Raw genomic sequence first — 115,343 nt, forward strand, 5'->3', positions numbered from 1 at the left:
ATGCTAAGTGCTGTAATCGTTGGTTTTTCGGCTTCTTCCGGCAAGGACACTTCATCTAATGCAGCGTCTAATGCGCGTTTCGCCTCATCCATGTCTATGCCGTACTCGTATTCTACTTGAATATTGGATACATTCGAATAAGAATTTGAATAAACGGATTTCACATGCTCGAGATTTTCGACTGCTTTTTCTAATGGCATGGAAATTTCTTCCATTACTTGCTCAGGGGTGGCTCCTGGATAGACATCCATAACCATTAAAAATGGAATTGATATATCCGGAAGTGTCTCTGTTTTCATCTTTGTACCTGAATAGATACCCGATGCAACAATGATGATTGTTAGCAACCAAACTGCTAATTTATTCTTTAGGACGAAATTGACTAAACCTTTCACTCTTACACCTTCCCTTATTTGACTAACCTCATTCAATTTCCTATACTAATGACTAATAAGTCACATGTCAACGAAAAACCTTAGGAGCGATCAGATACTCATGACAAAAAAACAGCTGATTATGGAGAAAGCAATAGAATTATTTGCAGAAAAAGGCTTTGAAGCAACATCAGTGCAACAAATAACCGATGAATGTGGTATTTCAAAAGGTGCATTCTATCTAACGTTTAAATCTAAAGACGAATTGATTTTGGCATTGATTGATTACTTTATGATGCAGTTCACCTCGGATATTGACTATGTGGTCAAAAACACAAAGAATAAAGAAGACCTTTTATATAAATTTTATTACACTATTTTCAATTCCTTTAGTAAACACGCTGATTTTGCCAAGATTCTTATTAAAGAACAAATACGATCATTTAATGAGGAATTTCTTCAAAAGAGCCATATCTACGACCAAGCAATGGATAAAATAATTTTATCGATGGTTGAAAGGCTATATGGTGATGAGATCCATCAGACAAAGCATGACGTAATGTACTGTGTTAAAGGCTTTATGAAAACATATGCAGAGTTATTTTTATTTCACAATTTACCGCTGGATTTAGATTTACTAGCCCGGTCGCTTGTGGAAAAAACAAATGTACTGGCAAGAAATATTACAATCCCGTTCATTTCAACTGAGCTGGTTCAACTGCTTCACCAATCAAAGGGAAAAGAAGCAACGAAGGATCAAATCCTTGAACTCATTGAACAAAATATAAATGAAATTGAAGAATCTATTGAAAAAGAGTCATTAATCCTCCTCAAGCAACAGTTAATCGAACCAGCGTTAAGCCCTGCGATTGTAAAAGGTTTACTTGAAAATATCCGAAATCACACCCAGTGTAAATGGACCTCTTATTTGCTTCGGGATTATTTTGAAGTACTCTAAAGGAAACAGCTAATCCATCCACCTGGCGTACTCTTTGGGATTTTCCCTTCAGTCAGGGATGCGTACTGAAAGAGAAACCCCTTACTTTTTGTTCGGTAGGGCAATGGTTTTTGCCTTGTACGTAGCTAGTTACATGATATTCGCTCTTGAAAAGATGAATACCAGTAGTCAAACAGCAACAGTGGGTAAATATAATACATTTCCAAGTTTATCAACCCTTTCAAAACCATTTCTATAATGTTAATATGAGTTGTTGGATATATTATTGGAAGTACATGATTACAAGTCATGTAGTGTATAAAATGATACTACTAGAAGGTGATAATAGATGGCAGTGCAACCGGAGCTATGTCGAGTAGAAGATGCGCTTGGCATCCTGGTAGGAAAGTGGAAGCCGATCATATTATTGGTTCTACTGCATGAAGGTACGCATAGATTCAGTGAGCTAAAAAGAAGGGTGCCAGGAATCACACAGAAAATGTTAACCACTCAGCTTCGTGAACTGGAGGAAGAGGATATTATCAGTCGAAAAGTCTACCCCCAAGTGCCGCCGAAGGTAGAGTATTCCATGACGGACTATGGAAAGAGTTTAGAACCTATTTTAACGGCGATGCATGAATGGGGTACTGCACATACATTACGTAAAATGCAAAAAGTCCAAGATTAATTGAGTGACATCGTAAAAAAATAACTTTATTATTAGTAGTATACTTTTTGATACTATGCCACTTTTAAGTGCGTACTTATGTAAAAGTGGTTACCAAATTATAATAAAGATATACAGCAAGAGAAATAGATACAAGGGGAGAGTTTTGAGTATGAACATTTTAGTAGTAAAAGCAAACAATCGTCCTGCTACAGAAGCGGTTTCAAGTAAAATGTACGAAACATTTATGGCTGAATTAGAGGGTAAAGACGTCAACGTTATAACTTACGACGTTTTTGAAGAAGACACGCCTTATTTTGGACAAGAAATCTTTAATGCTTTCGGTAAAGTGCAAAACGGTGGAGAATTAACAAAAATTGAATCACGCCTTTTAGCTGCAAAACAAAAGGCAATGGATGCAGTCTCAGCTGCTGACGTAATTGTGTTTGCATTCCCACTTTGGAATCTAACAATCCCGGCTAAATTACAGACATTCATCGATTATGTATATGCTGCTGGTTTTACATTTAAATACGATGCTGAAGGTAACCTGGTCAGCTTAATGACAGAGAAAAAGGCAATCTTCCTAAACGCTCGTGGCGGTATTTACTCAGCTCCTGAAGCGGCTCCAATGGAGATGGCTGTTAACTATATGCGCAATGTCGTCGGTGGTGTCTTCGGTATGCAAATCATTGATGAAGTGATTATAGAAGGCCACAACGCAATGCCTGATAAAGCGGGAGAAATCATTGCTTCAGGCATGGAAGAAGTAAAAGCTTCTGCTAATCGTTTACTCGAACTGACTGTTCACGCGTAATTTAAAAATGTAACAAGTTTTCACCGGAGTTACTAATACAGCATTTATTTGCAAACTCTTACCATCCGTCAAGTGCGGGTGGTTTTTTTATTGGTGCGAGGAGCTGAAATTGGTTGAACGAATAAATACTTTTAAAATAGTTATCAGAAAACTGTTGACAATCTGAAATATCCGTCGTATCATTGCTTTCAATAACACATTGCAGACCAAGAATGGAACTAGTAGAAGTGTTTGTGTCTTTTTAGAGAGCTGATGGTAGGTGAAAATCAGCAGGCGCACATTTTGAACTCATCCAGGAGTCACTCCCTGAACGTTTAATAGTAAGGGATGTCGGTTTCCTCCGTTATCGGGATAGACAGTGATAGCTGTTGATAAGTGGATTTGTCTATATGACAGGTCAATTAGAGTGGTACCGCGAGTATAACCTCGTCTCTATATTTCGATATAGAGGCGGGGTTTTTTTAATTTTACTAAAAAAGGAGTGCAGAGAAATGAGTAGAAAAATTTGGGTATTTGATACAACGTTACGTGATGGCGAGCAGGTGCCGGGAGCTAAACTGAATCTTTATGAAAAGGTAGAGATCGCACAGCAGCTCAAGAAATTAGGTGTCGATATTATTGAAGCTGGATTTCCTGCATCCTCTCAAGGTGATTTTGACGCGGTCCAAGCAGTCGCCCAGAAAGTAGGTAACACAAGTGATATAATGATTACCGCATTGGCGCGTGCAGTTCAAGCAGATATCGATTCGGTTTACAACGCGGTAAAATATGCTGAAAACCCTATGATTCATATGGTGCTTGGTACGTCTGACATCCACGTGGAGAAGAAATTCAATAAATCCAAAGATCAAATCCTGCAAATTGGCGTGGATGCAGTAAAATACGCAAAAAGCCTATTGCCGGAAGTACAATATTCAACGGAGGATGCTTCACGCTCCGAGTTTGAATATTTATGGAAAACCATCGAAGCTGTCATGAAGGCGGGGGCTACCATGATTAACGTGCCCGACACGGTGGGCTTTGCTGAACCTGAGGAATTCGGTGCAATGATTTACAAATTGAATGATCGAATGAAAAATTTGAATCCTAACGTTTTACTGAGCGTTCACTGCCATAATGACTTAGGTATGGCAACGGCCAATACTTTGGCAGCTGTCAAAAACGGCGCGGATAAAGTAGAGTGTACGATTAATGGAATTGGCGAGCGCGCTGGCAATGCAGCGTTGGAAGAAGTGGTCATGGCACTAAAAACAAGGAATGCTGTCTATAACGTAAATACACGTATTAACACAAAAGAAATTATCAATACATCGCGTCTAGTATCCAGCTTTATGGGATTGGATGTGCAAGTGAACAAAGCGATTACAGGAGACAATGCCTTTGCTCATTCTTCTGGTATTCATCAGGACGGTTTACTGAAATCAAGAGACGCCTATGAGATCGTTCATCCCGAAGATGTTGGCCTAGATGATATGGAGCTGATTTTAACAGCGCGGTCCGGACGACATGCTGTGAAAAATGCACTTGAAAATCTTGGATTTGCCCAGTTGGCGCCAAAGGATTTTGAAGGGATTTTCGAAGGTTTCCTAGCATTGGCTGATGCGAAGAAAGAAGTGTATGATCATGATCTATATGTAATCGTCGAAAATTATTATGAACAGCATGAAAAGGCGAATGTGACCAATTACAGCGACCATTTCTTTGAATATGAAGACTTACAAGTCGTCAGCAATTCAAGTTTTCCTTCTGCAAGCGTGAAGATTCGTAAAGGCGGAAAAGTCTTCATGTCCAGTGCAGTCGGTTCTGGCCCAATTGACGCTCTTTATTCCGCGATAGCCGATATAACGAAAATTAACGTCAAGTTGGTGGAGTACGATATCAGCAGTGTTTCGCGAGGGAAAGACGCACTGGGTAAAGTGAAAATTACGATTGAACATGAAGGGGAAACATATATCGCAAAAGCAGCAGATACAGATATACTAAAAGCGAGCGCATTGGCTTACATGAATGCCATTAACAGTGTGATTGTTACCAGTATAAAGGAAGCACCTGTGCAACAAACCGCCGTAAATAGTTAATTTTCTCGGGGGTGTAATGGAGTCAATGCACGCAGCGGGTCTATTCTCAAAAGTCGTGGGCGGCAGTTCCAACAGATGTCTTTATAACAAGTTCTCAAACCGTTCTACGTCGGTTGAGAACTTGTTTTTATTCGTAATATAAATTAGGATCAGCTACAAGACTTTTATTCTTGTAACTTTATCCATTCTCATACGACTACTCTTATGAAAACATAAAAGGAGTTGGTTTTTTATGAAGATGAAGAAAGCTGTGCCATTCGCGATGTCTGCACTGCTTGTAGGTGGAGCACTTACACCCGCTGCAGTTTTTGCGAATGAGGGAGGCAATTCAGAAGAGATGCAAGTAAAACCGTCATTTGTACAAGTTGAAGGGACGATTGAAAGTGTTGAGGTGGGAGAGCAGTCAACTCTTTATTCAATTAAAGATGGTGAAGAGACGAATGTCTTGGCTGTTATGAAAGAAACGCTAGTCTTCGATAACACCGGCAAACAGGTAGAATTAAAAAAAGGGGATAAGATTGTTGCGTACACGAATGCAGACAAACCGATGATTATGATTTATCCGCCACAGTACAGTCCCGATGTTGTTATTGTGGAAACGGAAAAGACAGGTTTCGTAGCGGTTGAGGCATTTGATGAAGACTTGTTAAGTAAACATCTATCATTGAAATTAAATGTGGATGAAAAGACGGTTCTTTCTAGTGTTTCAGGCAAAGAAGTAACTGCCGCTGATCTACCAGAAAAGGATTTGCTGGTTTTCTATACGATGACCACTAGAAGCATCCCTGCCCAGACTACACCAGAAAAAGTAGTGGTTCTTGACGGCAATGCAGATGATTCAGATTCCGAAAAGAATTCTGTTATCGAGGAAATGATTGCTGCCGACCACCACATGGTAAATGGGGTGAAGATGGTACCGCTTCGGGCACTTGCTGTGGAACTTGGATATAAGGTCGAGTCCACGGGCAAAGGGGCTATCATATCCAAAGATGCTCGTTCTTACACGATTACCCGAGGTGAAAAGGCGTATGGCTACAACAAATCACTTCGTCAATTTGACGTAGCACCTGATTTGCTTGAACGTTGGAAGACCTATGTACCTGTTGAGCTTATTGAAGATATGATGCAATGATGTTGTGCTCGCGAAGTAAGCGCAGTTACGAGTTTTGATAGAAGTTAAGAAGGAGCTGTTCAGGGAAGTCATTAAAATATGACTTTCTATGAACAGCTTTTTTATTCATATGTTAATTGTACATAGAGTGCCTTCAATCGGGAAACACGCTTAGGATTCTTAACGCTTCAATTCTTTATAGTCACTCTTCACCCTGACAATATTCACGAATTAGTCGCGAGGCTTTGGACTGGCTAATTTGAAGATCTGTTGCTACTCCTCTGGAAGATCCAAATTTCTGATAGGATCTTCTGACCATCGTTCCCGCCACGTTATCCAATGCTTTTTCTAATGAATTTGAGTAGACCAATTCAGGGATATCTTTGATCTTCTCTAGAATCACTTCTGGCAGATCTTCCACTTCGATGACTGCTTCGCTTGTAATTACCAGTCGTTCCATCAGATTTTCTAGCTGGCGTACATTACCTGGCCATGAATAATGGAAGAGTACTGTTAAACACTCTTCAGAAATTATTTTGTTTGAATTGTATTTTTCATTGAACTTACTTAAAAAACTGTATGCTAACGGTACGATATCTTCTTTTCGTTCGTGCAAGGGCGGCATATGGATATCGATAACGTTGAGCCGGTAATATAAATCTTCTCGGAAAGTTTTGTTTTCGACCATTTTGAGTAGATCTTGATTTGTTGCGGCAATAATGCGGACATTAACCGTTTTACTCACATTGCTTCCGACCGGTATAAACTTCTTATCCTGAATGACTTGAAGCACTTTTGCTTGCAAAGGCAAGGCCAATTCTCCGATTTCATCCAAAAATATCGTCCCATTATCAGCTGCCTCGAACAAACCAATTTTACCTTCCTTATTAGCTCCTGTGAACGATCCCGCTGTATATCCGAACAGCTCCGATTCCAGCAATTCCTCTGGAATTGCTGCACAATTCACATTTAAAAAAGGACCGTCTTTTCTTTTACTCAATTTATGCAGATGATAGGCAATAACGCCTTTGCCGGTACCGGACTGGCCGTGAACCAATACAGTCGAGTCTGTAGGAGCGACTTTTTCACAAAAACTTAAGATTTTACGTACTTTTTGATTGTTCGTGATAACGGAATTTGTGAATTCTGATTTTACATTATCCTGTAAATGTTTTTCCTCCGTCTTTGTTAGACGTGTAAAATCCTTGATTTCAGTTGCAGTGAACACCATATATTCAATCTCATTTTGATCATTCAATATAGGGAAACCCCTGGTCAGCAGCTCAGCGCCGATATTTGTTTGCTGCCGAATCGATACGGGCTCTTTTTTCTCCAGCACGGGCGGAACAGCGGAAGGCGTCCAGTAGCCTTCGTTAAAAAAATCGTCATTATATCTTCCTACTACATCATCTTTCCTAACTCCATAATGCTTCTCACAGATCCGATTGACATAGACAATCCTTGTATCCTTGTCCAATACAAAGATTTCATCTGATGAGTAATCCAGTATTCTCAGTAGTGATTCCAGAGATAAATTCATTTTCGGTTGTTCTGTATTATCGGCCATACGGTGTCACCTTCCTAAACATTTTGTGAGTCAGTTTTGGAAAAAACGCTATTCTTTTGAGCGGATTTTGACTCAATTGTATCAGTGTTTTTTAAAAAATACGATAGAAAACTTATTACTATGCCAATTTTAAAAGTTGGCACAATACTTGCAATAGTATTTAGTAACGTGGAAAAAAACAAGGGTAATCCCTAGTTGCCTCGTAACATATCACACTATCCAAATGAATGGCTACAAGGAGGTACAACATGAATAGAACAGCTGAAATTTCCGACATCACAATTATTGGCGGCGGTCCGGTCGGCTTATTCACAGCATTTTACGCGGGACTTCGCCAAACGTCCGTTAAGATCATTGAAAGCTTACCCCAACTTGGAGGTCAGCTTGCCGCTCTTTATCCCGAAAAGTATATCTATGACATTGCGGGATTCCCTAAGGTTAGAGCCCAAGAGCTAGTAAACAATCTGATAGAACAGATGAATCAATTTGAAACTACTGTCTGTTTAGGAGAAACGGTGATGCAAGTTGAGAAAGAAGCAGATGGCGTATTCAAATTAACTACGAATAAAGAAATCCACTATTCTCGAACGATTATTATAACTGCTGGAAATGGAGCCTTCCAAGCACGCAAAATGGAGATCGAAAGCGAAGAGAAGTTTCAAGAAAAAAATATTCATTATTTTGTTCAAAATATGAATCAGTTCGAAGGAAAAAAGGTCGCATTATTCGGCGGCGGAGATTCAGCAGTGGATTGGGCACTCATGCTTGAACCAATTGCTGAAAAAGCATCAATCATTCATCGCCGCGACAAATTCCGGGCCCATGAGCATAGCGTGGAACTTTTGAAGCAATCGAAAGTAGAGCGGTTGACTCCATACGTTCCGGTTGAATTGTTAGGTGAAGAGAAAATTGAAAAAGTGCTCCTCAAACATTCAAAAACAGAAGAGCTTTTAGAGCTGGAGGTTGATGATGTACTGGTCAATTACGGTTTTGTCTCTTCTCTCGGACCCATTAAAGACTGGAGTCTTGAAATAGAAAAAAACTCTGTTGTAGTGAACACGAAAATGGAAACGAATATCGAAGGAATTTACGCAGTTGGAGATATTTGCACATATGAAGGCAAAGTGAAACTGATTGCTTCAGGTTTTGGAGAGGCACCGGTTGCAGTCAGCAGTGCCAAAGTATTTATAGATCCAACAGCGAAAATGCAGCCGCTGCACAGCACGAGTGTCATGGGAGATAAAGAAGAAGCTTCGAAGAAAGTGAAAGTCGGGGCGAACTGATTATTAAAAGTAGGAGGCGGAGATATGGCTCAATTTACGATGGTGGAGCGAAGCACGTGCATCGCTTGCGGAGCGTGTAACCCTGTTGCACCTGATTTATTTGATTACACAGCTGATGGTTTTGCCTATGCGCTGCTAGATGACAATGAAGGGACTACTGAAGTCCCTGAGGATTTGATCGAGGATCTGGAAGATGCATTTGAAGGATGTCCGACGAACTCTATCAAAATGTCCGACACACCGTTTTCTTGTCAGAAAGTAGAAGCTAGTTAATTAAACTGAAAAAATAAAATAGAAACCTAAAGGAGAATGAAAAATGGCTTATAATAAAGTACAGAATGCAACAGATAGAAAGTTTGAGAAAACTATGCCTTATAATTTATTCACAGATCCGAGTGTATTAGAGAAAGAAAAGGAACTCATTTTCGCAAAAAGCTGGCAACTGGTCGGCCATGTGAGCCAAGTGGAAAAGAAAGGTGCATTTTTTACTGCTGAGATCGGCGATGACCCAATTATCATAATCCGAGGAACAGATGAAGTTCTTCGCGCGTTTTATAATGTATGTCCGCACAGAGCGACAAAACTTGAGAAAAGTGATTCAGGCAAAAAGAAGATTTTACAATGCTCGTATCATGGTTGGACATTCAAAACAGATGGCGCCTTAAACAAAGCACCGAATTTCCGCAGTGAAGAGGATGCTGCTTGTGTACAAGATGCTTGCCTGCGTTCCGTCCGAATGGAAGTTATTGAATCTTTGATTTTCGTTAATTTGGATGATAATGCAAAACCGTTGGCTGAGTCTTATGGTGACTTCTTCGATCGACTGGGGAAATTTGAGTTTCTGAAAAATTTACAATTTACTCACCGCAAGTCTCGTCATATCAAAGCGAACTGGAAAGCATTTATTGAAAACTATCTAGAATGTGACCATTGCCACGTGGCACACCCAAGCTTCATTGATACACTTGATATGGATGATTATCAAATCATCACGTGTGAGAATTATTCGATTCAAGGTTCCATGGTGAAACCCGACAAGCAATACGGGGAAGTGAATCTGGATGAGGCAGAAATGCAAGGCGGATCGTTTTTCTGGTTGTGGCCGAACTTAATGCTTACAATTTATCCGGGGCCAGCTAACATGGCAACAATTCAATTGGTACCGATCGATCATGAAAATACTGAAATCGTTTACACATACTATTTCAGCGAAGATAGCCTTGAAAAACTAACGCAAGAAGAGAAAGACCTGATGACATTCGCGGAGCAAGTTCGCTTCGAAGATATCGAATTGGTTGAGCTAGAGCAACTCGGCTTCAAATCACGTGCGTTTGAAAAAGGCCGCTACTCTCAATCTGAACAAGCAATCGTACAATTTCATGAAATGGTTCTGGAGGCGCTCAATGAATAAATTACTTGATAAATCAACTGCTAAACAACTAATGATTAATGGAGAATACGTGGAAGCACCAACCTATGTATCTCTTTTCTCTCCTTATTCTGATGAAAAAATCGCCGATATCGCCATGGCGGATCAGGCATTGACGGAAAAAGCGATTGAAGCTGCGTACAATGCACGAAAGGTGATTGGCAATATGCCCGCATTCCAACGGGCAGAGATCTTAGAAAACGCTGCAAGAATCCTTACGGAAAGAGCAGAGGAAGCAGCAACTATTATTTCAAATGAATCATCCAAGCCAATCATGTTTTCAAGAGGCGAGGTTTCAAGAACAATCGATACTTATAAGTTCGCTGCGGAAGAAGCAAAGCGTATTCATGGTGAGACAATTCCTTTTGATGCCGCTTCCGGTGGTATTGGGCGGATCGGATATACGCTGCGTGAACCAATCGGTGTGGTCGGCGCCATTACACCTTTTAATTTCCCGATGAACTTGGTAGCCCATAAAGTAGGACCGGCAATTGCTGCAGGAAACTCAATCGTTCTGAAGCCGGCTTCGCAAACTCCATTGTCTGCACTTTTCATTGCGGAAGTGTTCAAAGATGCGGGTCTACCTGCGGGCGTGTTGAATGTTATTACTGGACCAGGTAGTGTGATTGGTGATGTTCTCGTCAAAGATGAACGCATAAAATTGATCACCTTTACGGGGAGCCCGAGTGTCGGCATTGGTATCAGCAATAAAGCAGGATTGAAGAAAACGACTCTAGAATTGGGATCCAACTCCGCTTTGATTATTGATAAGGATATTGACATTGATTCGATTATCGATCGTTGTGTTATGGGGGCTTTCTCAAATCAAGGTCAAGTATGTATCTCAACGCAACGTATTTACGTTCATCAAGATCTTTATGAAGAATTTACATCTAAATTTGCGGCCGCAGCAAAGCAATTGAAGCTAGGCGATCCGTTAGCGGAGGATACGTACATCTCTTCTTTGATTTCAAAAAAAGAATTGGAACGTACACTTGACTGGATTGAGGAAACAAAGAAAAGTGATGCAGAAATTCTTGCCGGCGGTTATGCACAAAATGGAGTTCTTGCGCCGACGATCATCGTCAATGCCGATCATGCGCTGAAAGTTTCTTGCCAGGAAGTATTTGCGCCGATCGTTGTTGTTAATAAAGTCGATTCAGTAGAGGTGGCAGTTGAGCTGGTCAATGACTCTCGTTTCGGTCTGCAAGCCGGTATTTATACAAATAATGTACAGCATGCTTTATATGCTTCGAAAAACTTGGAAGTAGGCGGTGTCATCATCAACGACGTACCCACATACCGGGTGGATCAAATGCCTTATGGCGGTGTCAAGGAAAGCGGAACAGGGCGCGAGGGACTAAAATATGCCATTGAAGAGATGACAGAAATGAAACTCGTTGTCTGGAATCAATGATGAAAGTGATGGATGCAGAATGAAAACTTATAAAATAGCAGTTATCGCCGGAGACGGCATCGGACCGGAAGTCATTGATGAGGGGATTAAAGTGTTGAAAAAGGTTGCGGAACTGGACGGCGGTTTCGCATTCGATTTCACATACTTCCCCTGGGGCTGTGAGTACTATACGCAGACCGGACGCATGATGGCGGAAGACGGAATCGAACAGTTGAAGAAATTCGACGCCATTTACTTGGGAGCTGTCGGATTCCCGGGCGTTCCGGATCATATTTCTTTATGGGATCTGCTGCTGATCATCCGCAAGAGTTTCGATCAGTACGTCAATATCCGTCCGGTGACATTATTGGACGGCGCGCATTGCCCGCTGCAAAATGTGGAGCGCAAAGATATTGATATGCTGTTTATCCGGGAAAATACGGAAGGTGAATATTCGGGGGCGGGAGACTGGCTGTTTAAAGGTCAGGAGCATGAAGTGGTTCTGCAAAATGGTGTATTCTCCCGCAAAGGTACAGAACGAATCATTCGCTATGCGTTTGAGACGGCTAAAAAACAAGGCCGCAGCCTGACAAGTATCAGTAAAGCAAATGCCCTGAATTATTCGATGGTCTTCTGGGATCAGGTATTCGAGGAAGTGAGTGCAGATTATCCGGAAGTGAAAACAGCTTCTTATTTAGTGGACGCTGCGGCTATGCTGATGATTACAGATCCGAAACGATTTGAAGTAGTGGTGACTTCGAATTTATTCGGCGATATCTTAACGGATGTCGGTGCGGCGATTGCAGGGGGAATCGGTTTGGCTGCCGGCGCGAATATCAATCCGGAAGGCACATTCCCTTCGATGTTTGAACCGGTACACGGTTCAGCGCCGGATATTGCAGGAAGAGGAATTGGTAATCCTTTAGCGACAATCTGGTCTGCAAGTCAAATGCTTGATCATTTTGGTTATGAAGCATACGGCAAAAAGGTAGTAGACGCCATCGAGCAATTATTGGTGGAGGATGAAGTTCTCACGCCTGATATGAAAGGCAGCGCCTCTACTTCCGAAGTTGGCGACCGGATTGCAGACATCATAGGAAACTTGCAGTCAGTAAAAGCTTAAATTCAATTTAATCGGTGTTATGCAAATAACACCGATTAAAATATAACAAATGCCCGCTCGTTTGGCTGTGTGTGGGGATTCTCGGCACATCCACACAAGTGGGTCTTTGAAATAGGAGCGGTAATATGAGAGATAAAAAAACTGTGTTTTATTCTTCATTGGCTGTTAGCTTAGTTTTAATAAGTATCGGTATATTTGCACCGAAGCAGCTAGAGCACTTCTCCAATTCCTCACTTAGTTTCATCTATAATAATCTAGGTTGGTTCATTTTGGGAAGCGTTTTCATTTTTTTTGCTTTTTGTATTTATATCGGGATATCCAAATTCGGTCATATCCGGTTGGGAGATGATGACGACCGACCAGAATATAGGACGGCCACTTGGATCGGTATGCTATTTAGTGCTTCCATAGGAATCAGCCTTGTCTTCTGGGGAGTTGCAGAACCGGTTTCCTACTACATAAGCCCTCCATTTGGAACGGGTTATTCGGAAGAATCTGCAAAGACAGCAATGCAATTCGTTTTCCTGCATTGGGGTGTTTCGGCATGGGCCTGCTATGCAGTGGTCGGCGTATCATTAGCGTTTTTCCAGTTCCGGAAAAAGCTTCCCGCCTCTTTGAGTTCTGTCTTTTACCCGTTGATCGGCGATAAAATTCGAGGAACTTTCGGAAAGAGCATCGACGTCATCGTCATCCTGTCCATTGTCATTGGGATTGCGACTTCGCTCGGCTTCGGGACATTGCAAGTCAATAGCGGCATGAATTATCTCTGGAACGTGCCGATCGGCATTTCCACACAAGCTATCATCATCATAGTCGTCAGCATTATTTATGTGGCATCGACAGTCTCGGGTCTTCAAGGGGCGATGAAGCATCTATCAAACCTGAATATGTTCCTGGCGTTCGCTTTATTGGGGTTGGTGTTTTTCTTTGGTCCGACACAGATGGTTTTGAAAATCCTCTTCCAAGGAATAGGTGATTATGCGCAGAACTTCATCGGCATGTCTTTCCGTACGGAGCCATATGGAGACGGTTCGTGGATTTCAAGTTGGACGTTGTTCTATTTCGGCTGGTGGATCGCATGGGCTCCGTTGGTCGGCAGCTTTGTAGCCAGGATTTCGAAAGGCAGAACGATAAAGCAATTCATGTTTGGTGCGATTTTCATCCCAGTATTGGGATCTTTCACTTGGTTTTCGGTCATGGGCGGCTCGGCGATTACGTTCATCCAGAATGCGGGCGCAACAGCACTAGCAACTGCGGTGGAATCCGACGTCACTTCGGCACTGTTTAAATTTTTCGAATATCTGCCGATGAGCGTATTTTTGAGTATTTTAGCCATGGTGCTAGTCATTGTTTTCTTTATCACTTCCGCAAACTCTGCAGTATTTGTACTTGGTATGATCAGTGAAAATGGCAATCCGAATCCATCACATCTGACGAAGATCGTATGGGGAGTGATCATTGCAGCTATCTCTGTCGTATTAATCATGACAGGCGGCTTAGCAGGGCTGCAATCGGCTCTCGTTGCCACAGCCATTCCAATCGCAGTCTTGATGCTTTTCATGTGCTACTCTACATTTATCGGGTTAAGAGAAGAAGCTGCAATCATTTCTGGGAGAGAAGCGAAGGAGAAGGCGGAACTTACTAAACCGGAAAAGCCGGAAGAGATGAAGAAAGAACTGGCCATCTTAGCAGAAGTGGAAGAGACGAAGAAAGAACCGGCCATCTTAGCAAAAGTGGATGAGACACGGGAAAAGGAAATGGTAGTCATGAACAAATGATTTGCTTTATCAAAAAGCAATGGGTGAGCCAGTACCGTTGTAAGCGGTGACACCGATTGGTAAAGTAAGAGATTAAATGAAAAGGGCTGTTCCGAGAATTCGTTACCAGGACAGCCCTACGTTAAAAAAGAAAAGGCAGTGTCCTCCGGGGACACTGCCTTTTCTCATGCGTAAATATAAAATAGATATTCTTGTCCATTTTTAATGGGATCCTGAGCAAAGGTATATCCGTGCGCCAATGCTTCTTCCGGAACATTCCGGAAAGAACCTGGGCAATCGGTGATGACTTGTAAAAGCTCACCTTTGTTCATTCCCTCCAGTGCCTCCAGCGTATAGATGACTGGGTAAGGGCAAGATTCTCCGCGTAGGTCGAGTGTGAAATCGGCTTCTTTGTCATTTTGCATGTATTTCCGCTCCTCTTTTTATAGTTAGCTTGTGGTGATAGCGTTTTTCCCAGTAGATCGTTAAGGTATACAGTAAACCTAGCATAACAAGCGTTGCGGCAATAGCACCGATCGGACCGATTGAATCCAACAGGTTGATCTTGGCACCGCTTTTAACCAATACATCATACACACCAAGATGATCCCATGCATAGGCAAGGAAGGTTGCACCGATAATATTGCCGGCAAAGACGGGCAGGAAAAGAACCTGACCTTCCATCAACCTGTACATCATACCGGTTTCACAGCCAGAGGCCATCACAATACCGAGACCGAATAACACACCGCCAACAAACGTGCTAAGGGCAGCGATTTGAGTGATTGGCGTCAAGTCGTATACAGAAATCACAATGACAGTTAGTACAGAGCTGACAGCCATTCCGATGATAATTGCTTTTGCCATAATGCTGCGTCCAACTAGAAATAAATCGCGGAAAGCTGAAGTGAAGCAAATTTGCCCGCGTTCTATAAGAATACCAAAAGCGAGTCCGAATAGTGCACCTAAGCCTAGCAATTTTTGCCCAGTGGCGAAGAAGTAAGTTACCAGACCAATGTAAAGGACTGCAATTGTACCGCCAACATAAGGCTGGATGACACGCTTTTTGACTGTAGAAGGTTTCGCGGCACCACGGGTTAGGGAAGGACGGCCTTTCCACCAGCGCATTTTAGTTAACTTTGCCCCGAAAAAGGTTCCGACTCCTGTTGCGACAATAAAAATCCAGGAGTGAAAGGAAAACTGAGGGACACCTGTAAAGAATGCAGCCAAGTTGCAGCCGAGTGCCAAACGCGCTCCGAATCCCGCAATAATACCCCCGACAAGTCCTTGAACGTAGCGGCGCTTCTGTTGTGGGAGGCGAATTTTAAAACTATTACTTAATAACACCATGATTAGAGCGCCAATGAACATTCCCCAGACAATCCAACCATCGGGGCGGCTCCACGTTGTTCCTTTCAAGTGCACCATGTCGAAATACTGCCAGCCGGAAATATCCACTCCAAAAAGTTTCAGGAGATCTCCCCCCAACCGAGTGAATTCACCGGTCACTGCCCAAACAGTTGAAGTCAGACCAAAATATAAAGCACTGAGAATCCCGGCAATCAATAGGACTACATAGGGGTTCCAATAACGTTGTAATGTCGTTTGAATCATTGTTTTCATGTCTTTTTGCTCCTCATAGAAAGACCTTTTTCTAGTTTAGTCTTAATTGAGGAGAAATCAAGAGAAATTATAATCCAATAGTTAAGTCGGACAAAAAAACTCTTAAAAGATTTACAGCCGTATGTCATTCAGAAAGTTGAGAACGAAATGATCAGACTCATCGTAAATAGCAAATTGGTATCCTTGTTCTTTATAAAATTTAATAACTTCAGGAAGTGCAGCCAAAGTTTGAGTCTTTTCATGCATCAAGACAATTTCTTTTTCATCCTTTGTACCAAGTTTAATATTTTCTATTATTTGATTTGGGTTGTCTTTTAATTTCCAGTCTTGAGAATCAATTGTCCAATCCCACACTTTTATTTCAGCATCAACAAGTTGTTGGCGAATTTGTTCATTTTTCAACCCGGGCGCCGAACCATAAGGGGGGCGAACTAAGTGCGGGGATTCACCAGTAATATCCCGGATCAATTCTAATGTTTCTCGCATCTCAGGTACAAATTGGTTCTCTTTATATAATTTTTTAAAATCATGCGTCATGCTATGCGCACCGATATAATGTCTTTCTTTTACTGCGCGTTTTACACTTTCTTGTAAGTATTCTTTCTTCAGATTTTTTCCTTGCATGAAAAACGTTGCTTTCACATCATGCTCTTGTAAGACGTTCAGAAATTCGTCTGTCAGTTTGCTGGGGCCATCGTCAAAAGTGAGATACACTACCTTTCCTGTGGGCTTTTCAACTGCACTAGTTTCTTCTTTAGATTGCTCTACCTCTTTAGGCTTTTGCTCCTCTTGAACGAGGGGAGCTTCCACGTCTTCTGTTACTTCGGGATCGATAGGTTTTTTGGGAGCAGAAAATGATTTTCCTACAAAAAAACCGGTAAAAAAAATAGGGATGAGCAGTATGAGAAGCAAGATGAAAAATCGCTTTTTATTTCCCTTTCTTTTTTCGGCATATGTATCTTGTGACACATTCATTGTTATTCAATCCTCCTGGGGCTGTCTTTCTCTTCTGACTTTATATTGAATGAGGGAGTACCTTATTTAAAGAGTTAAAAAATCATTATGTACAGCGGCATAGCAGACAATGCACCGTCCGCTACGCTGCCGTGTAAAGCGCTTAGTTAATATATGTGTCACTGACCAATAAGTTTCCGAGGATCGATGAAGGAATTTCGAACGTCACGACGCCCATGAAACCGGGTGCGACTTCGTAATCGTCAAATGAAATCACAAGTTTATGATCAGCAGTAATATAGAAGTTTTGATCTGGTTGAATTGACTCAAAGCCCGATTCTGATTCTTCGGCTAAGAAGTAAGTGATTTCTTCATCTTCTGCCATTTGCCTTTTCATTTCGCTTGCGATATATGAACTAATAACATCAATGTACGCATTATCTTTAAAAAGGCTTGGCAGCGTGATGACGATGTTTTTCTGCTTATCGATTGTGTCATATTTCATAGTTGTCGAAGAAGAGCCGATTGTGTTTTCGACATAGCGGGCAATCGAAAGGAGCTGGTCGGTATCGGTTTTCACCTCATAACCGGTGCTGATCCCCATATGACCATTGCCTGCTTTTTTCATCTCCTCGACTTCCTTTTCGAATTGTTTGTAGAGTTCCTTGTTTTCTTCAATATATTTTTTGTTCAATGAAGTTTGCAGACCTTCGTTTTCCAAACCATTAATTGCGGGTGCAGAAAGGTCAGCTTGATAGGTGTCTTCATCTAGCGTTAAGTTTTGAACGGTGAAAACTTCAACAATCGATCCTAAAACAGGAACGTTTACCATTGCCTGCGCAAAAGTCGAACTTACATTGATACTACCGACAAATAAAGCTGCCGCTGCTGCCGCTCCAATCGACCATTGTTTAAGAAAAGAGCGCTTCTTTTGTGGTGCTTTTGCCTGTCGAATTGACTCTTTCACAACATTCTCCAATTCATTTGGAATCTCTATTTCCTCATAGTCTTTTTTTAACTTATTCATATCTTTCATACTTTAAAATCCTCCCCGACTTTAATGCGTAATTTGTTTAATATCCGATATAACCTTGATTTAATCGTATTGATGTTATCGTTCATTACTGTTGCGATTTCATCGATTTTTAAATCCTCAAAAAAGCGAAGAATAATAAGAGTTTTATCATATGGAGCTAACTGATCGATGGCATCATGCAAATCCATGTCGATTATTTCATCTTCTGCTTGAGGTAAATGCATACTGAGAATATCATCATCCATTACGGTCATCCGTTGATGTTTTCTGATGAAATCAATTGAAGTATTTACAAGAATTCGATAAAACCACGTTTTTAAGTAAGTAATTTCTTCGAGACGATCAATTGATTTCAATGCTTTAAATATAGATTCCTGTACAATATCGAGGGCATTTTCTTTATTCCTAACATAGCTGTAAGCAAGTCGATAATGCGCTTCTCGATTTTCCACTATGAAGTTTTCTACTAGCTCGAATTTTTCTTTTTTTGTCATGACAAAAGATCCACCTTCTTCAGTTTTCAACACGTCGCGAACACGTCATAATCATTTGACGGACGATGTTCTAAAAAAGTTTTGATGATTTTCAATTAGTAGAGGGAACGGAACCCACAGTACATCACGTCTCTTATCTGGATCATTACGTTAGTTGGATGAATAAACTGTTAGGAAGTAGACTGAATATTGCATGTGGAGAGGATGGAACAGTGAGTAGGCTGTTTACGAAGTCAACTGCGGCTTTATTGTTCTTAGTGCTCATTTGGGGTGTTAGCTGGCCGATCTATAAATCGTCCGTAGCCTACGCACCGCCTCTATTATTTTCGGGTATGCGTGCTCTGCTGGGGGGATGCTTGGTTGCACTTTTTATTTTTAGAATGCGGAAAAAATTAAAGTGGCGGAAAAATTGGCCTAAATATTGTATTTCTGCATTTTTCAATACGATTCTCTTTTTTGGTTTGCATACAATGGGTCTCAACCATTTACCTGGTGGACTTTTTTCGGTGTTGGTCTATTTCCAGCCGGTACTCTTAGGGATATTTGCTTGGATATGGTTAGGAGAAAATATGAGTTTTATTAAAGTGATGGGTCTCGTAACTGGATTCATTGGAATCATTGTCGTAAGTTTGGATGGTTTAACTACCCACATATCGGTTGTTGGAGTGGTACTCGGCTTACTGACTGCTCTTTTCTGGGCACTTGGGGTGATTTATGTCAAGAAAGTTAGTCATGAAGTTGATGCTTATTGGATGGTAGCTATGCAGTTTGCAATAGGCGGTATGGTTCTTCTTATTGCGGGCTCCTTTACAGAAAGTTGGTCTGCAATTGAGTGGAATGGTATGTATTTATTCGGCCTTATATTCGGAGGAACAGTGGGAATTCCCGTGGCCTACGTAGTTTATTATAGTCTAATTAATGCAGGAGAAGCGAGTAAAGTTGGTGTTTTCACTTTTCTTGTCCCGGTTATATCGGTATTCATTAGTACGTTTTTTTTAGGAGAGCCACTTACTTACAAGCTCGTTGCGGGGTTAGTATTAGTCGTAATCAGCATTTACTTTGTGAATTATCGAAAACCATTAAATAAAAAGCAATCTTTACCTTAAAATTAACGTAAGGTACCTATTATATTTGTTTCTTACATAGGTACCTTAACGCGTTATGGGTGATTACAATTCTACATACCATCTTCGAGCTGCTTCTACTTCTTCAGCGGTCAACTGATGGCCATTTTGCTCCCAATGAAGTGTGACGTTGGCATTTGCCTGTTGCAATAAGGATTGTAAATCTTCTGACTCAGATGGAGGACAGATGGGGTCATTTGTTCCAGCTGCAAGAAATACAGATGTACCGGCCAAATTGGGCGAAGCAATACCTCTTCTAGGCACCATCGGATGATGAAGGATTGCACCTTTTAATGCGTCTGAGTAGTGGAACAATAAGCTTGCTGCGATATTTGCTCCATTAGAATAACCAATCGCCATAATATTATTTCTGTCAAATCCGTATTTCTCGGCAGCCTCATCTAGAAATTGATTCAATTCTTTCGTGCGGAATATCAAATCTTCTTCATCAAATACTCCTTCGGCCAGTCTTCTGAAGAAGCGGGGCATCCCGTTTTCTAATACATTTCCCCGGACACTTAAAATAGAGGCTTCGTCATCAATTCGTGCGGCAATCGGCAATAGATCTAATTCGTTTCCTCCTGTTCCATGTAGTAATAGAAGTACTGGTTTATCCGGGTTTTTCCCTTGGGTAAATAGATGTTTCATAGTAAGTCTCCTTCCAAAACCGAATTTCCAATTAGGATTGGATTCATTTAAAACTTTGTTGTTTCCAAGATTATTATGATAGCTCTCTTACCTGAATAGGAATCAAACGTTGCTCCAGCTGTTCTCTAAACTTTTCATACTGCATAGGTAGCATTAACTTTTCGCCCATTGTCCCTCTTGATTCATCAAGAGCAAATCCAGGAGGATCTGTAGCAATTTCAAATAAAATTTCTCCATGTTCTCTAAAGTAAATGGCATTAAAGTAATTTCGGTCCTGCACAGCAGTGACACCATAGCCTTTGGCTGCGACATATTTTTGCCATTCTATTTGCTCAGCATCATCTTGGGCCCTCCAGGCGATATGGTGAACGGTCCCGACACCCGTTTGGCCTTTTTCTGTCGGTATGGATTTTAAGTCGATAATATTGCCGATATCAGCAGAAGAACGGAATCGGATTAAGTCTCCTTCTTCTCCGAGAAGTTCTAGTCCCATTACATTTTCTAATAGTTCAGCTGTTTGGTTGGGGTGAGAAGAAAATAGCGTAGCTCCACCAAATCCTTTGATTGATACATCCGGACTGATACCACCAAACACCCAAGTATTAACTTTACCTTCTTCTCGTTCAACGATTTCCAAGTGTAAACCATGCGGATCATCAAATTTCAAACACTGTTCACCGAAGCGCTCAACAGGATGAAAAGGTATTTGAAAATCCTCTAATCGTTTCTTCCAAAAAGCAAGTGCTCCTTTGGGAACAGCATAAGAAGTGACACCCACTTGACCGTCTCCAACAATTCCTTGACGAGCTCCTATCCATGGGAAGAATGTAATGATAGTTCCTGGGCTCCCGCCCTCATCTCCAAAATAGAGGTGGTAGGTGCCCGGGTCATCAAAATTCACCGTTTGCTTCACTAAACGCAAACCTAGAACGCCAGCATAAAAGTCTATGTTTTCTTGCGGATGACCAACAATTGCCGTAATATGATGAATTCCACTTGTTTCTAGTTTCATTGAAATTTACTCCTATAGTATCAGTTGAATTGATTGAGGTTAATTCAAGTTAATTAGGTAGAATTTATAGTTTCTCTGCGTAATACCCTAGTTTTTTGAGCTGTTGAATCATCATTTCTTTTTCACTTGTATTTAAACCTGCAAAAATTTCTTTAATATCTTGTTTATGTTTAGGGAATACCTCATTCATTAACTCATTACCGGCTTCTGTGATCGCTGCATAGGTGACACGCCGATCTTTAGGGCATGGTTTTCTTTCGAGATATTTTTTCTTTTCGAGCTTATCTACTACGTACGTAATACTGCTGCTCGCTATCAATACTTTTTCACCTATTTTTTGTATTGGTTGCTCGCCTTTGTTATAGATCAACTCAAGAACCGCAAATTCAGTTGGGTTTAAACCTAAATTTTTAATATCTTCTTCCGCACGCTTTTTTATGGAATTCAAAGCACGAGTTAATACGACAAATAGTTTAAGGGATAATTCTTCTTCATTCTGAATCTCACTCATGTAGCTCACACCTTTTCAATATCTTGAATTCGAGACAATTATAGTATTGATTCATGTTCTTTGTCAATACTATAGGTCTACCCGGCGCAATGCATAAAGCATCGCAATTACACTGAAACGTAATCGCTTGACGAGAAAGCATTGCTCATCTATACTTGTAATTAATATATCTCAAATGCGAGATAAACAAATTCAAGATAGGGGACAATGATAATGACAAATTGGATAGTAGACAATTCACATTCACACATTGGTTTTTCAGTAAAGCACATGATGGTTTCAAAAGTAAAAGGCACATTTGAAGACTACACTGCAACTGTAGAAGCGGAAGACATGACGGATTTGTCAACAGCAAATATATCGTTTGTAATTCAAACTGCATCTATCAATACAAAATCAGAGGACCGAGACAATCACTTACGTGGAGAAGACTTTTTTGACGCAGAGCAATATCCGACGATTACATTCCAATCAAAAAACATTGAAAAAGATGGCGATGATTATAAAATAACGGGTGACCTAACCATTAAGGATGTAACAAAACATGTAACATTTGATGTTTCATTTAACGGAAAAGGAAAAAATCCTTGGGGCGTAGACGTCTATGGGTTCGAAGGCGAAATGAAATTGAACCGTGAAGAATTTGGTTTAACATGGAATGCTGCGCTTGAAACCGGTGGTGTCCTTGTAGGTAAAGACATTAAAATTGATCTCGAATTACAAGTGAATCCAGCTCAATAATTAAATAATAGGAAAAAGCACAAGTTCGAACTCATGAACTTGTGCTTTTTCCTATTTACTTTGATTCGCAGGGGAGCGGAGTACAGGATTAGGTAACAGGATAAAATAATGTGTGTATTCCAAGATAAAATGTGGTAAATTAAACGTCTGTTTCCTCATACTCAGTTAATCTAGCCGTTCAAAACCTGGAAGCAATTATGCCTCAACATAATTGATCAGGAAATGGTTCATCTGAAAACGAATGACTGTAACGAAAAAGGGTATAATATTAAGAAATATGGTTATGAACGCTATTATTGAAAGAAGTGATCACATGAATTCAGTCACAAAACAAAAGAACAATAAACTTAGGATGGTTTTCCAAGGAGTACTAGTTATTATCGGGTCCTTAATAACAGCGTATGGACTTGAATCGGTGTTAATCCCAAACAATGTATCGGATGGTGGGATAACGGGCTTGAGTATTGTTGGTTCGCAGCTGTTTGGGTTTCCTCTAGGCCTTTTGATTGCCTTACTGAATATCCCATTCGTATATTTAGGGTACAAACAGATCGGTAAAAGTTTTGCTATATATTCGGTGATCGGCATTGGTTCATTGGCGATCAGCACTAGTCTGATGCACCATATACCAACGATTGTTCAAGGGGACACTCTGTTAGTGACCGTGGTAGGTGGTGTGATCATAGGTGTAGGGATGGGACTTGCCTTGCGTAATGGCGGCGCATTAGATGGGATTGATATGTTAGCCGTACTTCTTTCCCGAAAGTTACCGTTCGGGACAAGCGATCTGATCCTGTTTTTGAATGTTTTTGTTTTTATCGTGGTTTCGACGGTATTTGGGCTTACAGGAGCTATTTTATCTGCGCTTGCTTATTTCATTGCTTCCAAAGTAATCCATATTATTGAAGAAGGCTTAAGTGGATCAAAAACCTTCAATATTATTACAGACCAGCCTGAATTAATGGTAGAGACAATTCGTGAACGTTTGGGACGCAGTGCAACATACCAGCTTATTCAAGGCAGTTATAGCAATAAAGAATACAAGGAAATCACTTGCGTCATCAATCGTTTGGAAGATAGTAAAATGAAAGAGATCATTCGGGAAATTGACAAGAATGCTTTTGTTACCGTATATGACGTTGCGGAAGTTAAGGGCGGCAGTTTTACCAAGAGTGACATTCATTAAAGTGTCTGCCTAAAAAAGTTATTTGTACTGTGGTCCGGCATAGCAATAAATCAAAGCGATTACCACTCCTGTCAATTAGGGAGCGGTAATCGCTATGTTTAATTATCTATAATCGTTAATAGTTCTCGAATATCTGTACGATCTTGTGGTTCCGGTATATGTTTTGGATAGCCAATCATCAGTGTAGCGACGACTTTCTCGCCAGGTTTTACGCCGATGCCTTCCCTGAATACTGGATCGTATATCCAATCATTTGATCGCCAAATCATCCCAATGCCCCGTTCCCAAGCTGCAAGTTGAAAATTTTGAATCATTGTGGAGACTGCTCCATAATCCTCATCCCATCTTCTTTGTCGCGGATCTTCCGGCATGATCACAACGAGATGAAGGGGAATATTTCGGAAATAATCAGCTTTCCGATATACTCTTTCGGGTACTTCGCCGCCTGTTTTTGGCTGGGAATCTATATAGGCTTGTACAAACTGCTCTTTTCCGTTACTTGTATATAATTGAAATCGCCAAGGTTCCGTCAGCTTATGATTCGGTGCCCATTTGGCGACATTAAGTAATTCAATGAGTTCCTCCACATCCACTGGATCGGTTTTAAACGCCTTAATAGACCTTCTGCCAATTATGGACTTTTCTACTTCGTTTTTTGCTGCGTAACTCATGATAGAAAACTCCTCTCCTATAATACTAATACATGCAAATGAAAATCATTATCAACTATTATCATACCATGTGTAAGGAGAGTGATAAACACAAAACGCTTACGGTTGATGGGTATAGAAAAAACCACTGAACGTAATGTTCAGTGGTGAGTCATATTAATTCCCATAATAAATCGGAGAGCCAGGCCCTAAGTCGATTCCGAGAAGCATCCAAACGATGAGAGTTAAACTCCAGAAAGCCAAGAAAAACATAGAATAAGGGAACATAACAGAGACTAGTGTTCCGATCCCCATTTTCTTATCATACTTCTGTGCAAATGCGATAATAATCGCAAAGTATGTCATCAAAGGAGAAATAATATTGGTTGATGAATCTGCCACCCGATACGCCATCTGTGTTAATTCGGGTGAATAACCGAGCTGCATCATAATCGGCACAAATACCGGTGCCATCATAGCCCATTTTGCAGATGCACTGCCGATAAACAAGTTGATGAAAGCAGCAATGAGAATGAATAACAGCAGCAATGGAATACCTTTTAAGTTGATGCTATCAAGGAAATTAGCTCCATACACGCCTAAAACCAATCCCATATTCGATTCAGAGAAAAATGCGACAAATTGACTCGCAGTGAAAGACAATACGATGAACATACCCATTGCAGACATCGTCGTTGACATCATCGCAGCTACGTCTTTATCATCGCGAATTAATTTTGTTACTTTTCCATAGACCAAACCTGGCACGAAGAATAGGAATGCGATAATTGGAACGAGTGACTTCATGAATGGCGATTTAATAATCGGCATATCGCCTTCATCGCCACGTAATGGAGCACCTGGGAATAGAACGAGTAATGCAACTAGAATTCCAGCAACAATTACAGAAATACCAGCCCATACTAAACCCTTCTTCTCAATAGCAGTTAGCTTCTCTACTTTCTCACGATATTCACCATTATATTCGCCAAGTCGTGGTTCGACAATTTTCTCTGTCACCCAAGCACCAACAACTGTCAGCACTAATACCGAAAAGGCAATGAAATAATAATTCATGGCAATGTTCATACCGTCCGCATACTCGGGGTTAATGATTGCTGCAGACATAATCGTCAATTCACCAAGAAGCGCGTCCGTACCAGACAGTAGTAAGTTCGCACTGAACCCGCCCGAAACTCCAGCGAAGGCAGCGGCCAGACCCGCTAATGGGTGTCTGCCAAGTGCCGCAAATAAAACAGCTCCAAGTGGCGGCAATACAACATAACCTGCATCGGAAGCTACGCTAGACATAACGCCAGCAAAAACCAATCCGAGTGTGATCAATCGTTTCGGAACAGACATCACAAATCCACGCAGCAATGCACTGATCAACCCAGAACCTTCTGCAACTCCAATCCCTAGCATCGTAATTAGCACGACGCCGAGCGGAGCAAAACCAATGAAATTGTCCGTCATATTCGTAATGATGTAATGAATTCCTTCCCCGCTAAGCAGGTTATGGACTTCGATCATTTCCCCTTCTTTTCCTGGATGGGCGGCACTGATGCCGAAAGAAGAAACAACTGCAGACAAGACGATAACTAAAAGAGCGAGCAACGCAAACAACGTTACCGGATGGGGCAATCGGTTACCAGTTTTCTCGATCATATCTAAAAACTTTTGGAAAAAGCCTCTTTTTTCCGTATTCATGAAGATCTCCTTCCGTCTATAAATTACTATTCATTATTTAAAAAAATAAATAATTTTTTAAACTTAGTACAGTATATATAAGATAGCTCCCCAAATAAATACTTTAGTGAAATAATTAAATTGGAAAAAGCTTTCGACTGTTATGACGAGGGGGAATAGTTAAAATAGATTTTTAGAAAATGGCCTTTTTATGTATATAGATATTAAAATGCCCACCTTCTACTTGACGGAGGTGGGTTGTTTGTCATCTATTCTGCGTCAATAAAAATTCCTTTAAGGCGAGGGTCTCCATCGTCATTTTTGCCATCATAAGTTCCGTAGACAGTGACCGTCGTGCCTTCTGGAATTTCTGTACGATCGCTCAACCGATTGTCGTCAACCCATACTACTTCATTGGAAGAATCATCGGTTTTGCTTTTTAATTCAAATGTTCCTTGTTCGAATCTCAAAACGATTCCAGTAAATTTCACTTTTGAATTAATAGGAACTTTGTCTTGAGAAAGGGAAAGATAATCTTGTTCAGTGGTTCCCGCCTTAAGCCCTTTTTCCATACCCATATTGGTTTGTTTATCGGCAGCAGGAGTTTCTTGTGTCTCTGGAGTATCAGGTGTTTCTTCATTGCTACAGGCTGCTAACAGCACTGCAGTCATCATGAAAATGATTAGCTTTTTCAATCTAAATCGCCTCCTTATGTAATCATAAGTAAATTGAAAGGAAAAGAAAACAGTTTACTGTAATAACCATGATAGTTTCTGCTCTAACTGCACAAATGTTTTTGAATTGTTATACTACATACATCAGAATTTTTTAATTAGGAGTATGGGGATGAACTCAAAATCGACGTGGCGCCAAATATTACATTCTGAAGCTGCACGCATTGCCGTCATTGCGATCATTACGGCGCTTACTGGTGAATTGAAAGTGCTGCCGTTCGCGGATGAGACGTTCCGTTTTGCGCTGGGCGGGATTGTGTTCTTTTTGCTGATTCTTATTTATCCGCCAGCTTCCATGCTGCGGACTGGGTTTATTACAGCGGTTACGGTTGTGCTTTTTCGGGTAGCTGAAGAGACGTGGCTTGGCGTTGCGCTAATTGATAGTTTGCTGATGCATGTTCCGGTTTTTCTGTTTTACTTTATAGTAGCGGTTGGCTGGCATTTTGCCGATTTGGAGAAGTACAAGTCTTTGCCATTGCAGCTAGGGGCATTGGCTTTATTATTCGAAGTGATCGGCAATACGTCGGAGCATGCACTTCGGAATTGGTGGATGGATGATTCACTGTTAAATATGAAAGAGTGGGGTATCCTTGTGGGAGTAGCGTTGCTGCGTAGTTTCTTTACGGTCGGACTGTATAGTTCAGTAGCTTTATCGAAAGAAAAACAACGTATGGAGGAAATGCTCGGCGTAGGGGCGGAGTTATATGCAGAAGCGCTCTATTTACAGAAGTCGATGAATCATATTGAGCAAATTACAGCTTCCAGCCACGATTTGTATCGCAAGTTGAAGAAAGAGGATAAACGAGAGCTCAGCACACAGGCGCTTCAGATTGCCCAAGAGATCCATGAGGTGAAAAAGGATTCACAACGGATTTTGGCGGGGCTTTCGAAATGGGCAAGCCGACAAGAAGTGGCGGCCTTTTATCTATCAGATCTACTTGAATTGGTCGTATCGGCAAATGAAAAGTATAGTGAATTGATAGGCAAAGACTGTGTCATTGAAAAATCAATCGCCACTGACTTTCAGACGGACCAGCATGTACCACTTCTGGCGGTCCTTAATAATTTGACTTCCAATGCTGTAGAGGCGACGGAGCGGAAGGGTATTGTGAAAATTAGTGTCGACAGTGACGCAGAATGGGTCTTTTTTTATGTGCAAGATACAGGCAGAGGGGTTCCAGCAGAGCATGAAGAAGTGATTTTTGAGCCGGGATACACGACGAAATTCAATGAACAGGGAGTGGCGGCAACGGGTATCGGATTGTCGCATGTGACGGCAATCGTCGATGCGATGCAAGGCGAAATTCAAATGCAGCGTCTGGATGTCGGCACATTATTTGAAGTGAAAATTCCCATGCAATCCATTAAGAAGGAGATAAAGGTATGAGATATTTTATCGTAGATGATGACAAAGCGAGCCGCTTGATGCTGAAGAATATCCTGGAAGGGCAGGAACTCGGTATGGTCATTGGTGAGGCGGATAGCGGTGTGAAAGCCATCCCTCAAATTTTGTCGCTGACGCCGGATTTGGTGCTGATTGATTTGTTGATGCCGGATTTGGATGGTATTGAGACGATCCAACAGCTGAAATCGCAAGGATTTAATGGACAATTCATTATGTTGAGTCAAGTAGTCAGTAAAGAGATGGTGGGAGAAGCCTATCAAGTCGGGGTGGAGTTTTTCATTCATAAGCCGATCAACCAAATAGAAGTACAAAGCGTATTGCGACGAACGGCGGAACAACTGCGTTTGAAAAATTCCCTAACCACAATTCGTGAATCGCTCGCTCTGATTGGAACGTTGGATCAGCCAAAAGTGAAACGTACAATAAAGGAAATTGTGCTAGCTAAACTTCATGACATGGGGATAATCGGGGAAAGCGGCAGCCGGGACATTGTGACAATTGTAGAAGTGCTCGCAGAACAAAATGCCGCTCAATTGCCGCCATTGAAAGAGCTTTACGAGGCGGCATTACATAAGATGGGTGTCCAAGCGAAGGAAATACCAAAGGAAAGCAAAGCGATGGAGCAGAGGATTCGCCGATCCATCTTGACTGCGATAGATCATTTAGCTTCGCTCGGAGCAGTAGATTATACGATTTCGGAGTTTGAGTATTACGCGCCACGATTCTTTGATTTTCAGGAAATTACTCAACGGATGAAACAAATTCAAGAGGAAAGCTTTGGGATGAAGGCAGTCAAGGTCAATAGTAAGAAGTTTCTTCAAGTTTTATATATCGAGACGATGGAAGAACAAAAAAAGAATTTGTAGGATGGTGTAGAATTTTGTAGGATTCTTTTATGATAATCCTAAGTTACTTCGAGAAAGCGTTTTCAGGAGTAAGCTAAAGGAGGATTATCTATGAAAAAGAAATTTAAATTATCTTTAGCCTATCAAATATTAATCGGGCTTGTTCTCGGTATTGCAGTCGGTGCCATTTTTTATGGTAATCCTAAAGTGGAAACGTATTTGCAGCCGATAGGCACGATGTTTATTAATATGATCAAAATGATTGTAGTTCCAATTATTATTTCTACATTGGTTATAGGAGTGGCAGGCACAGGAGATATTAAGAAACTAGGGAAATTAGGCGGTAAGACGCTTCTATATTTTGAAATTGTCACAACGATTGCGATCATAGTCGGTTTAATGTCTGCTAATATTTTCAAACCAGGCGAAGGAATCGATATGTCTTCTCTTGAAAAAGGAGATATCTCGCAATATGTTGAAACGACGGAAGAAGTGCAGAATGGCGGTTTCATGGATGTCTTGGTTGGTATCGTACCGAGTAATATCGTGGAATCCATGGCAAACGCTGATATGCTTCCAATTATTTTCTTCTCTGTTTTATTTGGGCTAGGCGTTGCAGCGATCGGTGAACGCGGAAAGCCGGTGCTTGAGGTGTTCCAAGGAGTCGCGGATGCGATGTTCTGGGTAACAAATATGATCATGAAGTTTGCACCATTCGGGGTATTTGCGCTAATTGGCGTAACCGTTTCCAAATTCGGTTTGGAATCGCTCATCCCAATGGGCAAGCTGATGATCTTGGTATATGCAACGATGGTATTCTTCATTATTGTCGTACTTGGCGGAATTGCGAAGTTGGTCGGAATCAATATTTTCCATCTGATGAAAGTATTGAAAGACGAATTGATTTTAGCTTATTCTACTTCTAGTTCTGAAACAGTACTGCCAAAAGTGATGGAGAAGATGCAGAAGTTCGGTTGTCCGAAAGATATTGTTTCTTTCGTAGTGCCGACAGGCTATTCGTTCAACTTGGACGGTTCCACACTGTATCAGGCTTTGGCTGCGATGTTTATTGCGCAAATGTATGGTATTCAGTTGAGTATTACGGAACAGATCACCTTGGTATTAGTGTTGATGATTACGTCTAAAGGGATTGCGGGCGTACCAGGTGTTTCATTCGTCGTACTTTTGGCGACACTTGGAACGGTAGGTATTCCACTTGAAGGTCTAGCGTTCATCGCGGGGATCGACCGTTTGTTGGATATGGCACGTACGGTGGTCAACGTTGTTGGAAACGCACTTGCGACAGTTGTTATGTCGAAGTGGGAAGGCCGTTTTGGTACGGAAAGTGTAAAGGAAGAGCAAGAACCACAAATGGTGTTAGCGGAAGAAAGATGATTTGATGAATTTGAAGCTGTCCTCTTGATGGGGGACAGTTTTTTTGTGTTTATGCTCGGGCTGCAGGGCTCTATGAGCGAGTGTAGGGTGTTTATGATCGTGGACAGAGAGGATATGATCGCTTGGCGGAGGTGTATGAGCAGTTGTAGGGTTTCTATGATCATCTGCGAAGGTTTATGAGTGCCTGTAAGAAATAGGATTGATTTCCTACACACTGCTTATTACTTGTTGTGGGGATTCAATTGTAGGAATGATGGATTTGTTATATGATTAGCAATATGGAAGCTGAACAAGAGCGCTTTTTTTCATTAAGGAGGAAATTAGGTAATGAGCAATCAGCAAAATGATTTTACGAAATGGTATATTGACACAATCCAGAAAGCGGATTTGATGGATTATACGCCGGTGCGTGGCTGTATCGCATTTAAACCAGACGGTTTTGAAATATGGGAGCATATTAAAGATGAAATGGATCGCCGTTTCAAAGAGACGGGACACCGTAATGCGTATTTCCCAATGCTGATCCCAGAATCCTTTTTCCAGAAAGAAAAGGATCATATCGAAGGATTTTCTCCAGAACTGCCATGGGTGACGGAAGCAGCAGGAGAACAGTTGGAAGAACGTTTAGCGTTGCGCCCGACCTCTGAGACGATGATCGGTCATTTGTATTCAGACTGGGTAAAGAGTTATCGTGATTTGCCGTTATTGATCAACCAATGGGCGAACGTATTCCGTTGGGAGAAAAAGACATTGCCGTTCATTCGGACGTCAGAATTTTTATGGCAAGAAGGACATACAGCTCACGTCGATGAAGAGGAAGCGCGTACCGAAACGATGCAAATGCTTGAGATCTATAAGGAAGTCGTGGAAGGCTTGCTAGCGATTCCTGTATATGATGGCCAAAAGACGCCTTCTGAACGATTTGCCGGTGCTGTGGATACGTTCTCCATCGAAGCGATGATGAAGGATGGCAAAGCAGTTCAAGCCGGAACTTCACATTACTTAGGAACAAAATTTGCGGAAGCATTCGATATCAAATATTTAACAAAAGAGAATAAGCATGAGTTTGTCCATACGACATCTTGGGGAACTTCCACTCGCTTGATTGGATCGGTTATCATGGTGCACGGTGATGAGCAAGGTTTGGTATTGCCTCCACGTATTGCGCCGACTCAAGTGGTGCTCATTCCGGTCGGACCGTGGAAGAAGAACCCGGCAATCATGGAAAAACTGGATGAAATTTTTGCCGAGCTGAAGGCAAAAGGTATCCGTGTACGTTTGGATGATTCCGATCAGTCTCCGGGCTTTAAGTTCAATGAATGGGAATTAAAAGGTGTTCCAGTTCGACTGGAGCTTGGACCGCGTGACCTAGAGAACAATCAAGCCTTGATGAAAGCGCGTGACGGAGAAGAAAAAGTGGCGGTGGACTTGGCGCAAGCAGTGGCGAGCATTGAGAAAGAACTGGAAACGATGCAAACTCGCTTGCTCGAAAAAGCACGTGCATTCCGCGAAGAACATTCTCACACGCATATAGACAAACTGGATGAATTGAAGAAGCATATTGAAGAAAGTGCTGCGAAGGAAGAGATTCCAGGATGGATTCTTGCCGGTTGGTGTGGAGACGATGCATGCGAAGAACATGTGAAAGACGAAACGAAATTTACGACGCGTAATATTCCGTTCAATCCGCCTGCGGAGAAGTCCACTTGCATTAATTGCGGTAAAGAAGCGAAACATACTGTTTGGTTTGCAAGAGCTTACTAATTAAAATAGGTGCCAACACGCATTGTAACGTGTTGGCACCTTTTTGAGTTTCGTTAAGCCAGACAGCTGATACCTTCGGATGAGGCTATGGGGGGAAAGCGCCAAAAACATGGCGGAACGAACCAAAAGTTAGCACAACCGCGCCAATCAATACGAATACCGCACCAAAATAGCTGTTGACCGAGCCAAATCGACTAAGACCCACACCAAACTGCCGGCAGACCGCACCAAAGGCATTCCGTCAATGTCCATCAGTCGTCCAATTTCAATCCTTTCAACGCATCTGCGAACGGATTATTGACTGGTTCGTCATCGTTGTTCTTCTTTAAATATTTCTGGACATCGCGTTTATTCACTTTGCCTTTGGATTCCTTTTCGCGGCGAGCTTTGAAGGAAGATAGTTTTTCGCGATAGCCACATTTGCACGTGAAGATTTGGCCTTCTCCTTCTCCGCGCAGCTCCATCTTTTTCTTACATTGCGGACATCGCGCATTGGTGACGCGGGAAACGTTTTTGCGGTGACCGCATTCACGATCCTGACAAACAAGCATTTTTCCATGTTTGCCGTTCACTTCGAGCATCGGCTTGCCGCAGTCCGGGCACGATTTAGTAGAAATATTATCATGCTTGAATTTCGCATCGCTCGCTTTGATCTCTGAGACAATTTCTTTCGTATAACCTTTCATTTCATTAATGAACAATTCTTTTTTCAATTGTCCTTTTGCAATTTTTTCTAACTTTAACTCCCATTCTGCAGTCAAGGCAGGGGATTTCAACTCGTCTGGCACTAACTCGAGCAATTGTTTTCCTTTATTGGTCACGTGGATGTCTTTGCCGCGCTTTTCAATCAGGAAGGAATTGAATAATTTATCGATGATATCCGCACGTGTTGCCACTGTCCCGAGTCCGCCTGTGGATTTCAATGTTTCTGCAAGCTTTTTATCTTGAGCTCCCGCGATATATTTCGCAGGGTTTTCCATCGCAGATAAAAGTGTTGCTTCATTGAAACGGGCAGGGGGCTTCGTCTGACCGGATGTCTCTTTGACGAATTGGATGCTCAGCGAATCTCCTTTTGAGAGCTTTGGTAAGAGCTGTTCTTTCGTGTCTTGCTCTGCTTCTTCCTCATCAAATTGATTGTTATAGACTTCTTTCCAGCCGGGTACTAAAATCGTTTTTCCTCGTGCGGTGAAGCGTTCATCTGCAATTTTTGCGTGGATGGTCAGTTGTTCATATTCATGTGCAGGGAACAGAACGGCCATGAACCGTTTCACGACTAAGTCATAGATTTTCCGCTCTTTGTCGGACAACTTATCACGCAGGACGATTTCTTCAGTTGGAATGATCGCGTGGTGATCGGACACTTTGCTGTCGTCGACAAAAGATTTATTCGCTTTGATCGGTTTCTTCAAGATTTTATTTGCAAGTGAACGATATTCACCGATACCGCAGGATTTCAAACGCTCCGGCAGAGTCGCGACGATATCGCTCGATAGGAATCGTGAATCGGTCCGCGGATACGTCAGCAGTTTATGTTGTTCGTAGAGCTTTTGCATGATGTTCAACGTTTCTTTGGCAGAGTAACCGAATAGTTTATTGGCATCGCGCTGCAGTTCTGTCAGATCGTAGAGACCTGGAGAAAACGACTTTTTTGCTTTTTTATCAACATTTTCGATAATCGCTTGTTTGCCATCTACTTTTTTGACGATAGTGGACAGTTTTTCGCGGTCGAATGAACGTGTATCATTAGTTTTCGCGTCTTGCCATGTCAATTTTAATTTAGAGTCGGTCTGTGCTTCGATGCCGTAGTAAGTTTTTGGGCGAAATGTGTTAATCTCTTCTTCGCGCTGTGCAATGATTGCAACGACAGGAGTTTGAACGCGACCGCAGTTTAATTGGGCATTGAACTTTGTCGTCAGTGCGCGAGTCGCGTTCAAGCCGATATACCAGTCCGCCTCAGAACGAGCGACTGCCGCTTCGTAAAGGTTTTCATACGCTTTACCGGGTTTCAGCTGAGCAAACCCATCCTTGATTGCTTTATCGGTAACGGATGAAATCCAAAGTCGTTTGATCGGTTTATTGACTTTCGCTTTCTCGATAATCCAGCGAGCGACCAGCTCTCCTTCACGTCCGGCATCTGTCCCGATGATGATATCGGATACGTCAGAGCGAAGCAACTGGGACTTTACGGCGTTATATTGCTTGCCTGTTTGCTTAATGACCGTCAATTTCAAGTGATCGGGCATCATCGGCAAGTCTTCCAGTTTCCATGTCTTATACTTCGTATCATAATTCTCAGGGTCTGCGAGTGTCACTAAATGGCCGAGTGCCCATGTGACGATATATTTATCGCCCTCTAAATAGCCGTTCCCTTTTTTATTGCAGTTGAGCACGCGGGCAATATCGCGTGCAACGGAAGGCTTTTCCGCCAATACTACACTTTTTTTCATATAATTGAACTCCTTTGTATACGTACATGTCAAAAAACTCCCACGGTAGATAAGGTTACAAAGGCCTTATGCTATCAAAAGGAGTTGCTTAGTAAAAAGTGTAAACTAGTATAGAGGTTTCGTCAATTCTTCGGAGCCTTGTTCAAAGGTGAGATGAGCAGATGAAGGAGAAATCTTATATGAGATAAAAAAGACGACTGAGAGCATGATTATTTTGTATACTAGTAGTAATACTTTAGAAATGAGGGATTAGGATGTCGCAGTTAAAAGATCGTTTGATGGCAGATATAAAAACGGCAATGAAGGAAAAGGATCAGATGAAAAAAGGTGTGATCAATTTATTGCGTGCGGGTCTGCAAAATGAGGAGCTGGAATTAAAGCGTGAATTGACGGAAGAAGAGGAAATCAAGATCGTCCAGCGTGAACTCAAGCAAACGAAACAATCCCTTGAAGAAGCACAAAAAGCCAATCGTGAAGATATTGTGGAAGCAGAAAAAGCAAAAGTAGTAATCGTCGAATCCTATTTACCGAAGCAGATGAATGTGGATGAAGTGAAGGAACTGATCGGCACACTCGGTATTGCGAAAGACACGCCGATGGGGCAAGCGATCGGGACAGTGATGAAAGAAGTTGCCGGACGTGCGGAAGGTAAGACAGTTTCCCAGGCTGTAAAAGAATACTTGCAGAACTAAGGAACCTCTTTATACGAGACTACCTAGACGATGAGTTGACTTGTCGTCTAGGTATTTTTTTATTTCTTAAATGAAGCCTTCAATAAATACACTACGTCATATTCTTTTGCCTTCAATTCCTCCAAATACCCTTCCTTTTGTTCATAGAAATCTACAGATAAAGAGCTGGTTCCAACGCCCTCAGTTGTACTCGTGTGGATGATGCTGGCTAGAAGCATTTCTTCTGACAACGGCAAGCTTTCTTGTGGATTGGTACCCCAAAGCATTGCCAGGTTTTCTCCATTTGGCATCGTATCTTGAGTTTGTATTCCACTAAATCCATCTGTATCACCAACGTTTGTGAAAAAAAGTACTTGCTGGTCCGCTGTATGTACTACAGTGAACACAATGCCGCCGCTTGTTAATTTACCTGGCAGGGAGGTAGAAAATTGGCTAACCGGTTCGGCTGTTTTCTTCCCTTTTTCATATTTCTCCAACCAGATAGAGACGTCTTTGTACTTTTGGTCAGCGGTATAATCAAATACGAATGCTTGGTTAGATGTGGTCCCGAGTATTTGCTTTTCACGGTCTGTTAATTCAGGGATTGTCAGTTGATTCGTATCAGTGTTTGCACAAGCACCAAGAACTAGTAGGCAACTAAGGCACATCAAACCTACCCATTTTTTCATCGTCTAGTAACCTCCTTATTTTAGTTATATTTTTATAGTGTAGCAGTTTACTGAACTTTCCGTTACGTTTCTAAAATATATTTTCGTAGAAGTGAGATGTTTTCTGACTTCGTCTCGTTATACTGAATGAAATAGAAAAACGAGACGTGCGCATGGTCGTTTTATCTGTCTCTAAATAAAGCCTCCGGCGGATGTCAGGGATTTTGAAATTCAAAATCCCGACGCAATTACGCCGAGGTGTAATTGATTAAGGAGGCCGCTATGGAAGAGGATCTGCAGTGGGTGCGTGAAGTATTGGCTGGAAATAAGCAAGCTTATGCCCATATTATCAATAAATATAAAAATCCGTTATACGCGACAATTTTAAGAATGACGAGAAACCCGCAGGATGCACAGGACTTCGTGCAGGATGCATTTTTGAAAGTATATCATCAGTTGGGTAAATATAAAGAAACGGGATCGTTTTCCAGTTGGCTGTATCGAGTGGCGATCAATCATTGTATGGATGAGTTCCGTAAAAAACGGTACCGCTCGACGCAAGTGGAACTCGGGGAAGAACAAGTAATAGACAGCAATCACCCGGAAGTCGTGTTTTTGAAAAAAGAGAAACATCGACAACTGGAACGTCTGCTTGCGACACTTCCAGAAGATGAGCGATTGATCATGCTATTGCGATATGCGAATGAGTTAAGTTATGACGAAATCAGTGAGCTGACAGATGTTCCGTTGTCTACTGTTCGCAATAAACTTCACCGCGCAAAGAAAAAAATGAGGGATACGGTGAAACGAGAAGGAGGATATTTTCATGAACTGTCCAACGATAGATGAATTATCTAAATATGTGGATGATTTATTAACGGAAAAGGAATCGGATCGGGTACAGGTGCATGTGGAAAACTGTTCACATTGTCAAGAAGTTGTAGCGGCGTTTTTGGAAGAGCAGAGATTTGTCGTGGAAACGCTCCAAAACCCTGAATTGCCGGATGATTTTGCGGATAACGTATTGGAACAGCTGGAACCGTATGAGCAAAAAACGTTCAGACGGAAAGCGCCTTGGAAAAAGGTGATGTTATCCGCTGCGGGTGTAGTGTTGGCTGTAGGTTTAAGCGCTGCGCTGAGTCCGAGTTTTGCTCAATTGATTGGAGGCTTCTTTTCAACTGAACAAGCGGATGAAGGGCTTCGTTTGGCAATGGAAGAGGGGCTAGCCGAACGAGTGGATCTGGCGGTAGAAGACCAAGGGGTTACATTGAAAGTGGAAGATGTAATGGCGGATTCCTCTCGGATTACTCTATCGTACCAAGTGTTGAAAAATGGAAAGACGAAAAACACGTATCTTGAGGAGGGGGACTCTGCAAATCGTGTCATCGCGCTCGATAGTAATGGAAATGAGATAGGTCAGCTTGGTTACAGTTGGTGGGATGGAGGCGATTATGGTGTATATGAATTTTCATTGCGTGATCAGGAGGAACTGGACCGGTTGACTGTCCGATTTGATATAGTTGAACTGAATGGAGTAAGAGGGAGTTGGAAGTTGGATGTTCCGATTGATCTGAAAGAGAAACGGCAATTGACCAAAACACTTGCATTGGAAGATGCCTCCATTACGACGAATGGTGTAAAAGTTGATTTGCAAAAAGCTCAAAAGGCACCTTCATCTACAGAGTTGTTTTATGAAACATCCTTTTCAGAAGAAGAACTCACGAGGATTGAAAAGGCGAGAAATGATTTCGTGCTTCGATTCGGAGCGGAAAATGTAGAAGATCTTGTCTATCAGTACGAGACGGCGATCGCGTATCATTTGGAAGATGAGAGTGGAACAGCATTATATTCCTGGAATACGTGGACAGAAGAAAAAGGGCATGCTGTGGACACAGGTATGCTGCAAGGCACCAGCGAAAGATTGGGGACACTGGGACACCTAAAGTGGGTGAATTCATTTGTTCCGAAAAAAGAACAGCCTAATGTAGCGTTTGTGCTGGATGGCGTGTATAAAACGGAGCCGGTTGATTTCTCTGTTAAAATTCGGCCGAATGAGTTACGAAAGAAGCCATTTTCATTTGAGTTTGAGGGCAACCATTTGACTGTCGTCAAGGCGAAAAATGAAACAAACTTTTATTTACGTAAATCGCTGATGCCAATTGCGAAAGAAGAGACTTTTGTTATTGAGATGGAAGGCGGGAAAGAAGTGGGAGCCAGTGAGTTAGGCGACTGGTTGATTACAGATGATAAAGGGAATGTTTACTCGTCGGGATTAAGTGGTTCTATATTGGATGAAAAAGACGAAAATGGAGACTTTAAGGTCGGGATGCAATTGACTCTGCCTAAATTGAAAGAAGTACCTGAGGAATTGATCTTGCACCTTTTCTCCGTAAAACGTTATGAGCCAGTGGTAGAACCGTGGAAAGTGCCTTTATATTAAAAAAATAGCCAGCTTGCTCCAATATCTTTTGGAGTGGGCTGGCTTTTTCTAAACAGAAGAAGTTAATTTTTTCTTTTTGATAAAGATGGGAGCAGAAATCAAGAGTACTATCGGTGCGAAACCGATATATGAAATAGGTGGGTTTCCGGCCAGACAATATAGAGAAACTGGCAACATGATGATTAAACAGGCGATTACAGTAGTCCAAGTTCGTTTGAAGATGAGAACCAGCAGAGCGATTGGCGATAGTAAGATTGAAGCCCAGATTATTAGCCCAACCAAGATACTTAGCAATGTACTCACTCCTTTGAAGTTGTATGATTTTCCTCAATTATACAGGTTATTAGGTTAGAATGGTGCGGTATGTAGCTGATTTGGTTCAGAGTGGCTTGAATAAGGTGCGGTCTGGAGGAGTTTTGGCTCGGTTCAGTTATACATTAGTGCGGTGTAAAGATACTTTGGTGCGAAATTTCTGCTTTTCTTGATTGACCACGTGAGAAAAGGGTGTCACTGAAGGATGTTTTATAAATTCAGAACAACTTCAATGCAGTGATCTATATCACTCTTCTAACATAAATTTTAAGCAGGAAAAAGTCGTCCGAAGTCGGTTGAAATGACTGTCAAAGACGACCTTTTACAGTTGATTTATCTGCTTGAACTTCAAGCATAAGAATGTAATCCGGCAATTACGAGATTGACGAATACTTGGTTGAATACAATTAGGCCAAAACCAATGATCGACATCCAGGCAGTTCGCTTACCTTCCCAACCTTGAGATGTTCGTAGATGTAAAAAAGCTGCATAAAACAACCAAGTAACGAGCGCCCAGACTTCTTTTGGATCCCATCCCCAAAAGCGCCCCCATGCCAGATGTGCCCAAATCATCGCAAATAATAAACCTCCTAGCGAGAACAAGGGGAAGCCTACAACGACAGCTCGGTACGATATTTCATCCATAACCGTAGAATTCACTTTCTTTGTCAATGGTTTTAGTAATTGTATTATTTTCTTTCTCGTTAGCATGCGAATTATCAGGTATAGAGCAGTGCCTATCAAAAATGCCCATAGAATGGTGTTGCTCTTTTTCGCATCCAGCATGTTGGAAATTTCTATGACTCCGATTGATTGTCCGCTATCTACAAGAACGGCATCTTGATTTACGATAAGCGCAGGCATAATATATGCAGCGTTCTCTACTTCCTGTTCTCTATTTTCAAACTGAATGAGTTTTTCTTCCGAGGTGAACGAAAAAAACATTGAACTCGAAATAAATCCTATTAACACGACTAGACAATACATAACGAATTCCAAGCTTCTCGTATGAACTGTCTGCGTCTCGACATCCAGAGTACGCAACAAGTAAATAATACCTGTTGCAAACGCTATTGAGAGGATTGCGCTAGAAAAAGCGACAGTAATCACATGTATAGATAACCAATTACTCTGGAGAGCGGGGATTAGAGGTGAAGCATCTCTCGTGAAAACTCCGCCAAATCCCATGATAATCAACGAGAACGGAATTGAAAATAATACAACCACAATTTGTTTGTATAGCTGGTAGAGTAGTAATGCGCTTGCTAGGAGCATGATGCCGAAGAATGTCATAAACTCGTACATATTGCTAACTGGTGCGTGACCGATTGCAAGCCATCTAAGCGCAAAATAAGTCAGTTGCAGTAATAAGGCTGCGATCGTTAAACTCATGCCTAGTCGTTTCGTCCGCTTGTTTTTTGTGGTAACCGAAAGCGCAACGGGAACGATAGCGACTAGTAAGAAGATGAACGCCACACACAGCGATTGATTGCTTATTGTCATTAGACTTTCCGTATTCATATAGTAACCTCCCGTATACCGTAACGTACTAATGAAAATAACTCAGGTACGATCAAACCTCATTATAGTCATGGTAGAATGGTTTCGGGCGATTTTATCATGATCGTCTACAAATACATCTTGAACGTAACTACTAAAGACATAAACAGCAAAATATAGAGGTGATAAAATGACAACTTTGTTTTTCCTCTTTGGTTTATTCAATTTCTTTATCATATATGGGTCTCTGTTTTATATTATGAATTTACAATTAACGATAAAGCGATTGATTTTATGCTTGGTTGTTAACACATTTGTCACCGTTTTGGCCGCTATCTATCCACAGTCACTTTGGCTTTCAATGGTTGTCAGTGTCGTTTTAATTGGCGGACTATTTTTCTTGTTTTCTAGACAGCAAATGGTCTTTTTTCATTTACTCTTTATCCATCTTTGCAGCATTCTAGCAGAATATACTGCTCTATTTTTAGTGTATACCTTTCATTTATCGCTAGTCACTCATATTGGGTTAATCGTGGTGCAAATTGCTGCGATTGTTGTGGTGTACAAAAAGTTTTTAACTCACTACGAACATCGAATTATTCTATCTAAGAGTTCTCAATTGGTATTATTACTCGTTGCGGTTAGTACCAGCATAGTCTTTTATGTTTTGGTGTTTTTGCCTGCAGAAAAAGACGATATCCAAATTTCTGCAACGAATTTAGTAATTCTGCTTTTTTATTTTGTGATTATGATAAGCCTTACCAGAATTGTTTTACATACGATGGTGAAAGATCAAGACATAAACGAAAAGCTAATAGAGCAGCAACAGTTCACTCAATACATGAAATCACTTGAACAAGTGAATCGAGACATGCAGATTTTCCGACACGACCACGCAAATATACTGCTTTCATTGCGTGGCTATATTGAAAATGAAGATGTAACAGGGCTAAGAAAATATTTTGAGGAACAAATTATAAAAGCAGAGCAACGAACCTTGTTTAAAAATCAATTGTTTAGCCAGCTCGACCGTTTACAGATAATTGAATTAAAAGGACTGATTTCCACCAAATTATTGCTTGCTGATGAATCGTCGATACCTATTTCTGTAGAGGTTCCAGATGTGATTGAAGATATATCTATGAATCGTCTTCATCTGTCGCGAGTTTTGGGAATTCTCTTGGATAATGCAATCGAGGCATCGACCGCTTTAGACTCTCCTCAAATTAACTTGGCTTTTCTATCCGTGAATAACCAGGTCGTCATCGTGATCGAGAATAGACTGTCAGATAGCGAGATGAATATTCAACAAATATTTGCAGAGTGGTATTCAACGAAAGGGGAAGATAGAGGAATGGGCTTGTCTTCCGCTAGGAAAATCTTATCCGATTATCCGAATATTACTTGGAATACGCGTGTTGAAAACCAATGGTTTATTCATGAAATTATGATCGCAGGGAGGGATATGAGTGCGGGTTATCATATGTGAAGACAATCCAGTTCAGAAAGAGTTTATCTACAAAGAAATTATGAACTATGCAAGTTTTCACGAACCAAGTATTGAAGTGGTCTTGTGTACAAGCACGCCGGACGACGTACTAACTTATCTTGATCATTATCAGGCTGACTGTTACTTTCTGGATATTGAGTTGGATCATCATCTGGATGGGATGGACTTGGCCGTAACTATTCGGAAAAAAGATCCGTTAGCCACTATTATTTTTATTACAACTCATGCGGATCGTTTGAAACTTACATTTACTTATAAATTGGCAGCACTTGATTTCATTGTGAAAGATACACCCAATCAAATCGCCTCACAAGTTAAAGAAGCATTAGAGAGCGCATTTGTAAAATACACGCAACTTGGTGAAGTGGACTCATCAGAAGTTATTCAAATAAAAATTGGGGAGCGCATTAAAAATATAAGGCTTCAGGATATTTATTATTTCGAAACCTCTACGATTCCACATAAGATTACCGTATATGAGAAGAATGGATATTATGAGTTTTACGGCAGATTAAAAGATTTTGAAGAAGCGAGCACTTCTTTTTATCGGTGTCATAAGAGCCTTCTGATTAATCTGCAACATGTAAATGAATTGGATAAAAAGAAACGTACAGTTACGATGACAAATGGTGCTATCTGTGACATTTCGTTTCGAGCATCCGGGGAATTGCAAAGAAGAATAAGAGACTAGTGCTGAATGTGATGTGAATATTAATTTATTTGTTAAACTGACCAACCATAGAGCTATCCGAGAAGTCATTTTTATCTCGGATGGTTCTTTTTTTATTGGAAAACTATAAAATTAATAAATTGATCGTATTTATAATACGGACGCTGAGTATACAGTTTAAGTTAACATTAACAGATAATTATTTAAACATTGAATCTTTACTATTACGTAAAATATGATAAAGTAAAAAGAGTAGAGCTAGCTTTTCGAATAACTAAATAGCAAGTTAATGAAAAATTGGAGTGAACATTTTGGTGAAAATTAGTGTAATGGAAAAAGAAAAACAACAACAGGGAATCATGGAAATACCACAATGGTGGACATGTCCAGAAGGGCATGAAGAGTTACAGAAAGCAGCACATGTACTAGGAGAAAGAGAACTGTTGCCCCGTGCGCTCGTTTCAGATCAAGAGAGAAAGTATCCACGCGAAAGTTTACGTGAGGTTGCGAAAGCTGGCTATTCAGCAGTTACCATACCGGTTGAGGCGGGTGGTCTTGAAGATGGATTCACAGCATTTGCAGTACTTTCGGAAGTTTTTGCACAGTATTGCCCATCCACTACGATGTGTTGGGTGATGCACATGACAACTGCTCATACAATCTACGAGGCTGGAACTGAAGAACAGCGTCAGCGTTTGTTACCGCGCTTGCAGGCTGGACATGTCGGAGGATTGGCGTTTAGTGAAAAAGCAACTGGTGGACACTTCTGGAACGTTGGCAGTGAGGCGAAACGAAATGAAAGCGGTTACTCGTTGGATGCAGAAAAATCTTTCGTGACGAGCGGGGGAGAAGCGGACTTTTATTTGGTTGCGACTACTTCTCCTGAAACAAACGATCCGGATAATCTGATGTTTTTATTAGTCGAAAACGATCAAAAAGGTGTGGAAGCTTTCCCATTCGATGCAATGGGTTTACGTGGAAATGCTAGCGGGCCGATGAACTTTAAGCAAGTTCAAGTCTCTCTTGAGAACCGTATTGGTGGCGAAGGCGGTATGGGTTATTTCAACGACAACACGATCGATCCTTTATTCTTACTAGGTTCAGCGGCGTGCTGGGTAGGGATCGCGCAAGGTGCATTGAATATGGCCATCAACGGAGCAAAGCGTACCGTTCACGAGGATACAGGTTCTTCCGTGGCTGATTATCAAGTAATTCGTCATGAGCTGGCTAAGGCGCAAATCAAGATCGATAGTGCGCGCAGCATGTTGTATCGAACAGCGGAGGCAATGGATCGCTGTCAGAAGGAAGGCCGAGAGTTATCAGAATGCTTATATCCATTATGGCAGCTGAAGACACATGCAGCAGATATGGTCATTGACGTGACAAATGCAGCGTTGCAAGTGTCTGGCGGTCGGGGTTATATGACGGGACAAGTGGAAAAATTTGTGCGGGATGGACGCGCGGGTGCAATTATGGGCCCAACTAATGAAGTATTGCGTGAGTGGGTCGGACGTACGTTAATTGAAGTTCCTTGGCTGGATTGAAGTTAGAATCTTATAGCATTCTATAACCCTATTTATGCAAGCCAGAAGACAGTATCGCGCAAGTATAACTTAAGCATAATTAAAAACAGGCAAAGGCAGTGTGTTCACTGCTTTTGCCTGTTTTATGATCCACCATTAATCTGTACAAACTATCAATTTACATTAAATAAAGGGTAAAATACAGAGTAAAATTACTAAGAATCAGTAGGAGGCAATGGATGAAAATTCTTATAGCGGAAAGAGATGAACTTGAACGAAAAGGGATCAGATGGGTTTTATTATCAAACCAGATTTTAATAACGCAATTAAAAGAAACGGACAATGAAGAAGAGTGTCTTGATATTCTTTTCGATTGGAAGCCGGATATTTTAATTGTAGAACTTGAGATGCTTACCCATTCACGAAAACAATTAACAAATTTACTGAGGGAATTGGAGATAAAGACAATTGTCCATACGCATCATAAAACATTTGAAGCAGCTGAGCAGTCATTAAATATGAAGGCGGAGGCTTTGTTTATAAAGCCCTATGATACAAACGAATGGTTACATACGATGAAAAATACAGTAATTAATTCACATAAAAAAACTAGTGAAGACAAAGAAAACTTTATCCATCATGGATGGGCATACGACCTTTTATTTGGAAGAGTATTCAACGACTCACTCATTTTGGACCAAGTCCGAACTTGGGGCTATCAACAAATTCCCACACTGGTTGTAGCCCTTAGCCTTGATAAGTCAAATCAAGGAGAAGTGGATCTGACTAAGTTAGTCCATTTTATCAATAGTGAATTTCAATCTTACCGCCCTTTTGTGCTAATCGTTGAAGATCATCTCGTCTTGTTATTTAGTGGAGAATATTTGGCTTCTGATCAAGAGCCAATTCATTCGTTAAGACGAATATTAGTGTACTTTTGCCAAAAAGCGAAAAGTGAAAGAGGTCTTTCCTTTTCTGCAAGTATAGGGAAATGGTATAACAACCCGAAGATGGTACACCAATCGTATTGGGAAGCAAAACGTGCCCTGTTACGCCGATTCTACTTTGGAGGGAATCACGTATTTCCTCCGATTGAAAACTTAGTTTTAACCGAAATAGATCCCTTTCTTTCCCCTGAGGAAAGCGATGAATTTATGAAGCACTTGCGGAATATTGATCGTGAGATGCTGAAAAATTGGCTTAATGATCAGGTAAATAACTATTCAATAACAGAAGAAAGTTTCCCGGATTCTGAAAATGTCCGTATTCGATTAACAAATATTCTATCTCATATAAGACGCTTCATGTTAGAAAAAGTATATCTGCTTGAAGAAGAACATCTTTATAAAAAATTATTTAACAATATATTATCAGGCGAAGTATTATTTGACATTATTCATAATATACTATCGTTTTGTTACCGATTATGCGATCAAGTCGAAAAAGAAGAAACTTCCTATAATTCTATTCTAATAAAAAAGGCTATTCAATATATCAACGAAAATTATGCTACTTCAATTACTCTTGAAGATATTTCGGCTTTTGTAAACCGAAATAGCCAGTATTTCAGTTCGATGTTTAGAAAACAGATGGGCTGTACATTTACAGATTATTTACAAAGGAAACGTATTAAAGAGGCCCAAGTGCTTCTTATGGGAACTACGATGACGGTTTCTGAAATAGCCGAACAAGTAGGATTTACAGACCCGGGCTATTTTAGTAGGGTCTTTAAAAAAGTCATAGGCTATTCTCCGAGCTTTTGGAGGACACATAATAATCCTACTATCTAAAATCTGTCCATATAAACTGGATAGATTTTTCTTTTTGTCGTCTAATTATTTTATATTTTCCTAAAGTTATATATATTGTCCATAGCGTGGTAGGTTGCAAAAAGAGTAGGATTAATCTAACGAACAAAGAAAGCGCTTTCCGTTAGGTTATTAGTGATTAAAGGAGGTGGTCCAGCTACAGGATTGGTGCAATAAGAAGCTTGTGAACTCAATTTATTCCATAAATATCATATACACTTAGGAGGAAAATACATGAATTATTCACCAAAGAAAGGCGAACATCACGGTTTGCCATATGACCCTTTTAAAAGTAGTGCTATACCGCGCCCGATCGGATGGCTTTCAACTCAATCAAAAGATGGAGTAGACAATCTGGCGCCTTACAGTCAATATCAAAATCTTACGTGGGACCCGCCGATGGTTATGTTTGCGGCTAATCAGTCGATATTAGGCGGAAGAAAAGATACCGTCCGGAATGCTGAGGAAACGGGCTGGTTTGTTTGGAACATGGCTACCTGGGATTTACGTGAAGCAGTGAATATTTCCGCAAAGGCTTCTACAGATGACGTTGACGAATTTGAAGCAGCAGGAGTAGCAAAGGAAAGTTGTATTGAAGCACCTGGTGCACGTGTGGCCGGATCACCGGTCCAATTTGAATGTGAGTATGTACAGACGATTAGAATACCAACTGGTAATGAAGTCTCCACAGTAGATCTTGTTATCGGACGAGTAGCCCACGTGCATATCGCTGATGACATCATTCTTCCAAATGGAAAACTGGATATCTTGAAAATAAAACCGATCGCACGTCTAGGATACTATGATTATACTGTGATCAATGAAATATTTGAAATGAAGGCACCAGCTGCCTCAGCAGAGGAGTTAGCCGGTTTAGAGGGGAAAAATGTATAAAACGAACAGTATATTCTATTGAATTTTGAGATCAGAGACATAAGGCTATGTTGAGTAAAAACTGCACATACCTTGTGTCTTTTATATCTTGAACTTGCCAATAATATTTTTTTGCCAAGAGAATTTCGAAATTTTAAAAAGCTGTTTACAAAAAAGGAGGTAACATACTGTGCCAAATCTTCAAACAACAAATGTAGAAGAGAATCCTAAGCTTCAAGAACAAACCATGAGTAATGTGCCCAATATCTTAAAGTTTGTCGGCTTTAGTTTGATTGGAATATTTATTTTTTTCGCTCCAATCAAAGTTGATGGAACATCATCCATTCCTCTTGATCACATAGTTACATGGATCAACACAACTTTTCCATCTCTTACTCCGATATACGCTTTACTTGTTATATTAGGAGGAGTGATCTATCCATTTGCAACAAAAACGTGGAATAAAAGCACATTTAATTTAGTTTTTACATTACTGAAGATAATAGGTTTAGCAGTAGGAATTATCATCTATTCAAAACGAGGTCCTGATTGGTTAATGAATGAACATGTAGGACCGTTCCTATTTGATTCACTAGTAGTCCCTGTCGGTATAATGGTTCCGTTGGGCGGGGTTTTTTTAGCTTTATTACTGGGTTATGGACTTTTTGAGTTTGTTGGAGTTCTTTTTCAACGGGTTATGAGACCGATATGGAAAACTCCGGGACGTTCTGCTGTAAGCGCTATGGCATCCTTCGTTGCAAGCTTTGCTGTAGGTTTATTAATTACAAATCGAGAGTTTAAAGAAGGTAAGTATACAATAAAGCAAGCTGTTATCATTGCAACTGGGTTTTCAACTGTAACTGTTTCTTTCATGATTATTGTTGCTAAAACATTGGATCTTATGAGTGTTTGGAATTTGTATTTTTTTGTGACGGCCTTTGTAACATTTTTCGTGACGGCTATTACCGTAAGGATTTGGCCGATCAGTAAGTTACCAGATGAATATTATAACGGTATGACAGGGGAACCGGAAACACTTATCACGGGTAACTATCTACAGAATGCTTGGAAACAAGCAATGGAAGCTTCTAATAATGCACCAAATTTCGGAAAGAACCTTTGGGTGAATTTACGTGATGGTATGGTCATGACGATGAATATGTTACCGACTATCTTATCTATTGGCTTAATCGGAATACTATTGGCAGAGTATACACCCATTTTTGATTTTCTAGGATATATTTTCTATCCATTTACTGCTTTAGTGCAATTGCCGGATGCATTCCTAGTTGCTAAAGCGGCTGCCATTGGTGTCACCGAAATGTTTCTACCGGCATTATTAGTCGTTGAGGCGGCAATCGTATCAAAATTTGTCGTTGCTGTCGTCTGTGTATCATCCATTATATTTTTCTCGGCGAGTATCCCTAGTATTTTGTCTACAGAGATTCCAATCAGTATTCCGAAGCTTCTTGTTATTTGGGTACAACGTACAATTTTAAGTATTCTTGTTGCTACACCACTGGCCTATCTTTTATTATGAGATAGACATAAAGGACATAGTGCCCTCACTACTTTTTACAAGGTTTACTGTACATTAATAAAAAACGAGGCTGTCCTGAAAGTCATTTCTGACCTCCGGGACAGCCTCGTGCTTATGTGAAGTAAAATGCAAGAGGGGGAATCCTGTCATTACATCACGTAGCATCCATTAGGAATTATTGTTTTTGTTTGAGTTATTGTTGTTTTGTCTAGCGCGAGCTTCTCCGCCTTTTTGGCCGATTTCCTCGTAGAATTCTTTGTTATGGTTTCGAGCAGTGGCTTCTCCGCCCTTGCGTCCGATTTCTTCATAGAACTCATGGCCATGATTTTTAGCTGTTGTTTCTCCGCCTTTTTGACCTGCTTCTTCAAGGGACATTTTGCTACGGTTGTTTTGGTTCTCCTGGTTGTTGTTACGTTTTGCCATAATGAAAATCTCTCCTCGTTTTTTAGTATTGTTCGTTACATCCTCTGTATAGCCCGCTCACATGATTTTAAACTTTTTAACTTTGAATCGATCACTAGGAATGGCTTGCTAGGTAACTGAAACAACCTGGGATCTCTGAGCTGGTTGCGGATCAAAAAAATAAAATTAATTTAGTAAATTGTTCTCCTGCAAGAAGGTTTCCGCCACTTCCTTTGCACTTATCTCTTCTACGTTCACCTGATAATTCATCTCACGCATTTCGTCATCAGTCACGAGACCCGCGAGTGAATCGAGTACCTTCTGCAATTCAGGATATTGTTCGAGCGTCTCTTTCCGTAACAGGGGAGCTCCTTGGTAAGGAGGGAATAACTCTTTGTCATCTTCCAGTACCGTTAAATCATATTCTCGAAGCTCACTATCCGTAGAGTAAGCGTCCATCAAATTAATTTCTCCTGCTTCTATCGCTTGATAGCGCAATTTCGGCTCCATTTTTTGGACGGAAGGGAATGTCAGACCGTAGAGCTTTTGGATGCCTAAGTAGCCATCTTCTCGGTCATTGAATTCTAAAGTGAATCCAGCTTTTACGGCTTGTTCAACAGCAGTGAGATCTGATATGGTCTCTAGATTATATTGCCGCTGGAAAGTTTTTGAAACGGCAAGCGTATACGTATTGTTATAAGACATAGGTGATAATAATACTAGGTCAAATTGATCTTCCAATCCCTTTTTAGCTTGCCGATACACTTCCTCGCGATCATTACTGGCCGCTTCCTCTTTCAAGAACTCAGATAAGGCTGTACCCGTGAATTCAGGATAGAGATCGATGCTTCCCGACTGTAAAGCATTGAAGACGAATGAAGTTTTCCCAAGTCCGGGTTTTAATTCGACTGTCAGTTCGGTCTGATCCTCGATGAGCAGTTTGTACATATTAATGAGAATCTCAGGCTCAGCACCAAGTTTTGCACCTATTACGAGTTGGTTTTTAGAACTTCCACCAATCAAAGGTGCAGCGACCATTAGGATTGCCGCTACGGTAAATGCCGCAAAGGCGATGATGGCTTTTTTGAATGAAAGGCCTTCAAATATCTTCAGTAAATAATCGAAAAATAATGCCAGCAGAGCAGCGGGGATTGCACCAAGCACAATAAGCGAAGGATTATTCCGATCAATCCCAAGCAGGATCAAATCACCGAGACCGCCTGCTCCAATCAACGCCGCAAGTGTTGCCGTTCCGACAATCAGTACCATGGAAGTACGTATCCCCGCCATCATTACAGGCATAGCAAGAGGCAACTCGACTTTCATCAAGCGTTTCCATGTATTCATACCCATTGCAGTGGCCGCTTCCTTCAATGAAGGATCGACTTCCTTAATACCCGTGTATGTATTACGTAAAATCGGTAGCAAGGCATAGGCAACCAATGCAATGATTGCCGGTACTTTCCCGATACCAAATAAGGGGATGAGAAGACCAAGCAAGGCAAGTGAAGGTATTGTCTGCAGTACGGCACTTGCTCCGATGACCGTTTCCGCTATTTTTCGTTGATTGGTTAAATAGATACCGATAGGAATAGCGATTACTACCGCAAACAATAAGGAAATCAATGAGATTTGAATATGTTCCAAAAGAGCTTCCAGCAATTGACCGCGCCGATCTTGGAATACTTCCATGAAATTATTCATTCGGCACCGTCCCTTCAAGTGATTGTTCCGCTAAAAAGCGGAGGATGCCTTCTCTCGTGATAAAACCGACAATCTGTCCTTCCTTCTCAATCGCTATTCGTTCATTAGAAGCTAATGATTGCACCAGAGACCCCCACTCGCTATCGAAGGGCAGAGTGGAGTGAGCAGAAAAACCATCTGGAACTGGCTCCAAATTTTCCACAATAGAAAACTTCCTTGCTACAGCCGTCGCAGTAAATTCTTGGACAAATGGAGAAGCGGGACGCGTTAGTATTTCTTGCGGAGTAGCCACCTGTTCGATTTTTCCATCATTCATAATGCACACACGATCACCCAATTTAAAAGCTTCCTGCAAGTCATGCGTCACAAAAACAATAGTCTTTTGAATAGTGCGCTGTAGATCCAAGATATCATCTTGTAACTTAACGCGACTGATTGGATCAAGAGCGCTAAATGGCTCGTCCATTAATAAAATGTCTGGATCTGCAGCCAATGCTCGTATCACACCTACTCGCTGTTGCTGGCCTCCTGACAGTTCTTGTGGCTGGCGATCACGGTAGATGTGAGGGTCAAGTCCGACCATTTTCAGTAATTCTGTCACTCGCTGCTGTACTTGCTCTTTTTTCCATCTTTTTAACTCGGGAACGATTGCAATATTTTCCTCTATGGTCATATGCGGAAAGAGCGCGATCTGTTGTAAAACATAGCCGATTTGCCAGCGAAGTTCGTGGATCGGGTAGTCGCTGATTCGTTTGTCATCGAGCCAAATTGTTCCCTTTGTGAGCGGGATCAAGCGATTGATCATCTTAAGGGTCGTTGTTTTTCCGCAGCCGCTTGGACCAACCAGAACAAGAAACTCTCCCCGCTCGATCTGCAGATTGAGAGAATCTACTACTAAACGCTCGCCATCATAAGTTTTCGAAACATTTTCAAATCGAATCATCTGTATCACTCCTTCAATATTTCGATTTTCACATAATGAAATGTGAATAGGAAATTATATCCCTTACCATTCGCTGTTTTTCAACTTAACGAATTGTAATGTCCAGTTCATCCTCCGTTCATCTTCGCTGGGTAAGATAAGAGCATAAAGAAAAACACGGAGGCGGTATCCATGAAGATTGCATGGAAAGAAATGAAGAAGAGTAAAGCAAAGTTTTTAATCTTAGGGTCGATTATATTCCTAGTAAGCTTCCTGACTTTTATTATTTCGGGACTTGCCAATGGATTGTCACAAGACAACGCAGCGTTGATCAAAGATTTACCGGCGGGACAATTTTATTTAGATGAAGATGCCAATCAAACGTATAACCTATCTAAAATAGATGAAGACGTACAGAAGAAGACATTGGCAGACAACCCGGATGCAACGGCTTTCTCAATCCAAATGGGATTTGTCAATGATGCGGAAGATAAACAGCACAGCGTCGCATTCGTCACTTCTACAGATTCCGATCTGTTCCAAAACGTTAGAGAAGGCGAGATCATTCTCGATCGTACGCTTGAAGATGAAGGAATCAAAGTTGGCGATGTCTTGACCAACAACCAATTTAGCGGCGAGTTCGTCGTCAAGGGATTTGTTGATCAGCAGAAATATAGCCACGCACCTGTTGCGTTCATTCAAATGAAAAATTACCAAGAAATCTACCGCGTGATGGAAATGCAGGCAATCTTCATTCCAGGTAAAGACGCACCAACAATCAGCGGGGTGGAGTCTTTTTCTAATAAAGAATTCTTAAACGCGATTCCAAGTTATAGTGCGGAACAGATGTCATTGAACATGATCGTTTGGTTTCTCGTCATCATCAGCGGAATGCTATTTGCGATTTTCTTCTATATGATGAACGTCCAAAAGATCGGATTGTACGGTATTTTGAAAGCGATTGGTATGAAAACATTATCGTTGTTCAGGATGATCTGGTACCAGATGATTGTTATTACCGTAGTTGCATTAGCGCTTTCCATTGCGCTCAGCCAAGGGTTCAGCATCGTTGCTCCTGAAGGAATGCCGTTCCACTTGACTCTGGATACTGTCTTTATGTTGTCTGGAGTATTTTTAGTTGTTGGTTTCATTGGAGCAACGATTTCAGGTTTCCAAATCAAAAAAATCGAACCGCTTCAAGCGATTCAACAAGGAGAGATGTAAAATGTCTGCTTTTACTATTGATGAAGTGAAAAAGACGTTTACGAATGGTGAGATTGAAGAGGAAATATTGAAAGGTGTCAATTTGACATTGAAAGAAGGAGAAATTACCGCTTTGGTCGGTCCTTCTGGTTCGGGCAAATCTACAATCTTGACGATCGCAGCCGGTTTGCAAAGTGCATCTGGCGGAGAAATCATCTTTGAAGGAAAAGATATGACGAAAATGAGCCAAGAGGAAATTCGGCATATACGTGCCACCGATTTCGGCTTCGTCTTCCAGTCCTCTCACCTAGTACCTTTTTTAACGGTAGAAGAACAGTTGCAATTAATGCTCGACGTGTCTGAGACGAAAACGAGCAAAAAAGAACAGTCAAAAGCTATAGAGGAGATATTGAAACTAGTGGATATGGAACACCGTAAAGACGCATATCCTTCTTCCTTATCTGGAGGAGAGCGGCAACGGGTGGCGATTGCGCGTGCAATCATTCACCGTCCGAAAATCCTCTTTGCGGATGAACCGACAGCAAGTTTAGATACGAAGCGTTCAAAAGACGTCATGGAACTGTTGCAGGAATTGACACGTACACTGCATTTAACTACGTTGATGGTTACACATGACGAAGAGATGTTACCTTATGCAGATCGCATTATCACGATGAGAGATGGATATATTGTGGAGTAAACAGATGGCGGTATTTTACCGCCATCTGTTTTAATGTGTGCGTATATAAGTTCCGCGACCTGATATAAAAAGAATGTAGAATCTGTTCCATTTTTTGTCGAATTTCAGTTAGATAACGTATAGATCTATATTTCCATTTATGGTAAATTAGAAGTGTAGTATACTGATAATATAGAAAATATGGGTACAAGGAGGGGTTCACATGAAACGAACAACAACGCTCACCTTAGGTTTTATTGTCGTAGTTTGTCTGGTCGTTATTGCTCTTATGGCCAATCAACTCCGAAGCAACAAGGATCAAGCGGCAGAATCTCCTGAAACAGAAGCTCCAACTGAAAAAGTGGCTGGTATTCAGCACAATCCGCCTTCAATGGAAGATGTACCAGACGGACCAGAAGGGGAGGCAATTAAACGTGGTCACCTGTTATTCGATGATACATCCAATGTATTACGTTCAGAGGCCGCTTCCGTAGAAGATGGAATTGCACGTGTTAATGAATTATCCTGTACTAGCTGTCATGCCGGTGCGGGAACAGATGAAGGAGTTTCTTCCATGGTTGGTATGTCCGCAGTTTATCCAATGTATATTGGCAGATCTGGACAGATGGTCACATTGGAAGAACGAATTAACGGCTGTATGGTGAGAAGTATGGATGGACAAAAATTTGCGGCGGATGATGAAGATTTAGACGCGATGGTTGCATACTTAACGTATATTTCTGAAGGTATTCCGGTAGGAGCCGAGTTAGAGTGGCGCCACCAAAACACAATTGATGATTTGCCGACTCCGGACGTGGACAACGGTGAGAAATTGTACCAGCAATCATGTATTGCGTGTCACGGAGAATCGGGAGAAGGAACAGGTTCGAATACAGGACCGAAATTATGGGGTGACGGTTCATTTAACGACGGAGCAGGGATTGCCCGTATGACGAAAATGGCAGGTTATGTTCAGAAAAACATGCCAGTGAGTCAAGAAAATACATTATCTGATCAGGAAGCTAGCGATTTAGCAGCATACATTTTGTCACAGGATCGTCCCGAGTGGGGAAATCATGACAAAGATTGGCCGGATGGCGGGCGTCCCAATGATATCATGACAAAAGAACGCCGAGACCAAGTGAAAGATGGAACGATCAACTGGGATGAAGTGTTAGCGAAACCTGAAAAGTAATCGAGTGAAGACGTCTGCTGCTTACCGTGGCAGGCGTTTTTTTGTATGGTAAACTATAGAAACAAAGAAGAGAAAAGGGGAGAAGGAATATGCAATCACCATTTACGTTTACGCATACAGCACCAGCAACGGATATAGGGAAACAACCAGCAATATTTTTACTTCACGGCATGGGAAGTCATGAAGGAGATTTGCTGCAACTCGTCGGTGAATTTAAGGAAAGCCATCATATCTTCAGCTTGCGCGGACCAATCGTGCATGCTCCGGGATATGCATTCTTTACAATTGAAGAAGAAGGCAAACCGGATCGCGAAGTGTTTGATAAAGTATTAGTTTACATTCAATCGTTTATTCGCGAGGCGATTACGGAGTTCGATTTGGATCCTGAACATCTGACAGTTGTAGGATTCAGTCAAGGAGCAGTGCTTTCGCAGGCGCTTGGTTTGACCATGGTACCTACTCTTAAAGGAGTGGCCGCATTAAGCGGTTACGTACCAGATTTCGTCAAGAATGAATATGCGAAGCAGCCGGTTGAAAGTCTACAAATCTTCATTTCACACGGTGATTATGACTATGTTATCCCATCCCAATGGGGAGCGGAAAGCAAGGAGTATTTTGAGTCATTAGGGGCAACTGTGACGTTCAAGACGTATAGCGACGGTCATGGTGTGGTACCGGAGAATCAACGTGATTTGGTGACGTTTTTGAAAACGTTGTAAGGAGTGAGTGGATGAAGATTAGACCATTCTGGGTCATTCTAGTGCTCACAGGAATATTGTGGGTTGCCAACCTTGCTTATGCACAGTCTCAAAAGCTCGATCAGCCAATCTTTGTCGATCATTATGTAGATATGTGGTGGGAAGAGTCTCCTTTTTTGCAGTTTTATTATCTGGCAAATAAAGAAGATCGTTCAATTGTACAATCTGTAGAACTTGGGGATTGGCTGGGCAGTCCTGAATGGGGAATAGACAGCGAAATTGCGGAAGTGGATCAATTTGGCCGCTATTCCCTGCGTAGAGTGACGGTTCAATTCAATCATTTACCGGAAATTCAAGAGCAGCAAATATTCCATGAGGTGACTGTCCATTTTTCAGAAAGCCCTTCAACAGTAGCGCAGATCGGGAGAATTGTAGTGCATCCTCCTTCGGATGGGACGTCACCGTTTAATGATAACACTCATTCGAGCGGAGATTATGACAAATCTCAGTTGATACCTGGAGAAGTAGTGACAGTTGAATCAATACATACTTCATTTGATGATCTGCTTCAAAATCAATTTCTTATGAAGGCTTATTCACCGAAACTTAGGTTGTTGTCAAAACCGCTTGCGGATGGAATGAGGGATTTCAAAGAGAAATACTGGCAGGAAGCTCCAGGCGTTGATGTGCGAACTGTAGAGTTTCCGTTTGAACTCCAACAAGGAGAGCCGTTGATTGTATCCAGTACTGCCGATCTCAAATTCAGAGCCGTAATGGATATCGATATTGAGATAATAGGAGAGACAGCGACAAAGGAGCCTTTTAAGGAGAAAGTCGGCTATATCTCGTATCCGCAGTTTACGAAACAAGAGATTCAGCAACTGATCGAGAAGAGAACGAAGGCGGTGCCGAATGAATAAAGCACTGCGCCTGATATTCTGGGGCTATCTGTTCATCTTTTTCCGCATCCAGATCGGCATCGATTTGCTGGCCGATCCAATTGGCTACTACCTCATTTATTCGGGTGGCCGGCTGATGACGAAACATTTTCATGTAGCAAAGAAGGTGGAAATTGTTGCCTTTATAGGGATGCTGATCTCCTTGCCGGGTGTCTTTGTGAATTTATCTGAAGCGATTGATGTAGGATGGATGTCTTACACTCAAGGTCTGTTCGTCTGGAAAGTGATTGTGGTCTATTATTTACTCGGTACATGGAAGTCGGCGATTCAAGGGCAAGGGTATACACTGTTGCGTGATCGGTTGAAACAGGTCTACCTATTGTATATGGGTGTTCATTTTGCCATGATGCTGTATATGGCGTTTTCCTTCAATATAGGCGGCGGTTCCTGGTCATCTGTATTTTTAACTATTAGTTTTTCCGTCATTGCGATGGATATTGCGCTGCTCGTGTTGATTGCAGCATTACGTAAAGTGGATTGGAAAGATCCTATGGAAATTAAGTCCTCACGATAGAATGTGAGGACTTTTTTTATTAGGCGTGAGAATAATAGACGAGCTCATTCGTTGTAGTAAATAAGAACAGATAATCAAGGAGACGTGCAGATGAAATCTACAGAGAAAAATTTTATCAGGCGGTTGAAACGGAAGAAAGAAGACGCCATTGAGTATGTGGTAGATACCTATTTGCCCATCGTTAAAGCAGTAGTGTATAAAGTGCTTGGTCCGCTGCAGACAGATGCAGATATCGATGAGTGTATCAGTGATGTATTTCTGTCGGTATGGGAGAATGGCGATCAGTTTGAAGGAGGGCCTGCAGATTTCAAGAAGTGGATTTGCATGGTGGCGAAGTATAAAGCGATTGATCAGTATCGTCGGGTGGGGAAAAAAAGAAATCGAGAACAGGGGATGGATAATATGCCATTCGTCAGTGAAACCAATATCACCGGTATTGTCCTCGCGAAAGAAGAGCAGGAAGAGCTGTTGGTCGCGATGAGCAAGCTGAATGAAATGGATCGGGATATTTTCACAATGAAGTATTTCCTCGATATGTCGAATGGCGAGATTGCAGAATCTCTTTGTGTGACGAAGGCAGCTGTTGACAATCGACTGTATCGGGGAAAGAAACAACTTTCGGTTCTGATAAAAGGTGAATGGGAGGAAGAGTACATATGAAAACAATTTATAAGCGACTGAACGAATTGAATGTAGACGAGGAAATGGAGCCGATAGAAATTTCGGATGACGAAAAAGAGGCGATGAAGCAGCTTGTGAGAAAGAAAATCCATCGAAAGAGACGGATCCCGAAACTCTGGCGCAATGTGGCGGCAGCGGCTGTTATAACAATGGCTTCCATTACGACGATTGGAATTGGATTCCCGACGCTTGCCAGTCAGATTCCAATTGTGAATAATATTTTTAGTTATTTCAATGACGAAGAGGATGGATTTTATACTGAATATGAAGAGTTTGCGACTGGCATTGGTCAAGTTCAGACGAGTAATGGCATAACGATGGCAGTGGACCATGCTGTTTATGACGGCAAGACAATAACACTTACGTATTCAGTAGAAACCGAAAAGGAATTAGGGAAGAATACAGGAGTGAATGCACCTGTAGAGGTGAAATATGAAACAGGTGCTACCGGGACTTCCTCTTCATTAAAAAAAATAGGCGATACCCAATATGTCGGAATGATTACATCAACCCCATTCTTTGATTCCAAACAAGACGTTGTCACGGTCAAATGGCGACCAAGAAGTATCGTAAACGAAGAGACAATGAAAGAAATAAAAGGCGAATGGAATTTTGATTTCATATTGAGGGAAGTGAAAGGAGAAGTCCAGTCAGTCGCAGATTCGACTTCTAAAGATGGAATTAAAGTGACAATAAATGAAATCCGTTCGACAGATATTTCCACTGTTATTGAATACAGCCAAAAAGTCGATCGCTCTGTAAGTGAGATGTGGGAATGGGTCACTGCAGAATTATTTGTTATGGATAATTTAGGGAACGAGTATAAAGTGAATGGCAATGGCGGTCATAGTGAAAACGAGCAGGACTTCTATTGGAGTGCTACGATGGGGAAAATTAATGAGCAAGCGACATCCCTGTTTTTCACGCCTGAAGTGATTTTGAGCGAAGGAAGCGGGCAAGGTCATGAAACATTGACGTTAGATCCGATTGAAGTGAAATTGGAGAAATAAAAGAGAGATATGTCCGCGTTCGCGGACATGTCTCTCTTTTATTGCAGATGTTTTAACTGCTGTCTTCTATGCAATGAAAAACGCTGCAGCATCGCGGGTAAGGTCATCCCGAACAGCACGAGCAAAATTCCGAGAAATTGCAGTAGGGTCAGTCGTTCACCAAGCAATAACATGGAGGCGATAATTGCAACTGGCAACTCCATGGCACTCAAAATAGAGGACATGCCAGCGCCGACTTTTGGAACACCAATGGAAAATAAAAAAATCGGAAGAACAATGCCGAAAACGCCCAAAATAGCTCCATACAGCCAAAGACCTTCACTCAATTTTCCATTCCAAATGATTTCAGGAGACTGGAAGAACGTAATTGCAATGGCAGCGTAAAATGACATGAGAAACAATCGTGTTACGACGCCCATTCCAGGTACCGGCTTTTGATTGGCCGTAACGAATGCAGCAAAACTAAATGCTGCAGCCAGTCCCCACGCCCAGCCTTGCCATGGAATTCCACTGACATCTACATCAATAAGCCCGGCTGCTAAAATCGTACCTCCAAATAAAAATATCAGCGATACTACTTCTGTTTTCTTAGGAAGTCGTCTAGCTGCTACGCACTCGTATAACATTCCAATCCACGTGAATTGAAACAGCAGCACGACTGCCAATGAAGCAGGCATATACTCGACAGATTTCCCATACACTGTTCCTGTTATAGCTGTGAATAATCCTGCAATCAAGACAGGAAAACTGCCTCGAAGCTTTGGCATACTTCGTTTAGCGAATAAAAAAATAATAAGAGCTAATAGAAATCCCGTATAGTATTGTGCCGTCACAGCTTCCGAAGCTGTAAAGCCATCGTGGATTGCCAGTTTGATAATTGTCGACAAAATGCCGTAGCAACTTGCACCAATAACGATGAATAGCGGATACATCCATGGTTTCATATGCATTTAACCTCCGTTCCTATCGAACATTAGTATATCATGGAAACTTTAAATCGGATTATAGAAATCGAGCGTACATTTCCCGGGAAATATCGACAATTTGGGTGAGTAAATGAGGAAAAGCTACACAGTGTGAGGGTTCACTGTGCAGCTTTTGATTGGGAAATTACATTGGAGCGCCGTAATCGGAGGAACGGCTTCCGCCACTATAGCGGGGGGAGTGGTTTATTTTTTCTTTCATCTGAGCTTTCCGCTGATCAGGCAAAGAAATTGAATCGACTGTTTGCATATCTTCATGCAAATCGAACAGACTAACTGTATTGGTATTTAAATTTTCAGGATGTGTTTGAATTAATCGATAGACGTCTGGATTTTTTGGAGCAGGATTTTCTTGAACACCCATTGCTTATCGCTCTCCTTTTATGCTTGACGAACCATCTTCAGCAACATATGTGCTAAAGAATGTTGTTCTTCTTTGGAGCCTGAATCCCATAATTCCTGTAATAAATATTGCTCTCGGTTTCGAGGTTCTTCATGACGTGATAAGTAGTTCGCAATAAATTCGGTCGTTTTTGCGAGTTGTTCATCATTCAAGCCTAAGTTTTCGCCTTTTTCTACTTTTTCCGCCAAAAACCCTTTGAAATGGTTGAAGTTTTGAAGGATTTGTTCCTTCTTATCTTCCTTCATATTCGAAATTTCGGACTCCACTTTGTTTTTCATTTCCACTGTTTCAACACTCCTTTCCATTTGATACAAGTAGCGTGTGTAAGAGACGAAAAACTATACGTGGCGGATTGGTGAATGCCATCCAGCTCAATTAAGGTGTAAAAGAAGTAGGCAATGGGTAGAAGTAAAATATAATGTACGTAAAGGAGGTGCGAGAATGGCGAGTAAACAATATGCAGGTACATTCCATTCGGTAGATAATGTTCTTTACAAAATAACAGAACTTGAGGCGCAAGGGTACAAGAAGCGTCAGATGTGTGCCGTATCCAACGTCCGGGACGATCTGAAAATATTGGAAGATGATTCTGAAATAGAATTGGTTGGAATTGAGGAAGGTTCGCTTTGGGATCATACGCGGAAATTGTTCAATAGCAAGGATGAAATGTTGACCATTTTTATTAAAATGGGATTCTCGAAGCAAGAAGCCAAGACCTTTTACAGTGATCTGAAGGAAGGTGGAATTGCATTATTTGTGGATAAATTGACTGATAAAGAAAGAGCGGATTCCATTGATCCACATGACAGTTCGTCCCAACAAACAATTAGTGGTGAGAGTTTGGAAGGTGAACCCGATCAAGAGCTGGTTAATCCAATCCCCAATAGTCCCCGAATCAATACTGATCAGTTATAGAAAAGTAGGATCTTCCATTGCCGTGGGGATCCTTTCTTTTTTAAACGTAAAAAAACCTGCTGTTAGACAGCAGGCTCCTACTAATTTGAGTTTTATAAACGATCACGGCGCGCTTCTGAATCACTGAAGTGTTCTTTTGCTTCACCGATTTTCTGTTGGGCTTCACCTTTTGCTTTGTCTACTTTACCTTCTACCTTCATTTTCGTGTCATTCATAACATCGCCGGCAACGTCTTTCATGCTGCCTTTAATTTTATTTCCGGCACCTTTTAATTTATCTTCTATGCCATGATCTTTGTTCTCCATGAAATCTCCTCCGTTTCTGTAGTTGGTATATAAATACCCGTTTTGAAAAAGAGAAAACATCTACTTATTGTCGTAGAAGCTGCAATACCGATTGTGCTTGCTGCATATGAAGTGATAGTACGTATTGTCCTGCCTGCAATAAAATATTTGCTTTTGTTAAAGCCATCATTTCTTTTGCGATATCCGCGTCCCGAATTCGTGACTCGGCGGCAGTTAAGTTTTCTTCCATAGTCTGGGCATTGCTGTAGGCGTGTTCCAAACGATTTATATAAGCTCCCATACGCGAACGCTCAGAGGATACTTTAGAAATGGCTCCGTCCAATAAGCCCAGTGCTTTATCTGCATCCTCACGTGTTTCAATCGAAGCGCCATCAATACCTAAACTCGTAGCCCCCATGTCTCCAATTGAGAAATCAATGGACTGGCCTGCATTCGGTCCTACTTGTGTCTTAAATGAATCTCTGGAACCGTCAAGCAAAGGCATTGTGTTAAATTCGGTGTCTTTTGAAATGCGCTGGACCTCTTTTTTCAACTCTTCGAATTCCAAGGACAATTGTTTTCGATCATTATCCGTCAATGTGTCACTAGCTGCTTGGACACTCAATTCCCGCATTCTTTGCAGTATATCATGCGTTTCGTTCAATGAACCTTCGGCAGTCTGGAACATCGAAATGGAATCTTGAATATTTCGCTGCGCCATTTGAAGACCGCGGATCTGACCACGCATTCTCTCGGAAATCGCCAATCCTGCTGGATCATCCGCTGCTCGGTTGATTCGCATTCCAGACGATAAACGCTCCATCGATCGCATTGCTTGTTGGTTATGGATATTCATATTGTGCAAGATATTCAAACCTAATGCATTCCACTGACCTAGCATGTCATTGCCTCCCCTGGTAATATTCTGTATCTTTATTATCGGCTAGTTGTAAAAATACTGAATAGTCGTATAGCAAGTATAAAAGGGGACACTTTAATACCCAAGAAACTCTATAAAATATTAGCCCGAAAAAAAACCGGAGACCTCTAGAGGTTTCCGGTTTTGGTGTGTCCAACAAATGTCTGGCATTACTGAGAATCTTTCATTCCTGCAAAGTTGTTGAATTGCTCCGTGAGTTTTTCTCGTGACTGCTTGTTCCGCATTAGAAAAAGAGCGCCAAGTCCTAAAGCTGTCATCGCCATTTTATTCATTCGTCTTCCACCTCCAATAGGTAAGGTGGCATTCTTTGAGAAAATTATACGTATTTCCACTAAAACACATTTTGATATTCAGCCTAATTTTCAGAAGCACATGTTAAATGCTCTTTATAATGCTATAATTTTATTATTCGAAATTTAATGACGGGAAGTGGCATCATGAGTTTACCTACTAAATCTACGATTCGAGAAGCTCGTTTTTGGCGAATTATTATCGGGCTTGGTATAGCTTCGGTGTTTATTTTCGCGGCCATGTATGCCATGCAGCCGCTTCTTCCTATTTTAACTAAACAATTCGGCGTATCCGTAGCTACGGCAAGTTTAACCATGTCCATCAATACAATCGGCTTGATAATCGGACTTATAATTCTAGGATTCTATTCGGATCGGCTAGGGAGATCAGTTTTTGTTAAGACGTCGATCTTGCTGACAGCTCTTTTATTTATTCCAATGTTTTTAACTCATTCGTTTGCAGTAATTTTGGCGTTGCGTTTCCTTCAGGGTTTTGTAATGGCTGGCGTATTGGCAGCCGCGCTAGCCTATATCAATGAAGAGATTCATGGGCGTGTAGTCAGCATGGCGACCGCTCTCTACATATCATTCAACAGCACTGGCGGGATGTTCGGCCGCTTCGTGACAGGATATATAGCAGAGCGCTGGTCATGGGAATTGTCCTTGCAATTATTAGGGATAATTGGTGTGGTGGTCTTTTTCATGTTGCTATTTGTACTGCCGAAGTCAACTAATTTTCAGCCGAGTACTGAGACAATACGAAAGGATATGGAGGGATTTGGTTTTCATTTGAAAAATCCCACGCTACTGATCGTCTTTGGGCTTGGTATCGTCTTGCAGCTATGTTTTACAGGGATGTGGACGTTTCTTCCCTTCCATTTGACGGCTTCACCGTTTTTATTAACGCTGGATGAAATCTCTTATATTTATTTTGCTTATGCTTTCGGAATTATTGGTGCACCTTTAGCTGGGGTACTGGCAGTGAAGTATGGGTTAAGAAAGGTGCGGCTGATCGCAATTGTATTGCTCATGGCAGGTTGTCTGCTTACCATCCCGATGAAACTTCCTTTGATTGTGATTGGGTATTGCGTCATTTGTCTCGGGTTTTTCTCTGCCCATTCTTTGACTGCAGCTTCTGTTAGTAAAGAGGCGACACATCATAAAGGGAGCGCGTCCAGTCTTTATCTGGTTTCCTATTATGTTGGCATGGCGGCAGGAAGTACGCTAACTAGTCCGCTTTGGGAGGTGGCTGGTTGGACAGGGCTTGCTTTGTTCTCAGCGAGTGTGCCTATTGTGTATGTATTGTTAATTCGGCTGCGTCAACGGAAGTTAGGCGTGGCGCATTGAAAAATGTAGAAAAACAGGTTCCGGAGAAGTCTCCAGTACCTGTTTTTTAAATGTTAACCTTTAAAAACTTCGGGTATCGTATTCAAGTCGATTCCCCATAATAGTGGAAGTAGGAAGTAAATACAGAGTGTCACAAGTACAATGCCTAGTAAATTGAGCACAAAACCTGCTTTGGCCATATCGGGTATCCGTAAATAGCCAGAACCAAAGACGACAGCATTTGGCGGGGTGGCAACAGGCAGCATGAAAGCACAAGATGCTGCTACACCCGCTGCGATCATTAGAGCGTATGGGTGGAAGCCTAATGCCAATGCCAATGAAGCCATGATTGGGTACATCATTGAAGCGGTGGCAGTGTTCGATGTGATTTCTGTCAAGAAGATGACAAGCCCCGTGACAATGAGAATGATGACGATCAATGGGACTCCCTTCAGCCCAATCAACTGGGTTCCGATCCATTCGGACAGACCGCTGCTTACGAAGCCGGCTGCAATTGCCAGCCCGCCTCCGAATAAAAGCAAAATGCCCCACGGAAGTTTGACAGCTGTATTCCAATCCAAAAGATGATCTCCTTTTTTATTGAAAGAAGGAATGATAAACAGAATCATCGCAAAGACTATTGCAATCAGGCCATCACTTAGCCCATCTATAAATTTAGATAATAGGAAAGAGCGAGTAATCCACGAAAATGCTGCTAGGACGAAGACAATAAATACTAGAATCTCTTCAATAGAAGGACGACCTAACCTTTTCTTTTCCTGGTCAATTACTTCACGACCGCCTGGCAATGTCTTCACAGGAGATTTGTAGACAATCTTTACTAAGTACCACCATGTCAGAAAAATGAAGACCCATGCAAATGGCACGCCAAATAGCATCCACTTTCCAAATGATAGCTCAATTCCGTAAATTTTATTTATAGCTCCGGCTAATAACGTGTTCGGCGGTGTCCCGATTAGTGTTGCAATACCGCCCAATGAAGCGGAGTATGCAATCCCAAGCATCAGTGCTTTACCGAATCCAAAGTTTTCTTTGGACGTGTCGATAGACGGATTATCTTTTAACGCAACCGTGACTTGTGTGATGATGGCAAGTCCAATCGGAACCATCATCATAGCGGTAGCCGTATTGGATATCCACATGGAGAGAAAACCAGTGGCTACCATGAAACCTAAAACAATTCGGTCCATATTCGTTCCGATGGCAGAAATTATAGTTAGGGCAATCCGCCGATGCAAATTCCATTTTTCAAGTGCAAGTGCGATCATAAAACCGCCCATGAATAAGAAGATGGTTTCATCACCGTAAGACGAAGCAGCCTCTTTCATTTCGAGCCCGCCTGTCAGAGGAAACAGTACGAGCGGCAACAGGGAAGCCACCGGAATCGGTATTGCTTCAGTAATCCACCAAACTGCAATCCAAACTGTGCTAGCTAGGATGGCGACGCCTGCACTTGATAAATCGGCAGGTTTAAAGAAGAGCAAGATCAAACAAAATAATAATGGGCCAAGGATGAGGCCGAACAGTTGTGTAGCGGAATAGCTGCGCGAATCTCTGCCGCCGCCCTCATTTTTGACGCCGATGGGTTTTCCACCGCCACCGCCTTTTACCATCTCTGAAGAATCTGGTGCCGTAAAAAAGCGGAATACGTCTTTGACTTGATCATGTAATGACCAAAGACGATTCCAAGTCTGTTGTAACATAAGATCCCTTCTTTTCTAAGTTGTATACCTTGGTAAAGTGACATTCTTTCCAAGACAAACCTATTTTACCGATGATAGGCTGAAGGAACAAGAGGGATTTTGATTCTTTCATATTTTAAAATAATTTAAGTTGGTATTTAACGAAAGATTTACTAGCCTCTGCCTAACTAATTACGAGATAAATTTCGACAGGAGCAACTCAACCACGTATACTAAAAATAACTGTATAATTGAATTAAAAAGAGGTGAGGATTTGACGAAAAAAGTATGGTTTCAGTTAGGTGTTGGCATTCTACTAGTACTTCTGATCACCAAATATTTTTTAGAAGTGAATTATATTTTTAGGCCAGTTGGTATCATCTTGCAGACCATCATGCTGCCGCTAATTTTTGGTGGCCTGCTGTATTACATGACCGAACCGATTCAACGTTTGCTTGAAAAACGCGGATTGCCTAGATGGGGCAGTATTATATCGGTGATCCTTGTTCTCGTGGCTGCTATTTGGATTTTAGTTGCGCTCATCGGACCGATTGTGACCAAACAGGTAAACAATCTAGTGGACAATGGACCCGCCCTTACTCGGCAGTTAGATCAATTGAAGAATGAAGTGATCAATCAAAAGGATAACTTTCCGTTACCGGATGAGCTACAGGACACGCTAAATTCAGCAGTGAACTCAATCCAGTCTTTTGCAGTGAAATTTGGTAAGTGGTTTGTTCTATTCATCCAGTCTTTCGTGCAGGCAGTCGCCTTACTGCTGCTTGTTCCGTTCTTCTTTTTCTTCATGCTGAAAGATCACGAAAAGTTTGCGCCGCGGGTCTATAATCTGTTTTCCGGCCAGCGTCGCGAATGGGTGAAAAAGACACTGGGGGATATTGACAATGTACTGCGTTCTTACATACAGGGACAATTGTTAATCAGTGCGATTCTCGCAACGATCATATTAATTGGTTATATGATTATTGGGTTGGAATATGCGTTGCTATTAGCCATCCTCGCTCTTTTCATGAACTTAATCCCGTTCATCGGTCCGTGGATTGCTGTCGCACCCGCTTTATTGATCGCTTATTTACAGGAGCCGAAACTTGTCATTTGGGTGGCATTAGTGACATTAATCGCTCAACAGACAGATAGTAATCTCATCACGCCGAATGTTATGGGGAAATCGCTTGATATTCATCCGCTCACCGTTATTACGGTTTTATTGGTGGCGGGAAGTCTCGCTGGTTTCCTTGGAATCTTGGTAGCGGTTCCTGCTTATGCAGTCGGAAAAGTGATTGTACAAAATATTTATGAACGGCGAAAAGAAATTCGCCGAGCGGCTACTAAGGAAGTGTAGTTGCGGAGCCTCCTGGTCTTATGGCTGGGAGGTTTTTTTATTGGGTTTGAGTGGCAAATTGTGTGACGAAAAAAATGGATAAACGGAGTCTTTTCGCACATTCTAATTAAAAAGAAAGGATGAATGCCATGTTAACAGAGTTCCCTGTAATTCATACGAATATATGGGACGCGGTTTGGGCAGTACCTGTCGTTTTGGTAGTCGTCCTCTTGGCTACGTGGATATTTCGTTTGCCTCCCAGCTGGTTGTCGACTTTGGCTACCACATTAGCATTGGGCTTGTCCGTGTTTATCAGTCATCCGGGTAATTTATCAGCTAGGATTTTCATGGGATTTTTCTATAGTGGAGCTGCGATGGGTACCATTTATTCTGTGAAGCAGTCCTTTCGTGCATATCGACAGAATTGAAAAACAGGCTGCCGCATAGGTGCGAGAGCCTGTTTTTGTTCGACTTATTTTAGTGGGCAGAATCCGCATTGCATCAAACCGGGGACATCTTTTGAAAAACAGCAAGTCTTGCGCACGGTTGTGTTCAATAAAACGGACGGTTCGTAGCCGTTCAAATAGCTGGCGAATCTGGAATGAGTGGAAATACCTGTCCATAGTGAGTCATCTTTTAGTGTCTCTACATCTTCTCGTGCTTCGATTTGTGTGGAAGGATCTGAAAGCAGGACATGGTATTGCCATAACCAAAATCCGAAAATATTTTCCCATGACGTCAATGGTGAAATTGGGACAGCTGTCCGAAGAGATAGGATAATTGCATGCGCCATTTCCAAAATGCTTCTAATTCTCGTTTGTCGATCTTCTTCCTCTACCGTCTGCCAATCGGATGCATCTATGAATATACTGATGGTTCGATTGCCGAACTCTACCACTGCACCAAAGCGTAAATTATCTGGTGGTCCTTTCCACATCTCATCGTAGGCAGCTAAGTTGTACAACTGCATAGCAAAAAACATTCCGATCCTACGCATGAAAAATGAAGCTGCAATGACGTCATTTGGACTTTGGCTCACCGTCTTCATCACTTGAATTAAATCCGAAGCCTTCGAAGGATCCTGTAGATCAGTCAAGGTGAATACCGGATGCTCAGGCTCGTTTACATAGATGCTATAACTATTCAATTCTTTGATTTGGTTTGCTGTAAGAGTATTCATACATTTAGTATAAGCAAATGATTTTGTAGAGGCAACTTGTTGGTGTTCTATTCACAGTAAAAAAGACAGAGTACCAGCAGGGGAGTGCTGATACTCTGTCTTTTAGAGAGTCAAATTATATTTTTTCATATTCCATTGCACTGTATCCCTTGTTTGTTGAAGTAAAGGTATAAATTCGGATTGCTGTGTTTTATTAATACGATAGGAAGGACCCGCTACGGTAAGAGAACCAAGAATATCACCATCAATGATCAAGGGAACAGCCATTGCGACAACGTCAGGGGTGTACTCGTTATGGCTAATTGCATATCCATTGTTTCGTATCTGTTGAAGATCTCTTCGTAAATCATCTGGATTGGTCATGGTATTTTCTGTGTACTTGATCAATTCACCTTGAAGTATATCTTCAATTTTATTTTCTGGAAGATGTGCAAGAATGGAGCGATACGAGGCACCAACATATAGGGGAGCCCGACTTCCAGCAGTGACAGGGAATTTCACTTTATTTTCAGGTTCGATGACTGTCAACATTAACGTTTCATTTCCATCTAAGACCGTAAAAAATACAGATTCGCCTGTCTGATCACATAACTTTTGTAAATGTGGATTGATCATCTCTTGGACATTCAAATTTTCATAGAAAATGGTGCCCAATTCCCAAACAGCGGAACCAAGTTTATACTGTTTGGTGATTGGGTCTTTAGACACGAATCCATTTCTCTCTAGAGTCTCTAATATTCGATAGACATTGGTATGGTTAAGTCCCATTTCAGCCGCCAATTCTCTACCGCCCCAGACGGTCTTTTCACGCGTAAACATCTTCAGAATGGCTAACGCCGAGTTGACTGTTTTAAGCATAGTTGACTCCTTTTGATATATTATTAACTATTTTCCATATAAGTAAATAATACTAATTGTTATGAAGGAAATCAATGGCGGCGGCTGCATATACCTTTGCACAGCGTACAATATCTTCTACTTGTACTTTTTCATTATATCCATGAATGCTAGGCAAATAAGCAGGTCCATATTGCAAGACAGGAATGTTATGATCACGGAAATGTCTCGCATCACTGCTTGCCCACTGCATAACACCGTAAGCCTCTTTTCCTGTTATAGCGCTAATATTGTCCACAATTGCACGACATACCGGATTTTCTGCAGGTGTATAATTGGCTTCGCTCTTAAAACCGAATAGTCTAATAGAGTAGCGAATATTTAAACTATCTAATTCTTGCTTTAAGTAGTCAGATACTTGCGCATGTGTCACGCCGAATGGTAATCGGCAGTCAACTTGTACTTTACAGCTTTCAGGTATGACATTGGATTTCGTACCACCGTTGATTGTGCCTACGTTTACTGTAATTTTTTCTAGAACTGGTTGATACTTAATTCTATCTTTTTCTACCTCTTCCATATAGCGTTTTGAAACTTCAATTAAGGGCTGTATTTCTTTCGGAATATGTATATCTAACTCCCATAATCCCTGTATTTTTTCAATAGCCTTGATTGCATCTGTTATTGCATTGTTACCTGCGAGTGGAGAAAGACTGCCATGTCCGGGTTCACCGAAAACTTCAAGTTCGAACCAGTAAGATCCCTTTTGACCGATAGTAGGATTTAAAGGGGAGGAGGGTTCCGCGATAAGAGCGCCATCTCCAGTGACTAACTTTCTTTCAAGTAACCAAGGTACACCATATTCTCCTCCTGTTTCTTCGTCAGGAACAATAGCGAGTGTTAATTTTCCCGGCAGCTCGATATTCAATCGTTTGAACAAACCAAAAACGAAAATCAATCCTGCTAATCCTGCTTTCATATCACTGGCGCCACGACCCAACATCCATCCATCCCTGATCTCCCCAGAGAATGGATTGAAATCCCATTTCGAAAGATCACCAGCCGGGACTACATCAGTATGTCCGCAATAGACCAGTTCCTTGCCGTCGCCGGCACCTTGAGAAGCTAATAGGTTATACATCTTGTCAGCAGACTCATGCCAGTCTAACTCAACATTGGATTCTTTCAAGTAATCTGCAATGAATTGACTTATTTCTGTGGAATCTCCAGGGGGATTTTCACTGGGGATTTGAATTAATGAACTGCATAGTTGCAGCAGCTCATTTTTATTCTTTTCCACTTCATCAATTACGAATTGTTTTAAGGCTTCCAAATTAGTCATTAAGCATTTACCTCGTTTCCTTTAGTTTGCAAATGGGTCATTTTTCCGTAAAGGGCTTCAAGATGCTCAAATTCTTTCTCGTCAAAAAATGAACATTTTCCTTCGCCATAATACTTTGCAACTTCAATGGCATAGCGGACAGCTTGTTCTACATCTGTTGGGTGTGTTGCTCCTGTTGAACAGCCTGCCACAGCGGTTTGAGTTGTTAGTGCAACCCCTACTACTGGACTTGTGGTAGCAACTGCTGGTTGTAAGATGCTGTTTACATGGTATACGCCGTTGCCGTATGGTGTAATATCTTGTGTTGTAATTGGTAGTGTGACGGGTAAAATACCAGCAGATTGAGTATATAAATGTAAAAGGTCATTACTGACTTTTAAGATATAGCCTTCTTTCACAGTGGGAGTGATTGCAAATCCTTTATGATTCGTAATCATATTTCCTTTTGTTGTGTCGATTGAAAGAATTGCATCCATTTCTTTTGTTACTTCATGCTGGTTCATCTCTAAAATGTCTACTGGCGATCCCATAAATGGAACCGGGTCATGTGGAGAAGTTGGAGCTACGGGACAAATATGAGTCGTTAAAATAACATCTCCTTGTAAACGATCCCCTTTATTACTCATATCTAATAATTTTGCTGCTGTCGACATACTGGCAAGCGCCCCATCTCCATCTGATACAAAGCCAGTCATTTCAGGACGAGCGCCAATACCACCTAAGCGTCCGATAATACCTAGTGTTTTCGCTGAACCACCGTTTGTTTTACCGTTTACACCGGGAATGGTCACCTTAATGAAGTCAGTAGATCCTTTTTCTCCAAATACAGTTTGAACAGAAACAGTGGCAGACGGCGAAATTTTTTGTAAATAGCTTTTCACCTCTTCGCCTGAAACAGAATGATCATCCATAACCTCTAATAGTTCTACTACGTGTTTTAATGACATTTATTATTCCTCCATTTTTAATATAGGTGACAAGAAACTTTGTTGCCTTCATTTAATTCTTGTAGTTCAGGCCGTGTATTTTTACAGATATCCATTACAAAAGGGCAGCGTTTGTGAAAATGGCAGCCTGTAGGTGGATTTACAGGACTTGGAACATCCCCTTTTAAAATAATCCTTTCTCGTTGCTCAAAGGGATTCTCTTTTGGAATAGCAGAAAGAAGCGCCTTTGTATAAGGATGTTTAGGATCCTCATAAATTTCTTGGAATGTACCAGTTTCTACGACTTTACCTAGATACATAACCGCAATTCTGTCACACATGTAACGAACAACATTCAAATCGTGCGAGATAAATATATAGGTTAAATTGAATTCTTTTTGAAGGCTTTTCAGCAAGTTAATAACCTGTGCCTGAACGGATACGTCAAGTGCTGAAACAGGCTCATCACAGATAATGACATCAGGATTTAAGGTCAACGCTCTAGCAATGTTGATCCGTTGCTTTTGACCACCCGAAAATTCATGCGGATATCTGCTGGCATGATAACTACTTAAACCTACAATTTCCAATAGTTCATGCACACGTTTTCTGCGACTTTCTTTCGTACCAATCTTATGAATAACTAACGGTTCAGCAATTAATGATTCAATAGTTTTACGTGGATCTAATGAAGCGTCGGGATTTTGGAATACCATCTGAATGGATTTCCGGGCGCTGCGAATTTCTTTAATGCCAAGAGAAGCCAAGTCTTTTCCTTTAAACTCGACAGATCCCGAAGTCGGACTGATGAGCTGATTAATCAATCGTGCTAGTGTCGACTTTCCGCAGCCTGATTCACCTACGATTCCGAGAGTTTCTCCTTTGAATACATCGAAACTTACCCCATCTACAGCTTTGACGCTTTGTGTAGATTTTTTAAAAGGCATTGGATCCAAAATAGGGAAGTGTTTCTTTAAATTTGTCGCTTTAATAATTGTCTCAGTCAACGAACATTCCCTCCTTCTTCTCCAATCGACTTGTTTCATGTTGAAAATGGCAGGCAGCAAAGTGTCCTGGCTCTACTTCGATATATTCAGGTTTTTTCGTGTGACAAACTTCCTCACTGTAAGGGCAACGATCTACAAACGGACAGCCAAGTACGGGTTTCCGCAAATCTGGCGGACTCCCTGGAATCGCCGGTAATTTTTCATTGTGCTGAACGTCTGTTGTGATTTGTGATTCAAGCAGTCCCCACGTATAAGGGTGTAATGGATTCTTGAAAATAGTTTCTACTGATCCAGATTCCACCGTAGTTCCGGCGTACATTACAATGATGTTGTCACACATTTCCCAGACAACACCTAGATCATGTGTGATCATGATGATGGCTGTATCGTTTGTCTGTTGCAGATCTTTCATTAGCTCTAATATTTGCGCTTGTACCGTCACATCAAGTGCCGTTGTTGGTTCATCAGCAATCAATAACTTGGGATTACAGGATAAAGCAATTGCTATCATAGCCCGCTGACGCATGCCGCCAGAAAATTCATGCGGATACATATCAATGCGTTTCTCTGGTTCAGGTATGCCAACCGTTTTCAACATCGCAATGGCTTCCAGTCGGGCTTCTTTCTTAGATATTTTTTTATGCTGTCGAATAGCTTCAATAATTTGATTTCCTACTGTGAAAACAGGATTCAAGCTAGTCATCGGATCTTGGAAAATCATAGCGATTTCATTTCCACGAATAGATCTCATTTCTTTTTTGGACAATGTTAATAAATCGATACCGTTAAATAGAATTTTACCATTGCTGATCTTGCCTGGAGGTGAGGGAATGAGTTGCATCAAAGCAGTAGCTGTTACACTTTTGCCTGAACCTGATTCCCCTACAATTCCTAACGTCTCTTTTTTCTTCAATGTCAGATTCACACCGTTAACGGCTTTGACAGTAGAAGAGGAAGAGCGGAATTCCACATCTAAGTCTTCTATGGATAGCAAATTTTCCGACATTTTAATTCCTCCTATCAGTTACACTCGCATCTTTGGATCAAGAGCATCCCTTAAGCCGTCACCAAATAAGTTAATACCTAAAACTGTAATCAGAATGGCGAGTCCTGAGAATGTAGCCATTTGCGGGTTTAATACTAAGAAGTCTTTGCCGTCTTTCAAGATACTTCCCCATGAAGCAGTAGGGGGTTGAACGCCGAGACCCAGGAAACTTAGCGCAGCCTCTGAAATGATGGCGCCTGCCACACTCATAGTTCCATAAACGATAAGCGGTGCTAAACAGTTTGGCAGCACATGCTGAAATAAAATTCGTGAATGGGTAGCTCCAAGAGAATGTGTGACTTCGATATATTCTTCTTCTTTCACACTAAGTACTTGTCCCCGAACGATTCTTGCAAAGCCGGGGATATTTGCAATACCAATCGCGATAATTACATTCACAAGTCCTTGACCGAGTACAGTCATTAGTGTAATTGCTAGAAGAATGAATGGGAATGCGAACAGTCCATCCATTGTACGCATAATGATGGAATCGAGTTTTCCGCCAAAATAACCGGAAATCAAACCTAGAAATGTACCTAAAATAGCACCAAATAAAACAGCTGATACTCCAACGATTAATGAAATTCTAGCTCCATATACTAGACGACTAAATAAATCACGTCCGTAATTGTCTGTCCCTAAAAAATGTCCGTCAGCTCCTATCGGTTTCAAAGAGTTCCCAACATTCATTTCGTTCGGTGGATGCGTAGCAATGAAAGGTGCAAAGATAGCTACAAGAATCATTAGTATGGTAACAGCCAAGCCAATCGCAGCTAATTTGTTTTTCAATAACTTTTTTAAGAATACTTTTTCGTTAACAGGTAAATTTCCTTCTTCTATAGCAATAGTTTCAGGAGTATTCGGTTGGACATTCATCATTACTGTCCTCCTCCTTTGCTAGATTCATAATTGACTCTTGGATTTACAACTTTATATAGGATATCGACGAGTAAGTTCACTAATACGAAAATAATAGCAATGAATAGAACGGTCCCCTGAACTACGACGAAATCACGTTTGTCGATTGCATCGACGATAAGTCGGCCCATGCCCGGCCAGCTGAAAATTGTTTCTGTTAGAACAGCACCACCTAATAGCATGGAGATTTGCATACCTAGGACGGTCAAAATAGGTGTTAAGGCATTTTTTAATACGTGTTTTGAAATAACCCAAAACTCGGCAACGCCTTTTGCACGTGCAGTCTTAATGTACTCTTGTGAAATAACTTCCAACATGCTCGATCGGGTGATTCTGGCGAAGGTTGCCATAGGAATCGTAGCAAGAGTAATACTCGGGAGTATGAGGTGCTTTATATATGAAAGTAAACCATCGTCGAGTGTTCCCATTCCTGTTGCGGGGAACCACCCCAAGTTCACACTGAAGAATAGAACCAGCATAACTCCTAGCCAAAATATTGGCATCGAAACCCCAAGTAATGAGACAAGCATGACGCCATAGTCTAGCGCGGAGTTTTGACGTGCAGCTGAGATCATGCCAGCAGGAATCCCGATGAGTAACGCAATGACCAATGCAGCTAAAGCTAGAATCACGGTATTCGGAAAACGTTCCATTATTAATTGGGCAACAGGTTGGTTATAACTTAAGGAAGTTCCAAAGTCACCTTGTAATAAACCCAAAAGGTAATCAAGGAACTGTTTATAAAGCGGTTGATCCAGTCCTAGTTGTGTAGTTAATTTTTCAATATCTTCTACGCTTGCTGTTGGTCCTAACATTACAGCAGCGGGATTACCGGGGATCAGTCGTGTAATGATGAATACAATTACTGCTACTACAAAAACTGTAGGAAGTAAGTCGAATAATCGTTTGATTATATATTTCCCCATGCGCCTTCACCTCTGTTTCTTAAATTTGAACCACTGGTTCACAATGTGAATATTCGTAATTCTAGCATTGTTAGAATTGAAAGTAAATAGTAAATTTTCTGTTCCCATAATTGTGTTGTTAAGTTTATGAAGGATCAGAATATTTGAAATTACCTCTTTACACGAAAAGATCTCTGTGATAGATTATTAACTATCTTAATCGGTGAATCATTGGTTCACAATATGAAACAGAGGGAAGTGGGAGAGAGATGAGGAGAAGAGTACTAGGATTATTTTTACTCAGCATGGCTTTATTGTTAGTACTGGGTGCTTGTTCGGGAAAGAATTCTTCGATAGACGGAGAGTCATCGAACAGTGGAGATTCAAATAGTGGAGAACCGCAAGATGGTGGGGTGTTACAGATTGGTTTATCCGCTAATCCACAAACCTTAGATCCTGTAAAATATACGGGTGTGTATGAATCTCAAGTTATGAGATCTGTGGCTGATACTCTTGTAGTTTACAGTAAAGATTTATCAGAAATTAAACCTTCACTTGCAACAAGCTGGGAAATCTCAGACGACTTGTTAGTGTATACGTTCCAGTTGCGTGATGATGTCTATTTTCAACCTGGTGAATATCAAGATGGACGTCAAATGACAGCAGAGGACGTCAAATATAGTTTAGAAAGATCCGCAAATGAGTCGGTTATGAATCGTTTGCGCGGAGTGACAAAAGTAGAAGTAACAGGTGAAAATGAAGTAGAAGTACATTTAGAAAAAGCCAACGCTGCTTTATTGGCAGTATTGACAGATGCAGGGAATGTCATTGTTCCGAAAGAGGAAGTAGAAGGATGGGGCGATAACTTTGGTGCAAACCTAGTCGGAACCGGCCCATTCAAAATTACAGATTGGCAGAAAGATCAACAGCTTACACTAGAGCGTTTTGATAAATATTGGGGTGAGAAGCCTCACGTGGATTCTGTGAAGATGAAAGTAATTGCGGACACGAATATGATGACAAATGCTTTGCGTTCCGGCGATATTGATATCGCGATGGATGTTAAAGGACAAAATCGTGCATTAGTTGAACAAGATGAGAATCTTGAGTTGCTTACACAACAAGCTTTATCAATTACGTACTTAGACTTAAATAACAAGAAAGGTCCGACTGCCGATCCGAAAGTACGGGAAGCCATCTATAAAGCTACGAATGTTGATGAGTTAGTAGAAGGGGTAAACCAATGGGGAGGAGCTACACGCTCTTATCTGCCTCTACCCCCAGGCTCATGGGGCTACGATAAAGAGTTGGAAGAACTCGTGCCAACTTATGACCCAGAAAAAGCCAAAGACTTACTTGCTGAAGCAGGTTATCCAGATGGATTTAAAACAGAAATTTATGTAGCAGAAGCACGTGTCCCATACGCGACAATCTTCCAGAACCAAATGAAAGAAAACTTGAATGTGGATGTGGAGATTAAAGTAGTAGAATGGGGAACTTACAGTGATACAGTGTCCAAAGGAAATGCGCCAATGTCAATTGGAGGTTGGTCATGGTATCCAGATCCATACTTCTTCTTATACCAATTATTCCATACGGATCAGTTGAATGCATTGGGTAATGGTAAAGGTTATGAAAATCCTGAAGTAGATAAATTATTGAACAGCGCACTTTCTGATACAGCAGATCAAGATGAGCGTGCCAAGTTGTATCAAGAAGCATTGAAAATCATCTTAAAAGATGTACCTCGACTTGAAATTGATGTTCAAGAATCAACTGCTGGGGTTAATAAAAAAGTACAAGGGTTTGATGTGTCACCAGATAACTCTATTCAAATTGTGCATCCGAACGGCGCCAATGTTTGGTTGAAGCAATAAAATATGAAGCAAAGGAAAAAGTAGAGTACTCGTAGCTCTGCTTTTTTCCTTTGATATATGAAAAGTGAGGCGATAACGTTGAAAGTTTTGATTCGTAATGGGTTTGTATTTGACACTAATCATAAGGCTTTTTTAAAAAAAGATATTTTGCTTGAAGACCATTGGATTCGTGAAGTGACAGATGAATTAAAAGATCAAACAGTCGAAATATCGATTGATGTGAATGGAATGTATGTAACACCTGGATTGATAGACACATGTTCTTCTATTGGTTTAAAGGAATCAGGGATTGGCAAGGAAGGTAATGACAGTTATGAACCGTATGCCGGGAAAGGAATGATCTTCCACGTTCGCGATGGGATTTACCCTTTCGATACTTCGTTTAAAGATGCACTGGAAGCCGGAGTAACTGCAAATCATATTATGTCGGGCCCGGAAAGTGTTGTTGGTGCGGTAACGGCTGTTATCCATTCTACAGGAAGTACGTTTGAGGAAATGTGCATTACAGAAGGTGGAGGTATATCATTTTCTATGGGTGATGTGCCCAAGCAGGCTTATTTTGATGTCACCGGAAAGCCGCTGACTCGAATGGGAATTGCTGCGGAGATGCGAAGAATGATGCATATGCTTATTCAATCTTCAGACCTGAAGGATAAGCGAATATTTATCCGTTGCCATCGAGCAGACGACATAGAGACAGCACTGCGAATTGCGCAAGAAGTGGGTGTATCTATCACGCTCGTCCATGCCACAGAATATCCCCTGATAGATGAACGTTGGTCTAGTCAAGTTCAAGAAATTATTGCAGGGCCTGCTTTTCAACCTATAGAACGTAACGAATTAATGAAACTTCACCCATCGATGTATCGGGTCTTACATGAACAACAGAAAAAATTTGTCTTTGCATCAGATCATCCAAAAAGCCGTGCCTCCAACTTGAAGTTGGAAGCGTCACTAGCCATTCGGGAAGGTGTACCTGAGAATGAAGCGCTTTATGCCTTAACAAAAGGAGCAGCCGAACTTTTATCTATTGATCATATAACGGGAACGATTGAAACTGGAAAGTTTGGTGATCTAGTAATCTGGGATCAGCACCCAATGAATATAACGGCTACGGTACTGAAAACGTTTATAAAAGGTACTGAAGTTTATAGTAAAGGAGATTGCTAATGCTTACAGTTTTACGTAACGGTACAGTATACACAATGAACCAATCAAATGAAGTTTTGCAGAATGCCGATATTTGGGTATGTGAAGGGGAGATTACAAAGATAGGCAAGAACACAGATTTACCTTCGGATGCACAAGTCATAGATTGTACAGGTCAATTCATTACGCCAGGATTAATTGACGCGCATACGCATGTTGGATTATGGGCAGAAGTTACGGAAAGACAAAATGATGCCAATGAATATTCAAGTCCATGGACCCCTTTAATGAATGCAAAGGATGGAATTGATCCACGACACTTTTCATTTGAACAGGCTGTAATGGGTGGAGTTACAACTGTCCAAACCGGTGCGGGAAGTGCTAATCCAATCGGCGGTGTATGGAGTATATTAAAAACAGCAGGTGCTTCTTTTGATGACAGGATACTCATAGAAAGAAGTGGATTAAAAGGAGCATTAGGAGAAAACCCTAAAAATGTGTTTGGTAATCAATATAAAACGATGCCGATGACCCGAATGGCAGTGGCTCACTTGATACGCAAAGGCTTTAACCAGGTGCTACAGCTAAAAGATAGTGAAAGAGACCAGCTATCTAAGGATAACTCAGCGTTAGCGCCGTTTGTGGAAGTATTGGAACGAAAAATGCCCCTTCGGTTACATTGTCATCGGGCCGATGATATAGCAACTGCTATTCGGATTGCAAAAGAGTACAATGTCAAATTATCACTTGAACATTGTACGGAAGGTATGCTGATGCTTGATACCATCAAGGCGAGTGGTGCTACCGTAACACTAGGTCCTTATATGACCCCGGCAACAAAGTATGAAAATCGTTTTTCTACAGCAAAGAGCCCGAAACATTTCCATGAAACAGGGATCCCTTTTGCTATAATGACAGACCATCCATTTATCCCAATACAGTATCTCTATTATTGTGTCGTAGAGGCAGTAAAAAATGGATTGGATGAGTTGGCGGGGCTTGAAAGTATTACATGTGCAGCAGCTGCTATTATGGGAATAGCCGATAAGGTAGGTTCTGTAGAAAAAGGAAAAGATGCCGACTTTGCAATTTGGTCTCACAAACCCTTCGAGACAAAAGCGAATGTTCTTGCAACTTATATAGAAGGTAAAGAAGTATATCGCCATGAGGGGATGATACGTTGAAAACATTATGTGTCTTAACGATTGGTCAAAGTCCGCGAGAGGATATGCATGAAACCTTCAAAAAATATATTCCGCATGTGAATATAGTGGAACGTGGAATTTTGGATTCGTATAAACCTGATGAAATTGAGACACTAGTCTCTTCACAGCCGGGACAGACGCTTGTTTCTCGATTGCGCGATGGTTCAAAAGTACGGCTGGAAAAGAAATTTGTAGATCAGGAACTGGGTAAATTGGTGGCTGCTTGTCAGGACGATCATATTGATGCTATTTTAGTTGCTTGTACTGGGAAGTTTGAGTTATTTACTTCGACAAAGCCCATTTTGTACCCCGATTATATAGTAAGTCAAATCGTAAAAGGTTTGTTCCGCGAAAAGGAGATTGGCGTGGTTGTCCCCCTGTGCGAACAACGAACCGAAATTTTAGACAAGTGGAATGAAGCTGAAATAGATTGTATGCTTGATTCTTGCACACCGTACCAAGTAGAGTGGACGGAATTTCAGAAAGTAGCAGAGCGTATGGATGAGTGGCCTATACAAGCTATCATCCTTGATTGTATGGGGTACGATGACAAAATGAAACAGTATATGTCCCGGTACACTGAAAAACCAATACTACCATCGAGAAATTTAGTGTTTGCTGCGGTTGCTGAAATGTTTTAGTATAGTTACAAAAATTGATAAACACATGAAAGGATGTTGAACATGTCTCAGTTTGCAACGATTGTAAAAGGCCTAATGAGCACAAACTTTTCATTAGATAAATCAGCGTCTATTCTGGTATTGACAGATCGAAGTACTGAAAATGTTGGTCGTAAGTTTGAAGGTGCATTAAGAGCGGATGAATGGAACACGGATCTGTACGTAATGGAAGATCGAACTAAATCAGGCGAGGAGCCACCTAGTGAAGCCGCGAATCGTATGTTGAATTTTGATATGGTCTTTTGTCTTACCAAGCATTCCTTGACACATACTGTTGCACGTAAACAGGCGAATGCCAAGGACATTAGTGTAATTACAATGCCGGGAATCACAGAAGATATGTTTTTAAATGGTGCTTTGCGTGCGGATTACGGAAGAGTAGAGCGGGAAACAAAGGAAATGACAGGGAAACTGAATGCTCATCAACAAGTGACTATTTATACTGGCGAAAATCATAAATTAACCATACCAATAGGAAAGAGACAAGGAATCGCGAGTACTGGAGTGTTTAAAGAAAAAGGAATGTCTGGAAACTTACCGTCTGGGGAGGCATATATCGCTCCATTAGAGGAGAAATCCGAAGGAACTATTGAAATCAATGGCTCCATTGCTGGAATTGGTTTGGTTCAAGAACCCATTGTCCTAACGATAAAAAAAGGTCGATTAATAGACGCAACTGGGGGAGATGGAGAAAAACTGCTAGCTTTATTAGGCCGAGAAAATGGAAGGCTGCTGTGCGAACTAGGTATTGGAACAAACCACGCCGCGCGCATAACCGGAAAAATTTTGGAGGATGAAAAAGCCTACCAGACTGTACATATCGCTTTTGGTTCTAACCACACATTTGGTGGAACCATAGAATCAAATGTTCATATCGACTGTGTAACAAAACATCCTCGGCTTGAGTGGGATAAATAATTTATCTTGATTAAATGATGTTAAGGCAGTTTTATTGCCTTAACATCATTACTGAAATTTAAATACGGCTATATCAAGTCGATCCCCAATCAACTACAATTACTCACTGAATTTCTTAAGCAAGTATTCCAGCTCGTCACCGTCATAATAATTATCATCGCTTATGATTTACTCAACCTCCAACTGAACATCATTCATAACCGCAATTTTCCAATCACTGTCCAGGAACAGTGATTCCCACCATAATGGCTTCGCCTCTTACTTTTTAGAGTGTATAAAAATATATTGTTTCTCACTAGCTTATTTTAGAAATCGTTTAACTTTTTGTTTTTTCCTCTCCCTCTCCCTAATTCCTAGAATGACAACTGGCTCTTAGTCTTTTTTAAACTTGAAGACTGTCATTATGACTGCATTACACTTTACCTAAGCCCAACCATATCACTAGGCGATCACATACTATAGACAGTGAAGAGGTGGTGAAGAGTGGAGAAGCAACAACTAATCCGTGATGAATCATTTGAGGTGGAGCAACGGGAGTGGAAGGTGAGGCAGCGCAAGGAACGAGGGAAGCAATTGCTGACAATTGTCTCACCTATATTTCTCTTGTTGCTATGGGAAGTATTATCAAGGACCGGAATACTGGACATTCGATTTTTCCCTCCACCAAGCACAATTGTTCAAACATTTTATGACATGATCGTCAGCGGAACGATGGCCCAGCATGTAGGCGTGTCGCTGTACCGGATTTTCATCGGATTTTTGGCAGGCGTGATCCCGGGTATCATCATCGGTTTGCTGATGGGCCTGTATTCCCCAATACGGCACTTTGTCCAGCCAATTGTCATGGCACTCATGCCGATTCCAACACTGGCATTGCTTCCGATTATCATTATTTTATTTGGTATCGGAGATTTATCGAAAGTCGTAACAATTGCGGGGAGTGTATTTTTCCCAGTAGTGATCAACACGGCGGCTGGTGTGCTGAACATTGATAAAATTTATTTGGATGTCGCGAATAATTACCAAACGAGCCGGCGAGATTTCTTTTTCAAAATTGCTCTTCCCGGATCGCTGCCAGTTATGCTCGAGGGAATCCAAATGGGGCAGGCGATTGCACTACTGACGATTGTGGCAGCAGAAATGATGGGGGCCACTTCGGGAATCGGTTATTTGATCTGGACTTCCTATAAGGCCTTTCTATTGCCCGAGATGTATGTCGGTCTGATCCTTATCTCCTTTTTTGGCTATTTATTTTCGCTCATCTTGCGCGCCCTTCAAAATAAGTTATTGCCATGGAGGTGAATGAAATGGAGGGGAAGCCTAAAATTACCGTGGAAGGACTCATGAAGGCTTTTTACAAGAAACAAGGAAGTGTTATTGCGCTCGAGAATATTTCGCTGACCGTGGAAGAAGGTGAGTTTGTTTGCCTTGTTGGTCCTAGTGGTTGTGGTAAGACTACACTTCTGCGTATATTAGCCGGACTGGAACAACCGAGTGTGGGGAGTTTTACGATTGCGACGGAACGAGATGATCGGCCGTTGCAATCGATGGTCTTTCAGGAACGAGGTGTCATTCCTTGGTTGACGGTTCGTGAAAATGTTGCCTTCGGACTAAAAATGCGCAAATTACCGAAAGCATTCATTGAGGAGCGAACGAACTTTTATTTGAAGAAAACGGGTTTGGAGCGGTTTGCTTCTTTATATCCCAAAGAACTGTCAGGAGGTATGAAGCAGCGAGTGAGTATTGCGCGAGCCTTTGCGAATGATCCCGAGATCTTATTGATGGATGAACCGTTTGGCGCGCTTGATGAACAGAATCGATTCATTTTGCAGGAAGAGTTGCTGAGTATTTGGGCAGAAACGAGGAAAACGGTACTATTTATTACGCATAGTATCGATGAGGCGCTCTTGCTCAGTGATCGCATTTTATTGATGGGGGCGCAACCGGGCAAGATCATTGATGAAATCATTATCGATAAGCCGCGGCCTAGAAAGATTGAAGACATTCGGAAAGATCCTGAAATGGCAGCAAAGTTTATTGAGATCTGGCATCACTTACAGGAAGAAGTATTGAAATCCAGGGAATAAACGATAAAAGGAGAGATGGTGTGGGGAAGTGGATGAAGAAGGCGGGTTGGATCAGTATCCTATCAGCGGTTTTGATCGTTGGGGCATGCTCGCCAAAAGAAGTTGAAAAGCCGGTGTCAGACGATGGTAAGCCGAAGTCTGGTGATTTGGCGCCGCTTGAGAAACCAGCAAAAGTTTTCATAGCGGAAGACGGAGCGGCTTCAGGGGCGGGCTTCTATATCGCGAAGGAAAAAGGATACTTTGAAGACTATAATATTTCCGTTGAGTTTGCTGACTTTGCCAATAGTGATGACATGCTGCCAGCGTTGGCTGCAGGAGAAGTAGATATTGCAGGCGGTGTATCCACAGCGTCCTTCTTCAATGCGATTGCACAAGGGATCGACGTCCGGATCATTGCGGATAAAGGACATAATATGCCTGGAAAGTCGTACTTCAGCTTTGTTATCGGCAATCATATGGTAGATGAAATTAAAGAATATAGTGATTTCAAAGGCAAGAAGATCGCGGTTTCTTCGCGTAATTCAATAGACGGATATATTTATCAAGAGATGCTGAAGCATGCGGGCTTGACGGAAGAGGATGTAGAGTATGTGCACATAGCAGATTTCGGCGCTATGCTTGGGGCAATCGACTCGGGAACGATTGATGCTGCGCTTAATATTGAGCCGCTCATCGCACAAGGAATTCACCAAGGCTTTCATGTACGTTTTGGGGATGCGACCGATTATGCGCCAGAGTCACAGATTGCAATGGTTTTGGCTTCTCCACAGTTCATGGAGAAAGAGGAGTTGTCGCTACGTTTCATGGCTGCCTATCTGAAAGGGGTCCGTGACTATAATGATGCCTTCTTTAAAGAGAAAGGGAAAGAAGAAATCATCGATATTATGGTGAAGCATACGGCGCTGAAGGATCCTGAGTTATGGGAGCGAGTATTTGTGACAGGGCTGGATCCAAACGGCAAGATGTTTGTGGATGATATTAAGAAACAGTATGAGACATACAAAGCGAATGGTGCGATCCGTGGGGAAATCGATTTCGACAAGTCTGTAGATCCATCGCTAGTGGAACGGGCGATTAAAGAAATTGGTGTGTATGAGGAATAAGATAAGTGGAGCTGTCCGAGAAGTCATTTTCACCTGACTTTTCGGGCAGTTTTTGTTTCCAGTGATTGCGGGAAGAGGAAATGTGCGGTGCGCAGATGGTTTGGTGTGTTCTGTAGACGGTTTGGAGCGGTGCGTCTTGTTTAATGTTCGGAACTAGTGGTTTTTGGTTCGGTGCAACAATGCTTTCGTTCGGTCTGTCGGCATATTGGTGCGTTCCTCTGGCTTGCTTAAACATGTTAGAAAGTACCATTGCTGACTTTTAAGAAAGCTTTATTTTATAAAGATTACACTTCTTGAAATTTGAAAATATTCTATAATAGCCACAAAAAACATGCTAAACTGAAAAGACTGATAATCAGAAGAATGGTGGATGAAATGAAAAGATACATAGGAGAAATCGGACTGACAATTACCGCAATCATCTGGGGCAGCGGGTTTGTCATGAGTGCGTTGGCGCTCGACTACTACACCCCATATCAAATTTTGGCGGTACGGTTTACGATCGGAGCAATTTTATTGGCTTTGGTGTTCCATAAGCGCTTGCGTAAAGTAGAGAGAAACGTTTTATGGAAGGGTGCCGTGCTCGGCTTTTTATTGTACGCAGCCTTTGCGCTTCAGACAGTTGGATTGCAATTCACGACACCTTCAAAAAATGCCTTTTTGACAGGTGTCAATGTAGTAATCGTGCCATTTATCGCCTTCATTTTATATAAACGGAGGCTTGATACGTTTGAATTGTTCGGCGCGGTTTTAGCGCTGCTCGGTGTAGCGGTATTATCACTGCAGTGGTCTGCCGGTGTGAATTTCGGAGACGTGCTGACACTCGGATGTGCTGTGCTGTTTGCCTTCCATATTTTCTACACAGCGAAGTTTGTGCGGACAGTGGATCCGATATTGCTGACGCTTTTGCAGATGGCGTTCGCAGCAGTGATTGGTTGTTTGACTGTCATTGGATTAGGCGAAACGTCATTTTCGATGGTTTCATCGGGAATTGGAGCTGTAGTCTATTTGGCTGTATTTTCAACGACCATAGCGTTTTTAATGCAGACGATCGCACAAAAGCATTTATCGGAGACGAAGGCAGCAATTATTTTATCTACCGAATCGGTGTGGGGGATGGCCTTCTCCGTAGCTCTGGCATATGAAGTCCTGACCTTCCGCATGTTCCTAGGTGCATTGCTCATATTTGTAGCCATTTTATTATCTGAAACAAAGCCGCAGTTTTTTAGGAAGCGTAATGTACAGCACGTAAACGAGCGGAAAATATAAAAAAGGGCAGAACTGTCTAGCAAGTCAGCGCAATGTGACTTCTGTGACAGCTCTGCTTTTATCTTTATTCAGCAGAAGTCTTCACCTCTTTAGGCGGTGTGATGAATGCAGTTTTATTTCCTGTTCAGCGGGTATTCTAACGCCTGCTGAACAATAGAAATACGCAGGCTAAGATCGCCACATCCTGTGGCAATGCCTGCATGACCTACTTCCTGTAGGCCTAAGCCTCCGGCGGATGTCACAGATTTTGAAAGGAGTGAATCGAGCACGATCGATTCAAAATCTAGACGCAATTGATTATTTTGCGGCTAATGCCGTCTGATAACTATGCAAGGACATACCACCAATGATGACCAGTACGCCGACCAATGAAAGCGCACCTGGCAAGGGCAAGCTGAGAAGTACCATTTCACCAAGCATCGCGAAGATCAATTCGACGGATTGTGTAGCTTCGACGGCCGCGAGCTTGCCCTGATCATGCTGTACCATATCGGTAGCCATGAAAAAGAGAGAGGTCGCGATGACACCTGAGCTGACGGCGACGATCACTGACTGCACAACTTGGCTGGTGGAAGGAAGCCCTACGGTTGCCCATGCATAGAGTGCCATGACAAGCCAAATCGGCAGTGTCATCAACGTCATCGCCAGAACACGCTGGAACATATCAAGCCGGCCGCCGAGCAAATCCATCATTTTCCGATTGCCGAGCGGGTAGGCGAAAGCGGCCATTACTAACGGTAACGTACCGAGCAAAATAATTTTGGTCGATACACTGTTCGCGTGTGGAATTTGAATTAACACTACGCCGACTAGTATAATCAATGAAATAATTAAGGAAGCCTTTGGAATCCTATGACGGATTGTTCGGAGATCACCAGTTTCGGTTTTCGCTTGAAAGGTGAAAAACGGAGCCAGCAAAACACCTGCCACAATGGTCATTTGCCATGTCCCCGCTACTAACCAGCCCGGACTATACCCTGCTGAAAACGTCAGTGGGCCGTAAAAAAGAACAAACGCAACAAAACTCCAAATAAAAAAAGGTCGAGGAGCGGCAGTCATTTCGCGTTTCATTCCAGATAATCCGCCACGCATCGCCACAATGACGAAAAGAAACGGCACCATGAAGAAATAGCGCAGAGCAGCACTCCATAACCAACTGCCGCCATCGAGTTCCATGGATCGATTCAAGACAAACGTCACAGCAAAAAAGAGTGCGGATAAAACTCCGATGCCAATCGCTTTCATCTGATTAACCGCGCTGTTCTTGTAGTTTCAAAGCTTCGATGATGACTTGAGTGGCTTTTACCATCGTGTCTGCCGAAATGAATTCATACTTGCCGTGATAATTCTCCCCGCCTGTGAAAACGTTCGGAGTGGGCATGCCCATATACGATAATTGAGATCCGTCCGTGCCGCCGCGGATTGGTTCGATTTTTGGCTCGATTTCCAAATTGCGATAGGCATCTGCCATGATGTCGACAATCTCGATAACGGGCTCAATCTTTTCGCGCATATTAAAGTATTGGTCAGTCAATGAAAGCTCTACTGCATGTTTCCCATATTTCTCTTGAAGACGGGCCGCAGTATCTTGAACCAGCTGTTTTCGAGCCTCGAACGCATCCCGATCAAAGTCGCGGATAATATACTGATAGGTCGTCTTTTCCACAGTGCCCTCTGCTTCCATTAGATGAATGAACCCTTCATAATTCGCTGTTTCTTGTGGGATTTCATTCTCAGGCATTGCTTCTTGGAACTCTGCAGCGATCAATAGGGAGTTGACCATTTTTCCTTTGGCGGTGCCGGGATGTACGTTGGTCCCATGGAATGTCAGCAAAGCCCCCGCAGCGTTGAAGCTTTCATACTGCAGTTCTCCGAGCGGACCGCCGTCCATCGTATAGGCGAACTCTGCGCCGAATCGCTCGACATCGAATTTATGCGGGCCACGTCCAATTTCTTCGTCCGGCGTGAAACCGACACGCACTTTACCATGTTTGATTTCAGGATGCTCCACTAAGTATTGCATAGCAGTCATGATCTCTGATATACCTGCTTTGTCGTCTGCACCAAGCAAAGTCGAGCCGTCGGTTGTGATGAGCGTATGCCCGAGGTAGTTTTTCAACTCAGGAAAGGCTTCTACGGTCATGATGGTAGCTTTATTTAACTGGATGTCTTTGCCGTCATAGCGATCGATGCACTGTGGGCGTACATCCTTGCCTGTATAATCTGTCGCAGTGTCGACGTGCGCCAAAAATCCGACTGTTGGGAGTTCTTTTTCCGTATTGGCCGGTAAAGTGGCGAATAAATAGCCGTTTTCATCCAATGATATCTCTTCTAAACCGATCTCCGCCAGTTCTTTTTCAAGCATATGCAATAAATCCCACTGTCCTGCCGTAGACGGTGTCGAATTAGAATCGGCATCAGACTGCGTATCAATTTTTGCATAGCGAATTAAACGTTCAATCAATTGTTCTTTCAATAGACAAACTCCTCTCTAAATTGCGAATGCTTTCATTTTAACAGAAGGTCTAGTCAAATACGTAGGAAATGAAACAAAAAGAACCGGACAACTCGTCCGGTTCTTCTGACATTAACTAAATATATTAATCGTCGTGATAATGATAGGCATCGATACGACGTCAATCAAGAATGCGCCGACAATAGGCACGATCAAGAACGCTTTACGTGAAGGACCGTATCGTCCTGTGACCGCTGCCATGTTGGCCATGGCATTAGGCGTCGCTCCCAGACTATGTCCTGCAAAACCAGCGATCATGACTGCAGCATCGTAATCTTTTCCGAGTAAACGGAACAAAACAAAAATCGCAAATAGTACAACGAAGAGTACTTGTACGAAGACGATAACCAGCAATGGCAAAGCCAAACCAGCGACTTCCCATAGTTTGATGCTCATCAATGCCATAGACAAGAAGATACCAAGAGATACATCACCGATCAAGTTGATGCTTGTCATATGAACCGCATCTTCCTTGAAGCGATCGACTATATTACGTACAATTACTGCGACAAACATTGCACCGACGTAGCCAGGCATAACAAAGCCAGTTAAACTGGAAAATAAATCACCAATAAATGTTCCACCTGCGATACAAGCTGTGATCAGCAACACTTGCGTCAAGAAATTATCCGTATTGATCGGTGCTTCATGCGCTTCTACCGAATAGGCGGCTTCATGCTCGACTTCTGTAGATTTCAAGTTGTGTTTATTGATTAAGTATTTGACGATTGGCCCGCCGACGAGACCGCCAGCGACAAGACCAAACGTAGCGGCCGCAATCCCGATGGACAGAGCGGAGTCAATACCGAGACTTTCCAGTGTTTGTCCATAAGCTGTTGCACCACCGTGGCCGCCTTCCATCGAGACAGCGCCTGCCATCATACCGATTAGCGGATGCAGATTAAATAAATAGGCCATTGATACACCGATGACGTTTTGCACCAAAGCTAAAAAACCACATGCGATCCAATAGACGATGAGTAATTTCCCACCAAGACGAATCAGGCTGAAACTTGCACCTAAACCGACTGTCGTGAAAAACGTTAACATGAATAAATTTTGCAAAGAAGTATCCAATTGGAAGCTCAAAAGGTCAGTTGTCTTCAAAATAGTCGCAAAAACGGCAAAAAGCAACCCGCCTACGACAGGGGCGGGTATGCAGAATTTTTGGAGAACTCCGATTTTACGTACTAGGAGAGTTCCGATTGTTAGAAGTGCTAAGGCTAAAAATAGTGTCGTAATTTGATTTAACTCAATCGTCATGTAATTCTTCCTCTCAGCAATGCAACGATTGCTTCATTAGTTAAGTAGGCACCCAGTTTGACTGTTTGGTTTTGATGGTCAAGTGCTGGATTGATCTCTGAGATGTCGAATGAAAGGGTTTTCTTATGAGACGCTATGGTTTGGATAAACGTCCGTACGATGAGAGGATCCAATCCAAATGGAGAAGGAGCACTCACCCCGGGAGCATAGGCCGAATTCAATACATCAGAACACAATGTTAACAAAACATAGTCCTGCTTTTCAATGAAAAAGCTGATTTTCTGTAAGATTTCGTCCATAATACCCGATGTGATTTCTTGTTCTGTCACATATGACACTCCTTGTGCGTCAGCTTCGTCAAATAATATATCTGTATTTCCAAACTCCTGAATGCCGAGCACCAAGTATTCAACGTTTTCATCCGTGTCAAGCATTTGTTTGAACATCGTTCCCGAGGATGGCTGCTCGTCATAGCTGCGCAAGTCGAAATGCGCGTCGATATTAACGACGCCTAGTTTCGCATCAGGACCGATAAATTCCCGAACGCCTAGGTAGTGTCCGTATGCGGTTTCATGGCCGCCCCCTAAAATGACAGGGCACGCATTTTTCTCCAAGCTGTCTCGAACGGCGGCACCTAATTCAGCTTGTGCCTGTTCGAGTTGATTGCCTTCACAAACTATTGTACCCACATCCATCAGCTGGCATTCAGCAGGCATGCGCCATGGGAGTTTTGCCAATTCACTACGCAAGGCATTTGGCCCTTCTGCAGCTCCAAGTCTGCCATTGTTGCGTCGTACGCCTTCTTCTGAAGAGAAGCCGATCAGCGTGCATGTCTTATTGTTGACTCTTTCTTGAGGAGCGGAAAGTTGTATCACTTGATGCATACGAAATGCGGCTCTGTTCGTCTCGCTGTCAGTTCGACCTGACCAGAATTTTTCATTAGTTTGAATTAACAATATACTTCATCCTTTCGGGCGTGTTACTCTTATTATAGTGGTCTGCATTTATAAATTCTAATACATCTTTTTCATGAATTCATGCTTTAAGGCTATAGGTGAGAAAAGAATGAATGAAAATTAAGCAATCACCGTATTGGAATGCTGCTCGGCCGTATTATAGAAGTCGTTGCAAAAAGACGTCCTATCTATAAAGCGGATGGAAAGGAATTGACTCTATGAATAAATTTTTGTTTGGCTTTTTAGTGGTTGTTACGACTGCGTTGATGGGATCTTCTTTTGCGATCGGCAAAATTGGGTTGGAGTATTCCTCACCTTTACTATTGGTTGCCTTGCGCTTTTCCATTGCGGGAATCATTATGGCAATAATCGTAAAAATACTAAAAAAACCACATCCCAAAACGTTTGGAGAGTGGAAGTGGCTGGTGCTGATTGGTTCGTTACAGACGGCTGCTGTGATGGGGTGTATTTTTATTGCGTTACGGACAATCACTTCCGGTGAAACTTCTATCTTGACGTTCACCAATCCGCTTCTAGTTGTGGTGATCGGTACGCTTGTACTGCGAATTCATTATCGGCTGCAGCAATGGCTTGGCGTAATTTGCGGGTTATTTGGTGTGTTTATTACGATGGGCGGACATTTGGATCTGAAGGTAGGTACAGTGCTTGGCTTCTTATCGGCTGTGGCGTGGGCGTGTGCTACACTCATTGTCAAAGTGCATGGCTACCGTTTTGATACCTGGGTGATGACGGCATATCAAATGCTTTTTGGGGGACTCATCTTATTTGTCGCTAGCTTTTTATTGGAAGAGCCATTTTTCGAAGTGAATGCTTTATCATTAGTGATTTTAGGATGGCTGGCGATTGCTGCCTCCATTGTCCAGTTCTCGATCTGGTTTTATTTATTGCAGACCGGCAATCCTGAGCGGACGAGCGCGTTTTTGTTTCTTGCACCGTTTTTCGGTACATTGACGGGCTGGTTATTGTTGGACGAGAAGTTGTCGTTTTCATTGATCGTCGGTGGATTGCTAATCTGTCTAGGGATTTTTCTTGTAAACTGGAGGAGTAAGCGAGAATTGGGCAAGTTGCCGACTTAAGGGGCTGTGGGTTTATGGATAAAAAATAGCCTTGCATAGTAAAGATGCAAGGCATGAAAAATAGATTACTCTACCGTATAATTTTTGTGTGCAACAACAGTCATATTGGAAGCAGCGCCAATTTGTTCCGCGTCTGCCTCAGAAATTTTGACGATGACGGAGTTTTCGAGAATCTTGTGTATCGTTCCGGAAACTTCATGTTGATTGCGGTTAAAAGATATGACTTCATCTACATATCGCGAGGCCACAAAATCAGAAATCGGACGATCTTTACGAGGAAATGCCAATCGAATCAACTCCTTCATTAGTGAGGGTCTCATCTGTCGAAGACTTGTCTCTGACAAATGGAATAAAACGTACAATAGCCTACTAGAACTAGTATAACACATCGCGCAAAAAATTTCAGAATAGTAGAAACCTGTCGATTGATAAAGCATTTGGTTGACAGTATACCACTCAGGGTATAATCTATACATAATGCGAAGGAAGGTGAGACATATGGAGTACGATGATAAAGTGAAAAATCGGTTGAAACGTATAGAAGGTCAAATTAAAGGCGTGTTGCGTATGATGGAAGAAGGTAAGGATTGCAAAGAAGTCATTACCCAATTATCGGCCAGCCGTTCTGCGATCGATCGCACAATAGGTGTTATCGTGAGCTCTAATTTGATTACCTGTATGCAAAATCTAGAAGAAATGGATGATCGTTCCCACGAATCGATTATTAATGAAGCGGTGGATTTGCTTGTAAAGAGTCGCTGATAAAATAAGCTTGACTCTTTTTTTTATAAATTGTAATATACCCCTATAGGTATATAAAGTTTTGAAAAGAAAGGGATGAGAACATGACAGAACAAAAGAAAACAACAATCGTGCTGTTTAGCGGCGATTATGATAAAGCGATGGCTGCTTATATTATCGCGAATGGAGCGGCTGCATACGATCATGAAGTCACGATCTTCCATACATTTTGGGGATTGAATGCATTGCGAAAAGATGAGCCAATTCAAAGTAAAAAAGGGTTTCTTGAGAAGATGTTTGGTAAAATGATGCCGCGTGGCGCCGATAAAATGGGTCTTTCCCAAATGAATTTCGCTGGGATGGGTCCAAAAATGATTAAACATGTGATGAAGAAGCACCAAGCTATGCCATTACCTGAGCTGATTGACCTGGCCATAGAACAAGACATTAAATTGATCGCCTGCACGATGACGATGGATTTGCTTGGTCTCAGTCAGAAAGAATTATTGGAAGATGTGGATTATGGTGGTGTAGCCGCTTATTTAGGTGAAGCACAAGATGGCCAGGTAAATTTATTTATTTAATAAATTTTTTCAAATTAATATACCCCATGGTGTATAGGAGGAATACTATGATACAAACAGACAGAATGTTGGACGCGAAAGGTCTAGCTTGTCCGATGCCGATCGTCAGGACGAGAAAAGCGATGAAAGACATGTTAGAAGGGCAAGTGCTTGAAGTGCAGTCCACCGATCCGGGCACAGTTGCTGATCTGCAGGCATGGGCGAAAAGTGCAGGGCATCACTATGTGGGAAATGTACAGGAAGCGGATGTCTGGCATCACTACGTAAGAAAAGCAGACAATGGCGAACTGCAGGAGAAAAAGTACCCGGTTACGATTATGAATGAGCAGCTTACGGATAAATTGCGAGAGCCGAATACTGTTCTCTTGGATGTGAGGGAGCCTACTGAGTACGCCTTCAGCCATATACCCGGCGCCCTATCCGTCCCGCTTGGACAACTGGAAGAGAAAGCTGCGTATTTCGATAAGAATCAAAATATATTTGTAATTTGCCGTACAGGAAACCGAAGCGACATGGCTTGCCAGACGCTTTCGGAAGCTGGTTTTGAGTTTGTTACAAACGTGGTTCCCGGCATGTCGGGATGGAATGGAGATACAGAAAATACAACAGGGGGTACGAAGTAATGAGAGCCATTCAAGCAAGTGAAGTCGCTAAAAAAGTGATTCGTGAAGAACCGTTATTTATTCTCGATGTACGTAATGAAGATGCGTTTAAGGATTGGAAGATTGATGGGAAGCAAGTACGCCATATGAATGTCCCTTATTTTGAATTGTTGGATGGTATTGAAGAAATTGAGGATTCACTTCCGAAAGATCAGGAAATACTTGTAGTGTGTGCGAAAGAAGGATCTTCCATCATGGTGGCGGACATGCTCGATGAGGAAGGGTATTCCGTTGCGTATTTGCAAGGCGGAATGAAAGCTTGGAGCGAGCATTTAGAGCCGGTGAAAGTTGGAGATTTGAAGTCTGGAGGAGAGCTTTATCAATTCGTAAGAATCGGTAAGGGCTGCCTGTCCTACATGGTCACTTCCGATGGAGAAGCGGCAGTCGTGGATGCTACGCGCATGACGAATGTATATTCGGAATTTGCTGATCAGCTTGGAGTTAAAATTACACATGTCTTGGACACCCATTTGCATGCAGACCATATTTCCGGTGGTCGCAAGTTGGCGGAAGCAGCGGGTGCAACATACTGGTTGCCGCCGAAAGACGCAGAAGAAGTGACATTTAATTTCGCAGCATTGGAAGAGGATGCTTCTATCCAGATCGGTAAAACGAAAATTGATATCCAGCCGCTATATTCACCTGGACATACAATTGGTTCTACTTCATTTATTGTGGATGACAGCTATTTGATGACAGGGGATATTTTATTCATCGATTCGATTGGCCGTCCTGATTTGGCAGGGTTGGCAGAGGATTGGGTAGGTGATTTACGTGAATCATTATACAGCCGTTACCAAGAGTTATCCGAAGAACTGATCGTGCTTCCAGCGCATTTCATGATTATGGATGAGCTGAATGACGACGGTAGTGTTGCAGAGAAGCTAGGCGTGTTATATGAACGAAATCATGGCTTGAATATCGAGGATGAGGAGCAATTCAGGGAATTGGTGACAGGCAATCTACCGCCACAACCAAATGCGTATCAAGAAATCCGCCAGACAAATATGGGCAAGGTCCAACCGGATGAAGAAACACAACGCGAAATGGAAATCGGACCGAATCGCTGTGCGGTGAGATAAGGTGTTGTAATCGAACCCACTTCGGCGCTTGCGGATGGCTCCCGCAATGTGCCAGACTGGAAGAACGCCTGCCTGTCACATCGCTCCGTATACCCGCTTGTGAGGCGCCTACTTTTTTTGAGTGGGGGTTAACCGATGTGTTTTTCTAGCAAGACCATTTCAGCGAAGCCGCAACTGCGGGGTCAGCCGTTGCCATGAGACTGCTAGCATGAACTTCGCTAGCTGGCTCGTGGCGTAAGGCAATTCCCTAGCGGCACAGCGGTGCCAGTGAACTTTACTCTGCCAATGGAAGTCGAGCGACGGGACAACAAACTGTAATTTTATTTTCAATTAAAAACGATTCAAAAGGAGAAGATACAAATGAACACGACAAAATTTTTAGATGCTAAAGGATTGGCTTGCCCAATGCCGATCGTACGGACAAAAAAAGCGGTGAAAGAACTAGAAGCAGGGGATATCCTTGAAATTCATGCAACGGACAAAGGATCTGTAGCAGATTTGACAGCTTGGGCCGCATCAGGAAATCACAAGGTAGTGGACCAGCAACAAGAGTCCGATGTCTTTAAATTTTGGATTCAAAAAGGATAAACTAAGCAAAGAGGGTGTTCCATTGCCCTCTTTCATTAGGAAGGAGGGAGAGAGAACATCATGAGTTTTACATTTATCATCACCATCTTCCTCATTGGATTTGTCGGCTCATTCCTTTCCGGCATGATGGGAATTGGCGGTGCCATCGTCAAATATCCAATGTTACTTTTCATTCCTGCATTACTTGGTTTTGAAGCTTTTTCATCGCATGACGTCTCGGGTATTACGGCAGTTGAAGTATTCTTTGCTTCTCTCTCAGGTGTCTTTGCTTATCGCAAGAGCAATCTAATCTTGAAGCCACTTGTGTTGTATATGGGAATCAGCGTATTGATCGGCAGTGTAATCGGAGGGGCAGGTTCCAGTCTGCTGTCGGAAGCAACCGTCAACATTGTATATGGTGTATTGGCCGTGCTGGCAGCCGTGATGATGTTCATTCCGCAAAAAGGTCTTGATAACATCCCCGTGGAAGAAATTGCGTTCAATAAATGGATAGCCACAGGAACTGCATTGCTAGTTGGGTTGGCTGCAGGAATTGTAGGGGCAGGAGGGGCGTTTATCCTCGTACCGATCATGCTTGTTGTATTAAAAATTCCTACACGGGTCACGATAGCCACTTCGCTAGCAATCACTTTATTGTCTTCAATCGGTTCAGCGTCAGGAAAACTCTTCACAGGGCAAGTTCCTTATGAACCGGCGCTTGTCATGATTATTGCGAGCGTGCTGGCGGCCCCGCTTGGAGTGAAGGTAAGTCGCAAAGTCAATACGAAAGTGTTGCAAGGAATTCTCGCTGTATTGATCATGGGCTCTGCAGTGAAAATTTGGTGGGATATTTTTTAGAAATCACAATGATTTCTAAACATTCTACTAATAACCCTTGCATTTAGTTGGTATTGGCTTTATACTATTTTTCAAGATGGAAAACGAATAGACAAACTCTTATCAAGAGCGGCGGAGGGATTAGGCCCTGTGATGCCCGGCAACCGGCTAGTTATGCAAAGGTGCTACTTCCTACAAACTGTTGACAGTTTGGAAGATAAGAGAGGTATGAGCGAAAGCAAAGCCCTCTTCTTATTTTTAGGAAGAGGGTTTCTTTGTATATTCACTAGGCTCATTGTCTAGCTGCAGAGGGCAGCTGCTCGGGACGTTTCGGTCTTTTCGAAAAAGGGGGAGAGCACCCTTTTACGATAAGCCCTCCAACGTCTGTCACGACAAAACGCCCTCTTCCGCTTTTCAATATTCCATCAGGTAAACTAATAAATTCGGAGGGGAAATAGTTATGACTAAATTTCAGCCAGAAACTGTTTTATTGCACGGAGGACAGCAGCCCGATCCTGTAACCGGTTCACGTGCTGTGCCGATTCATCGTACGACTTCATATGTTTTCAGAGATACAGAGCATGCACAGAATTTATTTGCTTTGCAAGAAGCAGGCAATATCTATACACGTATTACTAACCCGACTGTCGCAGTTTTTGAGGAGCGCGTGGCGCAGATCGAAGGTGGATCTGCAGCAGTAGGGCTATCATCCGGAATGGCGGCAATCGCATTTTCGATCCTGAACATTGCGGGCGCGGGAGATGAAATTGTGGCGGCCAGCAATCTGTATGGTGGCACGTACAATTTATTCGCTGTGACACTGCCGCGTTATGGCATCACGGTAAAGTTTGTGGATGCATCCGATCCGAAAAATTTTGAAGCGGCAATTACAGATAAGACGAAGGCGTTATTCGCAGAGACGATCGGTAATCCGAGCCTGCAAGTCCTTGATGTAGAAGCGGTAGCGAAAGTCGCGCATGACAACGGTATTCCATTGTTGGTGGATAACACGTTCCCGTCTCCATATGGCTCCAATCCGATTGAGTTCGGAGCAGACGTAGTCATTCACTCCGCAACGAAATGGATTGGCGGGCACGGCACGACGATTGGAGGCGTGGCGGTCGATGCAGGGAAATTTGATTGGACTCAAGGAAAATTCCCAGGGTTCACAGAACCGGATGAATCGTATCATGGGTTGAGATATGGCATCGATACGGCAGGGGCTGCATTCGCAACGAAGCTGCGCGTTCAATTATTGCGTGATTTCGGACCTTGCTTGGCGCCGGACAGTGCATTTAATTTATTGCAGGGGCTTGAGACGCTTCATTTGCGTGTGCCTCGCCATAATGAAAACGCACAGAAAGTCGCAGCATTCTTGAAGGGACATCCGGCAGTGGACTGGGTGACGTATACGGGTCTTGAAGAACACCCGACGTATGAGTTGGCGCAAAAACACTTGAAGCACGGCTATGGTTCCATTATTGTTTTCGGCATTAAAGGTGGCCGGGATGCAGGTCGTAAAGTGATTGATAATGTGGAAATCTGGTCGCATGTAGCAAATGTTGGCGACGCGAAGTCGTTGATCATTCATCCGGCATCTACTACGCACCAGCAGTTATCTGCAGAAGATCTGAAGAATTCGGGTGTGACTGAAGAGTTGATTCGCCTGTCTGTCGGGTTGGAATCAGCAGATGATATTATTGCAGATTTAAAACAAGCGATTGAGAAAGCGGTCGAAAAGGCTGTTCATTAATTAATAGATAAAAGCAAAAAAGTCACCGAGTCCGGTGACTTTTTTGTATTTACCGACGTTTCACTTTCCTTCGTTCTTCTTTCAATGACATGAACAACGAAGTGACCATCATGATCAAGATAACGGAAAACGGCAGGGCGGCGATGATAACTACATTTTGCAGCGCATCCAATCCACCGACAAACAATAAAATAACAGCGATCGAGGACTGAATCACTCCCCATACCACCTTTAAATTATTAGGTGGTGTCAGCGATCCGTAAGATGACTGCATACCGAGTACGAAGGTAGCTGAATCTGCAGAAGTGATGAAAAATGAAATGATAAGCAAAATGGCGATCATGGATATTATAGAAGACCACGGCATGCCGCTGAACATCTCAAAAATTGTCAGCTCAGTTGCAGTGGAAGCTAAATCAATAATCCCGGCCTTTTGTGTTTCAATTGCTGTAGTACCAAATGCAGAAAACCAGATCATACTTAACACGGTTGGTACGACGAGTAAACCGATCATAAACTCCCGGATCGTTCTCCCTTTCGAAACCCGGGCAATAAACATACCGACAAATGGCGACCAAGCGATCCACCAAGCCCAATAAAATATTGTCCAATCATTAAGCCATGCACGATTCCCAACATCAAGAGGGGCAGTACGGAAACTCATGCGAACAAGATGCTCTAAATACCCACCGATCGAGTCGGTGAACATATCGAAAATAAGCAATGTGGGTCCTAAAGCAATGACGAAAAATAATAATGCAATAGCAAGGACCATATTGGCATTTGATAAGATTTTGATCCCCTTGCCGAGCCCGCTCCATGCAGACACCAAGAACAAAATCGTTACAATGATGATAATGATGAGTTGCGATAGGAAACTGACAGGAATACCAAAAAGGTAATGCAGCCCCGCATTGACTTGGACAGCGCCAAGACCGAGAGATGTGGCAACGCCAAACACTGTAGCAAAGATAGCAAATACATCAATGACAATACCGAGGGGCCCATTGACGCGGTCACCGAAAATAGGTTTCAAAGTAGCCGAAATCAATCCCGGTTGGCCTTTACGGAATTGGAAATAGGCCAGTGCAAGAGCTGTCATCCCATAGACAGCCCAAGCATGGAAGCCCCAATGGAAAAATGCTTGGCGCATGGCTTCTTTATAAGCCTCCGCTGTTTCAGGCCCCGCAGTAGCAGGATTGACTGCATAATGCGATAGGGGCTCAGCAGCACCGTAAAAGACAAGTCCGATTCCCATACCGGCGGAAAAAAGCATAGCCAGCCAAGATATTAAAGAGAATTGGGGACGATCGCTGTCTTTTCCTAAACGGATTCTGCCGATGGGGCTAAAGATCAGATAGACCGAAATGAAAAACAGCATGGATACCGTCAACAAATAGTACCAGCCAAAGGAAGAGGCAATCCAATTTTTAACGTCGGAGGTCATCCTCTCGAAGTGGTCCGGCGCAATCACTCCATAACCGACGGCTATTATGACGGCAACCAAGGTGATATAAAATGTTAGCGAGATTTTTTTCATAATTCCTCCTAAAACTAATGTAATGTAGTGAAGAGGTTGATTGTGGAAAGAATGTTTTAAACGATAAGGCAAGATTGCTTATATACACTTAGTTGTACCCAATAATCGTCGATACAAACTTTGGTACGATCAGATAAATTAGCATTTTTGGAAGGGTAAAAGTGGAAGAAGATGAGACGGCCTATTCGGCATCCGTCTCACTTGATAAGTAGTACTTAAACCAATTTTGCAAAGTGCAGGCGCTTGTTGAGAGCCTGCATAATCGGAATCCCAATTATCATGACTGCACATTCTCCAATCGCCACGTATAACCAAGTTAAAAGAAATGGAAGATGAAGCACGATGTTTAATTCCCAAGCGATTAAAAACATGGTGGTCGTGAAGATAAAGGTGTTGAAAATCATTCGTGCCAATAAATTGGTCGTGAAGCGAGAGAAGAGAATTGTCAGCGATAATGCGAGTACAGATTGACCAACACCAAAAACCAGATCGATCGGTCCGAGTTCTGACAGTAATAAGTTGGAGACGAAAACTCCGACTACGACCCCATAAATATAGCGTGGATTAAAGACCACGAGATGATTGAAGATCTCCGAAACACGGAATTGGACATTCGTAAAGCCGAATGGAAGAATGGCCAACGTAACGGCTGTATAAAGAGCAGCAATAATTCCACTGATCGCAAGTGTTTTAACATTCATTCAGAATACCCCTTTAAGTGAAGATAAGAAAACCTTATACAGTATACCTGACAAGTGACACTTTTTTCTAGGCGGACGGTCTATTACCGTTCTTCACTTAGTTTTGTAGGTCTGCGTGGTATACTAAAGTAACTAAAGAGATGAGGAGGAATTTTTCATGCAGTACTCGCAAACTAAAATGGTAAAGCTCGTAAAACAGAGCCCAGAGTTAAACCGACAGTTGAAGGCCATCATGAAAGAGCATGAACTAGAGAAAAGTTTCGCCTTGAAAGCTTTGTATCATGCGGAAGTGAAAGACGGAGGAACGTATCAGAGGGATTATCAGGAAATACGGGATTAAAAATTTCAGGTTGTCTGGCAGTTCATTGGGAAATGACTTCTGGACAACCTTTTTTGTACGTAATAATTATTGCGTTTCTAGAAAAGATTTTTCTTAAATACATAACTGACACGATCATAGTCCATTTTATTCTCATAAAAACGATGCGCGTCGTGCCGTTGCAGTCCTGATGAAAGAGCAATACTTGCGTAGTCATTGTCTCGCGCCCATTCGTGAATGAAGGTTAGCAGCGCTTCACCATAGCCGGCAGACCGTTTTGTCTCATCGGTTACTAGATCGCAAATCCAAACAAATCTTCCGTAATATAGTGTGATCATCGGTTTGAAACCGGTGACTGCAACAAGTTCTTCTTGGTCGTATAGTGCATACATGCGATACTGATCTTTTTCGCGTGCTTCTGCTGTTAATTTGAGATATTCCTGTTCATCCAAGTGGCCTCGCAGTTGTTTCATGACAGGGAAGGCCTGTAAAATTTCAGTTTCTGACTGGAGTTCTTTTATGGTTAGTGTGCTCAATGAACTCACCTTCTTTACTAGTTTCATTTACTATTCCACATAGTGTGTTGATTTTCCTTCTGCTGCTTATGTAAATGACAAACACCCATTAATAAAGCAATGGGTGCTTGTCCAAGGTTTATGGGTTGGTAGTGTAATCGTCACCTGTCTGTAGGCGCTTCTTATCCTTTTGAGAATTGGCATTGTTTTTCTTTGCTGCGTCATTTTGTCCAATCACATCAAGGTCATCCGGACTCAGGTCATAACCATAGCCGTACTCTTCCCTCATCTTGTCGTTTTGTTTACGCTTATCTTTATTCGGCATTGTCGTTCACCTCCATTATAGAAGTGTGGTCTTTTCTATAGGGATTATACGATGGCTATGAGTGGACTGAGGGATTTAGGACCGTTAAAACAGATTAATGAGTAGCTGTATATTCTACTTATGGAAACCTTAAGATTTTCTTCATATTTATCCTGCTTCTTTGTTAAGAGTTGGGTGGTAGAATTGAGTTATTAGTGAGATGGGGTGAAGGAAGTGGCGGAATTTACAGTGTTGGTTGCCGATGATGATAAGGAAATTCGAGAAGGTATTGAAATTTATTTGAAAAATGAGGGCTATAATGTGCTAAAAGCGGAGGATGGTCGCCAGGCGCTAGAGCTGCTCGCCTCTAATGAAGTGCATTTACTTATTTTAGATATTATGATGCCGAATATGGATGGCATTACGGCGACGTTCAAGATTCGGGAAGCGCGGAATATCCCGATCATCATGTTGAGTGCGAAGGCGGAGGACTCCGATAAAATTCATGGTTTGTCAGTCGGTGCCGATGACTATGTCACGAAGCCGTTTCATCCGCTTGAACTAATGGCGCGTGTAAAGTCACAACTTAGGCGTTATGTGCAACTTGGGACATATGATGTGCAAAAAATGATTGAAGTCGACGGACTCGTCCTGAATGAAGAGGCGAAGGAGCTGTCGGTGGATGGGACACCGGTTCGGCTCACACCGATCGAATATAAGATTACGGAGCTGTTAATGAAGCACCCAGGACGCGTGTTTTCAATTAATGAAATTTACGAGCGTGTGTGGAACGAAGAAGCGTATAACGCGGAAAATATCGTCGCGGTGCATATCCGGAAAATCCGGGAGAAAATAGAAGCGGATCCGAAAAATCCTCGGTATGTGAAGGTGGTGTGGGGCGTTGGATACAAGATCGAAAAATAAAAGTGGAGTAGGCTTGTCACTCGTTGCCATTGCCCTCGCAGTCATCAGTTTAGTCTATTGTGCGTCATTTGCGGTTGATTTCTTCGTAAATGGATGGGAACGCCTAGGAGTGGCTGTCGATTACTTCGGACGAATTGTAAGAGGAGGAACGATCCAATGAATAGAAAAATACAGTTAGGCATTTGGTCGGCGCTCGTTACGCTTGTCCTGATCTCATTACCGTCCATTTTTCATTATGCGCAGCAACTGGTGGGGAAGTCGGTTATCGACCAAGAGAACTTTTCTTGGCAGATGGAACGGACATATGAAAACTTAAGTGCTACTGTGCTGAATCCGATAGACCTTGAAAAAGCATCGCAAGAGATTCCTGTTACTAAGGAGGAAATTGAAGAGTATCGCAATTTGTACGGAACACTGTCGGAGCAATTGAGTAATATTCAAGAGCAATACGCCGAACGAATTGCGAATGCGAAGGCAGAAAATAATGAGACGTTATTGCTGGCTTTAGTGAAAGAGCGGGATACAAAGCTAGAGGACATCCAGCAGAACTTTGAAAGCGATGAGCATGTAGAAGATAAAATTCTCAAACAGAAAGCTCGGCAATTGGCGCTGTATGAGGAAGAAAAGAGAAATAGGCGTACAAATAATCTACCGATATCCTATGATCTTGTGAATATCGATACAGGAGAGCGTTTCAAAAAAGGCAATATAGGTGCAGCGGCTGCCTATAAAAAGAAGTTTAATGAAGCGAACGGCTATTTAAAAGCAGAATCATTCATGGATGATGTCAATAATAATGGTTTCTCCTGGTACGAAGGCGATGCTGCTGTGAACATTTCACATGACGATTTTAATAGTATCAGTAATAAACCTCAATTTTTCGAAGGTACCGTAATTGTTCCAAAAGAGGCGTTAGCGTCAGGCGGCTTGTATGAAGAAAGCCAAGCTTTTACACGTGGGAAATACAGCATGTATGCGTTTTGGGTAGTTGGCATTCTGGCGCTGGTCGCTTTGTTGACTGTGGTGCGATTCCGACGAGAGTGGGTGCTGTTCTCACGGTTTACTCCTGTCTATGCTCGCTTGCGGATAGACTTCAAAGCTGCTATTTTGCTGCTCACTGTACTTGTGCTCGGTACCTATATCCAATCTGAAATCTATCGTAGCTTGAATCAGTTCACTTACTTTACACTCGGGACAGCCGGTAATATGATTGTAAGTTTTCTGTTATTCGGTGTATTATTTACAGCACTTCTAGCATTCCAAGTAGTCCATTTAATTGAGCAATTGCGTCAGCCGGGCTATGCTGAACAGGCGTGGCGTGAAAGTTATACAGCTAGTTTTCTACAAAACGTAGTCGGGATGTTCAGTAATCGGACGGTTGGCATCCAGCTATTCATTTTGCTAATTGGATTCTTTTTAGCAGGTGTCGGTTTTGTCGGACTCTTTTTGGGTGGATTTACTTTCCTGATTTATGTGGCGTGTGTCTTCTTTCTTGGTCTTCCTGTATTGTTTTTATTCGCCAGCAGAGGGGCGTATTTAAACCGAATTTTATCTGCAACAGATGCGATGGCGGCAGGATATTACACAGAAGCGATTCCGGTCAAAGGAAGGTCTCCGCTGGCAAAACATGCGGCGAATTTGAACAATTTGCGTGAAGGTGTGCGGGTTTCCATCAATGAACAGGCGAAGAGTGAACGTTTGAAAACGGAACTGATCACGAATGTCAGCCACGATTTGCGGACACCGCTGACTTCTATTATTACGTATACAGATTTGTTGAAGGATGAAACGTTATCTGCTGAGGAGCGGGCGAAGTATGTTGCGATTTTGGATCAGAAATCACAGCGGTTGAAAACGCTGATCGAGGATTTGTTCGAAGTATCGAAGATGGCAAGCGGTAATTTGGAGATAACAAAGCAGCACGTGGACTTGAATCAGTTGATGCATCAGGCGTTGGCAGAGCATGCGGAAGACTTTGCGGAATCGAATTTGGATGTTCGGATTACGTTGCCGGAAGTGCCGATCTTCGTTATGGTCGATGGGCAGAAATGGTGGCGCGTGCTAGACAATTTGCTTATCAATGCGCTGAAATATTCACTGCCGGGAACGAGAGTGTATGTGAATCTTCAAAAAGTCGGCACCCAAGCACGAATTACGGTGAAAAATATTGCGAAATATGAAATTGGCGACAACACCGATGAATTATTCGAACGATTCAAGCGTGGCGATGAATCAAGACAGACGGAAGGTTCAGGTCTTGGGTTGGCAATCGCCCAATCGATTGTCGAGTTACATGGCGGCAAGATGGATGTCGAAGTCGACGGTGATTTATTCAAGGTGACGGTTGAAATTGCGGCTGGGTAAATGGATTCAGGGAAAGACAGGCGGAAATTCCTGTTTTTCTCTGAATTTTTAGTTTAGTGAAGGAGAAAGTTTAGTTTTTGACGAATAGGGGTATATGTAGGATGTGCAGTCTCTATATCGAATGCACAGATGGCATGAAAGGGAGGAATGGTAATATGACAATCGTTGACGGTAAATATCCTAACAAGAAAGATTTAGAGCCGAAAGTAAAAGATGAAATTCATAATGGCAAGAGGGTGTCAGCTACAGACGAACTTCCGTTAGCAGATCCAGCCGATTCAGATTCCACTGCGGTATTCCGAGAAAATGCACAAGACGATACAGGTAAACATCAACCATCCGCGTACAGTCAAAATAAATCGCCGAGCCAAAATTATCATGACCTGAAGCCGGGCGAACAATTTCCTTTTGGTGATCAGGAAGAATTTAACCGAAAATATAACCATGAAGCGCATAATCAATGGAACGAACATAAAACAATCAACAAAACGAACGATCAGTCTTAACATCAGCCCGCTGACATGCGCGGCTGTTTTTAAATTGATATAATAGAGAAAAGTGAAAGGGTGGATGAAATGGGAGCAATTCAACAAGCAAGTCTAGCAAGAGGATACACATTAGGTTTGCTGAAGAAAGCAAATGAGGGTGCATGGGACACTCTTCCTGCCGGGTTTTCCAATACGATTCGCTGGAATGCGGGGCACATCTATGTATCTGCCGAGCACTTTTTAAGTCAGGCATTGAATGCATATGAACCGAGCCATTCCGCGTGGTTTCCGTTTTTTGCTACAGGCAGCAGCCCATCGACTTGGCAAGGCACTCCGCCGTCTGCCGATGAATTAATCACGGCGTTGAAAGAACAAGGAAAACGGATTTCACAAGTAGGAGAGAGCAAATTGGGTCATGTGCTCGAGACACCAATCTCTCTCGGTGATCTGCTGACGATGAAAACAGTTGATGATGTCATCCAATTTAATACATGGCACGAAGGAATTCACGCCGGATTAATTGATGGATTAGTACGAGCAAGCCGATGAATGCAGACAGTCAGAGAATGTTCTGACTGTTTTTTTGTGCGGAAAAATGAAAATGGATGAGTGAACCGCGCCGAACCGATCTTCTACGCTATCAAATCAGGTCTTACCTCTCCCTCAGCCTTAAGGCTGAGCAAGAAATCCGCTATGGGACCCTCGGTGAGATGAGAAATTCATTATAAACTAGAGTTACAAATGAAGGGAGGACGTAAACATGAAAAAATTTGGACTAGTGGTGCTCGGCATCATAGCAGGCATAACGTTGGTAGCGAATCTCGGACCAATGATCGCGCTTGCCATATCAGGGGTGATTGCTTTTTTCAGTTTTCATTACTGGAGAAAGAGTCAATCGACGTTTGCAAAAGTGTTTTGGATGATCGTGTTGGTTTGCAGTTTGATCAGCTCGGTTTCGAATATACCGGCATTCATTGGAATCATCGCGTTGATCGGGATGTATTATGTGTGGCGGAAGTGGAATGAACGGGATAAGAATCCGGACATTATCACTGAATCGGATGATCCGTTTAAAAACTTTGAACGTCAATGGAATGAACTTACTAAGTAAAGGAGAGATGGACAATGAACGCATTCTGGCATCGTCTAAAATATACAGTACAGGAAGATTTGAATAGTTTGATGGAAAAAAAGAATGGGAAAGAAAACCCGCTTGAACAATTGAATCAATACTTTTTGGAAGCACAACAGCAAACAGCAGAAATCGGTAAGCTGCTCGAACGGCAAGGTCGTTTAAAAGAAGAACTGGAAAGTGAGCGGCAAGATGCGGATTTGATGGCAATGAAGCGTCGCCGTCAGCTGGAATTGGCAGAAGCGACGGGTGAAGAGGAACTGATTTCATTCGCAAAATCTGAAGTTGAAGCGTATGAAGGACGTGTGGCACGGTTGTCTGCAAGTATTCAGGAGGCGACGCAAGAACTGCTTTCATTAGAGAGAAAGTTCGAAGAGATGAAGCATCGAGTAAAAGATATGCGTGTTCGTCAGTTGCAATTAATGGGCAAAGAGAATGTGAAGCGGGCAGATGAGAAGATGAATCGTTTTGTTACGCCAGAAAATATATTTTCATCGCTTGATGATTTGCATACGTATATTGAAAATCTTGGAGGAACGACACGTACGACACAGTCTGCTTCTTCAATGGAACAGCGTTTGGATTCATTAGAAAAAAACAACGCAAAATCGCAGGAAATTGTGTAAACTAGAGGAGGAAGCATTGGGCTTCCTCCATCGAGAAGGGGGAGAATGAAATGAATAGCGAAAGCTCCAATAAAGTTGCGATATTCGTGCTCGGTTTTCTGGCGCTTGTGTTCGTGGAAGCAGTGTTCTTTTCAAACGGTAACTTCATCTTCCTCCTTCTCGGTGGAGGATTTATCTACTATGGTTATAGAAAAAGAGAAAAGTGGACAGCGATCACCGGTCTATTTTTTATAGCAATCGCATTATTGACATTGTGGAGTTTGCGAATGTTAATTCTGGGTGTCGTGCTGTATGTGCTGTGGAAGATGTGGAAAGGCACGCCTTCTAATGAAATTTTCGGGTCACTTCGCACGCCAAGGGACGGCGCGTCGGATAGTTTATGGAAAAATCGCTTATTTTCTGTCCAATCCACTCCGTTTTCGACGTATGAGTGGGAAGATGTGCATATGCAAGGATTCTTCGGGAATATTCATGTCGATGTGACGGATACGGTGTTGCCGAAAGGAGCTTCTTTCATTTCCATCCGTCAAAGTGTCGGTAAAATAACGATTGAGCTGCCGTATGATATCCCGGTGCGTATCCATTACGCCACTCTTTACGGCGAGGCATGTGTACTCGGGCAAGCACCGAAGCGTTTGCTGAATGAAGCGTTGCAAGTAAAGGATGGTTATGAAACGAAACAGCCGAATGATCCAGAGCTGATTATTTCCCTATTTACATGGATTGGCGATGTGGAGGTGCGCAGGAAATGAAAGCAATAATAGGACGTACAATTTCCCTGACACTGCTTTTTAGCGGACTCGTCGCTGTTTTTTTCTATGTATTCATCAATTTGTCGTTGGAGGAGTATGGAGAGTTGCTGCTCACGACAGAAGCGGCGGATATGCCGTTAGTTGCGTGGCTGCTGCTGACCATTTTCGTGGTCAGTTTAGTCATTGCGGGGTGGATGACTTCCAATAGCCGCGCGAAAGAGAATTTCATCACGAAGAAGCTGGAGAATCTTTATTCGAAGCAGGAGTTCGTTCCTTCGAAAAAGATGAACAAACAAACGAATCATTCAATTGGGCAATTGTATGACGTTCTTGATGCACAGCGCAACAGCTTGCGGCGCATTACGGATGAACGGGTCGAGGCGCAGGATAAGATCATTCAAGAACGAATTGTAGAGGAGCGGCAACGGCTGGCGAGAGAGCTTCATGATTCGGTCTCTCAGCAGTTATTTGCTGCTTCTATGTTACTGTCCGCCATTACGGAGCAAGCGGAAGAAGGCTCACAAATTGAAAAACCGTTGTTGCAAGTAGAGAAAATTGTACAGCAGGCCCAGCTCGAAATGCGTGCTTTACTGCTGCATTTACGCCCGGCTGCCTTGCATAATCAGACGCTTGCAAAAGGTTTGGAAGAATTATTACATGAATTGAAGGAAAAAGTGACGTTTGATATTCGCCACCGTTTGGAAGATATCGAGCTCTCAAAAGGAGCAGAGGATCATTTATTCCGCATTGCACAGGAAACCCTGTCGAACACGCTGAGACATGCGAAGGCGACGGAAGTAGAAGTGTTGTTGATTGAACGAGATCATCTGGCCATTTTACGTGTGCAGGATAACGGGGTCGGATTTAAGCAAGACGATGGAAAGGGCGGTTCGTATGGACTACAAAATGTCCAAGAGCGAGCAATTGAAATCGGTGGCAGCTGCAAGATCGTTTCAGTGCCGTCTCAAGGAACGATTGTGGAAGTGAAATTGCCAATTCAGAAAGGGGAGATGGCGGATGATTCGAGTATTGCTAGTGGATGATCATGAAATGGTGCGCATCGGAGTATCGACCTACTTGCAAATGCAGCCTGACATAGAAGTGATCGGGGAAGCCGAAAATGGTCAAGAGGCAGTGGTAAAGGCACTGGAGTTGCGTCCGGATATCATTTTGATGGATATGGTCATGCCTGTGATGAACGGAGCCGAAGCAACTGCCGCCATCATTGCGAAGTGGCCGGAAGCAAAAGTGATTATCGTCACGAGCTTTCTTGACGATGATAAATTGTATCCGGCCCTCGAAGCAGGGGCTGTCAGCTATATATTGAAGACGTCCAATGCAAAACGTGTGGCGGATGCAATTCGGGAAACGATGCAAGGGCAAACTGTGTTGGAACCGGAAGTGACATCTAAGATGATGAACAAGATGCGCAGCGGTCAAACTCACGAATTGCACGAGGAGTTGACAGATCGCGAGCTGGAAGTTTTATTATTGCTGGCGAAGGGCAAATCCAATCAGGAAATCGCCGATGAATTGTTCATTGCACTGAAAACAGTCAAGACGCATGTCAGCAATATTCTATCAAAGCTCGAAGTCCAAGACCGTACACAAGCGGTCATTTATGCGTTTCAGAAGAAATTAGTAGATTGATTCGTACTAGTTTTGAGCAGGGAAGCATATGAATGAATCAAGTGAGATGTGGATAACCATCGAAGGATAAGCGGAGTAATCAGAAATTACGAACTTTTCCACAATCTATCCACCAGTTAATGTGTATAACTACATTTGGACAGATTAAAGAAGAAAAGTATTCACATGTGGATAATTAATTGAATGAAACTTATCCACTGATTCAGGCGTCATGGTAGTGTTATATTTAATAGAAAATAGAATAGGTGAAGGGCGGCCTTCACGGAAAGAGAGTCAAATGGAATTATTCGATTTAATTAAAGCGTTAATTTTAGGATTTGTAGAAGGAATGACGGAGTTTGCACCGGTCTCCTCGACAGGCCATCTTATCATTGTCGATGATATGTGGCTGAAGACGGAAGAGTTTTTGGGGAAATACCCGGCGATTACATTTAAGATCGTTATTCAGCTTGGTTCGATTTTGGCTGTTGTCGTCGTGTTTTGGAAACGATTATTTAGTCTTGTAGGTTTGTACAATGTGGAGAACGGCGTCAAGATGAGTGAACGTTTCAACTTGCTTCATGTCATTGTCGGGATGTTGCCGGCTGTTATTCTTGGGTTTGCATTCAAGGACTTGATTGATGATTATTTATTCGGAGTCGAAACGGTCATTATTGCTTTAGTGGCGGGTGCGTTGTTAATGATTGCGGCGGATCGGTTCGGACCAAAATACCCGCGCGTACAGACGTTGGATCAAATTACATACAAACAGGCATTCACTGTCGGACTCGTTCAATGTCTTTCGTTATGGCCAGGGTTTTCACGTTCAGGCGCGACGATTTCCGGAGGCGTTTTATTCGGGATGAATCACCGGACTGCGGCAGATTTCACGTTCATCATGGCGGTGCCGATCATGGCAGGTGCAAGTTTAGTGTCGGTGCTGAAAAACTGGGAGTATATGTCGATGGATCATATTTGGTTTTATGTTGTTGGATTTTTGAGCGCATTCATCTTCTCGCTCATCTCGATCCGTTTCTTCCTGAAACTAATTTCCCGAATTAAATTGGTACCGTTCGCGATTTATCGAATCGTCTTAGCTATTATTTTAGCGGTGATTGTGTTTTTATAAGAGAGAAAACGACCTTTGCGCTGTGCAAGGTCGTTTTTTACGTCATAGGCTATAAAATTTTCCGACTTCCGCAATTTCTGCTATCCCGGCGAATGTAGTTTGAGCTGCTTGTAAAATATCCTGCAGGTCACCGTGATGCGGCAAATGAGTGAGTACAAGTTGTCCGGCGTTTGCTTCACTCGCGAGTTTTCCTGCCTGACTGCCGGCTAGATGGCCCGGCGATTTGCCGATATGCTCTTCATATAGATTGGCTTCGCTAATCAGCAGATCGGTATTTTTTGCGAATGAGACGAGTTGATCTGCCCATTCTGTATCTGCCGTAAAAACTACGGACTTGTCTGCAACAGTAAATTTCATTGCGAGGCAATACACTGGATGAACGGTTGGACAAAATGAAACAGTAAAAGGTCCGATTTGTACGGAATGCTCCTCCGAAATTTCAATGCCGTGCGTTTGCTCTTTATACGTTAGCTTGGCAAATTGTTCTTCGTCTTTAGCATGTCCGTAAATCGGCAAGGCGGGAGACGGGTGTCCTAAATAATACTGAATTAAACGACTGTACTGCAAACTGCCGATATCCGCGATGTGATCGGCATGATAATGGCTGATGACTACTGCATCAAGCTGGTCAAGCGCTATGTAGTTCTGAAGTGAGGCCAACACGCCGCTGCCGCAATCTACCAAGCAATGAAAATCATCATGCTCGAGAAGAAAGGAAGATGTGGCGCTATTTGCTTTTGGGTATCCGCCCCAAATGCCGAGAGGGATAATATTCATGGGAATTCCTCCTGTTCGTCTGGTTGATCTCTATAAGTGTATCCTTTGTTGTATTTGGATTGCAATTGAGACTGAGAAATAGTGGAATTGTTTTTTAACATCTATTGTAGGTGGTAGGATGTTGGAGCATAAGTCAAAGCTTTCATAGTGGTGGAAATGTGCGGTTCGCAGTCAGTTTGGAGTGTTTGAGAAGAGAATTGGCTCGTTACGACAAGACTTTGGTGCGGAGCGTCAACAGATTGGTTCGGTTAGGCAGCACTTTGGTGCGGTTTGAGAGTGTTTTGGTTCGTCCGCGTGCTTCTATTGATTGAGTGGATGAGAAACGCCTGTCACAGCCACACGCCACCTTTCACTTTTGCTTCATCCAGGGTCTCGGGTCATGAGTCAGCCTGGTCATAAGACAAAAAGCGTCTCAAGTCCAGTCCGTCTTATGCCTGTCGCCTCTATGCGCCACCTTTCACTTTTGCTTCATCCATGCGATAATAAGGAAAATACATTCTAAGGATGAAGATATGAGTAAATTAGTTGAAATACAGTTAAATGCACAAGGGACAGTGGCTTTAAAGAAGGGTTATCCGTTGATTTTGAAAGATGCTGTGATGACGAGTGAAGTTCATGCGGAGGAAGGCAGTTTGCTGCGATTGACGGACCGTTATCATAAATTTTTGGCGAAGGGTTATTATGGTAAGCAAAATAAAGGTATCGGCTGGGTGCTGACGGATAATGAAAATGAAGAGATCGATTTTGATTTCTTTGACAAAAAAATGACTACAGCATTTGAACGTCGTGTATCGTATATGGAAGATCCCGACACTACTGCGTTTCGTTTATTCAATGGAGAAGGCGATGGTATCGGCGGGCTGACGATCGATTATTTTGATGGCTACTATATGGTCAGCTGGTATAGCGAAGGAATTTACGCGTTTCGTCACCACGTTTACAATGTGCTCGACAAACGAGCGGAATACAAGGCGGTTTATGAGAAGAAGCGCTTTGATTCGAAAGGTCAGTATGTGGAGCAGGATGATTTTGTTAAGGGAACACCAGGTGATTTTCCGATTATTATCAAGGAGAATGGCATGCAGTTTGCAATTGACTTAAATGACGGTGCGATGACTGGGATTTTCCTTGATCAGCGAGATGTCAGGGAAGCGATTCGTGATGAGTATGCGGAAGGTCGGGAAGTATTGAATACTTTCTCATATACTGGTGCTTTTTCAGTGGCAGCGGCTTTAGGCGGTGCGACCAAAACGACGAGTGTGGATTTGGCTAAGCGAAGTGTCGCAAAAACGATTGAACAGTTCAGCGTCAACGGTATCGATTATGAACAACAGGACATCAAAGTGATGGATGTCTTCGACTATTTTCGTTATGCCAAGCGTCATGACATGAAGTTCGGTCTCGTCGTGCTTGATCCGCCTAGCTTTGCTCGATCAAAGAAGTATACGTTCAGTACAGCGAAGGACTATCCGATGCTCATGAAGGAAGCGATCGCGGTAATGGAGAAGAATGGCATCATCGTAGCATCCACGAACAATGCGAGCTTCAGCATGAAAAAATTCAAAGGCTTCATTGACCAAGCATTTAAAGAGACGAATATGCGCTATAAAGTACTGGAAGAGTCTTCATTACCGAAGGATTTCCGTACCCCGCGTGACTATCCTGAGTTCAATTACCTGAAAGTCGTTATTGTGCAGAAATTGAAGTGATTCGTTAGATGGAACCGTCACAAAACCGTCGGATGACAATGACAATATTTCCTAGTACGCTTGTGGTAACAAGTTGTGAAACGGGAGGTAAATTAGATGAAACAGTTGCTTGCGTTACTGTTCTCAACGGGTGTGCTAATCGTTGCGGGTTGCTCCAATGTCTACAGTCAAGAAGACGGTTATCGGATGGCGGTCATAAATCAGGGTTTTCCTGTACCGAAAAATGCCTATGAAGTGAAGCCGGAAGATTGTACCGATGAAATTTCAAAAGCAGCGAAATACAAGTTGCAGGGAATAGGCGATCAGGATGGCAATCCACCCGCTCATTATCTGGAAACTATTGAAGAATGGGGCTGGACAGAGCTGGTCGATGAGCGCAGAGGAACGATTCATTTCTATGAGAAAAACGGCAAAATTATGTCATTGAATATTCATCAGGATGTATTCGATGTCTTTGAAATGACGAGCAATCCGGAGTCATAAGCGAGGGAGGTGACGGTGTGGAGACAGAAAAACCGAAATTGAACATACCGAAACCAGGTTTTGCGAAGGCCTTCGATGTGCTGACTGTCGCGTTATTCGCAGCGTGTCTAGTCTATTTACTTTTGCATTGGAATCGCCTGCCCGACCAAATTCCGGCCCATTTCGGCGCAAATGGAGAAGTGGATCGATGGGGTTCTAAATTCGAGCTATTCATCTTGCCAGCTATTGCCATCTTTTTGTGGGTCGGTCTGTGGGTTTTGGAAAAATACCCGCATTTGTATAACTACATTAATTTGCGCCCTGATAATGTTGAAATACAGTACCGCTACGGCATGATTTTTATGAATGTCACGAAAAACATGTCCACGCTTTTGATGGTGTTCATCATGTGGCAATTGACTGACATCGCATTGGAACGAACCGATTCCCTGAACATGCCCATTTTCATCGGCATATTGGCTGTCTTGTTCATTTCGATTGGGTATTATTTTTATCGAATGATGAAGCTATAGGCAATCTATGAAACCTACTCGCACCTCTTACCGTATACAAATGGTAAGAGGTGATTTTAATGAAATGGAAACTTCTACTTGTTGCTTTGCTCACATTCATTCTATTCCCCGCGCCAGCAGGAGCAGTCGACTTTACAATACCGAATGTGCAAATCAACGCCCAATTGCAACCGGACGGCACTGTGCTGGTAAATGAGCAACACACCTATGAATTCGATTCGAAATTTAACGGAATCATCCGTGAAATCAAACCGATAACCGGCGCTTCTATCGTACAGTTTGAAGCCTATGAAAATGGCAATAGACTAAAAGTCGAGAAAAAGAATGATGAATATCGAGCCCACCGTAAAGGGAAGAAAGAAACGATTGACTTTGAATTGCGCTACCAAATTAAAGATGGAATGAAAAAATACGAAGATGGGGCGGAATTTTACTGGCCGTTCTTCGATGACCGCAATGAAACAGACTACGGCAACATGACGATCAACGTTACGCCTCCTGACCGTGCAAATAATGCAAGTTTTCTGGGCTATCATAGCGCGGAAAACAAGGGATCTCTTCAAGAAGACGGCAGTGTGGTATTTGCTCTCGGTGAAGTGGACTCGGGAGAAAACGGTGATATTCGTGTCGTCTACGAACCTTCTTTATTTCCAGGGATGAAGGCGATGGATGGAAAAATCCGGCCGGATGTCGAAGCAGATCGAAAGCTTCAGGAAATCGAACGAGCAAAATACGCTGCCAACAGAGAACGGACAAAGACATTTGGAGGCATCACGTTAGGAGCGGGGCTTCTAATTGTCGTATTGATCAGTGCGGTGGTCAGATCTAGAAAAAACAGATATGTTAAGGACGCTCAAGCGCAAATCAGTTCCCATGGCTTTTTCGTTCCTGCTTATGACATGAGCTTGCCAGCCACTCTATTCTTCAAAAAAGGCGCGGCAACTGTCGAATTAATGTCAGCGGCGCTATTAGATTTGGTCCGCAAAGGCTATGTGCGTCAATTGTCAGACGAAAAGTTTGAGTTAGTGGACGCCAACGTGGACCATGATCATGAGCAACAACTGATTCAGCTTTTGTTCTTTCAAGTGGGCAGTAATGAGCGTTTCACATTGTCACAGTTGAAAGCTTACACGAAAGACGAGAAAAATTATGATACATTCCAAAATTCGTTTACGATGTGGCAGCAATTACTGAAGCATGAAATGAAGCAATATGACTTGAAAGAATCGAGCGCAAGGCTACGTTGGATCCTCGCCCTACTAGGCTTGGCAGGCGTTACACTCGCTATCTTTTTCGGCGCGTATGATCTGTATATTCTGATGTTCACGGCGATTATCCTCGCCTTGTATACCCTGGTATTCATTTTATTCTATAGTCCTCACAACTTTGCAGGTATTCTCATGCTTATGGAATGGATGCAAGTAGAGAATTGGATGAATGATATGAACACGGAAAAATGGGAAGCGCTATCCACCGATGATAGGTTTCGCGTCCTCGTCTATGGAGTCGGTATAAAACATCCTGAGCTTGAATCCTATTATGAAGAGTTTGCAAGTATTCAAAAACGCCTCAACCAAAATCAGTATGCAGATAACGGCATTGGAGGCAGCTTAGTCTACAATCCTGTATTCTTGTCGGGATCATTCAATCAGGCTTCTTCTAACGTATCTTTCAACGCACCAAGCAGTTCAAGCAGCGGGGGCGGTGGAACGGGTGGCGGCGGAGGAGGGTCAGGAGCTTTTTAAGACCTAAAGCAGAAGGTGGCGTTTAGGCACGACAGGTGTTGGAGATCCTGTCATCAACAGCCGAATGAAGAAGGAGAGGAAACATGGGGAAAACAATCGTCTGGTTCCGGAAAGATCTGCGCCTGCATGACCATCCAGCATTAGTAGAGGCGGCAGCCCATGGAGAAGTGGTGCCGGTTTTCATTTTGCCGGAATCACGTCAAGAGGCATCGGACTGGTGGCTGCATCATAGTTTATTGGAACTGCAAAAGAAATTTGCGGAACGTCAAATACAATTGATTGTACGTAAAGGGTCTCCTGTTGGACAGCTGCTTGCCGTTCAACGAGACAGCGGAGCGGAAGGTATCGTTTTCAATGAACTTTACGATCCGGCGAGCCGCCGGCAGGAACGGGATGTGCTGTCTGCTTTCTTGGATTTAGAAGTGCAGGTCCGTTCTCATCAAGGGACGTTGCTAGTACCGCCGACGTTGATTCTCAATAAAACAGGTGAACCGTATAAAGTTTTCACGCCCTTCTGGAAACGTCTGCGTCAAGAACGAGTGGAGCAATCATTGCCAGTTCCCAACATGCTGGCATCTTCCACGTTGCTTGCTTCTTTGCCTGATAGTAAGTGGGATTTGTTGCCTGGACCGTCTTGGCATGAAAAGTTTATATACTACTGGCGTCCTGGAGAAGCAGCCGCTATTGAATGCTGGAAAACGTTCAGCGGGCAAGGATTGAGTTCCTA

Annotated in this window: 116 protein-coding genes, 1 pseudogene, 1 riboswitch and 1 other annotated feature (2 of these 119 cut by a window edge); of the genes and pseudogenes, 73 read left to right on the forward strand and 44 right to left on the reverse strand. The window is 42.3% G+C overall.

The window, feature by feature from the left end:
• Nucleotides 1–395, reverse strand: the 5' portion of a protein-coding gene (locus H7J92_RS14775; RefSeq protein ID WP_221837675.1) for an efflux RND transporter permease subunit. Its footprint begins 2,692 nt before the window's first position; only the first 395 of its 3,087 coding nucleotides appear in the window; it begins with the start codon at nt 393–395; its stop codon lies off the left edge, out of view.
• Nucleotides 396–495: 100 nt separating this feature from the next.
• Here H7J92_RS14775 and H7J92_RS14780 point away from each other — a divergent pair, with 100 nt between their 5' ends.
• From H7J92_RS14780 to H7J92_RS14800, 5 genes are all read left to right on the forward strand, one after another.
• Nucleotides 496–1,332, forward strand: a complete 837-nt coding sequence (locus H7J92_RS14780; RefSeq protein ID WP_078817645.1) for a TetR/AcrR family transcriptional regulator — start codon at nt 496–498, stop codon at nt 1,330–1,332.
• A 328-nt stretch (nt 1,333–1,660) separates the two neighbouring features.
• Nucleotides 1,661–1,999 (forward strand): winged helix-turn-helix transcriptional regulator, encoded by a 339-nt coding sequence (locus H7J92_RS14785; protein WP_009766622.1) that lies wholly within the window; start codon nt 1,661–1,663, stop codon nt 1,997–1,999.
• Nucleotides 2,000–2,150: 151 nt separating this feature from the next.
• The gene (locus H7J92_RS14790) at nt 2,151–2,795 is read left to right on the forward strand and encodes an FMN-dependent NADH-azoreductase (RefSeq protein ID WP_040758692.1); all 645 of its coding nucleotides are present in this window, start codon (nt 2,151–2,153) and stop codon (nt 2,793–2,795) included.
• A 199-nt stretch (nt 2,796–2,994) separates the two neighbouring features.
• Nucleotides 2,995–3,232 (forward strand) — a binding site (T-box leader).
• Between the two features lie 54 nt (nt 3,233–3,286).
• Nucleotides 3,287–4,873, forward strand: coding sequence for a 2-isopropylmalate synthase (locus H7J92_RS14795; RefSeq protein WP_221837677.1), 1,587 nt, complete (start codon nt 3,287–3,289; stop codon nt 4,871–4,873).
• Between the two features lie 232 nt (nt 4,874–5,105).
• On the forward strand, nt 5,106–6,005 hold the full coding sequence (locus tag H7J92_RS14800; protein WP_221837678.1) for a stalk domain-containing protein: 900 nt from the start codon (nt 5,106–5,108) through the stop codon (nt 6,003–6,005).
• 181 nt (nt 6,006–6,186) lie between these two features.
• Here the strand turns inward: H7J92_RS14800 and H7J92_RS14805 are convergent, their stop codons facing one another.
• Nucleotides 6,187–7,551 carry a sigma-54 interaction domain-containing protein gene (locus H7J92_RS14805; protein ID WP_009766618.1) on the reverse strand — a complete coding sequence of 455 codons (1,365 nt, stop codon included), beginning with the start codon at nt 7,549–7,551 and terminating at the stop codon, nt 6,187–6,189.
• A gap of 248 nt (nt 7,552–7,799) precedes the next feature.
• On the opposite strand from H7J92_RS14805, the gene H7J92_RS14810 reads away from it, so the two are divergent.
• From H7J92_RS14810 to H7J92_RS14835, 6 genes are all read left to right on the forward strand, one after another.
• Complete coding sequence (locus tag H7J92_RS14810) at nt 7,800–8,834, forward strand: NAD(P)/FAD-dependent oxidoreductase (RefSeq protein ID WP_221837680.1); 1,035 nt, start codon at nt 7,800–7,802, stop codon at nt 8,832–8,834.
• A gap of 24 nt (nt 8,835–8,858) precedes the next feature.
• Complete coding sequence (locus H7J92_RS14815) at nt 8,859–9,107, forward strand: ferredoxin (RefSeq protein ID WP_078817639.1); 249 nt, start codon at nt 8,859–8,861, stop codon at nt 9,105–9,107.
• 43 nt (nt 9,108–9,150) lie between these two features.
• Nucleotides 9,151–10,245: an aromatic ring-hydroxylating oxygenase subunit alpha gene (locus H7J92_RS14820; protein WP_009766614.1), complete on the forward strand. Its 1,095-nt coding sequence runs from the start codon at nt 9,151–9,153 to the stop codon at nt 10,243–10,245.
• A complete protein-coding gene (locus H7J92_RS14825) occupies nt 10,238–11,680 on the forward strand; it encodes an aldehyde dehydrogenase family protein (protein ID WP_009766613.1) in 1,443 nt (480 codons plus the stop codon). Before H7J92_RS14820 ends, H7J92_RS14825 begins: the two co-directional genes overlap by 8 nt.
• 19 nt (nt 11,681–11,699) lie before the next feature.
• A complete protein-coding gene (locus tag H7J92_RS14830; RefSeq protein WP_009766612.1) occupies nt 11,700–12,782 on the forward strand; it encodes a tartrate dehydrogenase in 1,083 nt (360 codons plus the stop codon).
• Nucleotides 12,783–12,907: 125 nt separating this feature from the next.
• A complete protein-coding gene (locus H7J92_RS14835; protein WP_221837683.1) occupies nt 12,908–14,560 on the forward strand; it encodes a BCCT family transporter in 1,653 nt (550 codons plus the stop codon).
• A gap of 164 nt (nt 14,561–14,724) precedes the next feature.
• On the opposite strand, the gene yedF is transcribed toward H7J92_RS14835, so the two are convergent.
• The 5 genes and pseudogenes from yedF to sigV all read right to left on the reverse strand — a co-directional run bounded on the left by yedF (nt 14,725) and on the right by sigV (nt 18,646).
• Nucleotides 14,725–14,964: a sulfurtransferase-like selenium metabolism protein YedF gene (gene yedF / locus H7J92_RS14840; protein WP_009766610.1), complete on the reverse strand. Its 240-nt coding sequence runs from the start codon at nt 14,962–14,964 to the stop codon at nt 14,725–14,727.
• Nucleotides 14,954–16,162 carry a selenium metabolism membrane protein YedE/FdhT gene (gene yedE / locus H7J92_RS14845; protein WP_078817635.1) on the reverse strand — a complete coding sequence of 403 codons (1,209 nt, stop codon included), beginning with the start codon at nt 16,160–16,162 and terminating at the stop codon, nt 14,954–14,956. Before yedE ends, yedF begins: the two co-directional genes overlap by 11 nt.
• A 111-nt stretch (nt 16,163–16,273) precedes the next feature.
• Nucleotides 16,274–16,894, reverse strand: a pseudogene (locus tag H7J92_RS14850) (polysaccharide deacetylase family protein); the annotation flags it as partial.
• A 385-nt stretch (nt 16,895–17,279) separates the two neighbouring features.
• A complete protein-coding gene (rsiV, locus tag H7J92_RS14855) occupies nt 17,280–18,152 on the reverse strand; it encodes an anti-sigma-V factor RsiV (protein WP_221837686.1) in 873 nt (290 codons plus the stop codon).
• Nucleotides 18,149–18,646, reverse strand: coding sequence for an RNA polymerase sigma factor SigV (sigV, locus tag H7J92_RS14860; RefSeq protein ID WP_040758689.1), 498 nt, complete (start codon nt 18,644–18,646; stop codon nt 18,149–18,151). The genes rsiV and sigV overlap by 4 nt, the downstream gene beginning before the upstream one ends.
• 212 nt (nt 18,647–18,858) lie before the next feature.
• On the opposite strand from sigV, the gene H7J92_RS14865 reads away from it, so the two are divergent.
• Complete coding sequence (locus H7J92_RS14865; protein ID WP_340760889.1) at nt 18,859–19,752, forward strand: DMT family transporter; 894 nt, start codon at nt 18,859–18,861, stop codon at nt 19,750–19,752.
• Nucleotides 19,753–19,815: 63 nt separating this feature from the next.
• On the opposite strand, the gene H7J92_RS14870 is transcribed toward H7J92_RS14865, so the two are convergent.
• From H7J92_RS14870 to H7J92_RS14880, 3 genes are all read right to left on the reverse strand, one after another.
• Nucleotides 19,816–20,418 (reverse strand): alpha/beta hydrolase, encoded by a 603-nt coding sequence (locus H7J92_RS14870; RefSeq protein ID WP_221837688.1) that lies wholly within the window; start codon nt 20,416–20,418, stop codon nt 19,816–19,818.
• 73 nt (nt 20,419–20,491) lie between these two features.
• Nucleotides 20,492–21,430: a ring-cleaving dioxygenase gene (locus tag H7J92_RS14875; protein WP_221837689.1), complete on the reverse strand. Its 939-nt coding sequence runs from the start codon at nt 21,428–21,430 to the stop codon at nt 20,492–20,494.
• Between the two features lie 64 nt (nt 21,431–21,494).
• Complete coding sequence (locus tag H7J92_RS14880) at nt 21,495–21,941, reverse strand: MarR family winged helix-turn-helix transcriptional regulator (protein ID WP_009766602.1); 447 nt, start codon at nt 21,939–21,941, stop codon at nt 21,495–21,497.
• A 213-nt stretch (nt 21,942–22,154) separates the two neighbouring features.
• Between H7J92_RS14880 and H7J92_RS14885 the strand changes: the two genes are divergently transcribed.
• A complete protein-coding gene (locus H7J92_RS14885) occupies nt 22,155–22,682 on the forward strand; it encodes a YceI family protein (protein WP_040758686.1) in 528 nt (175 codons plus the stop codon).
• Between the two features lie 313 nt (nt 22,683–22,995).
• Nucleotides 22,996–23,868 (forward strand): YitT family protein, encoded by an 873-nt coding sequence (locus H7J92_RS14890; protein WP_171805912.1) that lies wholly within the window; start codon nt 22,996–22,998, stop codon nt 23,866–23,868.
• A 98-nt stretch (nt 23,869–23,966) separates the two neighbouring features.
• On the opposite strand, the gene H7J92_RS14895 is transcribed toward H7J92_RS14890, so the two are convergent.
• The 3 genes from H7J92_RS14895 to H7J92_RS14905 form a co-directional block, all read right to left on the reverse strand.
• Nucleotides 23,967–24,539 (reverse strand): nitroreductase family protein, encoded by a 573-nt coding sequence (locus tag H7J92_RS14895; RefSeq protein WP_221837690.1) that lies wholly within the window; start codon nt 24,537–24,539, stop codon nt 23,967–23,969.
• Nucleotides 24,540–24,695: 156 nt separating this feature from the next.
• Nucleotides 24,696–26,228: an AbgT family transporter gene (locus H7J92_RS14900; protein ID WP_009766598.1), complete on the reverse strand. Its 1,533-nt coding sequence runs from the start codon at nt 26,226–26,228 to the stop codon at nt 24,696–24,698.
• Nucleotides 26,229–26,476: 248 nt separating this feature from the next.
• Nucleotides 26,477–26,902 carry a putative periplasmic lipoprotein gene (locus tag H7J92_RS14905; RefSeq protein ID WP_221837691.1) on the reverse strand — a complete coding sequence of 142 codons (426 nt, stop codon included), beginning with the start codon at nt 26,900–26,902 and terminating at the stop codon, nt 26,477–26,479.
• Between the two features lie 151 nt (nt 26,903–27,053).
• Here H7J92_RS14905 and H7J92_RS14910 point away from each other — a divergent pair, with 151 nt between their 5' ends.
• From H7J92_RS14910 to proS, 4 genes are all read left to right on the forward strand, one after another.
• A complete protein-coding gene (locus H7J92_RS14910; RefSeq protein WP_246603036.1) occupies nt 27,054–28,328 on the forward strand; it encodes a sensor histidine kinase in 1,275 nt (424 codons plus the stop codon).
• Nucleotides 28,325–29,212, forward strand: a complete 888-nt coding sequence (locus H7J92_RS14915; RefSeq protein WP_221837695.1) for a response regulator — start codon at nt 28,325–28,327, stop codon at nt 29,210–29,212. Before H7J92_RS14910 ends, H7J92_RS14915 begins: the two co-directional genes overlap by 4 nt.
• Before the next feature lie 90 nt (nt 29,213–29,302).
• Nucleotides 29,303–30,586 carry a cation:dicarboxylate symporter family transporter gene (locus H7J92_RS14920; protein WP_009766589.1) on the forward strand — a complete coding sequence of 428 codons (1,284 nt, stop codon included), beginning with the start codon at nt 29,303–29,305 and terminating at the stop codon, nt 30,584–30,586.
• Nucleotides 30,587–30,913: 327 nt separating this feature from the next.
• Nucleotides 30,914–32,350 (forward strand): proline--tRNA ligase, encoded by a 1,437-nt coding sequence (proS, locus tag H7J92_RS14925; protein WP_221837698.1) that lies wholly within the window; start codon nt 30,914–30,916, stop codon nt 32,348–32,350.
• Between the two features lie 251 nt (nt 32,351–32,601).
• Here proS and H7J92_RS14930 read toward each other — a convergent pair whose 3' ends face one another.
• Nucleotides 32,602–34,797: a DNA topoisomerase III gene (locus H7J92_RS14930; protein ID WP_221837701.1), complete on the reverse strand. Its 2,196-nt coding sequence runs from the start codon at nt 34,795–34,797 to the stop codon at nt 32,602–32,604.
• A 254-nt stretch (nt 34,798–35,051) separates the two neighbouring features.
• Between H7J92_RS14930 and H7J92_RS14935 the strand changes: the two genes are divergently transcribed.
• On the forward strand, nt 35,052–35,489 hold the full coding sequence (locus H7J92_RS14935) for a GatB/YqeY domain-containing protein (RefSeq protein ID WP_009766586.1): 438 nt from the start codon (nt 35,052–35,054) through the stop codon (nt 35,487–35,489).
• A gap of 59 nt (nt 35,490–35,548) precedes the next feature.
• Here the strand turns inward: H7J92_RS14935 and H7J92_RS14940 are convergent, their stop codons facing one another.
• Nucleotides 35,549–36,157, reverse strand: coding sequence for a hypothetical protein (locus tag H7J92_RS14940; RefSeq protein ID WP_009766585.1), 609 nt, complete (start codon nt 36,155–36,157; stop codon nt 35,549–35,551).
• Between the two features lie 261 nt (nt 36,158–36,418).
• Here H7J92_RS14940 and H7J92_RS14945 point away from each other — a divergent pair, with 261 nt between their 5' ends.
• Together H7J92_RS14945 and H7J92_RS14950 are read left to right on the forward strand one after the other, a co-directional pair.
• On the forward strand, nt 36,419–36,985 hold the full coding sequence (locus H7J92_RS14945; RefSeq protein WP_246603039.1) for an RNA polymerase sigma factor: 567 nt from the start codon (nt 36,419–36,421) through the stop codon (nt 36,983–36,985).
• Nucleotides 36,963–38,576: a DUF4179 domain-containing protein gene (locus tag H7J92_RS14950; RefSeq protein ID WP_221837705.1), complete on the forward strand. Its 1,614-nt coding sequence runs from the start codon at nt 36,963–36,965 to the stop codon at nt 38,574–38,576. Before H7J92_RS14945 ends, H7J92_RS14950 begins: the two co-directional genes overlap by 23 nt.
• Nucleotides 38,577–39,236: 660 nt before the next feature.
• Here H7J92_RS14950 and ccsB read toward each other — a convergent pair.
• Nucleotides 39,237–40,409 carry a c-type cytochrome biogenesis protein CcsB gene (gene ccsB / locus H7J92_RS14955; protein ID WP_078817627.1) on the reverse strand — a complete coding sequence of 391 codons (1,173 nt, stop codon included), beginning with the start codon at nt 40,407–40,409 and terminating at the stop codon, nt 39,237–39,239.
• 169 nt (nt 40,410–40,578) lie between these two features.
• Between ccsB and H7J92_RS14960 the strand changes: the two genes are divergently transcribed.
• From H7J92_RS14960 to H7J92_RS14985, 6 genes are all read left to right on the forward strand, one after another.
• A complete protein-coding gene (locus H7J92_RS14960) occupies nt 40,579–41,877 on the forward strand; it encodes a sensor histidine kinase (protein WP_078817626.1) in 1,299 nt (432 codons plus the stop codon).
• Nucleotides 41,858–42,589, forward strand: coding sequence for a LytR/AlgR family response regulator transcription factor (locus H7J92_RS14965; RefSeq protein ID WP_078817625.1), 732 nt, complete (start codon nt 41,858–41,860; stop codon nt 42,587–42,589). Before H7J92_RS14960 ends, H7J92_RS14965 begins: the two co-directional genes overlap by 20 nt.
• A gap of 293 nt (nt 42,590–42,882) precedes the next feature.
• On the forward strand, nt 42,883–44,112 hold the full coding sequence (locus H7J92_RS14970; RefSeq protein ID WP_343228096.1) for an acyl-CoA dehydrogenase family protein: 1,230 nt from the start codon (nt 42,883–42,885) through the stop codon (nt 44,110–44,112).
• Nucleotides 44,113–44,330: 218 nt separating this feature from the next.
• On the forward strand, nt 44,331–45,881 hold the full coding sequence (locus H7J92_RS14975; RefSeq protein ID WP_009766576.1) for a helix-turn-helix domain-containing protein: 1,551 nt from the start codon (nt 44,331–44,333) through the stop codon (nt 45,879–45,881).
• A 252-nt stretch (nt 45,882–46,133) separates the two neighbouring features.
• The gene (locus tag H7J92_RS14980; RefSeq protein WP_009766575.1) at nt 46,134–46,793 is read left to right on the forward strand and encodes a flavin reductase family protein; all 660 of its coding nucleotides are present in this window, start codon (nt 46,134–46,136) and stop codon (nt 46,791–46,793) included.
• Nucleotides 46,794–46,962: 169 nt separating this feature from the next.
• Complete coding sequence (locus H7J92_RS14985; RefSeq protein ID WP_009766574.1) at nt 46,963–48,312, forward strand: YjiH family protein; 1,350 nt, start codon at nt 46,963–46,965, stop codon at nt 48,310–48,312.
• Between the two features lie 168 nt (nt 48,313–48,480).
• On the opposite strand, the gene H7J92_RS14990 is transcribed toward H7J92_RS14985, so the two are convergent.
• The 3 genes from H7J92_RS14990 to H7J92_RS15000 form a co-directional block, all read right to left on the reverse strand.
• Nucleotides 48,481–48,735 carry a KGG domain-containing protein gene (locus H7J92_RS14990; protein ID WP_221837707.1) on the reverse strand — a complete coding sequence of 85 codons (255 nt, stop codon included), beginning with the start codon at nt 48,733–48,735 and terminating at the stop codon, nt 48,481–48,483.
• A gap of 165 nt (nt 48,736–48,900) precedes the next feature.
• Entirely contained in the window at nt 48,901–50,418 is a 1,518-nt protein-coding gene (locus H7J92_RS14995) for an ABC transporter permease/substrate-binding protein (protein WP_221837709.1), read from the reverse strand.
• Complete coding sequence (locus tag H7J92_RS15000) at nt 50,411–51,361, reverse strand: ABC transporter ATP-binding protein (RefSeq protein WP_078817624.1); 951 nt, start codon at nt 51,359–51,361, stop codon at nt 50,411–50,413. The genes H7J92_RS14995 and H7J92_RS15000 overlap by 8 nt, the downstream gene beginning before the upstream one ends.
• Nucleotides 51,362–51,532: 171 nt before the next feature.
• Between H7J92_RS15000 and H7J92_RS15005 the strand changes: the two genes are divergently transcribed.
• From H7J92_RS15005 to H7J92_RS15040, 8 genes are all read left to right on the forward strand, one after another.
• The gene (locus H7J92_RS15005) at nt 51,533–52,564 is read left to right on the forward strand and encodes an ABC transporter permease (protein ID WP_009766570.1); all 1,032 of its coding nucleotides are present in this window, start codon (nt 51,533–51,535) and stop codon (nt 52,562–52,564) included.
• A 1-nt stretch (nt 52,565) separates the two neighbouring features.
• Nucleotides 52,566–53,243, forward strand: a complete 678-nt coding sequence (locus tag H7J92_RS15010; RefSeq protein ID WP_009766569.1) for an ABC transporter ATP-binding protein — start codon at nt 52,566–52,568, stop codon at nt 53,241–53,243.
• 202 nt (nt 53,244–53,445) lie between these two features.
• The gene (locus tag H7J92_RS15015) at nt 53,446–54,417 is read left to right on the forward strand and encodes a c-type cytochrome (protein ID WP_221837711.1); all 972 of its coding nucleotides are present in this window, start codon (nt 53,446–53,448) and stop codon (nt 54,415–54,417) included.
• 89 nt (nt 54,418–54,506) lie between these two features.
• Nucleotides 54,507–55,136 carry an alpha/beta hydrolase gene (locus H7J92_RS15020; RefSeq protein ID WP_078817622.1) on the forward strand — a complete coding sequence of 210 codons (630 nt, stop codon included), beginning with the start codon at nt 54,507–54,509 and terminating at the stop codon, nt 55,134–55,136.
• Between the two features lie 11 nt (nt 55,137–55,147).
• Entirely contained in the window at nt 55,148–56,035 is an 888-nt protein-coding gene (locus H7J92_RS15025; protein WP_221837713.1) for a hypothetical protein, read from the forward strand.
• Entirely contained in the window at nt 56,028–56,588 is a 561-nt protein-coding gene (locus H7J92_RS15030; protein WP_009766565.1) for a hypothetical protein, read from the forward strand. The genes H7J92_RS15025 and H7J92_RS15030 overlap by 8 nt, the downstream gene beginning before the upstream one ends.
• A 90-nt stretch (nt 56,589–56,678) precedes the next feature.
• Nucleotides 56,679–57,248 (forward strand): sigma-70 family RNA polymerase sigma factor, encoded by a 570-nt coding sequence (locus tag H7J92_RS15035; RefSeq protein ID WP_078817620.1) that lies wholly within the window; start codon nt 56,679–56,681, stop codon nt 57,246–57,248.
• A complete protein-coding gene (locus tag H7J92_RS15040; protein WP_009766563.1) occupies nt 57,245–58,279 on the forward strand; it encodes a DUF4179 domain-containing protein in 1,035 nt (344 codons plus the stop codon). The genes H7J92_RS15035 and H7J92_RS15040 overlap by 4 nt, the downstream gene beginning before the upstream one ends.
• Before the next feature lie 38 nt (nt 58,280–58,317).
• Here the strand turns inward: H7J92_RS15040 and H7J92_RS15045 are convergent, their stop codons facing one another.
• From H7J92_RS15045 to H7J92_RS15055, 3 genes are all read right to left on the reverse strand, one after another.
• Nucleotides 58,318–59,229 (reverse strand): EamA family transporter, encoded by a 912-nt coding sequence (locus H7J92_RS15045; RefSeq protein ID WP_009766562.1) that lies wholly within the window; start codon nt 59,227–59,229, stop codon nt 58,318–58,320.
• Between the two features lie 160 nt (nt 59,230–59,389).
• The gene (locus tag H7J92_RS15050) at nt 59,390–59,626 is read right to left on the reverse strand and encodes a hypothetical protein (protein WP_009766561.1); all 237 of its coding nucleotides are present in this window, start codon (nt 59,624–59,626) and stop codon (nt 59,390–59,392) included.
• Between the two features lie 17 nt (nt 59,627–59,643).
• Complete coding sequence (locus tag H7J92_RS15055) at nt 59,644–59,970, reverse strand: DUF3243 domain-containing protein (RefSeq protein WP_009766560.1); 327 nt, start codon at nt 59,968–59,970, stop codon at nt 59,644–59,646.
• A 136-nt stretch (nt 59,971–60,106) separates the two neighbouring features.
• Here H7J92_RS15055 and H7J92_RS15060 point away from each other — a divergent pair, with 136 nt between their 5' ends.
• On the forward strand, nt 60,107–60,580 hold the full coding sequence (locus H7J92_RS15060) for a YflT domain-containing protein (protein ID WP_078817618.1): 474 nt from the start codon (nt 60,107–60,109) through the stop codon (nt 60,578–60,580).
• Nucleotides 60,581–60,672: 92 nt separating this feature from the next.
• Here the strand turns inward: H7J92_RS15060 and H7J92_RS15065 are convergent, their stop codons facing one another.
• From H7J92_RS15065 to H7J92_RS17875, 3 genes are all read right to left on the reverse strand, one after another.
• Complete coding sequence (locus H7J92_RS15065; protein WP_078817617.1) at nt 60,673–60,885, reverse strand: CsbD family protein; 213 nt, start codon at nt 60,883–60,885, stop codon at nt 60,673–60,675.
• Between the two features lie 64 nt (nt 60,886–60,949).
• A complete protein-coding gene (locus H7J92_RS15070) occupies nt 60,950–61,765 on the reverse strand; it encodes a flagellin N-terminal helical domain-containing protein (RefSeq protein ID WP_009766557.1) in 816 nt (271 codons plus the stop codon).
• 188 nt (nt 61,766–61,953) lie between these two features.
• Nucleotides 61,954–62,076, reverse strand: coding sequence for a hypothetical protein (locus H7J92_RS17875; protein ID WP_281422302.1), 123 nt, complete (start codon nt 62,074–62,076; stop codon nt 61,954–61,956).
• Between the two features lie 165 nt (nt 62,077–62,241).
• Here H7J92_RS17875 and H7J92_RS15075 point away from each other — a divergent pair, with 165 nt between their 5' ends.
• The gene (locus tag H7J92_RS15075; RefSeq protein ID WP_246603042.1) at nt 62,242–63,441 is read left to right on the forward strand and encodes an MFS transporter; all 1,200 of its coding nucleotides are present in this window, start codon (nt 62,242–62,244) and stop codon (nt 63,439–63,441) included.
• 53 nt (nt 63,442–63,494) lie between these two features.
• Here the strand turns inward: H7J92_RS15075 and H7J92_RS15080 are convergent, their stop codons facing one another.
• Entirely contained in the window at nt 63,495–65,144 is a 1,650-nt protein-coding gene (locus H7J92_RS15080) for an SLC13 family permease (protein ID WP_009766553.1), read from the reverse strand.
• Nucleotides 65,145–65,397: 253 nt separating this feature from the next.
• Here H7J92_RS15080 and H7J92_RS15085 point away from each other — a divergent pair, with 253 nt between their 5' ends.
• A complete protein-coding gene (locus H7J92_RS15085; RefSeq protein WP_078817614.1) occupies nt 65,398–66,483 on the forward strand; it encodes an AI-2E family transporter in 1,086 nt (361 codons plus the stop codon).
• 128 nt (nt 66,484–66,611) lie between these two features.
• Entirely contained in the window at nt 66,612–66,890 is a 279-nt protein-coding gene (locus tag H7J92_RS15090; protein ID WP_246603044.1) for a hypothetical protein, read from the forward strand.
• 44 nt (nt 66,891–66,934) lie between these two features.
• Here the strand turns inward: H7J92_RS15090 and H7J92_RS15095 are convergent, their stop codons facing one another.
• The 8 genes from H7J92_RS15095 to H7J92_RS15130 all read right to left on the reverse strand — a co-directional run bounded on the left by H7J92_RS15095 (nt 66,935) and on the right by H7J92_RS15130 (nt 74,643).
• Nucleotides 66,935–67,642: a hypothetical protein gene (locus H7J92_RS15095; RefSeq protein WP_078817612.1), complete on the reverse strand. Its 708-nt coding sequence runs from the start codon at nt 67,640–67,642 to the stop codon at nt 66,935–66,937.
• A gap of 102 nt (nt 67,643–67,744) precedes the next feature.
• Complete coding sequence (locus tag H7J92_RS15100; protein WP_040760343.1) at nt 67,745–68,500, reverse strand: IclR family transcriptional regulator; 756 nt, start codon at nt 68,498–68,500, stop codon at nt 67,745–67,747.
• A 52-nt stretch (nt 68,501–68,552) separates the two neighbouring features.
• Nucleotides 68,553–69,821, reverse strand: a complete 1,269-nt coding sequence (locus H7J92_RS15105; RefSeq protein ID WP_221837718.1) for a M20 family metallopeptidase — start codon at nt 69,819–69,821, stop codon at nt 68,553–68,555.
• The gene (locus H7J92_RS15110) at nt 69,821–70,768 is read right to left on the reverse strand and encodes a DUF1177 domain-containing protein (protein ID WP_009766543.1); all 948 of its coding nucleotides are present in this window, start codon (nt 70,766–70,768) and stop codon (nt 69,821–69,823) included. Before H7J92_RS15110 ends, H7J92_RS15105 begins: the two co-directional genes overlap by 1 nt.
• 17 nt (nt 70,769–70,785) lie before the next feature.
• Nucleotides 70,786–71,754: an ABC transporter ATP-binding protein gene (locus H7J92_RS15115; RefSeq protein WP_009766542.1), complete on the reverse strand. Its 969-nt coding sequence runs from the start codon at nt 71,752–71,754 to the stop codon at nt 70,786–70,788.
• Nucleotides 71,747–72,760, reverse strand: coding sequence for an ABC transporter ATP-binding protein (locus H7J92_RS15120; RefSeq protein ID WP_078817609.1), 1,014 nt, complete (start codon nt 72,758–72,760; stop codon nt 71,747–71,749). The genes H7J92_RS15115 and H7J92_RS15120 overlap by 8 nt, the downstream gene beginning before the upstream one ends.
• An 18-nt stretch (nt 72,761–72,778) precedes the next feature.
• Nucleotides 72,779–73,678 (reverse strand): ABC transporter permease, encoded by a 900-nt coding sequence (locus H7J92_RS15125; protein ID WP_009766540.1) that lies wholly within the window; start codon nt 73,676–73,678, stop codon nt 72,779–72,781.
• Complete coding sequence (locus H7J92_RS15130; protein WP_078817608.1) at nt 73,678–74,643, reverse strand: ABC transporter permease; 966 nt, start codon at nt 74,641–74,643, stop codon at nt 73,678–73,680. The genes H7J92_RS15125 and H7J92_RS15130 overlap by 1 nt, the downstream gene beginning before the upstream one ends.
• Nucleotides 74,644–74,891: 248 nt before the next feature.
• Here H7J92_RS15130 and H7J92_RS15135 point away from each other — a divergent pair, with 248 nt between their 5' ends.
• The 9 genes from H7J92_RS15135 (at nt 74,892) to H7J92_RS15175 (ending at nt 84,910) form a co-directional block, all read left to right on the forward strand.
• Complete coding sequence (locus H7J92_RS15135) at nt 74,892–76,499, forward strand: ABC transporter substrate-binding protein (RefSeq protein ID WP_221837719.1); 1,608 nt, start codon at nt 74,892–74,894, stop codon at nt 76,497–76,499.
• 78 nt (nt 76,500–76,577) lie between these two features.
• Nucleotides 76,578–77,669 carry an amidohydrolase family protein gene (locus H7J92_RS15140; protein WP_221837721.1) on the forward strand — a complete coding sequence of 364 codons (1,092 nt, stop codon included), beginning with the start codon at nt 76,578–76,580 and terminating at the stop codon, nt 77,667–77,669.
• A complete protein-coding gene (locus tag H7J92_RS15145) occupies nt 77,669–78,832 on the forward strand; it encodes an amidohydrolase family protein (protein WP_009766536.1) in 1,164 nt (387 codons plus the stop codon). The genes H7J92_RS15140 and H7J92_RS15145 overlap by 1 nt, the downstream gene beginning before the upstream one ends.
• Nucleotides 78,829–79,494, forward strand: a complete 666-nt coding sequence (locus H7J92_RS15150) for an AroM family protein (RefSeq protein ID WP_221837723.1) — start codon at nt 78,829–78,831, stop codon at nt 79,492–79,494. Before H7J92_RS15145 ends, H7J92_RS15150 begins: the two co-directional genes overlap by 4 nt.
• A gap of 42 nt (nt 79,495–79,536) precedes the next feature.
• Nucleotides 79,537–80,451 carry an aminopeptidase gene (locus H7J92_RS15155; protein WP_246603045.1) on the forward strand — a complete coding sequence of 305 codons (915 nt, stop codon included), beginning with the start codon at nt 79,537–79,539 and terminating at the stop codon, nt 80,449–80,451.
• 483 nt (nt 80,452–80,934) lie between these two features.
• Nucleotides 80,935–81,753 (forward strand): ABC transporter permease, encoded by an 819-nt coding sequence (locus H7J92_RS15160; RefSeq protein ID WP_009766533.1) that lies wholly within the window; start codon nt 80,935–80,937, stop codon nt 81,751–81,753.
• Between the two features lie 5 nt (nt 81,754–81,758).
• Entirely contained in the window at nt 81,759–82,538 is a 780-nt protein-coding gene (locus H7J92_RS15165) for an ABC transporter ATP-binding protein (RefSeq protein ID WP_009766532.1), read from the forward strand.
• Nucleotides 82,539–82,570: 32 nt separating this feature from the next.
• A complete protein-coding gene (locus H7J92_RS15170) occupies nt 82,571–83,641 on the forward strand; it encodes an ABC transporter substrate-binding protein (protein ID WP_221837779.1) in 1,071 nt (356 codons plus the stop codon).
• A gap of 375 nt (nt 83,642–84,016) precedes the next feature.
• Complete coding sequence (locus H7J92_RS15175; protein ID WP_040758656.1) at nt 84,017–84,910, forward strand: DMT family transporter; 894 nt, start codon at nt 84,017–84,019, stop codon at nt 84,908–84,910.
• A 297-nt stretch (nt 84,911–85,207) separates the two neighbouring features.
• Here H7J92_RS15175 and H7J92_RS15180 read toward each other — a convergent pair whose 3' ends face one another.
• The 4 genes from H7J92_RS15180 to hutG all read right to left on the reverse strand — a co-directional run bounded on the left by H7J92_RS15180 (nt 85,208) and on the right by hutG (nt 89,644).
• Nucleotides 85,208–86,155, reverse strand: a complete 948-nt coding sequence (locus H7J92_RS15180; RefSeq protein WP_009766529.1) for a DMT family transporter — start codon at nt 86,153–86,155, stop codon at nt 85,208–85,210.
• 4 nt (nt 86,156–86,159) lie between these two features.
• A complete protein-coding gene (gene pepT, locus H7J92_RS15185) occupies nt 86,160–87,386 on the reverse strand; it encodes a peptidase T (RefSeq protein WP_009766528.1) in 1,227 nt (408 codons plus the stop codon).
• Between the two features lie 111 nt (nt 87,387–87,497).
• The gene (gene gltS, locus H7J92_RS15190) at nt 87,498–88,688 is read right to left on the reverse strand and encodes a sodium/glutamate symporter (RefSeq protein WP_009766527.1); all 1,191 of its coding nucleotides are present in this window, start codon (nt 88,686–88,688) and stop codon (nt 87,498–87,500) included.
• Nucleotides 88,685–89,644, reverse strand: a complete 960-nt coding sequence (gene hutG / locus H7J92_RS15195) for a formimidoylglutamase (RefSeq protein WP_078817601.1) — start codon at nt 89,642–89,644, stop codon at nt 88,685–88,687. Before hutG ends, gltS begins: the two co-directional genes overlap by 4 nt.
• Nucleotides 89,645–89,862: 218 nt before the next feature.
• On the opposite strand from hutG, the gene H7J92_RS15200 reads away from it, so the two are divergent.
• Nucleotides 89,863–90,741, forward strand: coding sequence for a DMT family transporter (locus tag H7J92_RS15200; RefSeq protein WP_009766525.1), 879 nt, complete (start codon nt 89,863–89,865; stop codon nt 90,739–90,741).
• A gap of 65 nt (nt 90,742–90,806) precedes the next feature.
• Here the strand turns inward: H7J92_RS15200 and H7J92_RS15205 are convergent, their stop codons facing one another.
• Nucleotides 90,807–91,046, reverse strand: coding sequence for a DUF2187 family protein (locus tag H7J92_RS15205; protein WP_009766524.1), 240 nt, complete (start codon nt 91,044–91,046; stop codon nt 90,807–90,809).
• Between the two features lie 193 nt (nt 91,047–91,239).
• On the opposite strand from H7J92_RS15205, the gene H7J92_RS15210 reads away from it, so the two are divergent.
• From H7J92_RS15210 to H7J92_RS15240, 7 genes are all read left to right on the forward strand, one after another.
• Entirely contained in the window at nt 91,240–91,503 is a 264-nt protein-coding gene (locus H7J92_RS15210; protein WP_009766523.1) for a metal-sensitive transcriptional regulator, read from the forward strand.
• 83 nt (nt 91,504–91,586) lie between these two features.
• On the forward strand, nt 91,587–92,066 hold the full coding sequence (locus tag H7J92_RS15215; RefSeq protein WP_009766522.1) for a DsrE/DsrF/DrsH-like family protein: 480 nt from the start codon (nt 91,587–91,589) through the stop codon (nt 92,064–92,066).
• A 47-nt stretch (nt 92,067–92,113) separates the two neighbouring features.
• The gene (locus H7J92_RS15220; RefSeq protein ID WP_009766521.1) at nt 92,114–92,689 is read left to right on the forward strand and encodes a sulfurtransferase TusA family protein; all 576 of its coding nucleotides are present in this window, start codon (nt 92,114–92,116) and stop codon (nt 92,687–92,689) included.
• Nucleotides 92,689–93,810 carry an MBL fold metallo-hydrolase gene (locus H7J92_RS15225; protein WP_221837728.1) on the forward strand — a complete coding sequence of 374 codons (1,122 nt, stop codon included), beginning with the start codon at nt 92,689–92,691 and terminating at the stop codon, nt 93,808–93,810. The genes H7J92_RS15220 and H7J92_RS15225 overlap by 1 nt, the downstream gene beginning before the upstream one ends.
• 360 nt (nt 93,811–94,170) lie before the next feature.
• The gene (locus H7J92_RS15230; RefSeq protein WP_221837730.1) at nt 94,171–94,398 is read left to right on the forward strand and encodes a sulfurtransferase TusA family protein; all 228 of its coding nucleotides are present in this window, start codon (nt 94,171–94,173) and stop codon (nt 94,396–94,398) included.
• 60 nt (nt 94,399–94,458) lie between these two features.
• Complete coding sequence (locus H7J92_RS15235) at nt 94,459–95,235, forward strand: sulfite exporter TauE/SafE family protein (protein ID WP_009766518.1); 777 nt, start codon at nt 94,459–94,461, stop codon at nt 95,233–95,235.
• Between the two features lie 96 nt (nt 95,236–95,331).
• Nucleotides 95,332–95,438, forward strand: a riboswitch (SAM riboswitch).
• Between the two features lie 236 nt (nt 95,439–95,674).
• Nucleotides 95,675–96,967 carry an O-acetylhomoserine aminocarboxypropyltransferase/cysteine synthase family protein gene (locus H7J92_RS15240; protein ID WP_009766517.1) on the forward strand — a complete coding sequence of 431 codons (1,293 nt, stop codon included), beginning with the start codon at nt 95,675–95,677 and terminating at the stop codon, nt 96,965–96,967.
• 49 nt (nt 96,968–97,016) lie between these two features.
• On the opposite strand, the gene H7J92_RS15245 is transcribed toward H7J92_RS15240, so the two are convergent.
• The gene (locus H7J92_RS15245; protein ID WP_078817597.1) at nt 97,017–98,507 is read right to left on the reverse strand and encodes a glycine betaine uptake BCCT transporter; all 1,491 of its coding nucleotides are present in this window, start codon (nt 98,505–98,507) and stop codon (nt 97,017–97,019) included.
• A gap of 215 nt (nt 98,508–98,722) precedes the next feature.
• Nucleotides 98,723–99,208 (reverse strand): QueT transporter family protein, encoded by a 486-nt coding sequence (locus tag H7J92_RS15250; RefSeq protein WP_221837732.1) that lies wholly within the window; start codon nt 99,206–99,208, stop codon nt 98,723–98,725.
• A 157-nt stretch (nt 99,209–99,365) separates the two neighbouring features.
• Between H7J92_RS15250 and H7J92_RS15255 the strand changes: the two genes are divergently transcribed.
• Complete coding sequence (locus H7J92_RS15255; RefSeq protein ID WP_009766511.1) at nt 99,366–99,548, forward strand: hypothetical protein; 183 nt, start codon at nt 99,366–99,368, stop codon at nt 99,546–99,548.
• A 77-nt stretch (nt 99,549–99,625) separates the two neighbouring features.
• Here the strand turns inward: H7J92_RS15255 and H7J92_RS15260 are convergent, their stop codons facing one another.
• Together H7J92_RS15260 and H7J92_RS15265 are read right to left on the reverse strand one after the other, a co-directional pair.
• Nucleotides 99,626–100,090 (reverse strand): GNAT family N-acetyltransferase, encoded by a 465-nt coding sequence (locus tag H7J92_RS15260; protein WP_009766510.1) that lies wholly within the window; start codon nt 100,088–100,090, stop codon nt 99,626–99,628.
• Nucleotides 100,091–100,181: 91 nt separating this feature from the next.
• A complete protein-coding gene (locus H7J92_RS15265) occupies nt 100,182–100,367 on the reverse strand; it encodes a hypothetical protein (protein ID WP_221837734.1) in 186 nt (61 codons plus the stop codon).
• A gap of 213 nt (nt 100,368–100,580) precedes the next feature.
• Here H7J92_RS15265 and H7J92_RS15270 point away from each other — a divergent pair, with 213 nt between their 5' ends.
• The 11 genes from H7J92_RS15270 (at nt 100,581) to H7J92_RS15320 (ending at nt 109,390) form a co-directional block, all read left to right on the forward strand.
• The gene (locus H7J92_RS15270; RefSeq protein WP_078817583.1) at nt 100,581–101,270 is read left to right on the forward strand and encodes a response regulator transcription factor; all 690 of its coding nucleotides are present in this window, start codon (nt 100,581–100,583) and stop codon (nt 101,268–101,270) included.
• The gene (locus tag H7J92_RS15275) at nt 101,248–101,430 is read left to right on the forward strand and encodes a hypothetical protein (protein ID WP_176132534.1); all 183 of its coding nucleotides are present in this window, start codon (nt 101,248–101,250) and stop codon (nt 101,428–101,430) included. Before H7J92_RS15270 ends, H7J92_RS15275 begins: the two co-directional genes overlap by 23 nt.
• Nucleotides 101,427–103,634, forward strand: a complete 2,208-nt coding sequence (locus tag H7J92_RS15280; RefSeq protein WP_221837736.1) for a sensor histidine kinase — start codon at nt 101,427–101,429, stop codon at nt 103,632–103,634. The genes H7J92_RS15275 and H7J92_RS15280 overlap by 4 nt, the downstream gene beginning before the upstream one ends.
• 155 nt (nt 103,635–103,789) lie before the next feature.
• Nucleotides 103,790–104,140: a hypothetical protein gene (locus tag H7J92_RS15285; protein ID WP_078817581.1), complete on the forward strand. Its 351-nt coding sequence runs from the start codon at nt 103,790–103,792 to the stop codon at nt 104,138–104,140.
• Nucleotides 104,141–104,209: 69 nt separating this feature from the next.
• Entirely contained in the window at nt 104,210–104,671 is a 462-nt protein-coding gene (locus H7J92_RS15290) for a DinB family protein (protein ID WP_221837738.1), read from the forward strand.
• 211 nt (nt 104,672–104,882) lie between these two features.
• The gene (locus tag H7J92_RS15295; RefSeq protein ID WP_221837740.1) at nt 104,883–105,233 is read left to right on the forward strand and encodes a lmo0954 family membrane protein; all 351 of its coding nucleotides are present in this window, start codon (nt 104,883–104,885) and stop codon (nt 105,231–105,233) included.
• A gap of 14 nt (nt 105,234–105,247) precedes the next feature.
• On the forward strand, nt 105,248–105,880 hold the full coding sequence (locus H7J92_RS15300; RefSeq protein ID WP_221837743.1) for a PspA/IM30 family protein: 633 nt from the start codon (nt 105,248–105,250) through the stop codon (nt 105,878–105,880).
• 50 nt (nt 105,881–105,930) lie between these two features.
• Nucleotides 105,931–106,632, forward strand: coding sequence for a cell wall-active antibiotics response protein LiaF (gene liaF / locus H7J92_RS15305; RefSeq protein WP_078817577.1), 702 nt, complete (start codon nt 105,931–105,933; stop codon nt 106,630–106,632).
• Nucleotides 106,629–107,675, forward strand: coding sequence for a sensor histidine kinase (locus H7J92_RS15310; RefSeq protein ID WP_221837746.1), 1,047 nt, complete (start codon nt 106,629–106,631; stop codon nt 107,673–107,675). The genes liaF and H7J92_RS15310 overlap by 4 nt, the downstream gene beginning before the upstream one ends.
• Complete coding sequence (locus H7J92_RS15315; protein ID WP_221837747.1) at nt 107,650–108,282, forward strand: response regulator transcription factor; 633 nt, start codon at nt 107,650–107,652, stop codon at nt 108,280–108,282. The genes H7J92_RS15310 and H7J92_RS15315 overlap by 26 nt, the downstream gene beginning before the upstream one ends.
• A gap of 277 nt (nt 108,283–108,559) precedes the next feature.
• Nucleotides 108,560–109,390, forward strand: coding sequence for an undecaprenyl-diphosphate phosphatase (locus H7J92_RS15320; RefSeq protein ID WP_221837780.1), 831 nt, complete (start codon nt 108,560–108,562; stop codon nt 109,388–109,390).
• A 42-nt stretch (nt 109,391–109,432) separates the two neighbouring features.
• On the opposite strand, the gene H7J92_RS15325 is transcribed toward H7J92_RS15320, so the two are convergent.
• Nucleotides 109,433–110,167: an MBL fold metallo-hydrolase gene (locus H7J92_RS15325; protein WP_009766497.1), complete on the reverse strand. Its 735-nt coding sequence runs from the start codon at nt 110,165–110,167 to the stop codon at nt 109,433–109,435.
• Between the two features lie 512 nt (nt 110,168–110,679).
• Between H7J92_RS15325 and H7J92_RS15330 the strand changes: the two genes are divergently transcribed.
• The 5 genes from H7J92_RS15330 to H7J92_RS15350 form a co-directional block, all read left to right on the forward strand.
• The gene (locus H7J92_RS15330; RefSeq protein WP_221837751.1) at nt 110,680–111,876 is read left to right on the forward strand and encodes a class I SAM-dependent rRNA methyltransferase; all 1,197 of its coding nucleotides are present in this window, start codon (nt 110,680–110,682) and stop codon (nt 111,874–111,876) included.
• 96 nt (nt 111,877–111,972) lie between these two features.
• The gene (locus tag H7J92_RS15335; protein ID WP_078817574.1) at nt 111,973–112,359 is read left to right on the forward strand and encodes a hypothetical protein; all 387 of its coding nucleotides are present in this window, start codon (nt 111,973–111,975) and stop codon (nt 112,357–112,359) included.
• A gap of 17 nt (nt 112,360–112,376) precedes the next feature.
• Nucleotides 112,377–112,871 carry a DUF1648 domain-containing protein gene (locus H7J92_RS15340; protein WP_221837753.1) on the forward strand — a complete coding sequence of 165 codons (495 nt, stop codon included), beginning with the start codon at nt 112,377–112,379 and terminating at the stop codon, nt 112,869–112,871.
• Between the two features lie 59 nt (nt 112,872–112,930).
• On the forward strand, nt 112,931–114,616 hold the full coding sequence (locus H7J92_RS15345) for a DUF2207 domain-containing protein (RefSeq protein ID WP_221837756.1): 1,686 nt from the start codon (nt 112,931–112,933) through the stop codon (nt 114,614–114,616).
• 83 nt (nt 114,617–114,699) lie between these two features.
• On the forward strand, nt 114,700–115,343 hold the 5' end (the start) of the coding sequence (locus H7J92_RS15350) for a cryptochrome/photolyase family protein (RefSeq protein ID WP_221837759.1). Its footprint extends 757 nt past the window's final position; the window shows 644 of its 1,401 coding nt (coding positions 1–644); the start codon lies at nt 114,700–114,702; its stop codon lies beyond the right edge, outside the window.

The sequence above is a fragment of the Sporosarcina aquimarina genome (assembly GCF_019748715.1).
Classification (GTDB): domain Bacteria; phylum Bacillota; class Bacilli; order Bacillales_A; family Planococcaceae; genus Sporosarcina; species Sporosarcina newyorkensis.

Coding starts and splice junctions, on each gene's coding strand:
- H7J92_RS14780 (WP_078817645.1), top strand. CDS start 496: ATGACAAAAAAACAGCTGATTATGGAGAAAGCAATAGAATTATTTGCA.
- H7J92_RS14785 (WP_009766622.1), top strand. CDS start 1,661: ATGGCAGTGCAACCGGAGCTATGTCGAGTAGAAGATGCGCTTGGCATC.
- H7J92_RS14790 (WP_040758692.1), top strand. CDS start 2,151: ATGAACATTTTAGTAGTAAAAGCAAACAATCGTCCTGCTACAGAAGCG.
- H7J92_RS14795 (WP_221837677.1), top strand. CDS start 3,287: ATGAGTAGAAAAATTTGGGTATTTGATACAACGTTACGTGATGGCGAG.
- H7J92_RS14800 (WP_221837678.1), top strand. CDS start 5,106: ATGAAGATGAAGAAAGCTGTGCCATTCGCGATGTCTGCACTGCTTGTA.
- H7J92_RS14805 (WP_009766618.1), bottom strand. CDS start 7,551: ATGGCCGATAATACAGAACAACCGAAAATGAATTTATCTCTGGAATCA.
- H7J92_RS14810 (WP_221837680.1), top strand. CDS start 7,800: ATGAATAGAACAGCTGAAATTTCCGACATCACAATTATTGGCGGCGGT.
- H7J92_RS14815 (WP_078817639.1), top strand. CDS start 8,859: ATGGCTCAATTTACGATGGTGGAGCGAAGCACGTGCATCGCTTGCGGA.
- H7J92_RS14820 (WP_009766614.1), top strand. CDS start 9,151: ATGGCTTATAATAAAGTACAGAATGCAACAGATAGAAAGTTTGAGAAA.
- H7J92_RS14825 (WP_009766613.1), top strand. CDS start 10,238: ATGAATAAATTACTTGATAAATCAACTGCTAAACAACTAATGATTAAT.
- H7J92_RS14830 (WP_009766612.1), top strand. CDS start 11,700: ATGAAAACTTATAAAATAGCAGTTATCGCCGGAGACGGCATCGGACCG.
- H7J92_RS14835 (WP_221837683.1), top strand. CDS start 12,908: ATGAGAGATAAAAAAACTGTGTTTTATTCTTCATTGGCTGTTAGCTTA.
- yedF (WP_009766610.1), bottom strand. CDS start 14,964: ATGCAAAATGACAAAGAAGCCGATTTCACACTCGACCTACGCGGAGAA.
- yedE (WP_078817635.1), bottom strand. CDS start 16,162: ATGAAAACAATGATTCAAACGACATTACAACGTTATTGGAACCCCTAT.
- rsiV (WP_221837686.1), bottom strand. CDS start 18,152: ATGAAAGATATGAATAAGTTAAAAAAAGACTATGAGGAAATAGAGATT.
- sigV (WP_040758689.1), bottom strand. CDS start 18,646: ATGACAAAAAAAGAAAAATTCGAGCTAGTAGAAAACTTCATAGTGGAA.
- H7J92_RS14870 (WP_221837688.1), bottom strand. CDS start 20,418: ATGAAACATCTATTTACCCAAGGGAAAAACCCGGATAAACCAGTACTT.
- H7J92_RS14875 (WP_221837689.1), bottom strand. CDS start 21,430: ATGAAACTAGAAACAAGTGGAATTCATCATATTACGGCAATTGTTGGT.
- H7J92_RS14880 (WP_009766602.1), bottom strand. CDS start 21,941: ATGAGTGAGATTCAGAATGAAGAAGAATTATCCCTTAAACTATTTGTC.
- H7J92_RS14885 (WP_040758686.1), top strand. CDS start 22,155: ATGACAAATTGGATAGTAGACAATTCACATTCACACATTGGTTTTTCA.
- H7J92_RS14890 (WP_171805912.1), top strand. CDS start 22,996: ATGAATTCAGTCACAAAACAAAAGAACAATAAACTTAGGATGGTTTTC.
- H7J92_RS14895 (WP_221837690.1), bottom strand. CDS start 24,539: ATGAGTTACGCAGCAAAAAACGAAGTAGAAAAGTCCATAATTGGCAGA.
- H7J92_RS14900 (WP_009766598.1), bottom strand. CDS start 26,228: ATGAATACGGAAAAAAGAGGCTTTTTCCAAAAGTTTTTAGATATGATC.
- H7J92_RS14910 (WP_246603036.1), top strand. CDS start 27,054: ATGAACTCAAAATCGACGTGGCGCCAAATATTACATTCTGAAGCTGCA.
- H7J92_RS14915 (WP_221837695.1), top strand. CDS start 28,325: ATGAGATATTTTATCGTAGATGATGACAAAGCGAGCCGCTTGATGCTG.
- H7J92_RS14920 (WP_009766589.1), top strand. CDS start 29,303: ATGAAAAAGAAATTTAAATTATCTTTAGCCTATCAAATATTAATCGGG.
- proS (WP_221837698.1), top strand. CDS start 30,914: ATGAGCAATCAGCAAAATGATTTTACGAAATGGTATATTGACACAATC.
- H7J92_RS14930 (WP_221837701.1), bottom strand. CDS start 34,797: ATGAAAAAAAGTGTAGTATTGGCGGAAAAGCCTTCCGTTGCACGCGAT.
- H7J92_RS14935 (WP_009766586.1), top strand. CDS start 35,052: ATGTCGCAGTTAAAAGATCGTTTGATGGCAGATATAAAAACGGCAATG.
- H7J92_RS14940 (WP_009766585.1), bottom strand. CDS start 36,157: ATGAAAAAATGGGTAGGTTTGATGTGCCTTAGTTGCCTACTAGTTCTT.
- H7J92_RS14945 (WP_246603039.1), top strand. CDS start 36,419: ATGGAAGAGGATCTGCAGTGGGTGCGTGAAGTATTGGCTGGAAATAAG.
- H7J92_RS14950 (WP_221837705.1), top strand. CDS start 36,963: ATGAACTGTCCAACGATAGATGAATTATCTAAATATGTGGATGATTTA.
- ccsB (WP_078817627.1), bottom strand. CDS start 40,409: ATGAATACGGAAAGTCTAATGACAATAAGCAATCAATCGCTGTGTGTG.
- H7J92_RS14960 (WP_078817626.1), top strand. CDS start 40,579: ATGACAACTTTGTTTTTCCTCTTTGGTTTATTCAATTTCTTTATCATA.
- H7J92_RS14975 (WP_009766576.1), top strand. CDS start 44,331: ATGAAAATTCTTATAGCGGAAAGAGATGAACTTGAACGAAAAGGGATC.
- H7J92_RS14980 (WP_009766575.1), top strand. CDS start 46,134: ATGAATTATTCACCAAAGAAAGGCGAACATCACGGTTTGCCATATGAC.
- H7J92_RS14990 (WP_221837707.1), bottom strand. CDS start 48,735: ATGGCAAAACGTAACAACAACCAGGAGAACCAAAACAACCGTAGCAAA.
- H7J92_RS14995 (WP_221837709.1), bottom strand. CDS start 50,418: ATGAATAATTTCATGGAAGTATTCCAAGATCGGCGCGGTCAATTGCTG.
- H7J92_RS15000 (WP_078817624.1), bottom strand. CDS start 51,361: ATGATTCGATTTGAAAATGTTTCGAAAACTTATGATGGCGAGCGTTTA.
- H7J92_RS15005 (WP_009766570.1), top strand. CDS start 51,533: ATGAAGATTGCATGGAAAGAAATGAAGAAGAGTAAAGCAAAGTTTTTA.
- H7J92_RS15010 (WP_009766569.1), top strand. CDS start 52,566: ATGTCTGCTTTTACTATTGATGAAGTGAAAAAGACGTTTACGAATGGT.
- H7J92_RS15015 (WP_221837711.1), top strand. CDS start 53,446: ATGAAACGAACAACAACGCTCACCTTAGGTTTTATTGTCGTAGTTTGT.
- H7J92_RS15020 (WP_078817622.1), top strand. CDS start 54,507: ATGCAATCACCATTTACGTTTACGCATACAGCACCAGCAACGGATATA.
- H7J92_RS15025 (WP_221837713.1), top strand. CDS start 55,148: ATGAAGATTAGACCATTCTGGGTCATTCTAGTGCTCACAGGAATATTG.
- H7J92_RS15030 (WP_009766565.1), top strand. CDS start 56,028: ATGAATAAAGCACTGCGCCTGATATTCTGGGGCTATCTGTTCATCTTT.
- H7J92_RS15035 (WP_078817620.1), top strand. CDS start 56,679: ATGAAATCTACAGAGAAAAATTTTATCAGGCGGTTGAAACGGAAGAAA.
- H7J92_RS15040 (WP_009766563.1), top strand. CDS start 57,245: ATGAAAACAATTTATAAGCGACTGAACGAATTGAATGTAGACGAGGAA.
- H7J92_RS15045 (WP_009766562.1), bottom strand. CDS start 59,229: ATGCATATGAAACCATGGATGTATCCGCTATTCATCGTTATTGGTGCA.
- H7J92_RS15050 (WP_009766561.1), bottom strand. CDS start 59,626: ATGGGTGTTCAAGAAAATCCTGCTCCAAAAAATCCAGACGTCTATCGA.
- H7J92_RS15055 (WP_009766560.1), bottom strand. CDS start 59,970: ATGGAAAGGAGTGTTGAAACAGTGGAAATGAAAAACAAAGTGGAGTCC.
- H7J92_RS15060 (WP_078817618.1), top strand. CDS start 60,107: ATGGCGAGTAAACAATATGCAGGTACATTCCATTCGGTAGATAATGTT.
- H7J92_RS15065 (WP_078817617.1), bottom strand. CDS start 60,885: ATGGAGAACAAAGATCATGGCATAGAAGATAAATTAAAAGGTGCCGGA.
- H7J92_RS15070 (WP_009766557.1), bottom strand. CDS start 61,765: ATGCTAGGTCAGTGGAATGCATTAGGTTTGAATATCTTGCACAATATG.
- H7J92_RS17875 (WP_281422302.1), bottom strand. CDS start 62,076: ATGAATAAAATGGCGATGACAGCTTTAGGACTTGGCGCTCTTTTTCTA.
- H7J92_RS15075 (WP_246603042.1), top strand. CDS start 62,242: ATGAGTTTACCTACTAAATCTACGATTCGAGAAGCTCGTTTTTGGCGA.
- H7J92_RS15080 (WP_009766553.1), bottom strand. CDS start 65,144: ATGTTACAACAGACTTGGAATCGTCTTTGGTCATTACATGATCAAGTC.
- H7J92_RS15090 (WP_246603044.1), top strand. CDS start 66,612: ATGTTAACAGAGTTCCCTGTAATTCATACGAATATATGGGACGCGGTT.
- H7J92_RS15095 (WP_078817612.1), bottom strand. CDS start 67,642: ATGAATACTCTTACAGCAAACCAAATCAAAGAATTGAATAGTTATAGC.
- H7J92_RS15100 (WP_040760343.1), bottom strand. CDS start 68,500: ATGCTTAAAACAGTCAACTCGGCGTTAGCCATTCTGAAGATGTTTACG.
- H7J92_RS15105 (WP_221837718.1), bottom strand. CDS start 69,821: ATGACTAATTTGGAAGCCTTAAAACAATTCGTAATTGATGAAGTGGAA.
- H7J92_RS15110 (WP_009766543.1), bottom strand. CDS start 70,768: ATGTCATTAAAACACGTAGTAGAACTATTAGAGGTTATGGATGATCAT.
- H7J92_RS15120 (WP_078817609.1), bottom strand. CDS start 72,760: ATGTCGGAAAATTTGCTATCCATAGAAGACTTAGATGTGGAATTCCGC.
- H7J92_RS15125 (WP_009766540.1), bottom strand. CDS start 73,678: ATGATGAATGTCCAACCGAATACTCCTGAAACTATTGCTATAGAAGAA.
- H7J92_RS15130 (WP_078817608.1), bottom strand. CDS start 74,643: ATGGGGAAATATATAATCAAACGATTATTCGACTTACTTCCTACAGTT.
- H7J92_RS15135 (WP_221837719.1), top strand. CDS start 74,892: ATGAGGAGAAGAGTACTAGGATTATTTTTACTCAGCATGGCTTTATTG.
- H7J92_RS15145 (WP_009766536.1), top strand. CDS start 77,669: ATGCTTACAGTTTTACGTAACGGTACAGTATACACAATGAACCAATCA.
- H7J92_RS15155 (WP_246603045.1), top strand. CDS start 79,537: ATGTCTCAGTTTGCAACGATTGTAAAAGGCCTAATGAGCACAAACTTT.
- H7J92_RS15165 (WP_009766532.1), top strand. CDS start 81,759: ATGGAGGGGAAGCCTAAAATTACCGTGGAAGGACTCATGAAGGCTTTT.
- H7J92_RS15170 (WP_221837779.1), top strand. CDS start 82,571: ATGAAGAAGGCGGGTTGGATCAGTATCCTATCAGCGGTTTTGATCGTT.
- H7J92_RS15175 (WP_040758656.1), top strand. CDS start 84,017: ATGAAAAGATACATAGGAGAAATCGGACTGACAATTACCGCAATCATC.
- H7J92_RS15180 (WP_009766529.1), bottom strand. CDS start 86,155: ATGAAAGCGATTGGCATCGGAGTTTTATCCGCACTCTTTTTTGCTGTG.
- gltS (WP_009766527.1), bottom strand. CDS start 88,688: ATGACGATTGAGTTAAATCAAATTACGACACTATTTTTAGCCTTAGCA.
- H7J92_RS15200 (WP_009766525.1), top strand. CDS start 89,863: ATGAATAAATTTTTGTTTGGCTTTTTAGTGGTTGTTACGACTGCGTTG.
- H7J92_RS15205 (WP_009766524.1), bottom strand. CDS start 91,046: ATGAAGGAGTTGATTCGATTGGCATTTCCTCGTAAAGATCGTCCGATT.
- H7J92_RS15210 (WP_009766523.1), top strand. CDS start 91,240: ATGGAGTACGATGATAAAGTGAAAAATCGGTTGAAACGTATAGAAGGT.
- H7J92_RS15215 (WP_009766522.1), top strand. CDS start 91,587: ATGACAGAACAAAAGAAAACAACAATCGTGCTGTTTAGCGGCGATTAT.
- H7J92_RS15220 (WP_009766521.1), top strand. CDS start 92,114: ATGATACAAACAGACAGAATGTTGGACGCGAAAGGTCTAGCTTGTCCG.
- H7J92_RS15225 (WP_221837728.1), top strand. CDS start 92,689: ATGAGAGCCATTCAAGCAAGTGAAGTCGCTAAAAAAGTGATTCGTGAA.
- H7J92_RS15230 (WP_221837730.1), top strand. CDS start 94,171: ATGAACACGACAAAATTTTTAGATGCTAAAGGATTGGCTTGCCCAATG.
- H7J92_RS15235 (WP_009766518.1), top strand. CDS start 94,459: ATGAGTTTTACATTTATCATCACCATCTTCCTCATTGGATTTGTCGGC.
- H7J92_RS15240 (WP_009766517.1), top strand. CDS start 95,675: ATGACTAAATTTCAGCCAGAAACTGTTTTATTGCACGGAGGACAGCAG.
- H7J92_RS15245 (WP_078817597.1), bottom strand. CDS start 98,507: ATGAAAAAAATCTCGCTAACATTTTATATCACCTTGGTTGCCGTCATA.
- H7J92_RS15250 (WP_221837732.1), bottom strand. CDS start 99,208: ATGAATGTTAAAACACTTGCGATCAGTGGAATTATTGCTGCTCTTTAT.
- H7J92_RS15255 (WP_009766511.1), top strand. CDS start 99,366: ATGCAGTACTCGCAAACTAAAATGGTAAAGCTCGTAAAACAGAGCCCA.
- H7J92_RS15260 (WP_009766510.1), bottom strand. CDS start 100,090: ATGAAACTAGTAAAGAAGGTGAGTTCATTGAGCACACTAACCATAAAA.
- H7J92_RS15265 (WP_221837734.1), bottom strand. CDS start 100,367: ATGCCGAATAAAGATAAGCGTAAACAAAACGACAAGATGAGGGAAGAG.
- H7J92_RS15280 (WP_221837736.1), top strand. CDS start 101,427: ATGAATAGAAAAATACAGTTAGGCATTTGGTCGGCGCTCGTTACGCTT.
- H7J92_RS15285 (WP_078817581.1), top strand. CDS start 103,790: ATGACAATCGTTGACGGTAAATATCCTAACAAGAAAGATTTAGAGCCG.
- H7J92_RS15290 (WP_221837738.1), top strand. CDS start 104,210: ATGGGAGCAATTCAACAAGCAAGTCTAGCAAGAGGATACACATTAGGT.
- H7J92_RS15295 (WP_221837740.1), top strand. CDS start 104,883: ATGAAAAAATTTGGACTAGTGGTGCTCGGCATCATAGCAGGCATAACG.
- H7J92_RS15300 (WP_221837743.1), top strand. CDS start 105,248: ATGAACGCATTCTGGCATCGTCTAAAATATACAGTACAGGAAGATTTG.
- liaF (WP_078817577.1), top strand. CDS start 105,931: ATGAATAGCGAAAGCTCCAATAAAGTTGCGATATTCGTGCTCGGTTTT.
- H7J92_RS15310 (WP_221837746.1), top strand. CDS start 106,629: ATGAAAGCAATAATAGGACGTACAATTTCCCTGACACTGCTTTTTAGC.
- H7J92_RS15315 (WP_221837747.1), top strand. CDS start 107,650: ATGATTCGAGTATTGCTAGTGGATGATCATGAAATGGTGCGCATCGGA.
- H7J92_RS15320 (WP_221837780.1), top strand. CDS start 108,560: ATGGAATTATTCGATTTAATTAAAGCGTTAATTTTAGGATTTGTAGAA.
- H7J92_RS15325 (WP_009766497.1), bottom strand. CDS start 110,167: ATGAATATTATCCCTCTCGGCATTTGGGGCGGATACCCAAAAGCAAAT.
- H7J92_RS15330 (WP_221837751.1), top strand. CDS start 110,680: ATGAGTAAATTAGTTGAAATACAGTTAAATGCACAAGGGACAGTGGCT.
- H7J92_RS15335 (WP_078817574.1), top strand. CDS start 111,973: ATGAAACAGTTGCTTGCGTTACTGTTCTCAACGGGTGTGCTAATCGTT.
- H7J92_RS15345 (WP_221837756.1), top strand. CDS start 112,931: ATGAAATGGAAACTTCTACTTGTTGCTTTGCTCACATTCATTCTATTC.